We start from the raw sequence: 113,646 nt of genomic DNA, 5'->3' as shown, positions 1-113,646 counted from the left end.
GGGGGGCCTGCCCGAGCCCGAGCTGGTCGGTAATCGAGCCACGTACGTGAACGCCGTGCCGGGCGGTGACGTCGTTGTCGAGGCGACTCGCACGGGCTTCGAGCAGTACGTCGACATCCGGGAGCGACCGGCGCAGGAGCGTTACTCTTACACGCTGCCGCTGAAGGCCGAGGGTCTGAAGGTCGAGCGACTCAAAGACGGCAGCCTGCTCTTCATGGACAAGAAGAGCAGCAAGAAGACTGTCATGCCCGCGCCAGTCATGTGGGACGCGACCGTCGACAAGCGCTCCGGCGAGCACACCAAGCGGGCCAAGGTCGCGATGAAGGTCATCAGGACCGCAGAAGGCGTCGACCTCGTCATCACCCCGGACGCAAAGTTCCTCGCCGCCCCGGACACCAAGTACCCGGTCACCATCGACCCCTCGACCTCCTCGCTGTCGAACGTCTTCGACACCTACGTCCAGCAGGGCGAGACCGTCGACTGGTCCACCGACACCGAACTCGACTTCGGCAACCCGGGCACCAAGAACGCCGACGGCACCCCGCGCACCGCGCAGTCCTTCATCACCTGGAACAGCACCCCGATCCAGGACGCGCTGGTCTCCAGCGCCAAGCTCAGCCTGTGGAACTTCCACTCGGGCAACACCGACTGCAAGGTGTACCCGTGGGAAGTCTGGTCCTCAGGGGCGGCTTCCACCGCCAGCCGGTGGACCAACCGTCCGACCATGACGGCCAAGAAGGCCACCTCCACCGAAACCCGCGGCAACGCCGACTGCTCCGCCCAGCCCGACGGCTGGGTCAACGCCGACGTGACCACACTGGTGCAGGAGTGGGCCTCGGCCAGGGCCACCCGCGGGCACATGGGCATCCGCGCGTCCGACGAGTCGGCCGTCGCCCAGTGGAAGCGCGTCAACTCCGCCAACGCGGCCACGAACCCGCCTAAACTGGTGGTGACTTACAACTACCGGCCGCGCACCGGCACCAAGCAGGAAGCCGGCCCACCGTACCTGTCCTACTCCGGGGCCTACGTGGTGAACACCCCCACGCCGACCCTGCGGGACACCTTCGTCGACGCCGACGGCGACAAGGTCAACGGCACCTTCCAGATCTATGACAATGCCACCGACACGCAGGTTGGCAACGTCCTGGTGTCCCCGTACGTGCCGTCCGGCCAGCCCGCGTCAGTCACCGTGCCATCGGGCGTGCTGACGGAGGGCAAGACCTATAAGTTTCGTACCTCGCCCTACGACGGAACGCACTACAACAACGGCTGGTCCGCCTGGAAGACCTTCACGGTCGACGCCAGGGCACCGCTCGCCCCGTCCAAGGTCGTCTCCGCCGACTACCCGTCGGACAAGTGGGTCAGGGGCGCGGGCCAGGCGGGAACGTTCACCGTCACCCCACCCGCCACAGACCACAACTGGCTGGAGTGGTCGCTGGACGGCGTGACCTGGACCAAGGTCACAACCGGCGGCTCCACCGCCGACAAGGCCATCAGCATCACCCCGCCGAAGAACGGCACCCACACTCTCCAGGTGCGCGCCGTCGACAAGGCGGACAACAAGTCCGAGGCCGTCGGGTACACCTTCCACGCCGGCCCCGGCGGGTTCGTCGAGCCGTCGGAGGGCGAGCGCACCGCACGCCGCCTGCCTCTGGTCGCTGAGGCCGAGGCGGGCAAGTACGACAGCGTGTCCTTCTCCTGGCGCCGCGCCGAAGCGGACCCGTGGGTGAAGATCCCCACCGGTGACGTCACCTCAGGGGGCACAGCGCTCACCGCCTGGCCAGTGCCGCTGACGAACGGCAGGAACGCCGCGCTGGTATGGAACGCCGTGAGCACCGTCGGCCCCGACGGCAGCGTGCAGATCAAGGCCGACTTCACCGGCCCGAACTCCGCCTCGGCGAGCACCCCGCCGCTGACCGCCGTCGTGGACCACGCCGCGGACGGGGCGGCCACCAGCGAGATCGGTCCGGGTCAGCTCAACCTGCTCACCGGTGACTACAGCCTGTCGGCCACCGACGCGTCGTTCTTCAACATGACGGTGTCCCGCACCGCTTCCTCCCGCGTCCCTGGCCGGGGTGCCCAGCAGACCGGCCAGGCGCCGATCTTCGGCAAGGAGTGGGTGTCAGGCACCACGACTGGGCAGGCGGACTCCGACTACTCCCATGTGCGCCGGATCTCCGACACCGCGGTCGACGTCGTGCTTCAGGACGGCGACGCCGTCCACTTCACGGCCAACACCGCCAAGACCGGCTGGATCGCCGAGCCCGGCGCGGAGGACCTGACCCTGACGGGCAGCGTGAGCGGCTCGTTCACGCTCACCGACACCGAGGGCATGGTGACCCGGTTCACCAAACCGCAGGGCGCCTCGACCTGGCAGGCGTCCGGCACGCTGGTGGACGGACTCGACAACTCCACTACCACGGTGGTCTCCGAGACGGTGACCGCAGGCGGCGAGACCCTGTCGCGTCCGCAACGGATCATCGCGCCGACCTCCGCGGTCGGCGCCGCCGCCTGCACCACGGCACCGGACACCAAGGGCTGCCGCGCGCTGCAGTTCGTCTATGCCACCGCCACGACCGCCACGGCCGGCACGTACGGCGACATCGCCGGGCAGGTGAAGGAGATCCGGCTGTGGTCCACCGAGCCCGAGGCCGCCAAGGCCAGCTCGCGGTCCGTGCAAATGTACCTGTACGACAGCAGCGGACGGCTGCGCCAGGCGTGGCACCCGCAGATCAACCCGTCCCTGAAGACGGAGTACGCCTACGACGCCGACGGCCGGGTCACCAAGCTGACCACGCCCGGTGAGCTGCCCTGGACGTTGACTTACGGCAAGGCCGGCAGTTCTGTCACCGCCGGGGACGGCATGCTGCTGAGGGCCTCGCGCCCGGGACTCAAGCAGGGCACCAAGGACATCGTCGAGGGCGAGGCGGCCACCAGCGTCGTCTACGACGTACCCCTCACCGGCACGTCGGCGCCGTACAAGATGGGCGCCGCCGACGTGAGGGCGTGGGGGCAGCTGAACGCGCCGACGGACGCCACCGCGGTCTTCCCCGCAGACTCGGCCCCGGCCGGGCACACGGGCGCCGCGCTGCAGGCGAGCAGCTACCAGCGGGCCGAGATCCACTACCTCGGGGTCTCTGGCCGCGAGGTGAACTCCGCGGTGCCGGGCGGGCACATCTCGACCTACGAGTACGACCGCTTCGGCAACGCCGTCCGCACCCTCAGCCCCGCCAACCGGGCGCTCGCGCTCGGCACTACCGCCGCGCAGAAGGAGATACTCACCGGCCTCGGCATCATCGAGCGCTCCACGGCGGAACGCGCCGAACTGCTCTCCACCGTTTCGCTCTTCGACAGCAAGGGCGTCCGGGAACTGGCGGAGTTCGGGCCGCTGCACCGGGTGGACCTCACCAAGGACCTCAAGAACGGCACCACCGTGCTGATCGCGGCCGGCACCTCGGTGCCCGCCCGCTCTTGGTCGGTCTACGAGTACGACGAGGGACGCCCCACCGATGGCACCGCGTCCGTCGAGGACCAGGTCACCCTGGAAATCAGCGGCGTCCGGGTCCGCGACCACGACTCCGTGATGGGAGAGAAGCGGGTCACCGAGACCCAATACGACTGGGCCAAGGGCCTGCCCACCCTCACCATCCGTGACTCGGGTGGGCTGAACCTGACCACGACCACCCACTACGACACGCAAGGACGCGTGACCTCCCAGGTGCCGCCCGGCGCCACCGGCGACGACGCGGCCACCACTATCACCGCGTACTGGTCCGCGACCGGCACCGGCGACTGCCAGGGCCGCCCCGAATGGGCCGACCAGGTCTGCTGGACGGGCCCGGCCGGAGCTGTCACCGGCGGCGGCAGCCAGCCGTCCGAGGTCACCGACAGCACCACCGAGTACGACTGGTGGGGCAACCCGGCCGAGGTCACCGAAACGGCCAACGGCGCCTCACGGACCACGACCACGTCGTACGACTCGGCGGGCCGCAAGACCAAGGCCACCGTCACCGGCAGCACCGGGCAGGCCGTTCCCGAGATCACCACCGAGTACGACCCGTCCACCGGCCAGGTGGCCAAGCTCGCCTCGGCAACGGCGGGCACCATCTCCAAGGAGTACGACAAGCTGGGCCGACAGGTGTCCTACACCGACGCCGACGGCGGCGTTACCAAGACCGAGTACGACCGGCTGGACCGTCCCGTGAAGATCTCCGACTCGGTGCCGTCCACAGTGACGTACACCTACGACCACACCGCGGAACCGCGCGGCCTGGTCACCGGCACCACCGACTCGGTGGCGGGCACGTTCTCCGTCTCGTACGACGCGGACGGCTCGGTGACCTCCGAGGGGCTACCCGGCGGTTACACCCTCGACATAGCCGAGGACCCCACGGGCGCCGAGACATCCCGGTCCTACACGCGCAGCAGCGACGGCACCGCTGTGTACAACGACACGGTGAGCGAGTCGGTCCACGGACAGGTCACCAACCACGCCGGCTGGTCCGGTCAGACCTACCGCTACGACCGGGCGGGCCGACTGACCACAGTCGAGGACACCACGGGCCAGGTCTGCACCCGCCGCTCCTACACCTTCGACAGCCGCAGCAACCGCAAGTCCCTGACCACCGCGGCCGGTGAGGCCGGCGCCGCCTGCCCCACCACAGGAGGAACCACCACCAGCCACACCTACGACAGCGCCGACCGGCTGATCGACACCGGCTACCAGTACGACGCCCTGGGCCGCACCACCGCCCTGCCGGGCACCACGGCCGCCTACTACGCCAACGACCTCGTCCACCGTCTGACGACCGGCACCAAGCGCCAGACCTGGCAACTCGACGCAGCCCTGCGATTCCGGAGCTGGACGGCCGAGACCAGCAGCGGCGGCACATGGACCCAGGCCGAGTCCAAGCTCAACCACTACGGCGACGACAGCGACAACCCGCGCTGGATCGTCGAGGACACGGCGGCGGGTACCGTGTCGCGCAATGTGGCGTCCGCGTCCGGCGCGTTCACCGCGACCACCGCCAAGAGCGGCCAGACGAATCTGCAACTGAGTACCGTCCACGGCGACATCGCCCTCCAGCTGCCGCTGGACAGCAGCGTCGCCCCGGTAGCCCTCGACACCGACGAGTACGGTAAGCCGCGCGCCAATGAAGCAGCCACCCGCTACGGCTGGCTGGGCGGCAAGCAGCGGTCCACCGAGACCCCGTCCGGACTGACCCTCATGGGGTCACGCCTTTACCAGGCGGAAACCGGTCGGTTCCTTTCCCGGGACCCGGTTCCGGGCGGAAATGCGAACCCGTACGACTACTGCTCCGGTGATCCCGTCAACTGCTACGATCTCAGCGGTAATTACAGCACCGGCGGGCTGCTTCCCGAAGCGGTCATCTGCGCGATGTTCGTCCTGTGGTGCGCGGACATGGTCTACATCACGCAATGGGCGCTCAAGGAGGCCAAGCGCGCGTACAAGAACGGGCCGAAGCAGAACGCCTATCGGCACTGCATCTGGCAGGCCATGCTGACCTGGGCCGTCGGATCGAGCCTGGCCAAGGCCCTCGGCTGGGCCCATGAGAAGAACGCGGGCAGCTCTGCGGCGGCCAAGCGGGATTCCAAGGCCGACAAGTACAACAACACGGTCGGGCGGAAAATCGGCGGCCAGATCACGGCATGGACGTATGGCGGCGCCAAGAAGGCGGCGTGCAATCGCTGCAAGAAGGCCGTCAAGCAACACAAACTGAAGTCCAATGCCAAGGGAAAGACCTGGGTCTAGAGACCGGGTGATTCATCCATATGCGGCAGGGCCGACCGTTTCCGGTCGGCCCTGCCGTCCCTCGCAAATCCTGGAAAGCAACCATGCTTCTGTCACTTCTCCCGATGCGGCAGGGACCGCGATTCGCACTCCTGGAGACCGGCGTGACGCTGTTCGCCGCCCTCTGCTGGAAAGTGCTCGCATTTGCGATGTACGCGGAGGGCTACGACCTCGACGAGAGCGCACCGGTCCAGGTAACAGGCGATGACGACATCGCGGCCCTGGCCCTGCTGTTCGGGCTCTCGGTTCCCCTGACCTGGCTCCTGCGCCTGGTTCCCTGGCCCCCGTTGCGTACCACCGCGGACTCGGTCATCGCCCTGCGCCTCGTCGCGGTCGTGCTGCTGTCTGCGGTGATGTTCGTGGGCCTGCTCACCGGCATGCGCATTCCGCTGGTGGGCTGGCGGCTCTGAGCCGATCAACCTCGGCGGTTCGCCTAATCGCCCGGTTCTCGACCGGAATGGACAGACCAGACGACATGCAGGTGCGCGCGGAAGCGCCACGTCGGTCCGGGGAGTACACGCCCGCCAGCAGACGGGCCGACGCCTGGGTGGCCCCGATCCTGGGCTCGGACCGCAAGGGGTGAGTCCCACCGTGGTGTGCGTCAGCCCGGTTGCCGAGCGAACGCCTCGTACGCCCGGTCGTCGAAGAGGACGAACCGCACCTCCTCGACCGTCGTCGGGGTGCCTCGAACCGTCTCCAGCGCGATGCGGGCCGCGGCCTCCATCGGCCAGCGGTAGACGCCGGTGGAGATCGCCGGGAAGGCGATGGTTCGGGCGCCCAGTTCGTCGGCCAGGCGTAGTGACTCGCGGTAGCAGGACGCCAGCAGGTCCGAGCGGTCCTCCGTCGGGGAGAAGACCGGGCCCACCGTGTGGATGACCCAGCGGGCGTCCAGGTCGCCGGCCGTCGTGGCGACCGCGCGGCCGGTGGGCAGGCCCTTGCCGTACCGCGAGGCGCGGAGCTTGCGGCACTCCTCCAGGATGGCCGGGCCGCCGCGCCGGTGGATCGCGCCGTCCACGCCTCCGCCGCCCAGGAGTGAGGAATTGGCCGCGTTGACGATCGCGTCGGCGGTCTGCCGGGTGATGTCACCCTGCACGAGCGTGATGGTGGTCATGGCTGTCTCAGCCTGCGCCACACGGCCTTCGCCGCGTTGTGCCCCGACATGCCGTGCACACCGGGGCCCGGCGGGGTGGCCGACGAGCAGATGAAGACCGCCGGGTGCGGAGTGTGGTACGGGAACAGGGACGGTTTCGGCCGTAGCAGGAGTTGCAGTCCGGAGACCGAGCCGCAGGCGATGTCGCCGCCGATGTAGTTGGCGTTGCGCACGGCCAGTTCGGGCGGGCCGGCGGTGGCGCGGGCGAGGACGCGGTCGCGGAAGCCGGGGGCGAACCGCTCCAGCTGGCGTTCGATGGCGTCGGTCAGATCGCCGGTCCAGCCGTTGGGCACATGCCCGTACGCCCAGAAGACGTGCCGGCCGGCCGGTGCCCGGGCCGGGTCGGCGACGCTGGGCTGCACGGTGATCAGGAACGGCCTGTCGGGGGCCCGGCCCTCACGGGACGCCGCGTGCAGGGCGGTGCCGATCTCAGCGGTGCTCGCGCCGATCTGCACCGTCCCGGCGGAGCGCGCCTCGGGCGCCGTCCAGGGCACCGGCCCGTCGAGGGCGTAGTCGATCTTGAAGACGCCGGGGCCGTAGCGGTAGCCCGCGTAGTAGCTGCCGAAGCCTGCGATGCGGGCCAGGGCGGTGGGCGAGGTGTCGAAGACGTACGCCCGCGCGGGCGGCAGGTCGTCCAGCCGCTTGATCTCGTAGTCGGTGTGGACGCTGCCGCCGAGATCCTTCAGGTAGGCGGCGAGCGCGTCGGAGATCGACTGGGATCCGCCGCGGGCCACGGGCCAGCCACGGGCGTGCGCGGCGAGGGCGAAGATCAGGCCGATGGCGCCGGTGGCGAAGCCGTTGAGCGGCGCCATGACATGGGCGACGAGCCCGGCGAAGAGGGTCCGGGCGCGCTCGTCGCGGAAGCGGCGCATCAGCCGGCTCGACGGCGGCAGGCCGACGAGGCCGAAGCGGGCGAGGGTGACCGGGTCGCGCGGGAGCGCGGTCAGCGGCAGGGACATGAAGTCGCGGGCCAGGGTGTCCCACTTGGACAGGAACGGCGCGATGAGCCTGCGGTACGCGCCCGCGTCGCGCGGACCGAAGGAGGCTGCCGTCTCCGCGACGGACCGGGCCAGCACGGCGGCGGTGCCGTCCGGGAACGGATGGGCCATCGGAAGGGCGGGGTGCAGCCACTCCAGGCCGTACCGCTCCAGGGGCAGGGCGCGGAAGGCGGGCGAGTTGATCCCGAGGGGGTGTGCCGCCGAACAGGGGTCGTGGCGGAAGCCGGGCAGGGTGAGTTCTTCGGTGCGGGCTCCGCCGCCCACCGTGTCACGGGCCTCGAACAGCGCCACGGAGAAGCCGCGGCGGGCCAGCTCCACGGCAGCCGTCAGCCCGTTCGGCCCCGCTCCCACCACGACCGCATCGAGCATCGACGGCACCTTCGGACCCCTTCGTCAGCCGATGGCCACTCATGGTCAGCATAAGCCGGGGCGGTGACACCCCGGCGGCGCGGGGAGGAACCGGGCGCAGCCGCGGACAGCCGGGGGCCCCGTAACCTCCGATCGGGTCAGCCGCCGTCGCGCAGCAGTTCGCGTACGCGGTCGGCCGTGGCCGCGTCCCGTGCCGCGGTGAACGGCAGGGCGTTGCCACCCGTGATGCGAAACGGTTCGCCGGTGAGCGTGCGGTGGGCGCCGCCCGCCTCCTCGACCAGGAGCAGGCCCGCCGCATGATCCCAAGCCGCTTCCCAAGTGAACGTGGTGCCGTCCAACTCGCCCCGGGCGACGGCGAGATACTCCAGGCCCGCGGAACCGCAGGCGCGTGGCGCGACGCCGTCCGCCCACACTCCGAGCAGTGCGCGTTTCTGCTCGTCGGTCGTGTAGTCGGGGTGGGAGGTGGCTATCCGCAGCTCCCGGCCGGCCGCCGGTGATCCCGCGCGGAGCCGCTCGCCGTCGAGGAACGCGCCCCGGCCCCGTACGGCGGTGGCGAGTCGGTCGGGGACCGGCGCGTACGTCCAGGAGGCGAGCAGGACGCCCCGGTGGGCGAGCGCGACGAGCGTGCAGAAGCCGGGGTCGCCGTGCACGAACTGGCGGGTGCCGTCCACCGGGTCGATGATCCACACCGGCGCGTCGCCGCGTATCGCCTCGTATGTCGTCGGGTCGGCGTGGACCGCTTCCTCGCCGACCACGACGGAGCCCGGCAGGAGAGCGGCGAGCACCCCGGTGAGGTGGCGCTCCGCGAGGCGGTCGGCGTCCGTCACCAGGTCGTGCGGACCGCTCTTCTGGTCGATCTCGTGGTCGGCGAGCCGGCGGAAGCGGGGCAGGATCTCGGTCGCCGCGGCCGCGCGGATCGCCTCCTCCACATCGGCCCCGTGCCGGGCGAGGAAGTCCCCCGTGAGGGCCGCGCCGAGGTCTTCGTCCAGGGGACACCCCCAGGTCTTCGTGTCTTCGATCATGCCTCCATGAGAGCATGCGGCACTGACAATCCCCGCCGGTTCGGTGTATCGCGGGTGGAATCGAGACGAACAGCCGGTTCCGCCCCCACCGGTCAGCGGGCAGCGGGCAGCGGTCAGCAGGCAGCAGTCCGGCGATCAGGATTCGGCGGTCAGCGGCCCACCGCGTAGCCCTGCATCCCGCGCGGGTTGGCCGCCGCCGAGAGCACGCCGGTCGCGGGGTCCCGGGCCACCGCGCACAGGCGTCCCTCGGACCAGCCGTGACCGACGGTGACGTCATGGCCGCGCCGTCGCAGTTCCGCGACGACCGCGGGGTCGGTGCGGGACTCCACGGTGACGCTGCCCGGACGCCGGCCGCGCGGGTAGAAGGAGCTGGGGAAGCTGTCGTTGTGCCAGTTCGGGGCGTCGATCGCGCCCTGGAGGTCGAGGCCGCCGCGGACCGGGCCGCGCAGCGCGACGGCGAGGAAGAAGTGCAGCTGCCACTGGTCCTGCTGGTCCCCGCCGGGGGTGCCGAAGGCCATCACGGGCGTCCCGTCGCGCAGCGCGATGGACGGGGTGAGCGTGGTGCGCGGGCGGCGGCCCGGGGTCAGGGAGTTGGGCAGGCCCTCCTCAAGCCAGGTCATCTGGAGCCGGGTGCCGAGCGGGAAGCCGAGTTCGGGCACGACCGGGTTGGACTGGAGCCAGCCGCCGCTGGGCGTCGCCGCGATCATGTTGCCCCAGCGGTCGACGACGTCGAGGTGACAGGTGTCCCCGCGGGTGGCGCCGTCGGCGGCCACCTCGGGCCCGCCCGGCGGGTGCGCGACGGTCGGCTCGCCGACGCCCATCGGGTCGAACCCGGTCTCGTCGCCGGCGACCGCGTGCGCGTGCGCGCTCAGCCGCGGGGTGCGCCCGCCGGGTCTGCCGGGCCGCAGTTCGAAGGAGGCGCGGTCGCCGACGAGCGCCCGCCGGCCGGCGTTGTACGCGTCGGACAGCAGCTCGGCGAGCGGTACATCGGCGGCGTCGCCGTACCAGGCCTCGCGGTCGGCCATGGCGAGCTTGCAGCCCTCGATCAGCAGGTGGAGGTAGTCGGCGGAGCCGTACGGGGGCAGTTCGGGCGGGAGCAGGGCGAGCTGCTGGAGCAGGGCGGGGCCCTGGCTCCAGGGGCCCGCCTTGCACAGCGTCCAGCCGTGCCAGTCGTAGGTCGCGGGGGCCTCGTAGCTCGCGGACCAGCCGGCGAGGTCGGCGGCGCCGAGCGTGCCGCCGTGCCGTTCGCCGCTGGTGTCCAGGGTGGGCCGCCGGGCCTGCCGCACCAGCGCCTCGGCGATGAAGCCGGTCCGCCACACCTCGCGGGCGGCCTCGATCCGCGCGTCCCTGTCGCCCGCGCCCTCGGTCTCGGCGAGCAGCCGCTTCCAGGTGGCGGCGAGCGCGGAGTTGCGCAGCAGCCGGCCGGGCCGGGGCGACCGGCCGCCGGGCAGGTACACCCGCGCCGACGAGGTCCACTCGGTCTCGAACAGTTCGCGGACGCTCTCGACGGTCCGGCCGAGGTTCTCCACCGGCGGGTGACCGTGTTCGGCGTAGCCGATCGCGTACCGCAGGACGTCGGCGAGGGACTTGGTGCCGTGGTCGCGCAGGAGCAGCAGCCAGGCGTCGAAGGCGCCGGGCACGGCGGCGGCGAGCGGTCCCGTGCCGGGTACGAGATCCAGGCCGAGTCCCCGGTAGTGCGCGACCGTGGCCCCCGCCGGGGCCACGCCCTGCCCGCACAGCACCCGCACCTCGCCGCCCGCGGGAGCGAGCAGGATCGGCACCTCGCCGGCCGGTCCGTTGAGGTGCGGCTCGACGACATGCAGCACGAACGCGCCGGCCACGGCCGCGTCGAAGGCGTTGCCGCCGTCCTCCAGCACGGCCATCGCGGACTGCGAGGCCAGCCAGTGCGTGGAGGAGACCATGCCGAAGGTGCCCTGGAGGGTGGGCCGGGTGGTGAACACGGGGGACTCCTCACTGAGCGGCGATCGATCGTGCGATCGTACGCAGGTGAGGGATCCGTCCGTCCAGAGCGCGCACGGTGTCGCGGGAACGGCGCGCGTCAGCCGGATCGGCGGCGGGCGACACGGCCCGACTCGTGGGTGGACCAGTCGGGCGCGGTCCCGGGCGCCGGGCCTACGCCCGTGATGCGCACGGTTCGTCCGCACCTCCCCATGGTCTCCACCGTCACCGCACGGGTACCGAACGGGTTGGCACTTCCGCCGCACAGCCAGTCGTGTGACACTGGCGTCCCGCAGTGTGGACCCTCTCCGCACTCCCCTCCCCCACGAGAAGTACGCCGTGCGTCATCTTCCTCTGCCGCTCGCCCTCACCGCGCGTCTGTCGCCGGTCGCCGTGCTCGCCGTGGCCGGCTGGGCGCTGACGTCCGGTCCGTTCGCCGCGTCATCGGCCACGGAACAGCAGCCGGAGCAGAAGGCGGCCGAGCGGTCGTCGCCCTCGGCGCCGTCCTCGACGGCCGTGGCGAAGACGTACGCCGACGCGCCCGCGCCCTGCGACAGCGTGCCCAAGGCGATCGTCACCGACCTGGTGCCGGGTGCCAAGACGGCCGGCAAGGAGATCCCGTCGACGGACCCGGAGCTGCGCCGCACCTGCTCCTGGAACGCGCTCAAGGGGTACGACTACCGCTGGCTCGACGTCTCCTACGAGGTCACCGAGTCGGACAAGGCGGCACAGAAGGAATACGAGAAGCGGGTTGCGGAGAAGACCGGCGGTGGTGCCGTGCCGGGTGTCGGCGACTCGGGTTATTCGGTGGTGAACCTCGCCACCGAGGACAAGCAGGAGACCCGCGAGGGCGTGGTCGTGGTGCGCGCCGCCAACGCCCTGGTGATCGTCACCTACAACGGCAGCGACTTCGAGACGAAGAAGGCGCCCGCCACCGACGAGATCAACAAGGGGGCCATCAAGGCGGCGAAGGCAGCCGTGTCGGCGCTGGAGAACAGCGCCGGGAAGAGCTGAAGGCCCCGGAGATTCAAGCCAGTTGCTACGCCCGTACCGGTCCTTGATGTCGCATCGGGCCGGTCGGTTGTCCGTTATTTCCGGTCGCTGGACACCCGTTTCCGACAGCGGGTACAAACACCCGGCTCGTATACGGACCGGGTGTTTGCGAAGGGAACGGGACATGGGCAGTACGGCCGCGACATCCACGTCGGACACATCGGACGAGCCGCGTTCCCAGGAGGCGTCCGGGTCGCCGGCCGAGGAGCACGCCGAGCGGCGCGCGTTCCGTGCCGGGCTCGCGGTGGCCGGCGCCGCGCTGGCCGCCTGTCTGGCCCTCGGCCTGTTCGGCATCCTCGGCTCCGACGGCGGCGGCGCCGGCACGACGGAGCACCGGACCCGCACCGCACCGGTGACGTACGAGGTGACGGGCACCGGCACCGCCGACATCACCTACCAGTCCGGCAGCGAGGCGGGAACGGCCACCGTGGTGTCCGCGGCGACGCTGCCGTGGCGCACGACCGTGCAGGTCCCGGTGGGCCGGGACCCGATCGTCAGCATCGTCCTCGGCGGGCAGGGCGGACAGGCCCGGTGCGCGCTGGCCATCAGGGGCGACCATGTGCAAAGCGCCACCGCCTCGGGCGAGTTCGGCCGGGCGACATGCACGGGCCGACTGCCCGAACCGTCCTGACCGGCTCCGGGCAGGGGGCGCCCCGGCAGACGGCGAATGGCTGACAGCTGACAGCTGACGGCTGACGGCTGACGGGCCACGGCAAGGCGCACCCTGGCGAACGGCCGAGGGGCCACGGCATCGGGGACAGCGCGCCGCGGCCGGACGGCCCGGCGAACACCGACGGCACCTTCATCTACTCCTCCGACCTGACCGACGCCGAGGCGGCCCTCGCCCAGGACGCCGAACGGGTGCATCCGGACGGCAATCTGGTCCGGCATGTGCGGCTGCGCCGGGGCGACGCGCAGCACGGCCCGCTGCCGCCCGCCGATGTGGTGGTGTGTGGCGAGTACGAGGTAGGCATGCAGGACCACGCCTTCAGAAGCGCCCTAGCCCTGCCCTAGCCCGCGTCGGCCAGGGCTGCCGGTGCCAGCTCCTCCAGCAGCTCACGCAGCTCGGCGATGGCCTCCGGCCGCACCGAGTAGCAGATCTGCACACCACGGCGCCGTGTGCTCACCACGCCGGCCTCGCGCAGCACCTTCAGATGCTGGCTGATGGTCGGCTGTGACACGGCAAAAAGCTCGGTGAAGTCGCAGGCGCAGGTCTCCGGTTGAACGGCCAGCGCGCGCACGATGCCCAGCCGCACGGGATGGCCGAGGGACTTCAGCATTGCGGCACTTGACTGGTTGGTTGTCACGCTTGACAGCATATCAAGGAATCTCTATATAGTGGTTTCACTGTATAGGGAATCTCCTATATGAGCGGGCGGGCTACGAGCGCCCCATAGCCATCGCGCAGCCGCGCTGTACAGGTTTGGAGAGCTCATGAGCCGGTCCGCTCGCACGAGCGCCCCAGAAGAGGGCATCTGGTCCCCCCGATATCGGTCCCTCACGATCGGGCTGATCCTCTCGGTCACCTTGGTCGCGTTCCTCTGGCTGGGCGTCGCGACGGTGCTCCCCTCGGCGGCTGAGGAACTTGACGGGCTGGGCTTGTTCGGCTGGGCTTTCACCGCGTTCATGCTGGCCAATATCTTCGGCACCGTTCTCGCCGGCCAGGGGGCGGACCGGACGGGTCCGACCCGTCCCTACCTCCAGGCATTCCTCTTTTTCATCGTCGGCTGTGTGGTCTCCGCCGTCGCGACCAACTGGTCTGTGTTCCTGCTCGGCAGGACGCTTCAGGGAGCCGGTGTCGGTGGGGTGCTGGCCCTTGCCTATCTGACCGTGGGCCGCGCCTACCCGGACGAGCTGCGCGCCCGGATGCTCGCGCTGGTGGCCTCCGCCTGGACGCTGCCCGCGCTGCTCGGGCCGGCCGTCGCCGCCGCCATCGCCGAGGCCGGCAACTGGCGGGTGGTCTTCCTCGTCCTGGTGCCGCTGGTGCCGATCGGCGTGGTGCTGGCCCTGCCCGCACTGCGCAAGCTGGGACCACCCGAGGTCTCGGCCCCCGACAAGCGCCGTATTCCCTTCACTCTGCTCCTGGTGGTGGGCGCGGGCGCCGTGCTGGCCGGGCTGGAGGAGCACAATCTGGCGCTCACCCTGCCGCTCGTGGCGGTGGGTGCCGCACTGGCGCTGCCGATGCTGCGCAAGCTGCTGCCGCCCGGCACGCTCGCCGTCCGGCGCGGTATGCCGGCCGGCATGATCGTGCGCGGACTCGTCAGCACTGCCTACTACGGCGCCGAGTCCTTCTTCCCGCTGAGCATGACCCAGGTCTTGGGGCTGAGCACCCTGCAGTCCGGACTGGCGCTCTCCGCGGGAGCGCTCACCTGGGTCAGCGGTGCCTGGATCCAGGCCAAGCTGGACAAACGCAGTGGCGGCAAGGGGCGGCACAGCCGCGTCGTCACCGGATTCGTGCTGCTGCTGGCCGGTGACGCGCTGATCGCCGTGTCCGTCGGCACCGAGTTGCGGAGTGTGGCGCTCGCCGTCATCGGCTGGGCCATCGCCGGCTTCGGGATGGGGCTTGTGTACCCCGCCGTCACCACCATCGTCCTGGCGCTGGCCCCCAAGGGCCAAGAGGGCGCGGCCAGTTCCAACCTCCAGCTGTCCGAGACCCTGTCCGTCGCCGTGATGACAGGCCTGGGCACCGCCGTCAGCGCCTTGGGCGCCGCCCAGGGTTGGGGGAAGCACAGCGCCCTTGGCGTCGTCTTCACCATCACCGCGCTGGCGGCCCTGCTGGGCATCGGTGCGGGGCTTCGGACCGTGGTGCGGGGCGCCCCGGAAACCGATCCGGCTGACGAGGGCACCACCACCGAGACCGATCCGCTTCGCAAAGGAGCGAGACGGACCACCTGACCGGGGATACCCCCGCGGCATGCCGTGCCGCATCCGTCACGCCGCCCGCCGGCTCCTGGAGGTCCGCCACGGGTCTTACACCGCTGGATACAAACGACGCCGCCGACCGCACCGCACCGGGCCGCCACCCTCGCGCTTCAGGGTGCCGGCCCGGTGCGTGCCGAGGCACCCACCGGGTCCGCGGCAAGACCAACTCCGGTGCTGCGAGGCCCTTTCGGTGGGGACTCGGCAGGCGCCGGCCTCGCCCACCCGCTCAGCGTCCTCCAGGACGTCGGCGTGATCAACCACGATGCCGACGCCTTCCGCCACAACCGCTCCGCTCCGCATCGCTTCGCATCGTCGAACCCCTCGGCACCAGAGGAGTCGGGCTGTACGCCGGGTTCGGTGTCGCGCGAGCGTGGTGTTGATCAGGCGAGACAGGTCTGCTGCCGGGCGAACCCGGTCGCCCAGCAGCAGATGCCCCTCATGTCCTCTCTCGCCCTCCGGCCGTCAGTAGGACGTAGACGACGAGCGAGGCTCCCAGCCCCACGGCCCACCCGTAGTCGGCGAGCGGCTTGAGGAAGGGGATGATGCCGTCGGTCGGGAACGGTCCTGCCTTGTTCCCCTTCTCGTCCAGCGTGGAGTACGAGCCACCGACCGCCAGCACACCGCCGACCGCGAAGGCGACGACGGCCCGCCAGTTCCAGCCGCCCGAGTACCAGTACCGCCCGCCTTCCCGATACAGGTCGGCGAGGTGCAGCACGGTCCGGCGGATGATCCAGTAGTCCGCGATGAGAATGCCCGCCACCGTGCCGAGCAGTCCGCCCACCACACCCAGCCACGTGAAGATGTACAGCTCGGGCGTGGAAGTCAGCTTCCACGGCATCACCAGGACGCCCACGATGCCCGTGATGATCGCGCCCGTACGGAAGTTGATGATCTTCGGGGCGAGGTTCGCGAGATCGTACGCGGGTGAGACCACGTTCGCCGCGATGTTCACGCTGATCGTCGCCACGAAGACGGTGATGAGCGCGAAGAGCAGGCCGAAGACGTTGTCGGTCTTGCCGGCCAGCTCGACCGGGTCCCAGATCGCCACCCCGTAGACCTTCTCCGAACCGGCCGTCACCAGCACCGACATCAGCGCGAAGAGGGTCATGGTGGTCGGCAGGCCGAGGGTCTGGCCCCAGACCTGTGCCCGCTGGCCCTTTCCGAAGCGGGTGAAGTCCGGGATGTTGAGACTGAGGGTGGACCAGAAACCGATCATGCCCATCAGGCCCGGGAAGAAGACCTTCCAGAAGTCCGCGCCCCAGCCGACCCTCGACGGCTCGTGCAGCAGCGGACCGAAACCGCCCGCCTTGTTCGCGATCCAGACCAGGAGCACCACCGCGCCGATGAGGACGAACGGCGCCGCCCAGTTCTCGAACCGGCGCAGGGTGTCCATTCCCCGGTAGATGATGGCCAGTTCGAGCACCCAGAAGATCACGAAGCAGAGCCACAGAGTCCAGGGGTAGCCGCCGATCTTCGCGGCGTCCGTCCAGCCGCCGAAGATCTTCCCCAGGAGGATGAAGATGCCCTGGCCGCCGATCCACGTCTGGATGCCGAACCAGCAGCAGGCCACCGCCGCCCGCACCATCGCGGGCAGATTCGCGCCGCGGATACCGAAGGAGGCACGGGCCAGGACCGGGAAGGGTATGCCGTACTTGGGTCCCGCGTGGCCGGTGAGCAGCATCGGGAGCAGCACGATCACGTTGGCGAGCGCGATCGTGAGGACGGCCTGTTTCCAGTCCATGCCGAGGGCCACCAGTCCCGAAGCGAGCGTCCAGGACGGGATGCAGTGGGCCATGCCGATCCACAGGGCCACGAAGTTGTAGGTGGTCCAGCGGCGTTCGGCGAGGGGGACGGGGCGCAGATCGTCGTTGGCGTAGCGGCTGCCGGCCGGGTAGGCGTCGCCGGCCAGCTCGATGGCCGGGTCGGGTATGCGGGGTGGGGCGGTGTCGGTCATGGGCAGCAGTCCGTTCTAGGGAGGGGAACGAGGGACGGCGACGGTGCGGATGCCGTGAACTGCCGTGCGGTGTTGATGAGTTGCTGTCGGGGCTAAGCCGTGGGTCATGCGTTCACCACCGGGATCACCTCCCGGCCGTACTGTTCGATCACCTTCTCCTTCGCGTCGTGCATCGCGTACACCGCGACCTGGTCGACGCCCAACTCGCGCAGTGCACGCAGCTTTTCGACATGCGCGGAGGCCGGGCCGATCAGACAGAAGCGGTCGACGATCTCGTCCGGCACGAACGCCGTGTCCGGGTTTCCCGAGCGGCCGTGGTGCGCGTAGTCGTAGCCCTCACGCGCCTTGATGTACTCGGTCAGCTCGTCCGGCACCATTCCCGAGTGGGCGCCGTACTTGGCGACCAGGTCGGCGACGTGGTTGCCGACCATGCCGCCGAACCAGCGGCACTGCTCGCGCGCGTGTGCGAGCGCCTCGGGCGAGTCGTCCGCGGTGACGTACGCGGGGGCCGCGACGCAGATCGTCACCTCGGCGGGGTCGCGCCCGGCGGCGACGGCCGCCTCCTTCACGGCCTTGACCATGTGCTCGGTGAGGTAGAGGTCGGCGAGCTGGAGGATGAATCCGTCGGCCTCCTCGCCGGTCATCTTCAGGGCCTTGGGGCCGTACGCGGCCATCCAGACCGGGAGTTCGGCGCCCGGCCTGATCCAGGGGAACCTGACGACGGTGCCGCCGCCGAGGTCGGCCTCCTCGCCGCGGCCCAGCGCCCGGATGACCTTCATGGCGTCGCTGATCCGGGCCAGCGTGTTGGGCTTGCGGCCCGCCACCCGCATCGCCGAGTCGCCGCGGCCGATGCCGCACACGGTGCGGTTGCCGAACATGTCGTTGAGGGTGGCGAACGTGGAGGCGGTGACCTCCCAGGTGCGGGTGCCCGGGTTGGTGACCATCGGACCCACGGTCAACGTCTTTGTAGTGGACAGGATCTGACTGTAGATCACGAATGGTTCCTGCCAGAGCACGGCGGAGTCGAAGGTCCAGCCGTGGGTGAACCCGTTGCGCTCGGCCCGCTGCATCAGGCTGATGACACGGGAGGCCGGCGGGTCGGTCTGCAGGACGAGTCCGAAGTCCATGGGCGCCACTCCTCGTTCGATTAGTTGAGGTACTGACAGGTGGAGCGCGGGGTGTAGACGCCGTGGCCGGCGTGTCCGGTGTACTCCCGCTCGGTGATGACGGCCTCGCCGCGCGAGAGCACGGTCTCGACCCGGCCGGTGACGCGCTTGCCCTCGTAGGCCGAGTAGTCGACGTTCATGTGGTGGGTCGCCGCGGACATCACCTGCTCGGCGTGCGGGTCGTAGACGACGACATCGGCGTCGGCGCCGGGGGCGATGGTGCCCTTCTTCGGGTACAGGCCGAACATCCGCGCCGGGGTGGCGCAGGCGATCTCGATCCAGCGGCGGCGGGAGATGTGCCCGTCGACAACGGCCTGGTGCAGCAGGTCCATGCGGTTCTCGACGCCGGGCAGGCCGTTGGGGATCTTCGAGAAGTCGCCCCGGCCCAGCTCCTTCTGGCCGGCGAAGCAGAAGGGGCAGTGGTCGGTGGAGACGACCTGGAGGTCGTTGGTGCGCAGTCCCCTCCACAGCGCCGCCTGGTGCTCCCGGGGGCGCAGCGGGGTGGAGCAGACGTACTTGGCGCCCTCGAAGTCGGGTTCGGCGAGGTTGTCGGTCGACAGGAACAGATACTGGGGGCAGGTCTCGCCGAAGACGTGCAGACCCTGGTCGCGGGCCCTGGTCAGTTCGGCGACCGCCTCCTGCGCGGAGACGTGCACGACGTACAGCGGCGCCCCGGCGACCTGGGCGAGCCGGACGGCGCGGTGGGTGGCCTCGGCCTCCAGCAGGGCCTTGCGGACCTCGCCGTGGTAGCGGGGGTCGCTCTCGCCGCGGGCGAGGGCCTGCTCGACCAGGACATCGATCGCGATGCCGTTCTCGGCGTGCATCATGATCAGCCCGCCGTTGTCGGCGGCGCGCTGCATGGCCCGCAGGATCTGGCCGTCGTCGCTGTAGAAGACACCGGGGTAGGCCATGAACTGCTTGAAGGAGGTCACGCCCTCCTCCACCAGCAGATCCATCTCCTTCAGCGTCTCCGGGTTCACATCGGAGACGATCATGTGGAAGCCGTAGTCGACGGCGCAGTTGCCCTCGGCCTTGGCGTGCCAGGCGTCCAGGCCCTCGCGCAGCGAGTGGCCGACGCTCTGGACGGCGAAGTCGACGATCGTCGTCGTACCGCCCCAGGCGGCGGCCCGGGTGCCGGTCTCGAAGGTGTCCGAGGCGAAGGTGCCGCCGAAGGGCATCTCCATGTGGGCGTGGGCGTCGACGCCGCCCGGGATGACGTACTTCCCTGTGGCGTCGATGCTCCGGTCGGCGGTGAAGGCCCCGGCCGCCTCGGTGCCGGAGGCCGCGAGGGCGGCGATACGGCCGTCCTCGATCAGGACGTCGGCGTGGATCTCGTCGGACGCGGTGACGACGAGTCCACCTCGGATGACGGTACGGCCGGTCATGGGTCCACTCCCTCGCTGGTCATGTGCGGATTCGAGGTGGCTGCCCGCGCCCGCGCGGCGGCAGCCGTACATCGGACACGGCCCCGGGCCCGTTGGGGGCGCGCCGTGCGAGCGGCGGCATCACGGAGCCGTCAGCGGCCCGTAGGCGCCCGGGGCGCGGTCGCGGTAGAACTGCCAGCGGTCGCGGACCTCGCGCAGCTTGGCCAGGTCCAGGTCGCGTACGACGAGTTCGGTCTCCTTGTCGCTCGCCACCTCGCCGACGAACTGGGCCTCCGGGTCGACGAAGTACGTCGTCCCGTAGAAGTCGTTGGCGCCGAGATCCTCGACGCCGACCCGGTTGATCGCGCCCACGAAGTACTCGTTGGCCACCGCCGCGGCCGGCTGCTCCAGTTGCCACAGATAGCGGGACAGGCCGCGCGAGGTGGCCGACGGGTTGAAGACGATCTCGGCGCCGCCGAGGCCCAGCGCCCGCCAGCCCTCCGGGAAGTGCCGGTCGTAGCAGATGTAGACGCCGATCCGGCCGGCGGCCGTCTCGAAGACGGGCCATCCGCTGTTCCCGGGGCGGAAGTAGAACTTCTCCCAGAAGCCCTCGACCTGCGGGATGTGGGTCTTGCGGTACTTGCCGAGGTAGGAGCCGTCCGCGTCGATCACCGCCGCGGTGTTGTAGAGGACACCGGGCTGCTCCTCCTCGTACATGGGCAGGACGAGGACGATGCCGCACTCCCGTGCCAGGGCCTGGAAGCGGCGCACGGTGGGGCCCTCCGGGATCCGCTCGGCGTACTCGTAGAACGCCTTGTCCTGGACCTGGCAGAAGTACGGCCCGTAGAACAGCTCCTGGAAGCACAGGACGCGGGCGCCCTGCGCGGCCGCGTCGCGGACCGCCTGCTCGTGGACCTGGATCATCGATTCCTTGTCGCCGGTCCAGGCGGTCTGGAAGAGGGCGGCACGGATCACTTGGCTCATCGGGACCTCCGGTCGCTCGGTGTGCGGTGAGCCTAGGAAGTCCTCGGATGCGGTTTGAGTGGCAGTGTGTCACGTCTGCGGGGGTGTGGCGTGCCACCGTGTCACATCGGCTCGGGGCCATGTTTCACCGCCGTTTTCGCAGGTCGTTCCTTTGTTTCAGTCCTGTTGCGCGTCGTGCGCGAGCAGCGCGATGTGCACCGAGGCCGCCTGTTCGAAGTCATCGAGGTCGACACCCAGCCGGGCCTGTATCGCCTCCAGACGGCGGTAGAGCGCGGGCCGGGAGACATGGTGCAGCTGGGCGGTGCGGGACTTGTTGCGGCCGGTGGCGAGATAGGTCCGCAGCACGTTCAGCAGGTCCCGGTCGGTGCCGCACAGCAACCCGTCCAGCTCCCGCTCCGCGAAGGACTGGACGTGCGGGTCGTCGCGCAGGAGCCGGATCAGGCCGCGCAGATGGACGTCCCTGAGCCGGACGACGCCGGGGAGGTCGAGGGCGGCGGAGGAGTCGGCGACGGCGTCGGCGACGTGCTGGGCCTCGTGCAGCCCGGCGGGCACCTCGTCCCAGACGGTCCGCTGCCCGGCCGCGGCGACCACGCTCCGGGTGCGGCCGGACTCGGCCCGCAACCGGGCCGCGAAGTGCGCGGTGAGCACCTGCGCGTCCTGGTCCCGGGCGAGGCTCAGCAGCACCGCGGTGGCCCCGTCGGCGAGTTCGGCGACGAGTCCGGCGAGCCCCAGCATCCGCAGCACCCGGTCCAGCCCGGCGGGCGCGACGTCCCGCACCACCAGGGGGACGAAGGTCCGCCGGTTGACCGGCAGGCCGGCCGCCCGCGCCCGCGGCAGCAGTTGCCGGGCCGGTATCACCCCGGAGATCAGGTCGGTCAGCAGGCTCTGCGCGGACTGCTCCTCCCAGGAGTGGGCCGAGCCGCCGCCGAGCATGCGATGCAGCACCAGGGCCTCGGCGGCCCGGTCGGCGAGCAGCCGGCCGGCGGCCGTGCCGCCGCGGTACCCGCACAGCATGATCTGCCCCCAGCGCTCCCCGCGTCCGCCCAGCTCGGCCCGGATCCAGCCGTCGCCCTCGCTGCCGCCCGCCTGCCGGGCGATGCGCTCCCAGTCGCGCAGCACGTCGTCCACGGCCGGCCGCTCCCCCGCCGTGGCCAGCACCCGGTGGGCGAGGTTGGTGACGACGACGGGGCAGGCGCTGTGCGCGGCGACCTCGTCGAGCAGGCTCTGCAGCGGCGCGCCCGCGGTGATCAGGGCGGTCAGCGCCGTCCGTACCGCCTCCGAGAGGCTGACGGCGGCGAACTTGCGCCGCACCAGCCGGGACTGCACCTCCTCGGTCAGTTCGGCGAAGGGGAACGGCCGGTGCAGGACGACCAGGGGCAGCCCGCACCGCTCGGCGGCCCGGCGCATCACGTCCGGCGGCGCCGGGAACGCCCGGCCGAGGCCCAGTACGACGGCCGCGGCCTCCGCGCGGTACAGCGACCGGATGTACTCGGCCTGCTTGTCCTCGTCGCCGGCGAGCAGCACCCCGGTGGTGAGCACCATCTCCCCGCCGGTGAGCATCACGCCGACGTCGGCGGCCTCGGCCACGTGCACCCAGCGCACCGGCCGGTCGAGCTGGGCGGCGCCGGCCACCACCTCAGGCTCCCCGGCCAGCACCCGTTCCAGGGCGAGGACCTGACGCACCGACAGCACCGGTTCCAGGGGCTCCGAGGCGGTGGTCATGGCATGCTCCCCTTCCTTGCTCTCTTACTGCGTGCTCCTGAGGGCGCGTTCGAGGACGGCGGCGCCCTCCTCGGCCTCCGCGACGGTCAGCGACAGCGGCGGCGCGATGCGCAGGGCGCTGGTGTTGTGGCCGCCGCCCTTGCCGATCAGCAACCCGCCCTCGCGGGCCGCCTCCAGGACGGCGGAGGCGGCCTGGGGGTCGGCCTCGTCGGTGCCCGGCCGCACCAGCTCGATGCCGATCATCAGCCCGCGCCCGCGCACCTCGCGTACGCCGGGCAGCTGCGCGGCGACGGCCCGCAGCCGCTCGATGAGCAGACCGCCGACCCGCCGGGCGTTGCCCTGCAGGTCGTGCTCCAGCAGATAGGTGAGGTTGGCCAGGCCGGCCGTCATGGTGATCTGGGTGCCGCCGAACGTCGAAATGCTGTTGGCGTCGAGGCAGTTCATGATCTCGGCGCGGGCCACGACCCCGCCGATGGACATGCCGTTGCCGATGCCCTTGGCGAAGGTGACGATGTCGGGCGGGCCGCTGCGGGCGTGCGCCTGCCACCCCCAGAAGTGTTCTCCGGTACGGCCCCAGCCCGTCTGCACCTCGTCGGCGATCCACAGGATGCCGTGTTCCTGGAGCACGTCGCGGAAGGCCGCGTACAGGCCGTCGGGCGGCGAGGTGAAACCGCCGACGCCCTGGATGGGCTCGGCGATCAGGGCGGCCGGCGGCCGGGTGTGGCCGAGGAGGTCCTTCAGGTCCGCCACGCAGGCGGCGATGAACTCCGCGTCGTTCAGATGGGCGTAGGGGCCGCGGGTGCGGACGCCGCCGTGCACGTACAGGGTCTGCAGCGGGGACAGGGCGGTCGGGGACCAGCCGCGGTTGCCGGTGATGCCGACCGCGCTGAAGGAGCGGCCGTGGTAGCTGTTGCGCATCGCCAGGACCGTGTTGCTGCCCCGGTGGGCGGTCGCGAGCAGCAGGGCGGTGTCGTTGGCCTCGGTGCCGGAGCTGGTGAAGAACACCCTGGCGTTCGGGATCTGCGACAACTGGGCGACCCGCTCGGCGAGTTCGACCATCGGCCGGTTGAGGTAGAGGGTCGAGGAGTGGATGATCCGCCCCGCCTGCTCGCTGACCGCCTTCGTCACCTCGGGCAGCGCGTGAGCGGTCATCGTGGTGAGGATGCCGCCGAAGAAGTCCAGGTACCGGTTGCCGTGCGCGTCCCAGACGTGGCGTCCCTCGCCGTGGGTGATCTCCAGCGGGTCCTCGTAGTAGAGGGCGAGCCAGTCGGGCAGGACGTTGCGGTGGCGGGTGTAGAGGTCGTTCACGGCTGCACCAGCCCTTCGTAGGCGTCGGGGCGGCGGTCGCGGTAGAACGCCCACTGCTGCCGCACCTCTTCGATGAGGTCGAGATCGAGATCGCGGACGAGCAGTTCCTCGTCCTTGTCGCCGGCGACGTCGCCGACGAACTGTCCGCGCGGGTCGACGAAGTAGCTCGTCCCGTAGAAGTCGTTGTCCCCGTACTCCTCCCGCCCGACCCGGTTGATGGCGGCGATGAAGTACTCGTTGGCCACCGCCGCGGCGGGCTGCTCCAGCTGCCACAGATGGGCCGAAAGGCCGCGCGAGGTCGCCGACGGGTTGTACACCAACTGGGCACCGGCCAGGCCCAGTTGGCGCCAGCCCTCGGGGAAGTGGCGGTCGTAGCAGATGTAGACGCCGACCTTGCCCGCCGCGGTGTCGAAGACCGGCCAGCCGGCGTTGCCGGGCTTGAAGTAGTACTTCTCCCAGAAGCCCTTGAGCTGCGGGATGTGGTGTTTGCGGTACTTGCCGAGGTAGCTGCCGTCGGCGTCGATCACGGCCGCGGTGTTGTAGTAGAAGCCGGACTGCTCGACCTCGAAGACCGGCACGACGATCACCATGCCGGTCTCGCGGGCCAGGTCCTGCATACGACGCACGGTCGGCCCGTCCGGCACAGGCTCGGCCCAGCGGTAGTGCTGCGGTTCCTGGACCTGGCAGAAGTAGGGGGCGTTGAAGACCTCCTGGAAGCCGATGATCCGGGCTCCCCGGCGGGCCGCCTCGCGGGCGTGCTCCTCGTGTTTCGCCACCATGGACTCGGTGTCGCCGGTCCAGGTGGCCTGGACCAGAGCGGCGCGCAGGACGTCGGCCATGAGCTGCTCCTTCGACGGGACCTCAGAGCCTCTACGCCCGTAGACACAGGCGGTAGAGGGACGAACGTAAGCCTCCGGGACGGGCTTGCCAAGACCATCGTCGTGAACCCGCGGAGTCGATCATGTTTCACACTCCAGTGGGTGAGCCGCTGGGCCGGTCAGGCGCTGAATCCGGCCACCCGCAGGGCGTGCACCAGGTCCCAGTGTCGCTCCTGCGAGACGCCCCGCGCGGCCTCCAGCAGGTGCGGTACGAGGCGCTGCGGGTCGGCGGCGGCGCTGCGGGCCGCCTCCTCGGGGGTACGGACCCGGACGTACGCGTCGAGAAGGGCCCGCACCTCGCGGATGCGCCCCTCGGACGCCAGCCCGAGCACCGCCGCGCCGATCTCCTCGGCGGGCCGTACGACGCCCTGGCGCAGGATCTGCTCACCGTCCGCGGTCCGCCCCGCCGCGACGAGCGCGTCGGCCGCGGCGACCAGGCGGTCGGCGGGCAGCGAGGCGGCCTCCCACAGCAGCGTGGCCCAGTCGGCGCCGTGCCCGGTGCGCCGCAGTTCGGCGGCGAGCAGCGGGAGCCGGGCGGGGGGCCAGTGCGCGGCCTCGACCAGCAGGGCGTGCGCCTCGCCGGTGCGGCCCTCGCGGCGCAGCCGCTCCAGCGCCCGGACGGCGCCCGCGACGGCCGGTGCCGCCTGGGCGTCCGCGGGCTGCACCCGTGGCTCGGGCGGCTCGACCGCCCCGGCGGCCCCGGCGAACCGGGCGCCGCGCGGGGTGCGGCGCCCGGCGGGGGCCGCCGCGGGCAGAACCGGCCCGGACGGGGGCACGGGGTCGGGTCCGACGTCGTCCTCGGCCATCCCGGCGAACCGGGCACCACCGCGCCGCCGCTTGCGCTGCTTGCCGTCGAGCGACGGCCGCGGACCGGCTGCCGCGGCGGCAGCCGCACCGAGGGCGCCGTGCCCGTCGGCCGGGTGGTCGTCGCCACGTGCCGGGCCATCCGGGGCGGTGCGACCCGAGGCATCACCGGGTACGGCGTCCGGGGCGCCGTGGACGGCGGGGCGCGCGGGGTGCCCGGGACCAGAAGCCCGCGGTCCACCACCGACCGGGGCAACCGCACCACCGGCCCCGACTGCACCAGGGCCACCCACGGCACCGCCACCGGCTCCGACAGCACCCGCACCCGCTCCGAAACCACCAGAACCCACAGCACCACCTGACCTGGCACCACCGCGCCCCACGGCCCCAGGCGCCGCCGGGGCGGCACCGTCCATGGCCCCGACTGCACCACGGGCGCCCACGGCACCGCCAGGACCCACACCACCACCGGCGCCGACAGCACCCGGGCCTGCACCACCACCCGCGCCGAAACCACCCGGACCCACAACGCCACCCGGCCCGACACCGCCCTCTCCCCCAGGCGCCGCCGGGGCAGCGCCGTCCCCGGGACGTCGGTCTTCTGTCGGTGCGCCGGCGAGGCGTCCGGCGTCGTCCGCGGGACGTGCCCGGGTGGGGTCCGGTGCCGGGTGGACCGCCGCCGTCGGGCCGCCCGCCGGGTGGGCCGGTGTCGGGCGGTCGGACCACGGTCCCGTGCCGGTCCGCGCCCCGGGAGGGAAGCCGTCGGTGGGGTGGGCGTCCCGGGCCCGGTCGTCGGCGTCGCGTCGGTCCAACTCGGCTATGCGCAGGCGCAGTTCGGCACACCGTGCGGTCGCCCGCTGGTGGTCGTCGCGGGCCCAGGCGAGGTCGAGGCGGAGGGCGTGGGCCGCCTCCAAGGTGCCGGCGGCGGCGAGCAACCGGCCCAGTTCGCCCTGCCGTTCGGCGGCGTACCGCTGCTCGCGGAGCATCACGTCGAGGCGGTCGCCGAGTGCGTCCCGGGCGCCCGGCCGGGCGTCGTACGCGGCGAGCGCCGCCCCGTACAGATGCCGGGCGCGCTCCCGCTCCGCCCCGGCGGTGTCCGGGCCGTAGGCCGCCGCCAGGTCCTGCAACAGCGCCTCCACCACGTCCCACGGCGGGATCTCCCGCCCGTCGAGACACGCCCGCATACCGTCCGGGTCCCGCTGCCAGAAGACCGCGCACCAGCCGCCGCGCTGGTCGAGGCGCGCCAGGAGACCGTCCAGGTAGTTCGCGAACTCCCGTACTTTCCCTGGGAGTTGATCCACTGCCATCGCTCAACTCCCGCCAGACCGGAGCACTCCGGTCGGTAGAAAACACCAGCCGTGTTACGCCACCGCTACAGGGAGTTTTCCGGACGACTGCGACCGCCCACGGGAACGGCCCACAGGCCACGGCCCGGGAGGGCGACCGAACCGCCCACCCAAGTCGCCGACCAGGCAACCTTTCCCACCCTTGACCACAAGCGGGGCAATCCTTGACCGATCGATTGCCCTCACTTTGCGAGCGCCACGCGGCAGCACGATGGACGCCCGGAGCCCGCCGGGTGCCGCGCGGCCGATCCCGGGAGCGGGGCGGCCCGGCCCGGCGGGCGGGACCGGCTGGACGTGCCCCGCCTCGCCGAACGTGCCATCGTGGTGTAGGCCCACCCGTACGACCTCTTTGGTGAACGGAACGCCATGACCAGCGGCTTCACTGGGCCGGAAGGACACGGCCCGGACCCCTTCGGTGAATTCCTCTCCCGCTTCTTCGGCGGCGGCCCGCATCCCGGCCCCCGTCAGGTGGACATCGGCCGGCTGCTCAGCCAACCGGCCAGGGAACTGGTGAAAGGCGCCGCCCAGTACGCCGCCGAGCACGGCAGCCGCGATCTGGACACCCAGCACCTGCTGCGCGCGGCCCTCGCCACCGAACCCACCCGGAGCCTGCTCAGCCGGGCGGGCACCGACCCCGACTCGCTCGCGACGGAGATAGATCAGCGCTCCGGGCCGGTGCAGCATCCGCCGGGCGGTGCGCCGCCGCCGACCTCGCTCGCCCTGACCCCCGCGGTCAAGCGGGCGTTGCTGGACGCACACGACATGGCCCGGTCGAGCGGCGCCGGATACATCGGCCCGGAGCATGTGCTCGGCGCGCTCGCCGCGAACCCGGACTCGGCCGCCGGGCACATCCTGAGCGCGGCCCGGTTCGCGGCCGCCGGGATGCCCGCGGACGTCCCCGAGGCGCCGCCGCGGGCCGGCACCGAACGGCAGCGGCCCCCGGCCACCCCGACCCTGGACAAGTACAGCCGCGACCTGACCGACCTGGCCCGTCAGGGGCGCGTCGACCCCGTCATCGGACGGGACGACGAGATCGAGCAGACCATCGAGGTGCTGTCCCGGCGCGGCAAGAACAACCCGGTGCTGATCGGCGACGCCGGCGTGGGCAAGACGGCGATCGTGGAGGGACTGGCCCAGCGGATCACCGACGGTGACGTGCCGGACGTCCTCATCGGGCGCCGGGTCGTCGCCCTGGACCTGACCGGCGTGGTCGCGGGCACCCGCTTCCGCGGGGACTTCGAGGAGCGGCTGAACAACATCGTCAGCGAGATCCGGGCGCACTCGGACCGGCTGATCGTCTTCCTCGACGAGTTGCACACGGTCGTGGGCACGGGGTCCGGCGGCGAGGGCGGCGCGCTGGACGCGGGCAACATCCTCAAGCCCGCGCTGGCCCGCGGCGAACTGCACGTCGTGGGCGCGACCACGCTGGAGGAGTACCGCAGGATCGAGAAGGACGCGGCGCTGGCCCGCCGGTTCCAGCCGATCCTGGTGCCCGAGCCGACCGTCCCGGACACCATCGAGATCCTGCGCGGGCTGCGCGACCGCTACGAGGCCCACCATCAGGTCCGCTACACCGACGACGCGCTGGTCGCCGCCGTCGAACTGTCCGACCGTTATCTCACCGACCGGCGGCTGCCGGACAAGGCGATCGACCTGATCGACCAGGCGGGCGCCCGGGTGCGGCTCGGCGCCCGGACCAAGGGCACGGACGTGCGCGCCATGGAACGCGAGGTCGAGCAACTGCTGCGGGACAAGGACCAGGCGGTCGCGGACGAGCAGTACGAGCAGGCCACACAGTTGCGGGACCGCATCGTCGCGCTGAAGGGCCGGATCTCCGAGACCACCGGCGACGACAAAGCCGACGAGGGACAGGACCTGGAGGTGACGGCGGAGGCCATCGCCGAGGTGGTGTCCCGGCTCACCCACATCCCGGTCAGCAGGCTGACCCAGGAGGAGAAGGAGCGGCTGCTCGGCCTGGAGGAGCATCTGCACCAGCGGGTGATCGGACAGGACGAGGCGGTCGCCGTGGTCGCCGAGGCCGTGCTGCGCTCCCGCGCCGGGCTCGCCAGCCCGGACCGGCCGATCGGCAGCTTCCTGTTCCTCGGGCCGACCGGTGTGGGCAAGACGGAGCTGGCCCGAGCGCTCGCGGAGGTCCTGTTCGGCAGCGAGGACCGGATGGTGCGGCTGGACATGAGCGAGTACCAGGAGCGGCACACGGTGTCCCGGCTGGTGGGTGCGCCGCCCGGCTACGTCGGCCATGAGGAAGCCGGTCAGCTCACCGAGGTGGTGCGCCGGCACCCGTACTCGCTGCTGCTGCTCGACGAGGTGGAGAAGGCACACCCGGACGTCTTCAACATCCTGCTCCAGGTCCTCGACGACGGGCGGTTGACCGACGCGCAGGGCCGGACGGTGGACTTCACCAACACCGTCATCGTGATGACCAGCAACCTGGGTTCCGAGGCCATCGGCCGGCGCGGTGCGGGCATCGGGTTCGGCGCGGGCGGCGCGGAGGCGGACGAGGAGGCCCGACGGGAGCAGATCCTGCGCCCGCTGCGCGAGCACTTCCGGCCGGAGTTCCTGAACCGCATCGACGAGATCGTGGTGTTCCGCCGGCTCACCGCCGGGCAACTGCGGCGGATCACCGACCTGTTGCTGGAGCGCACGCGGCGGCTGCTGCATGCCCAGGGGGTCACCGTCGACTTCACCGACGCGGCCGTCGGCTGGATCGCGGAGCGCGGTCACCAGCCGGAGTACGGCGCCCGCCCGCTGCGCCGCACCATCCAGCGGGAGGTCGACAACCGTATCTCCCGGCTCCTGCTGGACGGCCGTCTCCCGGAGGGCAGCCGCGTCAGGGTGGACGCCACGGACCACCATCTGACCTTCGAGACGGAACCGCCGCCGCGGGCCGACGCGGAACCGGTGGGCGGCACGGCGCCCGCGTCGGCCTCCGGCCAGGTCACGCCGGCCGGGCCGCCGCCCGACGCGAACACCTCGCCCGAGCCGCCCACCCCAGAACCCTGAGGCCCGACCGGCACGGGCCGTCCGGAAGGGCATGCAGGCGCCGGACGGCTCCCGCGAGATCGTCGTCACCGCCGACGCCGTGCTCATCGCGACCGGCGCTCACCCGCGCGGGCGGCCCGCCACCCGGCCCGACGGCGAGCGCGTCGGAGGCGCGGCACCCGGCACCGCCCCGGGACTTGCCGGCGCTGCGCTGGCCGGACCGTGAACGCCGTCGTTCGTCCGCGGCGCCGTCGTGGCCGCTCGCGCAGTTCCCCGCGCCCCTGCGGGGCGCAACCACCGACCACCCAGGGCGGGTGGCGGTCCACGGCGGGCTGCCCTTCTTCCGTCCCGGTGGCCCGGCCACGCCCCGCACGGGACAGGTGGCCGGGCGCCGGACCTCATGTCGCGGACGTCACCGGGTCGGCTGCACCACCATGGCCGAGCCGCCGCCCCTGCGTACCGTTTCCGCCGCGGCGAGCCACTTGCCGTTCGGGAGGCGCTGGACGCCCGTCGCGGCGCCGATCTCCGGGTTGCGCGAGAAGGCGTGCCCGATGGCTTCGAGCCTCGTGCGCAGGTTGCTGTCGTAGAGGCCGGGTTCGAGTTCCGTCCTGGCCGCGTTGCGCTGGCTGGCGCGGGGCGCGGCGATCGCGTCGACCAGCGGCAGGTGCCGGTCGAGGAACTCGGTCAGGGTCTGCAGCACGGTCGTGATGATGGTCGCGCCACCGGGTGATCCGAGCGCCACCACCGGCCTGCCGTGCCGGTCGAGCACGATGGTCGGCGCGATCGACGACCGCGGCCGCTTGCCGGGACCGGGCAGGTTCGGGTCGTGCACGGCCGGGTTGGCCGGGGCGAAGGAGAAGTCCGTCAGCTCGTTGTTGAGGAGGAATCCCCGGCCGGGCACGGTGATCGCGCTGCCGCCGGTCTGCTCGATGGTGAGCGTGTAGGAGACGACGTTGCCCCACTTGTCGGCAACCGTGAGGTGCGTGGTGTTCTCCCCCTCGTACGTCGTCGGGGCCGCCGTGCCGCCCGTGGCGCAGGCCGCCGGGTGGCGCGGGTCGCCGGGCGCGACCGGGCTGGTCAGCACCGTGTTGTCCTTGATCAGGCAGGCGCGTGAGTCGGCGTACGACTGCGACAGCAACTGCTTGGTCGGTACGTCCTCGAAGGCGGGGTCGCCGACCCAGCGCCCGCGGTCCGCGAACGCGATCCGGCTCGCCTCGATGAAGCGGTGCAGGTACTGCGCCTCGGTCGCCTTCGAAAGGTCGCTCTTCTCAAGGATGTTGAGGGCTTCGCCGACCGTGGTGCCGCCGGAGGACGAGGGCGCGATCGAGTAGACGTCGAGCCCGCGGTACGACGCCCTCGTGGGCGCCTGGAGCTTGGCGCGGTAGGCGGCGAGGTCCTTGGCGGACAGCCCGCCGGGACGCGCGTTCCAGCCCGAACCGGGGTCGACCGGCGGCTTGTTGACGGTGGAGACGATGTCCTTGCCGAGGTCGCCGCGGTAGAGCGCGCCGATGCCCTTGCGGCCCAGTTCCTCGTAGGTGCGGGCCAGATCGGGGTTCTTGAAGGTGGCGCCGACCACCGGCAGCTGCCCGTTCGGCAGGAACAGCTCGGCGGTGTCCGGGAAGTAGCGGAACCGGGTCTCGTTGGCGGCTGTCTGCGAACGGAAGGTGTCGTCGACGGTGAAGCCGTCGCGGGCGAGCCGTTCGGCGGGCCCCAGCACCGTGCCCAGCTTCTTGCTGCCCCAGGCGTCCAGGGCCGTCTGCCAGGTGGCGGGCGTGCCCGGCGTGCCGACGCTCAGTCCGCTGCTGACGGCGTCCGCGAAGGCGAGTGGCTTGCCGTTCTCCAGGAACAGGTCGGAGCCGGCGCCGAGCGGCGCGGTCTCCCGGCCGTCGATGGTGTGCACGGCACGGGACCTGGCGTCGTAGTAGACGAAGTAGCCGCCCCCGCCGATGCCGGCGGAGTACGGCTCGGTGACCCCCAGGGCGGCGGCCGTGGCGACGGCGGCGTCGACCGCGTTGCCGCCCTTCTTCAGGACCGCGATGCCGGCGGCCGAGGCGTCCGCGTCGACGCTGGCGACCGCGCCGCCGTAGCCGACGGCGACCGGGGTCTTGGGCGGGGTGGTGCTCGTGGCGCCCGGCGGCGCCGCCGCCCCCACGGACACGACGGCGGCCGAGACCGCCAGGACCGACAGTTTCCGCGCGACAGGGCGACGCATCCGCACCTCCAGCGAGTGACCGTCCGCGCAGCTTAATCGAACGTCATGTCCTCGTCAGGACCGTCTCGAACACCGGTTTGCCTTCGACCGCTAGCATGCGCGCCCATGAATGACGACGTGCGCAACATCGTCCTGGGCCTGGTGGCCGCTGGCATCAGCGCCGGCCTCGGCTGGCTGGCCCGCACCACCGTGTGGAGGCGCAGGCTGCGGCGCAAGCAGGCGTTCTTCGGACTTCCGGAGAACGCGGAGTCGCTGCTCGTCGTCAACCGCGACCCGGCGACCTCCGAACCGGCGGTGCACCGCTTCGACGTGTTCGCGCTGCTGGAGCTGGCCGCGCTGATCAAGGACTGCGGTGCGCATCTGCAGATGGTGACCCAGGACAACGTCCAGCAGGGCTTCGGCGAGCGCACCGAGTTCTGCGTGGGCGGTCCCGCATCGAACCGGCGCATGCTGGCCCACATGTCCGCGATGCTACCCGGGGTGCGGGTGAACATCGACCCGGAGCCGGGTCCGGACCGCGGCGCCTTCCAGATCGGCGGCGAACGCTACCGTCTGGAGCCGGGCCTCACCGAATATGTCCTCCTGGCCCGGCTGACCGCCGGGGAGCGGCGCGAGGCACGGCCGGTGTTCCTGTTCTGCGGCCAGCGTGCGATCACCAACCAGGCCGCGACCCGCTATCTCGCCCGGCACCACGAGCGGCTGGCCCGCAAGCACGGCACGAACCCGTTCGTGCTGCTGCTGAAGGTGGTCAACTCGCAGGCGTACGGCCCCGACGTGGTCGAGCTGGTCGCCGATGTGACGCGGGCCGCGCAGACACCGCCGCCGGCGCCGGAAGCACCACGCTCACACCGGGCCGCCTAGGGCCGCCCGAAGGGACCAGCGGACCGGTGGGGACCGGGACCCGGTGGGGGCCGGTGGGGTCCAGGGGCCGGTCGGAGCGAAGGCCCGGTGGGTCCAGGGGCCCGGTGGGTCCAGGGGCCCGGTGAGAGCCGGGCCCGGTGGGGGCCCAAGGGCCGGTGGGTCCAGGGGCCCGATGGGGGCCGGGGCCCGGTGAGAGCCAAGCCCCGGTGGGTCCAGAGGCCCGATGGGAGCCGAGGCCGGTGAGAGCCAAGCCCCGGTGGGTCCAGAGGCCCGATGGGAGCCGGGGCCCGGTGAGAGCGCGAGGACCGATGAGGGCCAAGGCCCGGTGGGTCCAGGGGCCGATGGGAGCCGAGGCCGGTGAGAGCCGGGGCCCAGTGAGGGCCAAGGCCCGGTGAGAGCCAAGCCCCGGTGGGTCCAGGGGCCCGATGGGAGCCGAGGCCGGTGAAAGCCGGGGCCCAGCAAGAGCCGAGGACCGATGAGGGCCAAGGCCCGGTGAGAGCAAGGGACCCGGGGGACCGCAGGACCGCAGGGCCGGGGGCCTACTAGGAGTAACCCGTCCCGCGCGTAACTGGGCTTCTCCTCGCCCGCGGCCTACCCGTTCTGCGGGCGCGCACCGCCGCGCGAGCAAGAGCCGAGGACCGACGAGGGTCAAGGCCCGGTGAGAGCAAGGGACCCGGGGGACCGCAGGACCGGGGGGCCGCAGGACCGGGGGACCGGGGGCCGCAGGGCCGGGGGCCTACTAGGAGTAACCCGTCCGGCGCGCAGCTGGGCTTCTCCTCGTCGGCGGCCTTCCCGTTCTGCGGGCGCGCACCGCCGCGCGAGCAGTGATCTCCGGCTGCCGCCGGGCGGGCCCGGCCCCGAGCCGCTGCCCCCTACGGTTTCGGAGCGGCAGCGACCCCGCGGGCCGCGGCGATGTCGACGGCCTCGGTCTTGGGACTGCGCCGCGCACGCCGGGACACCCAGCCGGCGAACACTCTCAGCTGTGTCGTGGGGGCCGCAAACCATCCAGGAAAAAATGGGGCGCCCGTCAGGCCTCCGCGACCTCCGCGTACAACTGCGACAACTCGGGAACGCCGCTGGCGGCCCACGCGTGACCGGCCTCGACGACATCGAACTCACGCCCCGATTCGAGCCGTACGACGGGCTGCCCGCCGGGCTGGAACTCCCAGTACGCGCCGGGCACGGTGCGCACGATGACCGTGCCCAGATACAGGCCCGCATCATTGCCCAGCCAGGGCAGGATCTCCGCGTCGTCGCGCCAGCGCGGCACCAGCTGGTCAAGGGCCTCCAGCGAGGTCACGGAGTCGTCCAGCCGGACGCCCTCCTGGGCCGCCTGGGAGCGCAGCAGATCACACTCGGACAGCAGCTCGGCGACGCCCTCGCGGTCGGCGGGCAGCACCGCGGCATCGCTCTTCTTGTGCCGGTTGCCCAGGAAGGGGATGTTCATGTACACAGCGTGTCACCCACCCGGTGCCCGCACCACAGGATGAGCGCGGGGTGTCGCCCGACACTCATGATCAATACTCCTGGACCGCCAGGTCCACCACCACCGGAGCGTGGTCCGAGGCGCCCTTGCCCTTGCGCTCCTCACGGTCGACATAGGCGTCCTTGACGGCCTTGGCGAAGGGCTTGTTGCCGTAGACCAGGTCGATGCGCATGCCGCGGTTCTTGGGGAAGGCGAGCTGGCGGTAGTCCCAGTACGTGTAGGGGCGGTCGTACTTCAGGGGGCGCGGGACGACGTCCGTGAGGCCCGTCTCGCGCAGCGCGGTCAGCGCGGCGCGCTCGGCCGGGGTGACATGGGTGAGGCCCGCGAAGGCGGCCACGTCGAAGACGTCGTCATCGCTCGGCGCCACGTTGTAGTCGCCGAGGACCGCGAAGGGGCGGCCGCCCGCCGCGTCGCCCGCGACGGCGGCCCGCAGCGCCTCGAACCACTGGAGCTTGTAGGCGTAGTGCGGGTGGTCGACCTCGCGGCCGTTGGGCACATACACCGACCAGACGCGGACCGGGCCGCAGGTCGCGGAGATCGCCCGGGGCTCCTGCACGCCGTCGTACCCGGGGTCGCCGGGCAGGCCCTTGACCACGTCCGCCAGGCCGACCCGGGAGAGCACCGCCACGCCGTTCCACCGGCCGGTCGCGTGGACCGCCGCCTCGTAGCCCAGCTCGCGCAGCTGGTCGCGGGGGAACTGCTCCTCGGCGATCTTGGCCTCCTGGAGGCACAGCACGTCGGTGCCGCTGCTCTCCAGCCAGGCCAGCAGCCTCGGCAGGCGGGCGGTGATCGAGTTCACGTTCCAGGTCGCGATGCGCATGCCCCACAACCTACCCGGGGGCACTGACAACGCCGGATGGCGCTCAGACCTCGGCGCTGGATCCCGGTGCGAGCCGCAGGTGGTCCGAGCCGCCCAGGGCGCCGATCTGCCGGTCGTAGACCGGCCGGGCAAGGTCGGTGAGCAGGGCGTCGTGAATGTCGTAGGCGCGCTGCGGCCCGACCTCACGGACGTAGTCGATGACCTCGGAGATCTTGTTCCAGGGGGCCATCACCGGGAGCATCAGCGTCTCGACGGGCCGGTCAGGGACGGTGAACGCGTCTCCGGGGTGGAAGAGCCGACCGCCGTCGATCAGATAGCCGACGTTGGTGATCCGCGGGATGTCCGGGTGGATCACCGCGTGCAGCTCGCCGTGGACCTGGACGTCGAAGCCCGCCGCAGTGAACGTGTCGCCGTGGCCGACGGTGTGGACCCGGCCCGGGAAGGCGGCGGCGATCTGGTCGGCGACCGACTTCAGGGTCCAGATCCGCGCCGCCGGGTTCGCCTCCATGGCGGCCCGCAGCCGTCCCTCGTCGAAGTGGTCCGGGTGCTCGTGCGTGATCAGGATCGCGTCCGCGCCGACGGCGGCGTCGGGCTCGCTGAAACCGCCGGGATCGAGGACGAGCGTCCGCCCTTCCTGCTCCAGCCGTACGCAGGAGTGGGACTTCTTCGTGAGCTTCATGGCTGCCATCCTCCTCCCCGCCGAAGCCGTGCGCTCACTCCGCGGGTGTGGTCTCCTCCCGCACGACCTGCTGGGCCACCCGGAACGCGCTGTTCGCGGCCGGTACGCCGCAGTACACGGCCGCCTGGAGCAGCACTTCCTTGATCTCGTCGGGGGTGAGGCCGTTGCGCAGCGCCGCCCTGGTGTGGAAGGCCAGTTCCTCCAGGTGACCGCCGGCGACCAGCGCGGTGAGCGTGACACAGCTGCGCGTGCGGCGGTCGAGTCCGGGACGGTCCCAGATCTCGCCCCACGCGTAGCGGGTGATGAACTCCTGGAAGTCCCCGGAGAAGTCGTCGGACTGCGCCAGCGCCCGGTCGACGTGGGCGTCGCCCAGCACCTCGCGGCGGATCTTGAGGCCCGTCTCGTAGGTGTCGGGCCGTCCCGGCGGCTGCGGGGCCGTCACGGGTGGGGCGATCTCGGCGATGGGCGCGGCCTGCGGCGTGGCGGCGAGGACCGGTTTCGCGGGTGCCGCCACGATGGCCATCTGGCCGGTCGTCGAGTCGAACGCCGGCTGCCAGGCGCCGGAGAAGTGCCGCACCAGCAGGTCGGTGACGGCCGCGGGCTGCTCGACGGGCACGAGGTGGGAGGCGCCGGGGACGACCGCGAGACGGGCGTCCGGTATCCCGGCGACCAGGGTGCGTGCCTCGGCCGGGCCGGTGACCTGGTCCTCCGAGCCGACCAGCACCAGGGTGGGCACGCCCACGCGCCCCAGTTCGGGACGGACGTCGAAACCGGCCAGCGCCTCACAGGCGGCGATGTAACAGCCCGGGTCGGTGGTGCGCACCATCTGCACGGCCCACTCGGTGATCGCGGGCTGCGCGGCGGCGAAACCGCCGGTGAACCAGCGGTCCGGAGAGGTACGGGCGATCGGGTCGAGCCCGTTGGTACGCACGATCACCCCGCGCTGCCTGAACTCGTCGGCGGTGCCGAACCGGGGCGAGGTGGCGACCAGTGCGAGCGAGGCGAGCCGTTCCGGGTGACGCAGGGCCAGTTCCACACCGATCGCGCCGCCGAGCGCGCACCCCGCGTAGCCGAAGCGCTGCACGCCGAGCGCGTCGAGCGTGGCGAGCAGCCGGGCGGACAGTTCGGCGACAGAGTCCGCCGGGTGGGCGGGCGCGCCGCCGTGCCCCGGCAGATCGAACCGGAAGACACGCCACTGCCGGGTCAGTTCCGGAACCTGGCGGTCCCACATGTGCCATGTGGTGCCCAGGGAAGGACCCAAGATCAGGACGGGAGCCTCTTCTGGCCCGTCAAAGCGGTATTGCAGGGTGTTCGACGGTGTCTCACTCACGCCTCAGACCCTCTCACGTATCACGAAATCTCACACAGCCCGGGGAACCCGGCGGCTCTTGTCCCTCTCGGCGCGGCACGTCCGGCACTGCCGGAACCCTCGGGGATCCAGATACGAGTTCTCCGGCGTGTACGCGTGGCCTTGGGGGCAGTGCGTCCTCCTGGCTCGCGCGCGCTCCCAGTCCCTGCGCCGCAGAACTTCCTTCTTTGGCACGGCTTCCAGGTGGTCCGGGTTGCAGCAAAGCGTAAAGTGCCGTCCCCAAGGAGCGGCATGACGCACATGGAAGCCCTCCGGAACCTCACCTGAACACCACACGGTGGACAAGCTGTGTCTTTCCCTCGTAGGCGACTTGGCCGGCTTGCCCCTCCGTTGCACTCCCGTGCAAGCCATCCCACATCGTGGCGGCTTCGCGAAGGCCCTCGACGTCCGGCTTCACGTACCACTTCTTGGTGGTCTTCACACTCGTGTGTCCGGCCCACCGCGCAAGATGTGATCCGGCACGCCGTTGTTGGCCGGGTACGTGAGACAGGACGAGCGAGCGTCGTAGAGACGGACGCGGCGGAGACCCATGAGGGACAGCGGATCTCGTCCTGGTCGGCGAACACGGTGAGGACACCTGGCGCTGGTCGCCTACGCAATCTCGGAACTCTGGAACGGCTGAAGCCAGAGTCGGGTGAGCCCAAGGGGAGATCACACAGGCAATGGATCACCCTGTCCCGCTCTCCGGGTACCGTCAGGGTATGAGTCATCCGCACCCCGAGCTGAAAGCCGCCCCTCCCCTGCCTGAAGGAGGGCTGCGGGTCATCGCCCTGGGCGGCCTGGGTGAGATCGGCCGCAACATGACCGTCTTCGAGCACGCGGGCAAGCTGCTCATCGTCGACTGCGGCGTGCTGTTCCCCGAGGAGACCCAGCCCGGCGTGGACGTGATCCTGCCGGACTTCACCTCGATCCGGGACCGGCTGGACGACATCGTGGCCGTGGTACTCACCCACGGCCACGAGGACCACATCGGCGGCGTGCCGTACCTGCTGCGCGAGCGGTCCGACATTCCCGTCGTCGGCTCCAAGCTGACGCTGGCGTTCCTGGAGGCCAAGCTCAAGGAACACGGCATCCGGCCGCGCACGGTGCGGGTGCGGGAGGGCGACCGGCGGGGCTTCGGGCCCTTCGACTGCGAGTTCGTGGCGGTCAACCACTCCATCCCGGACAGCCTCGCGGTCGCGATCCGCACCCGGGCCGGGATGGTGCTGCACACCGGCGACTTCAAGATGGACCAGTTCCCTCTCGACGATCGCATCACTGATCTGCGCGCCTTCGCCCGCCTCGGCGAGGAGGGCGTGGACCTGTTCCTCACCGACTCCACCAACGCCGAGGTCCCCGGTTTCACCACCTCCGAGCGTGAGCTGAACCCGGCGATCGAGCAGGTGATGCGCACCGCGCCGCGCCGGGTCATCGTCTCCAGCTTCGCCAGCCATGTGCACCGCATCCAGCAGGTCCTGGACGCCGCCCACCTGCACGGCCGCAAGGTCGCCTTCGTAGGCCGCTCCATGGTCCGCAACATGGGCATCGCCCGCGACCTGGGCTATCTGAAGGTCTCCTCCGGTCTGGTCGTGAGCACGAAGGAGCTGGAGAAGCTCCCGGACCACAAGGTCACTCTGGTGTGCACCGGTTCCCAGGGCGAACCGATGGCCGCGCTGTCACGGATGGCCAACCGCGACCACATGATCCGCATCGGCAAGGGCGACACCGTCCTGCTCGCCAGCTCCCTCATCCCCGGCAACGAGAACGCCATCTACCGGGTGATCAACGGACTCACCCGGTGGGGCGCCCACGTGGTCCACAAGGGCAACGCCAAGGTGCACGTCTCCGGGCACGCCAGCGCCGGCGAACTCGTCTACTGCTACAACATCGTCAAGCCCCGCAACGTCATGCCCGTGCACGGCGAATGGCGCCATCTGCGGGCCAACGGCGACCTCGCCATCCGTACCGGTGTCGACCCCGACCGGGTCGTCATCGCCGAGGATGGCGTCGTCGTTGACCTCGTCGGCGGGCGCGCGTCCATCACCGGCAAGGTCCCCGCCGGCAACGTCTACGTGGACGGCATGGAAGTCGGCGGCGCCACGGAAGCGTCGCTCAAGGATCGCCTCACCCTCGCCGCCGAAGGCGTGGTCACGGTGGTGGCGATCGTCGACGCAGACACCGGCACCCTCGCCGAGGCCCCCGACTTCCTGGCCCGCGGTTTCGTCCACGACGAGACCACCTTCGAGCCGGTCATCCCCGTCATCGAGAAGACCCTGGCCACCGCAGCCGAGGAGGGCGTCGGGGACGCGCGCCAACTCGAACAGCTCCTCGCCCGCGCCGTGGCGAACTGGGCGTTCCGCGCCCACCGCCGCAAGCCCCTCATCATCCCCGTCATCATCGACGCCTGAGCCGCAGCCCGGCAGCACGGTCCGTGGTTCCGGTGGCGGCCCCGCGAGCATCGAGGCCGGGCACGCCCGGACCGGACGGTGGCGAAGCCACCGGGCTCGACGAGGCGGATCGCCTCGCCGTGGGCGGCCGGCAGGTCCGCGAGGGAGTCGGTGTTGCGGGCGACGGCCCTGTCGCCGCCCTCCAGGGCCGCCTGCGCGAACTCGCGGCCGAAGCCGCGGGAGGAACCGGTGACATGGCGGCGGTGCACCCCGCCCAGATGGTGCACCTACCGCATCTGGGCCATTCCCCCAGGCGAGTCCGCCGGCTACGCCCCGCCCACAACGCGCGCACGGGCATGCGCACGTCGCGGGCCACTGCACGGGACGCGCGAGTGGATGGCGCGAGTGCCGGTGAAGCGGTCAGATCGCGGGACTCATCGGCTCAGCCGCCGCTCTTGCGCCTGAACGACCGCTGGCTCGCAGCCGGGCCGTGCGCCGAACGCACCTTCGACGCATCGGACTTGGCGGCAACATCAGCGGCGTCCGCCTGCGCACCGCGCTTGCGCGCCAGGGCTTCGCGGAACTTGCGCTTGAGGTCGTAGTTGCCGTCGCTGTCCGGCTCCAGAGGGGACGTCCCGGGGGCAGCCGGCTCCGAACCTTCCGTAGATGCGGGCTCTGCGGTCATGGTGACCTCCTGGGTTCGGGGGTGGGCAAGCACAGCTTGTCATGCTGGGCGCAGTGCGAGGCGCCGGCAACGTCATCCTGCTCCGTTTCGGCGGGTATCCCTCTCGCGGCCAAAGGCGTTGACTTCGTAGGTGAGGCGCAACGGCTCTCAGCCGTTGCGACGCACGAGGGCGGCCCTGCGGGCCTCGGCGAGCTTGCGGGCCTCGCCGGCCTTTCGGGACTTTCCGCCGGCGCCGCGGGAGGTGCCCTTGCTGGTGCCGAGGCCGCGGAAGGGAGCGTTGGTGTTCTTGGGGCGGGGGACGGCGGGCCCGCCGTCGAGCGGGATCCCTGAGGGAGTCTTGGCGCCGGTGATCCGGCTCAGCTCCGCCTCGCCCGAGCGCACCTTGGTGACGGTCGGCTCGATGCCGGCCCCGGCCATCATGCGGCTCGTCTCGCGGCGCTGGCCCGCCAGCACGAGCGTGACCACGCTGCCGGACTCACCGGCGCGGGCGGTGCGGCCCGCCCGGTGCACATAGTCCTTGGCGTCGGTGGGCGGGTCGACGTTGACCACGAGATCGAGGTCGTCGACGTGCAGGCCACGAGCCGCGACATTGGTCGCCACCAGAACGGTGATCTGGCTGTTCTTGAACTGCGCCAGGGTCCGTGTGCGCTGTGGCTGGGACTTGCCGCTGTGCAGGGCCCCGGCGTGCACCCCGCTGGCCCGCAGATGCCGGGTGAGCTGGTCGACGGCGTGCTTGGTGTCGAGGAACAGCAGTACGCGACCGTCGCGGGCGGCGATTTCCGTGGTGACGGCGTAGCGGTCAGGGCCGTGGACGACCAGAACGTGGTGCTCCATCGTCGTGACCGTGCCCGCGGCCGGGTCGACCGAGTGGACGACGGGGTCGTGGAGGTAGCGACGGACCAGTTGATCGACGTCGCGATCGAGAGTGGCCGAGAAGAGCATCCGCTGACCGTCGGGGTGCACCTGGTCGAGCACGTCGGCAACCTGCGGCAGGAATCCCATGTCGCACATCTGGTCGGCCTCGTCCAGCACAGTGATTCTCACCCGTCCCAGGCGGCAGGCGTTGCGTTCGATCAGGTCGTGCAGGCGTCCGGGGGTGGCGACGACCACCTCGGCTCCCTGGCGCAGCGCGGCGATCTGCCGGCCGATCGACGTTCCGCCGACGACCGAGGCGATCCGCAGCCGCAGCGCCTCGGCGTACGGCGCCAGCGCCTGGGTGACCTGTTGGGCCAGCTCCCGGGTGGGCACAAGGATCAGAGCGAGGGGCTGCTTCGGTTCGGCGCGCCGCCCGGCTGTACGTGTCAGCAGCGGCAGGCCGAAGGCGAGCGTCTTGCCTGATCCGGTGCGCCCGCGTCCCAGGATGTCGCGCCCTTCCAGGGCATCGGGCAGTGTGGCGGCCTGGATCGGAAAGGGTTCGCGCACCCCCAGTTCGTTCAGTGTCCGCAGCACCTCCGTCGGCAGTTCCAGACCGGCGAAGGTGACGGCCGGGAGCAGCGCCGGGGTCGTTGCCCCGGGCTGGGCGGGACTGCCGTGAGCGATGCCGGAGTCGTTGGGATGCTTCATAAACAGCCTTCCGCAAGGGAACGTACCGAGGAAGGCCCGGCAGGTTCGAACAGCCCACGCACAAGCCGAACGGAACAGGTAGAAACACCCACCGCGACGACCACGCAAACGCGTGAGACTAACACATGGGGCCCCTACACCACTTCTCAGGACGCAACCGGGCAGAGGAGACGGCACACACGGAGCGCGCGGCGTCCAGCGGCTCCTGCAAGCCGGCCACCATGCAGCGAAGCCGGTGCCCCGCCTACCGGCACTACCGCGTCATTCCGAAGGAATGCGGAACTCGAATTCGGGACGGTCCCACGGCACGGCGGGCGGGTTCGCGAGCGCGGTCCCGATCCGCACTGCACCTGCGCGGTGGTAGAAGTCCTCGGCGGGAAGATGCGACACGACCTTGACACGGTCGAGCCCGGCGGCACGGGCCTCGGACTGCATGTGCGCGACGAGCAGCCGTCCAATACCCCGTCCTTGCGCTTCGTCGGCGACGAACAGCAGGTCGAGTTCCGGTGGAGCGAGGACGAGCGAGTAGAACCCGAGGACCCGGTCTCCATGCTCGTCGGCGCCGACGGCCACAAAGGCGCGGTGGGCCTCGATGTAATCAGGACCGACCCGGTAGCCCGCGACTGCGGCTGCGTACTTACCCTCGTAGGCGCCTGAGCCACGCACGAGCCGCGTGAGCCGTTTGGCATCCCGCGCGACGGCCCTCCGTATCGTGATCGGCTGGCTGATCGGGGGTGTGCGTGAACTCATCGGAAGAGTATGTCGCACCGGGGCGTGCCGTCGTGCGGCGGTCCGGCTGCTCAGGCAGGATGCCGCAGGTGTGCCGGAGCTGCTTGTGAGTTGTTCCAGTGCGGTGTGAGTCCGTCCAGTTCGGGCCGCGGCTGGGATCAGCCGGACAGGACCGCGTGCGCTGCTCGCTCCGCCGCGATGAGGGCGCCTTCGACATGCCCGGCGAAGTCCGGTGCGGTCTCGGTGGAGCCCCAGTGCAGGCGCCCGTCCAGGGTGGGCTGCTGGTAGAGGTCGTGGCCGAACAGCTGGTAGGTGGTCAGGCGGTGGACGTCGTCGGGGGAGGTCCACTCCTCCTGTCCCCAGTCCTGTACGAGTAGTTCGGTTGGTTCACCGGCCGCGGGGTCGTATACGGCGGCGAGTTGCGCGCGGACCTGGTCCTCGAAGCCGGTGCGGCGGGCGAGCTGGGTCGGAGCGAAGCCGAACAGCACGGCGGGGGCACCGTCAGGCCCTGAGATGTCATGCATTTCCTGCAGGGGGCCGACGCGGCTCACGCCTGCGCCCGCGAGCCCGGCCTCGCGCCAGAACGGGCGCGGGTAGCGGGCGAGAACCTTGGCGACGGCGCCCATCCACACCGGGGTGAAGCGGGCCACCTTGGCCAGCTCCGTGGGGAGTTGGCCGTCGAAGTCGATCCGGGCGACGGCCAGCGCCGGAGGTACGGCGAGCACCACGTGCCCGGCGCGCAGGACCGAGTCCGCGGTGTGCACATCCAGACCGTCGGCGACGTGGCGGATCGCGGTGACCGGGGTATTCAGGCGGACGGCCCGGGCGGGGAGGCGGGCCGCCATACCGCGGGCGAGGCCGTCCGTGCCGTTCACGAAGCGGCGGGAGGGGCCTTCGACCAGGTTGCCCGAGTAGCGCTGCACTGCCTCGGAGGTCTGGAACATGGTGTCGCCGACGAGGCGGTGGGGGAAGGACTCGACGCCGAGGTCCTCGGCGAGCTGCGCGATGCACGGCTCGTTGTCCCAGAACCAGCTGGCGCCCAGATCCATCGCGCCCCCTTCGGCGGGAATGCTCAGCACCCGGCCGCCCACCCGGCCGCGGCCCTCCAGGACCACGGTGTCGCGTCCGGCGGCCGCCAGTGCGGTGGCGGCGGCGAGTCCGCCGATGCCGGCGCCGACCACGACGACGTCATGCGTCTCGTACGGCTGCGTCATGGTCATTGCCCATCTGCACGTGAACCGGTGGTGAGCACCGTCCGGAACCGGGCGCACCCCTCGCGCACCGCGTCGACGGCCTGCTGCGCGTCCTGGAGCGGCACGGTCTGCACCCAGGGCCGGGCGCCGGTCGCCACGGCGAAGCGCATCGCCTGCTCGGTGTCGGCGGGGCTGCCGGTCAGATGCCCGGTGACGCTCTGCGCGTTCAGGACGAGCTTGCCCAGCGGCAACTCCAGCGGCGTGCCGTCGAAGCCGACGACGGTGAGCCGGCCGTGCGGGGCGAGGCCCTCGACCAGTTCCGCCAGAGGCGCGCTGCTGGTGGCCGTGGACAGGATCAGCTGGGCGCCACCCAGCCGGCGCAGCGCCTCCCCCGGGGCCTGTGCGTCGGAGTCGATGGAGTGGTGCGCCCCCAACTCGTGGGCGAGGGCCTGCTTCTCCTCGCCTCGTGCGATCGCCACGGTCTCGAAGCCCATGGCCGCCGCGAACTGCACGGCCAGGTGGCCGAGCCCGCCGATGCCCAGGACGGCGACCCGGTCGCCGGGCTCGGCGCCGGAGTGCCGCAGCGCATTGAACGTCGTCACCCCCGCGCACCCGAATGGTGCGGCCTCGGCGAAGGACAGACCCTCGGGGATCCGTACGAGCGCCGGGGCGGGCACGGTGATGGTGGTGGACCAGCCGCCCGGGTACGACAGGCCGGGGATCCGCCGCTCGGGGCAGTGGACGACATCCCCGCGACGGCAGGCGGCGCAGTGCCCGCAGCTGCCCCCGAACCAGCCGACGGTCACCCGCTCGCCGACCGCCCAGCCCGCCACGTCCGCCCCCGACTCGGCGATGTTCCCTGCGACTTCATGCCCCGGTGTGATCGGGAATCCGCCGTCGGGGCGGGCGGCACGGACCGTGCCGAGGTCCGCGCCGCAGATCCCGGAAGCCATGACGTCCACCCGTACCTCCCCGGCTTCGGGACGGCGCGCGTCCACCGGGACGGCCCGGACCGGTGCCTTGGCCTCGGCCACTTGGGCGGCTCGGTGGCGGTGAGCGTCGTAGGACATGGGGAACTCCTCAGCTGGTGGGGTGGGGTCAGTTGCGTCCGGCCATGACGCCGCCGTCGACGTCCCAGATGGCGCCGGTGACCCAGCCGGCCCTGTCGGACAGCAGGAACGCCACCGTGTCGGCGACGTCCTCAGGGGCGCCGGTGCGGCCCAACGGGTGGAAGTCGTCGAAGCCGTCGAGCGCCGAGTCCATCTCCGCCTTGGGGATGAACTCCTCGTAGATCGGCGTACGGACGACCGCGGGGGCGACGGCGTTGACGCGGATGCCGTGCGCGGCGAACTCGATGGCCAGGTTCTTGGTCAGCGCGTGCAGGCCGCCCTTCGCCAGGGAGTACGCCGACGACGGGGTGGCGGCGATCGCCTGGTGCGCCCACATGGAGCCGATGTTGACGATCGATCCCTTCGCGCCGCTCTTGATGATGTTGTCGGCGACGGTCTGGGTGAGGAAGAAGAAGCCCCGGTTGATGGCCTGGTAGCGGTCGTAGTCGTCGGCCGTGTGCTCCAGGAAACGCTTCGGGGCGAACACGCCGGCCGCGTTGACCAGCAGCGTCGCGTCCGCGTGCTGCGCGGTGAGAGTGATGCGGAGCTGGTCGACGGCGGCGGGGTCGTTCAGGTCGCCGCCGAGGCCGACAACGTCGCCGTACGCGGACAGCTCGGCGGCCGCCTTCTCCGCGCCGACCTGGCTGCGGCCGGTGACGACGGCGCTGCCGCCGCCTTCGAGGACGCGCTGGGCAATCGCCTTGCCCATGCCGCTGGTGCCGCCGATGACGACGATCTTCTGGCCGGTGAAGTCAAGGGTGCTGAGGGACATGGTGCTGCTCCTGGTGCGAAGGGTGCCCCCTGGGGCACTGGGGCGGAGGCGGGGTGGAGGGGAGGTTGGGCTGTCGGCAGGACCGAGGGGGTTCAGGCGGCGTCGTAGATCCGCACCTCCGGTGCTGCCTCGTAGACACCGGCAGCGGCAACCCGGTCGGCCGGGGCCACCTGCAGCGTGGTCTCAAGATAATCGGTGGTGATGTCTCCAGGACTCGTCAGGGGTGTGTCTTCGGAGGTGAACCCCTCGACTCCCGCGACGTTACGAGCCCTCTGCGAGAGTCGGTAGAGGAGACCGATGAATCCGGGTATAGGGAGTGTGTATGGCCACACCCATCCGGATCGTCTGTTCACCGGGTTCGGTCAGCCGCCGTGCCTCCGCCGCCACGGCATCGAGCGCGGCCACCGCCGACGACCGTGGTGACAGCAGAGTCCGGCACAGGGCACTTCCTGGATGAACGGCAGCGAGTGTTATAAGGATGGGTGATGAGGAGGTCACCGGCGGCCCACGGTAGAAGCCGGTGAGCCGAGGCGATAGGTGACATCAGCGAATGGGGCGATAAGCCATGGCTATGATGGAACGACTGAACGTCGAAGGGCTCCGCTACGCGCAGGCGGTCGCCGAGACACGCTCCTTCAGCGCCGCGGCACGGGCGTACGGCGTCACTCAGCCGGCCCTGTCCAACGGGATCGCGAAACTTGAGGAACGGCTCGGGGAGAGGCTCTTCGACCGGTCGCCGCGCGGCGTGACGCAGACCGCGTTCGGCACCCGCATCCTGCCCCTCATCGAGCGTGCCGTGGGCGCGCTCGATGCCGTCGCAGCGGAGGCCAGACGGCTGACCGAACCGGGTGATCAGAAGATCCGCATGGGTGTCTCGCCGCTCATCGGCCCGCATCTGGTGGCCCGCGCGTTCAGCGCCGTCCGCGAGCTGCCCACACCCCGCGATCTCGTGCTGCGTGAGGCGAACATGCAGGATCTGCGGGACGGCCTGCGGGCCGGGCAACTCGACATCATCCTCATCCCGGCCGTGACGGCCATGCCGCGCTTCGAGCACCGGGTCATCGATGTCGAGCCCATCGTCGTCGTCGGACCCGCCGCCGACGACGACGCCTCACTCGAACTCACCGAAGCCGGGGACGAACAGTTCATCCTCGTGCCGGACGCGTGCGGATTGACGACGTTCACCACCCAGCTCTTCCACGCGCACGAAGTGCCGCTGCGTACCTACCCGGGCGAAGCGGCCAGCTACCGCGTGCTGGAGGAATGGGCCGGTCTCGGACTCGGCTCGGCGATGATTCCCCAGTCCAGGCTCACCTCCCCGGATGTCCCCCACCGCCCTCTGCTGAACGAGGGCCGAGAGGTGCAGATCTCCTTCGAGGCCGTCTGGAACCCGGATTCCGCGCTGCGCACGGACCTCACCCTCCTTGCGCAGGCCCTCGGCGCAATCCGTTAGTCATGCGCATCACTTATACCGTGATTCAGTGGACACCCCTACCGGATCTTATGGCGCGTGCCTAGCTTCGGGTTCGTACTGCGGAAGTACCGCAGCACACCCGACGAGCGAGAAAGGGCAGCCATAGCCATGGCCTATCTTGAGATCACCCTGCACATGGACCCGGCCAACCGTCCCGCGGCGGCCGCCGTCTACGAGAAGTACAAGCAGCCGTTCCTGGACACCGTCACCGGCGCCACCGGCAAGGAACTCCTGATCCGTGCCGAAGACGTCCAGGTGCTCCACGCCTTCCGATCCATGGCGGACGCCACCGCCTACCTGGACAGCGAGCTGTTCACCCAAGACGTCGTGGGCGAACTCACGCCACTGCTGCAGACGGAACCCGACGTGCGCGTGTACGACACCGTCTGAGATTTCGGACACCGGCGAACTGATTCTCAGCGAAAGAGCGCAGCATGAGCGATGTACGAGTCACCCCGTGGCAGGATGACGATTTTCCTTCTCCCCCGCCCGAACTGCTTGCGGGCATGCGAGGCCGTCGACCCAACGGCGAGTTGATCGGAATTGACCGGGTACTGCTGAGAAGCGTCCCGCTCGCAACAGGTTGGAACGGGCTACTGGGCCGAGTTCGCGCCGACTTCGGCCTGAAGCTGGAGTATCGCGAACTGATCATGTTGCGCGTGGCCGTGCTGAACAAGGCGGACTTCGAATGGGGCGTGCATTACCCGGCATACTTGCAGGCGGGTGGCACAGAGGAGAAGTGCGAAGCCCTGAAGGAGCCGAGCAGAGACAGCGGGATCTTCAACGAAGAAGAGCGCGCCCTCATCACACTCACGGACCAGTCCACGAAGCAGATCGAAGTAGACGCTGAAGTCATCGAAGAGCTCAAGCGTCTCTTCGGTGAGACCGAAACGGTGGAAGCGGTCGCCACGGTCGCGGCCTACAACATGGTCTCCCGCTTCCTGGTGGCACTGGCCGTCTGAAGCGCCGCTCCAGGCGACTGACCCTGCGAGCCAGGCCGCCTGGTCCGGGGCCAGTCGCTCGTCTTCGACGGGACCGCTGGCCAGCAGGATCGAGGTGTGCTCGGGCAACTGGTAGGGCTCGGTGGAGAGGTTGATGACGCACACGAAGCCGGGCTTGCGGCGGAAGGCGAGAACTCCGGCGGGGACGCCGTCCAGCCAGGTCAGGGTGGAGTCGCCGAGGGCGGGGTGCTCGCGGCGCAGACGGAGGGCGGCGCGGTAGAGCTCCAGCATGGAGGCCGGGTCGCCGCTCTGGGCTTCCGCCGTGCGCGGCGCCCAGTCGCAGGGCTGTGGCAGCCAGGGTGCGGCGGTGGCGTCTTCCGCGCCCGCGGGTGCCTGCGGGCTGAACCCGTACGGTGTGGTCCGTCCGGACCAGGGTATCGGGACGCGGCAGCCGTCGCGATTCCCTGGTCAGTGTGGCCGGAGCGTTCCCAGACGGGGTCCTGGAGGACGGATTCGGGCAGGTCCTCCACCTCGGGGAGGCCCAGTTCCTCGCCCTGGTAGACGTAGGCGCCACCGGGGAGGGCGAGAGTGAGCAGGGCTGCGGCACGGGCGCGCCGGGTGCCCAGTTCGAGGCCGGCGGGGTACTCGTCGGCCACCTTGCGCCAGGCGCGGTAGATGTCGTGGACCTCGTCGCGGTCCCAGAAGGGGTGCACGCCGCCGTCGCGTCCGGCCAGGTCCGGCAGTTCGGGGTCCTTGACGAGGCCGTGGGCCACATCGATGCGGAAGCCGTCGACTCCGCGGTCGAACCAGAAGCGCAGGACGGCCTCGAACTCGGTGTGGACGTCCGGGTGTTGCCAGTTGAAGTCCGGCTGCTGGGGGGTGAAGAGGTGGAGGTACCACTCGCTGTCGGACACGCGGGTCCAGGCCGGACCACCGAAGCGGGAGTCCCAGTCGTTGGGCGGCAGGGCGCCCTCCGGGCCGCGGCCGGGGCGGAAGATGTAGCGCGCGCGTTCGGGGCTGCCGGGGCCTGCCGCCAGCGCGCTTTGCAACCAGGCGCGTTGGTCGGAGGAGTGGTTGGGGACGATGTCCGCAATGATGCGGATCCCGTGCGCGTGCGCCTCCTCGATGAGCTGCTCCGCCTCGGCGACCGTGCCGAACAGCGGGTCGATCTCGCGGTAGTCGGCCACGTCGTAACCGTGGTCGGCCATCGGCGACTTGTACCACGGGTTGATCCAGAGGGCGTCCACGCCCAGGGACTTGAGGTACGGAAGCCGGGAGCGGATACCGGCGATGTCGCCGATGCCGTCACCGTCGCCGTCGGCGAAGCTGCGGATGTAGACCTGGTAGATGACGGCGCTGCGCCACCAAGGAATGGTGGCGGTGGTGGCGGGCACGGTGTTGTTGCTCCTTGGTCGTTTCACGTCGGACTCAGACCTGTCGGTGTGTCTCAGGCGGTCGTCGGCAGGCTGTGGTGGCCTGCGTTGTCGGTGTGCGGTAGGAGGCCGTAGTAGATCCGGGGCGCGCCGTCGAGCGTCAGCGTCGCGCTGCCGTTGGCGACCGGGATCTGGGTGACCCGTCCGATCGCGTCCACCTGCTGTACGGCGACCGTGACCGGGGTCTTGGTGGCCGTCGGGTGTGTCGAGCTGTTCGACTCGATCGCCGGCGGCAACGCTCCCGACCTGGCCTGGATAGGCGACCCGTCGAGGGACCTGATGGCCTCCGACGCGCTGGTCGGCCTGACCGACAAGCTGAAGGCGACCCCCGGCTGGGAGTATGACGACCTGGAGGCCAGCGCGACCAAGGAGTTCAGCCGGGACGGCACCCTGTGCGCCTACCCGTTCTCGACCTCGCCATACGCGCTGTACGTGAACACCGACCTGCTGGCGAAGGCCGGCCAGAAGATCGACCCGAATAACCTGACCATCGTCGCCGGTGTGCCGAGGCGGGCCTGGGAGGCGGCGATCTCGCCCTGTACGGCGCTCGCGGTGATCGAGAGTCTGGAGGCCGTCGAAAGCGAGGCGACCAGCGACGTGGCGGTGCGGTTCGAGCGACCGGCGCCGGACGACACACCGGCGTACCGCGTCGCGTTCACGCAGGACATCAACCTCGCGGACCTGCCCGACTACCGGCCGGGCGGCGTCATGGTGGTCCAGTACCCGTCAGACCGGCCGTGGAGGGTGAGGATCGTGAGGCGGCCGACGCCGGAGTGGGAGGAACGGGCGACCGGTGCCCGCCTCCACGCGGCGCCGGGGCCGGTCCTGGTGAGCGAGCCCTCCGGGGGCTGTGCCGTCGGCTCCGTCACGCTGCTCGCCGCGGCCGGTCTGGTCCTGCTGTTCCGCACCGACCTGTTCGACGAGGGCGCCTCCGCACATCCACCGTCCTCCACCCGGCCGTCGGCTCGCTCGCCTCGCCACGTCGGCCCCAGACCCAGGAGGCGAGCTGCACCATTGGCGGACAAGTGGCCTCCCAAGGCCGCGCGTTCGTCTGTCCTCAGTTGAGATGGGCGACCTGCCGCGGGGCAAGTGCCGCGCGCAGCCTGTCGGGCAGTGCGTCGCCTTCGGGCATGCCGGCCCGCAGCCAGGCACCGACCGCTGCGGCATCGGCTTCGGTGACAATCGGGCCAAGGCGCACCACAGCGCCGGTCGGCCTGCGGTCGACAGCGCATGGCTGCACGGCGGCGTGCAAGCCGCGGCGGGCACGGCAGTGCAGAAACCTCTCCAGGCAGCCGGTGGAGACCATGACTGCGTGCGGGCAGCTGCGGACCGCCTCGCGCAGCCGGTCCATCACCTGGTCGTGGGCAGCGTCTCGGCAGGTCGCACAGACGACGAGGGTGAAGGGGTGATCCCGGCGGCCCCCTGCTGCATCACTCATGCCAGCGGTCCCTCCGTGAGGCGGCTTGTGAAACTGACTTCCATTTCCATCATGCCACCGCAAGGAGCGGCCCGCCCGGCAGACGAGACAGGGGCGGCCACGGCCAGCCGCACCCTCGGTGGACCATAGTCATGGAAATCATGTTCAATTAATCTGGCGTTGCGGAACGTTCCCAGCATCTCCGGAGGCACCCCTCATGCAGGATTCGGCGGCCGCGGAGCCACAGCCGGACTGGCGGTCGACCCGACAACGGGCCGCCGTACTCCGGGTGTTGCACGACTGCCCCGACTTCACATCCGCCCGGGAGTTACACGAGGCGCTTGCCGCCGGAGGCTCCGCAGTGGGGCTGACCACGGTGTACCGGACCCTCCGGATGCTGGAGCGGACCGGACGCGTCGACGTCGTACGGGACAGGAGCGGAGAACGGCTCTACCGCCCCCGGCCGACCGACGGACACCGCCACTACCTCGTCTGCCGACGCTGCGGCCTCAGCCGGGTCGTGGAGGCCGACGCCGTCGAACGCTGGGCCGACAGCGTGGCCGCGACCACCGGCTTCGCCGAGGTTGAGCACACCGTGGAACTCACGGGCGTCTGCGACCACTGTCAGCCGCGGCCCGATCCGGAGAGTCCTCATCCATAGCGGACACGTCAAGTCTCGGCAATGATTTTCATATCATCCAGACACGGCCATGGTCTTGACATTCGTTTCCATCTAGCGTGGTGGTGTGCGCCGGACAGAACCGGCCCGCGCCGACATCGCGAAGACTCCCGTTCACACCTGTCATGGAGGATCCATGCCCACGCCCTCGTCCCGGCCTCTGGCGCTGATAGCCGGCGTCTCCCTGGCCCTACTGGCAGGCTGTGGCAGTTCGTCGGACTCCGGAAGCGACGGGAGCGCCTCGGCAAGCCCGGTCGCCGCGGATGCCGTCCCGGTGGTCGCCTCCACGAACGTCTACGGTGACATCGTCAAGCAGATCGGCGGCGACAAGGTCGACGTCACCTCGATCATCAGCGACCCCGACCAGGACCCGCACTCCTACGAGGCCAGCACCCAGAACCAGTTGGCGCTGTCCAAGGCGAAGGTCGTCATCGAGAACGGCGGCGGCTACGACGACTTCATCGACCGGATGCTGAAGAGCAACAACAGCTCCGCCGAGGTGATCGACGCGGTCGAGGTGTCCGGGAAGACCGCCCCGAAGGGCGGCGAGCTGAACGAGCACGTCTGGTACGACTACCCCACCGTCGCCAAGATCGCCGACAGCATCGCCGCCGCCCTCGGCAAGGCCGACTCCGCGGACGCCGCGACCTTCACGAAGAACGCTGAGACGTTCAAGGCGAAGCTCAAGCCTCTGGAGACGAAGGAAGCGGACATCAAGAAGAACCATGGCGGCGAGGCCATCGGCATCACCGAGCCCGTACCGCTGTACATGACCGAGGCCGGCGGACTGGTGAACAAGACGCCTGAGGAGTTCAGCGAGGCGATCGAGGAAGGCGACGACGTCTCCCCGAAGACCCTTCAGGAGACTCTGTCGCTGTACAGCGGCAAGCAGGTCAAGGCACTGGTCTACAACGCGCAGACCTCCGGCCCGCAGACGCAGAAGGTCGAGGACGCGGCGAAGGCGGCCGGCATCTCCGTCGTGCCGGTGACCGAGACGCTGCCCAAGGGCGAGGACTACCTCGGCTGGATGACCTCCAACGTCGACGCGCTCGCGAGCGCGCTGGACAAGTGAGGCGGCCGGCCATGGCCTCCGTGCCCCAGGCCCGCCAGGGCAGGGCCGAGACCGGCGGCACCGGCACCGGCACCGCGGCGCCGATCAGCCTGCGTGGCGCCGCCCTGTCGTACGGCGAGCGGGTCCTGTGGCACGACCTCGATCTCGATGTACGACCCGGGGAGTTCCTGGCCGTGCTCGGCCCGAACGGCTCGGGCAAGACCAGCCTCGTGCGGGCCCTGCTGGGCCGGCAGCCACTGTCCGCCGGAACACGGACCGTCCTCGGCCGAACTCCCCGCGAGGCCGCCCGGCACATCGGCTACGTCCCCCAGCAGGCCACCCTGTCCGCGCACGCGATGCTGCGCGCCCGCGACCTCGTGCGGTTCGGGATCGACGGGCACCGCTTCGGACCGCGGCTGCGGCCGGGCGCCGCCCGCAGGCGGGTGGACGAGATCCTCGAAGCCGTCGGGGCCACGGCCTACGCCGACGTCCCCCTCGGCCTGCTGTCCGGCGGCGAACGCCAGCGCGTGCGTATCGGTCAGGCCCTGGCGGCCGATCCGCGGATCCTGCTGTGCGACGAGCCGCTGCTCTCCCTCGACCTGCGCCACCAGCGGGCGGTCACCGAACTCGTGGACGCCCGGCGCCGCTCCCACAACACGGCGGTGGTCTTCGTGACCCACGAGATCAACCCGGTGCTCGACTTGGTGGACCGGGTGCTGTACCTGGCACCGGTCGGCCACCGTGTCGGCACACCGGAGGAGGTGCTGACCTCCGCGTCCCTGTCGGACTTGTACGGCACACAGGTCGACGTCGTACACGTCCACGGCCGGATCGTGGTCGTCGGAGTACCCGACGAGCCGATCGCACCCGCACCGCCCCACCACCACGCCTCCGGGGCGCACGAGACCGACGGAGTCCGCCCATGACGCTCGCCGACGGAATCTGGCACCAGATCTTCAGCTTCGACAACTACAGCGAACTCCTGGAGCTGGTTCGCAACTCCCTCATCGCCGGCGCCGCACTCGGCCTCGTCGGCGGCCTGGTCGGGGTCTTCGTCATCATGCGCGACCTGCCCTTCGCGGTCCACGGCATCAGCGAGCTGTCCTTCGCGGGCGCGTCTGCCGCGCTGCTGCTGGAGGTGAACGTCGTGGCGGGCTCGATCATCGGTTCGCTCGTCGCGGCCGGCACGATCGGCGTGCTGGGCGCGCGAGCCCGGGACCGCAACTCGGTGATCGGCATCCTCATGCCGTTCGGCCTGGGACTCGGCGTGCTCTTCCTCGCCCTCTACAAGGGCAGGGCGGCCAACAAGTTCGGCCTGCTCACGGGTCAGATCGTCGCCGTCGACACCCCGCAGATGAACTGGCTCCTCGGCACCTCGGCGCTGATCATGGTCGCACTGGCCGTTCTGTGGCGGCCACTGGCCTTCGCCAGCGCGGACCCGGATGTCGCCGAGGCCCGCGGCGTGCCGGTGCGGGCCGTGTCCGTCGCCTTCATGATCGTCCTCGGTCTCGCGGTCGCGCTGTCGGTGCAGGTCGTCGGCGCGCTGCTGGTTCTCACCCTCCTCGTCACCCCCGCCGCGGCCGCCGCCCGCATCACCGCCTCGCCGGTGCTGCTTCCGCTGCTCAGTGTGGTCTTCGCCGTGGTGTCGATCGAGGGCGGCATCCTGCTCGCCCTGGGCAGCAGCATCCCCATCAGCCCCTACGTCACGACGATCTCCTTCACCATCTACGTCGCCTGCCGGCTCGTCGGCACCTACCGCACGCGACGGTGGGGAGCCGGCAGGACAGTCCCGCAACCCGCCTGACCGGCGATCGGCACGCGTCACCCCCCATGCCGTGGCGGAGCTGCCGGGCATAGCGTGGCTTAAGGACAGTTGTAATGGGAAATGATGATCCCCGAACGATTGTCTGATCGGTTGCCGGTGCCCCACGGCGGTGTCGCTCGACCGCCGGGACCGCAACCGCCGGTGCACGGGGAGGGGCCTGTCGTGCGTGTGCCCTTGTATCTGCGACCACGACTGGAACCACCGCTCAGCTCGTTACTGGACCAAGTGCCCTTACTGCACTCCCTCGTCGACGCGCTCGGCTCCCCGCTCAATGTGCTGCTGCCCGACCGGATCGCCGAGAACGCCGAGCGCTTCAGCGGCGTCTACCGCAAGCATCACCTCACCGGCCGGGTGTACTTCGCGCACAAGGCGAACCGGTCCAGCTGCCTGGTGCGCCGGCTGTCGGCGGCCGAAACCGCGACGGTCGGCGTCGACGTCGCCTCGCTGGGCGAGCTGCAACATGTCCTGGGATGCGGTGTCACCCCGGACCGGATCATGGCCACCGGCCCGAAGGACCCGGAGTTTCTGTGGCTCGCCGCCCGTACCGGCGTCACCGTGAACATCGACTCGCCTGGCGAGCTTGATCAACTGGCAGAGCTGGTAGGCAAGTTCTCCTTACCTCGGGCTGATGTCCTGCTGCGGCTGTCCGGGTTCGAAACGGCCACCGGCCCTGGTGCGTCCGGTGTGAAGATGCTCTCTCGCCGCAGCCGCTTCGGTACGCCGTTGCGGGAGGTAAGCGCGCTGCTCGACACGGTCGAACGGCACCAGGACACCGTTCGGCTGACCGGTGTCGCCTACCACCTGGACACGAGCGGCCTGGTGGAGAAGGCGACCGCGTTGGAGCAGTGCGTCGCGGTCATGGACGAGTGCCGCGCCCGCGGGCTGGACCCGCGCGTCATCGACATCGGCGGCGGCTTCGGAGTCGGCTATCTCGCGGACGCCGGCCAGTGGGCGCGCTACACCACCGAGCTGGCGGGCGCGGTGCTGGGTACCCGCCCTGCCCTGACCTGGCGCGGACACGGCTACGGCCTGCGCAACGAAGGCGGCACGCTGCGCGGGGCGCCGGCGCTCTATCCGGCCCACCGGACCACGGCCGGCCCCGGCTATCTCGACGAACTCCTCTCCCATCCCGCCCCCTCCTCGGGCCGCCCACTCGGCGCCCTCCTCCTGGAACACCTCTACGACCTGTGCTGCGAACCGGGCCGCGCGCTCGTCGACCAGTGCGGGCTCTCGCTGGCGCGGGTGCTCGACGTGCGCCGCACAGGCCAGGACTCCGGTGACCTCCTGGTGCGCCTCGCCATGAACGCCGGCGACGTGAGCCTGGAAGAGCACGGCGTTCTCGTCGATCCCGTCCTTCTCCCCCGTACCGGAACGGCCGGGACGGAAGACGCGGGCGCCGGGGAGCCAGTGGGGGTCTACCTGGTCGGCAACCTGTGCCTGGAGGCCGATCTGATCACACGCCGGAAGGTGTTCCTGCCCCGGCTGCCGCGCACCGGCGATCTGCTGGCGTTCGCCAACACCGCGGGTTACGCCATGGACTTCCACGCCCACCGGGCGCAGCGGCAGCCGCTCGCCCGCACGGTCGCCGTCCAACGCGACGGGGACTCCTGGCGCTGGTGTCCGGACGAGGAGTACTGGCCGAACACACGGCCGAGAGGACCGGTTTCATGAGGTACGACAGCATCACGGAGGCCATCGGCAACACGCCGCTGGTACGCATCGATCCGGCCGTGCACGGCCTGCGCCACATCGACCTGTACGCCAAGCTGGAGATGCTCAACCCCTTCGGCTCGGTCAAGGACCGAGCCGCATGGAACATGGCGCGCCCCGGTCTCGCCGATGCGGCCGAGCGGGGAGCGACAGTCGTGGAACTGTCGAGCGGCAACACCGCCAAGGCACTGGCCCTGCTCGCGGGAATGCACGGGCTGCGGTTCAAGAGCGTCACCAACCGGATGCGGGTGCCGGAGATCAAGGAACTGCTTCTGCTGCTGGGCGCGGAGATCGAGGAGTTGCCGGGGCAGAGCGAGTGCCTCGACCCGACCGACACCGAGGACCCGCTGACCCGCTTCCACCAGGCCCTTGCTGGGGACGGCAGCGCCTATCTGCACACCGATCAGTACTTCAACCCGCGTAACACCGAGGCGCACGCGGCGGGCACCGGACCGGAGATCGTCAAGGATCTGGACGGCCGGGCACCCGACTGGTTCATCGCCTGCGTGGGCACCGCCGGTTCGTCGACCGGAGTGGCCCGGGCGCTGCGCGAGCAGGACCCCGGGGTACGGGTGGTCGGGCTGGTCGCCCACAAGTCGGACTTCATCCCCGGCATCCGCACCATCGACGAGGTCCACCAGGTGGGCCTCTTCGACCCGGCGACGTACGACACGATGGAGTCGGTGACCGCCGACGAGGCCATTGACGGCATGCTGACCCTGATCCGCCGCTGCGGACTGCTGGCCGGACCTACCGGCGGCGCCGCCTATCACGGCGCGGTACGGCATCTGCGTGCCATGGACGCACAGTTGGCTGCGTCGGGGACGGCGGACCGCCGGACGGCGGTCTTCATCGTCTGCGACCGGGCGGAAAGCTATCTGAGCTACGTACGGCAGCGCCGCCCCGAACTCCTGGGCCGGCCGCCCCGGAAGAACTCGACGAGAGCGCTCACCGACGCCGAGGTGCAGGCGGAGGCTCAGGTCGTCAACACCGACGACGCCTTGCGTTGGATCGCGGACGGGCAGCCCCGGCCGCTGGTGATCGACCTGCGCGGACCGCGGGCGTATACCGCACTGCACATCGACGGATCGGTCAACATCGTGGACGAGCTGTTCGACGAACTTGTGCGGGGCGGCCTGCCGTTCAGCAAACGGCAGCCGGTCCTGCTGGCCTGCCCGGTCGGCGAGAAGTCCGCCCGCTACGCCGCGCTGCTGACCCGCATGGGCCACCCGGATGTGCGCAGTCTGTCCGGCGGCATCGTCGCCTGGCGGGACGCGGGCGCCCCACTGGTCCGGGACTGACTCCCATGTTCCACGAGGGATTGAGCAATGAGCTGCAGGAGCTGTCCGGTTGGCAGCGAAAGCTACGGGAGCAGTACCCCATCATCACCGGCCACCCGGAGCTGGTCTATCTGGACAGCGCGGCCACCTCGCAGAAACCGCGCACCGTCCTCGACGCCGCGCAGGCGTATCTGACGACGGCCAACGCCAACGCCGGGCGGGGGACCTACCCGTGGGCCAACCGGACGACGGCGATGGTGGAACGCACCCGGCAGCACGTCAAGGCTTTCCTCGACGACCCCGCGCCCGAGCACTCCGGCGTCCATTTCACCAGCGGCACCACGGAGGGGCTGCGAGCCGTTGCCCGGGACTGGCTCACCGACCAGCTGACCGAAGGCGACGAGATCCTCGTCCCGTTCGCCGACCACCAGGCGAACCTGGAACCCTGGCTGGAGACCCAACGGCTGCTGGAACAGCGTGGCATCACCATGCGCCTGCGCGCCCTGCCGTACCAGACGGCCTCCGGAGACTACGACCACCGGGCCCTGACCGGGGTGATCGGCCCGCGTACCCGCTTCGTCGCCGCCACGCATATCCACCACGTCTACGGCGGCGACATGAACGTCCACCGCATCCGGGAAGCAGTCGGCCCCGACGTGCCGATCTGTCTCGACGCCGCCCAGAGCATCGGTCATCTGCCCGTGTCCGTGACCGAACTCGACGTGGACTTCGTGGTCTTCTCCGGGCACAAGGCGCTGGCCCTGCCCGGCTCCGGAGCCGTCTGGGCCCGCAACGCACGCGGGCGGCAGTTCCGGCCCGGCGGCTGGCACGGCACCCCCAACACCGTCGGCATCGCCGCCCTCGAAGCCGCGCTCGACTGGCTGGACACCGCGGGCACGGACCGGATCGCACGCTGGACCACCGCCCTGACAGCCCGGCTCACCGACCGGCTCCGCCACCTGGCCTCCTACGAGATCCTGGGCTGCCAGGCCAGCCTGGCAGCCGGCTCACCCGTGCAGCGGCGCCACGGCATCGTCACCTTCCGGCACCGCGACATCCCCTCCGACGACCTCGGCTTCATCTTGTTCAGCCATGGATTCATGGTGCGCGCGGACAGCCTGTGCCAGGCCGGCGCGGAGCGTCAGGACGGTTCGGTGCGGGTCAGCCTGCACGTGTACAACACGGCGGAGGAGGTCGACCGTCTGCTGTCCGTCCTCGGGACACTGGACTGAAAATGCTAGTGGAAACCGTTTCCACCTGTAGATTGCCGAACAGCACTGACGGGTGAGAGACGGAAGAGGCGCACGAACCGATGGGCGTGAGCATGGGGGCAGCCAAGCTGTGGGTGGAGCGCTGGGAACTCCAGCAGGAGCACTACGCCACCGACCGCGAAGAACGCTTCACTGTGATCGTCGACGCCGTCGAGCACGTGACGGCCGACCGCGCTCATCCGCTGATCCTCGACCTGGGCTGCGGCCCCGGCTCCCTGGCCGCCAGGCTCGCCGCGAGACTGCCGCAGGCAGAGATCGTCGCCGTCGACATGGACCCGCTGCTCCTGGAACTCGGCCGCACCCACCACGCGAGCGCCGCACGCTATGTGGACACCGTGATCGGAGCCGACGGATGGGCCGACACCCTCGGCCTGGACCGCCCCCTCGACGCGGCCGTCTCCACCACAGCCCTCCACTACCTCCCCGAACCGGCCCTGCTGCGCACCTACCAACAGCTCGCCGCACTCCTGCGCCCCGGCGGCGCCCTCATCAACGGCGACCACTTCACCCAGGCCGACCCCTATTGCGCCGCCCTCACCGCACACGTCGGCAGACGCCGTGCCGAGCGCTCACACACATGCCGCCACGAGGACTGGAAGTCCTGGTGGAATGCGGCCTCGCACGACCCGGAACTGACCGACCTGTTCACCCAACGCGAGCAGCGCCAGTCGGAACTCCGCACCATCGGCGGCAACGACAACGGCCTGACACTGGCCCGCCACACCGAGCTGCTGCGCCTAGCGGGCTTCCATCGCATCACGCCTGTCTGGCAGTTCGGCGACAGCCATGTCCTCGCCGCACTGAAGGACTGACGCCCGCCCCGAACCGCTTGCACGATCTCCGATTCGAGCCGGGTCACCGGCCGTGAACTCCGTCAGCGGTGTGGGGGAGTTGGCCATGAGTGCCCCTTGAGGAAGTTGCATCACCAGGAGCGACGCGTTCGACCTTGAACTCTCTGCAACTCCAGACGAAAATGACAATCGTGTTTATCTATGGCCCGGAGGGTGACCGTGCTCGATCCGTACGAACGCTCCGCCGAGTACCTGCACCCGCTGACGGCCGGGGCCTGGCAGTCCCTCGCCCCGGCACTGACCGGACTGCTCCACGCGGTGGAAGCGGAAGCCGGACCGGTGGTGGACCTCGGAGCCGGTACCGGCCGCGGGGTCGCGGCCATCTGCGACGCGCTGCCCGGCGACGAGCCCGTCATCGCGGTCGAACCCTCCGCCCCCATGCGCGCGGTGCTCCTCGCCCGTGTCCACGATGCCCCCGAACTCCGCAGCCGGGTCACCGTGCTGGCGGAGGACGCCGCGCACGCCGCCCTCCCGGAGGGTCTGCGAGCGATCGTCGCGCTGAACATGCTGGGGCACCTGCCGCCGGCCGAGCGTCGGGCCCTGTGGGCGAGCGCCGCACAGCGGCTCGCGCCCGGGGGCGCCCTCATCGTCAACGTCAGCCCGCCCACGCGGCCGGAGCGCGTTCCGCGCACCCGGATGGCTTCGGCCACCGTGGGCGCACTGCACTACGAGGGGTGGGCGAGCGCGGAGCCCTCGGGCGACGACGAGGTCACCTGGCGGATGGACTACCGCGTGCTGCGGGACGGTCTTCCGATGTCGGAGGTCACGGTCGACTACCGGTGGTGGGTGGCGAGCGAGAGCGAGCTGGCCGAGGAGACCTCCGAAGCCGGGCTCGTCATGCGACCCGCCGGTGATCCCCAGCTCGGGCTCAAGCTCCTCACCCGTCAGGGCGATTAGCGCCCGGCGCCCTGGCATCCGCCGCTGGACCCCTCCCCACGCACCGTATTTCGCACCTGCCGAAGTGAACGACTCGGGTCCCAGGACCGACAGAGTCGTGACCGCACGGCGCGCGGGCCTTCCGCCCCCTGACCCGCGCTCTCACCCTTTCGGGTTCCCTCGCTGCGGCCGTCGCGCTCGGCGGCCTCACGGCCATCCCGGCTCTCGCCGCGACCACGCTCAGCAGCGGCCACGTCGACGTGGTCGACGCCGAGTGGGACGGCACCGACCTGCACCTGCACGTCCACGACGAGGAGAACGCCACCGAGTACGAGCCGGCCGACGTGACGCTGTCCGTGCCGGCCGCCGCCAGAGTCGCCAACCCGGGCTACGGACCGCCACCGACGACTTCAGCGTCTACGAGGGCGCCGGCACCCGCTGGTACGACAGCAACACCGTCACCACCGGCTTCAAGTCGAAGACCTTCGGCGTCGGCACGCACAACCACGCCAACTGGGCCTTCGAGGAGGCCGGCACCTACCAGCTGACCTTCCGTGTGCGCGGTCGGCGGCGTCACCGAGTCCGCCACCGTGACGTACACCGTCGTCGTCAGCTCGTGATGGGAGCCCTGACGCGCGGAAGACGCGCCTTCACGGCCGCTGCTCTCACCGCGGCGACCGCGGTGCTGTTGGGCGCGGCAGGGCTGGTCGTCGCCGGCGGCAGCGGGGCGGCCCGCGCCGCCGTCGGTGCCGTCGTCCTCGACGAGGGCGAGCTGGACTTCGTACCCCGACTGGTCGACCGCACGGCCGGGAGGACCAACGCGTGACCCCTGTGGAGCCCCTTCTCCAGGCCCGGGACGCGAGCGTCGTCCTGGGCGGCAGGCCCGCCGTCCAGGAAACCCGGCTGGCCGTGCACCGGGGCGACCTGCTGGGCCTGCTGGGCCCCAACGGCGCGGGCAAGACCACCCTCCTGCGCGCCGTCCTCGGCCTGGTCCCCCTCTCAGGTGGCGACGTGCTGATCGACGGCCTGCCCCTGGGCCGCGCCCGGCACCTCGTCGGATACGTGCCCCAACGCCACGAGTTCGCCTGGGACTTCCCCTCGACATCTCGGGAGCGGTGCTGTCCGGCCGTACCCGCTCCATCGGCTGGCTGCGCCGGGCGCGGCCCGCCGACCGGGCCGCCGTCGACGAGGCGCTGGAACTGGTCTACCTCACCGCCCTGCGCCGACGCCCGATCGGGGAACTGTCCGGGGGGCAGCGCCAGCGCGTGCTCGTAGCCCGCGCGCTCGCGAGCGAGCCTCAACTACTGCTGCTGGACGAGCCTTCACCGGCGTGGACGTGCCCACACAGGAGCTGCTCAACGACCTCTTCGGCCGCCTGACCGCCGACGGCAAGGGCCTGCTGATGACCACCCACGACCTCGCCGCCGCAGCCCGCACCTGCACACGCGTGGCCCTTCTCAACCGCACGGTCGTCGCCAAGGGAGGCCCCCAACTGCTCGCCGACCCCGAGCAGATGCTGCGCGCCTTCGGCCTGGACACCGCGATCGGAGCCGCCGCGTGAGCGTCCTGGAGTTCCGCACCGACCCCTGGCACCTTCCCTTCATGCAACGGACGTTCGGTGTTGCCGTGATCACCGGCCTGGTGTGCGGGGTCGTCAGCGTGTTCTCCTCCTGCGCGTTCGGGCTCGGGATCGTGCTGGTGTCCACGCAGGACAGCTGGTCCACCGACCTGTCCTCGTTCCTGTTCGGGCAGGTCCTCGCGGTCGGCCCGGCGGACGTGTGGACGGCGGCGTGCGTCGGCGCGGTCCTGGTGACCGTCATGCTGCTGAGCAAGGAGCTGGTCGCCGTCAGCCTCGACCGCGAGACGGCCCGGGCCGCCGGACTCCCCGTCATGCGGCTCGACATGATCCTCTACACGGTGGTGACCGCCACGATCGTGATGTCCCTGGAGGCGGTCGGAAACATCCTCGTCCTGTCCCTCCTGATCACCCCGGCCGCCGCGGCACGCATGCTCACCGAACGACTGTGGGCGATGACCCTGCTGGCCTCCCTGCTCGGCGGCACGCACGCTGGCCGGGCTGTACGTCTCGTACGCCTGCGACCTCGCCGCCGGCGGCTCCATCGTCTGCGTCCTGACCGCCCTGTTCGCCCTGACCTGGTGCCTGGCACCGCGGCACGGGCTGGTGGCGCGGGCCCGGCGCCGGGGCAACTCCGAGACCTGGCGACCGGCCCGGGAAGAGACGGTCTCGGCCTGACCTGCCATCTGTTGCGCGCGGTTGAGACCGCCCGCCTGGGCCGACGCGCCCGCGCCGTTGATGACCACACCGCGGCGGGGTATGCCGGCGGACTCGATCGACGACAGCGCCATGCCCGGCCGGAGCCGGGTCCGCCCTCGGGCGCGGATCATCCGGGCGACCGCCCAGACGATGAGAGCGAGGAGGAACACGACGACGAACACCGACGACTGGACTGTCCCCCAGAGGGGCGACGGGGTCGTACGGTCAGTACCCTCCGGGAGGGACATGGCTTCTCGTCCAGTCGAGCCCTGTCGGAACGCCGGTGCGTGACACAGGCCACAGGAACTCCTCTGGTGTCGCGGAGAGAAGTGGTCGTGAGGGACTCAGAAAACGATGTGCGCCGCCGCGTGCGCGAGGGGGACCGCGAGGCGTTCGCCCAGCTGTACGAGGAGTTCGCCCGCGCCGTGTACAACCACGGGTTGCGGTTGACCGGCGACTGGTCGACAGCCGAAGAGATCATGTCCGAAACGTTCCTGGCCGCGTGGCGGACCCGGGCCCGGGTGCGCGAGGACGGCGGCTCCCTGCTGCCCTGGCTGCTGGGCATCGCCACCCACAAGGCGGACAACGCCCGCCGGGCACAGCGCAGACGTCGGCTGTTTCTGGCACGTCAGCCGCAGCCACGTGCGGAGGAGGACTTCGCGCCCCGGACGGTCGGGCGCATCGACGACGCCCGGCGCCTGCTGGCCGTGCATGCCGCCCTGGGGCGGCTGCGGCGCCAGGAACGGGAGGTACTGGCCCTGTGCGTGTGGTCCGGCCTGGACTACCGGCAGACGGCCGAAGCGCTGGGCATCGCCGTCGGCACCGTACGTTCCCGCCTTTCGCGTGCACGCAAGAAGCTCGCCCACCTCGCGGAAGAAGACCGGGAACCATCCGCCGCCCGCGGAGAGATGACAAGTGCGGCCGCGATCGCGGCCCTGCCCGTACGGGAGGAGCCCACATGAACGACAGGACCACCAGCGCTTCCCCGGAGCGCAACGGCGACCGCGAAGAGATCGCCCGCCTGCTGCCGGCCCCGGCCGACTGGGACCTTCCGCGCGAGCAGCACCTTCGTCACAAGGAACTGCTGATGCACCACATCGACCGAGCCCGGGCGACCCGTACCCGCCCGGCCGGCCCCCCGGCCCGCCGACTGCTGCGGCCCGCGATCCTGGCGCCGGCGACCGCGCTGACCCTGGCCTGCGCGCTGGCCGCGGGCATCGCCCTGAACGGCGGCGGCCGGGAGCCCTCCGGCACCGCCTCGCACCGTGCGGCCACGGACATGCGGCCCGCCGCGGCTCTCCTGGGCCGGATCTCCGCCGCCGCCGGGGAACGCACCACGCCCCCCGTGCGGGACGACCAGTTCGTCTATACCCGGGAGAAGACCCGTGGGGCCGACCTGACCAGCGGGAAGGCCGTCCTCGACCCACTGAAGGACCGAGAGGTGTGGTCCGCGCAGGAACCGGGGCCGCTGCACAAGCTGGGCCTGATCCGGGAGAACGGTGAGACTCTGCCGATCAACGCCGAACTCGGTGACACCGACGGCACCCCGGCCGGCATCAACCGACCCACCTACCGCTGGCTCAGCTCGCTGCCCACCGACCCCGACAAGCTGCTGGCCTATCTGTACGCCAAGACCCCGCAAGCCGAGGGCCGGGAACGTGACCAGGCGGTGTTCGAGCAGATCGGGTCCCTGCTCGGCGGGATGATGCCGCCCCGTACGGCCGCCGCCCTCTACCGGGCCGCGGCGAAGATCCCCGGCGTCACCCCGGCCCCGCAGGCCCACGACGCGATCGGCCGCCGGGGCCTCGGCATCGCCCGCGACGACACGCGCTACGGCATCCGCACCGAGTGGGTCTTCGACGAGAAGGACTTCTCCTTCCTCGGCTCGCGCAGCTATCTGACCAAGGACACCTCGTACGGAAAGGCCGGGACGCTGCTGTCCAGCGGGGCCGAGCTGGAACTCGCCGTCGTCGACAAGGCCGGCCAACAGCCCGCGGACAGGACATGAGGGGACAGGACATGAGGTTCGAGACCACGCGATGACCAGGGTCCCGGCCGCGGTGCGGTCGGGACGAGAAGCCGGTCCCGGTCGCGCCCCGACGCTCGTCCTGCCGCGGACGGCACCGGGCATCGAGGTACGCCGTAGCCTCCCCGGCGGCCGGGTCTGCTGCTGGTCGCCCAGCTGACCCAGCGGCGCGGAACGCGGCAGACCCCGGGGGCAAGACGATCTGGTGCGAACAGAGCCTGCCGACCGGCGTGCGGCCCCCACACCGGGTCGCACAGGGACGGGACCCCTACAGGGGAAGATCACTGACGGGCCGGCACCCGATCCGCCGCCCCGTATCCGAGGCGAGCCTGTTCCGGGATCAAAGGGAGGATCAGCGGTAGGATAGATAGCATGAGTGAGCCTACCGGCAAGTACTCGATCACCATGCCTCGCGACATCGCGGAAGCGGCCAAGGCCCGCAGCGGCCCGTCCGGCCTGTCTGCCTACGTCGCCGCAGCTGTTGCCCGCCAGGTCGAACGCGACAACCTCAACGAAATCATCGCGGTCGCCGAAGCCGAGCACGGCCCGGTCACGGACGAGGAGGTCCAGGCGCTGCGCGACCAGCTCCACCAGGCCCGCCGCCAGCAGACCGAGCAGATGCGAGGCGGGACGAGCGCCGCATGACCCGCTCCCCCGCCGCACCCGGCGGCACCCTCGTCCTGGACAGCGAGGGCCTGGCCAAGGCCGTCCTGCGGGACCGCGCTGTCACTGGATGGCTTGCTCTGGCCCGCGCCGACGACCTGCGGGTGATCACCTCCGCGGCCACTCTGGTGGAGGTCGTCCACCCCCGGATCAACCGCCCCGCGCTGGAGTGGACCCTCTCCCGCCTCGTCGTGGAACCCGTCACCGAGCCGATCGCCCGGCACGCCGCCGCCCTCCTCGCCGACGCCGGCCTGCACGGCCACAAGTACGCCATCGACGCCATGCTCAGCGCCACCGCCCTCGCCGCCCCCGGACCGGTCACAGCCCTGACCTCCGATCCGGAAGATCTCACCGCGCTGTGCGGCGGACGCGTCACTGTGATCAAAATCTGACCTGACGGGCTCCTCGATGACATGACCGTTCGCCCCAGACCCTGGAGCGGCGCCGGAACGTGCATCCAACTCCCCGAAGCTGAAGCGGGTTCCGCGAGGCGAACCCGGCTTTGCGCCTCAAGCGCCATCAGGTCGTAGCGCCGCACGCGGGACTCGATTGCCGAGCGGAAGCCGTCGCGTTCGTCCGGGCGTCGGTATGCGGAACTTCATGGCGCTCGCCTTGAGGGCGCGGCGCAGGTCGCGATGGACCGCGCCGGTCTCTTTGCTGGCGTAGTCGGCCGTGCCGCAGCGCGTCACGATCTGGTCGGACAGCGCGATCGCGACGTAGTCGGGTGGCGGCTCCGCGAAGATCCTCGACGCCTTTCTTGACACGGCGCCCGGCTCGCCGTCCCCATCCGTGCGGGTCGGCCCGGGCGCCGGGGCGGCGTCCGCGGCCGTCGCGCGGCGACGGGCGTCAACGGGTGGCGTCGTGGCGGGAGTCGCCCGGCGGGCCGGCCGGTGCAGGGAGCCGGTGCAGGGAGCGGGCCGCCGCCCGGCGGGATGCTCACGACGCGCGGGCTGTCACACAATGGTCGGGTCCGGGCCCCGCCCGGAGGGGATCCCGGCCCGATTCCGGCGGGCCGGGATCCCCGTCGGACGGCCGGCTCAGAACTTGCCGTCACGGTCCTTGACCACCCGGAAGCTGCCCACCACTGCGTCCTCGTCGAAGAAGCCGTCATTGGACCGCGGGTTCACGCCGTCGCTGGAGCTGTGCGGCCCGACCGTGGCGATGGGAGCGCCGTTGTCGCAGACCGCCCCGCGGAAGACCTCGACGGTACGGCGGGTGTCGTTGCGGATGTTCAGGCTCTTGGCGCCCAGGCCGCTGACCACGGTGATTCAACCACCCGGGTGGGCGGAGTACGGCCGCTCATTGATGTGGATCAGGCCCTCCTCCTCGAAGCCCTTGCCTCTGCCCTCGTTGCCCTTTCCGGAACCGCCGAAGGGCGCCTGGGCGGGGGCCACCTGGGCCGGAACGGAGGCGGCCGAGGCGTAGGTGATGCCGGCGGTGACGGCAGTGGAGCGGGTCATCAGCATGCAACGTCTCCTGTCTGAGAGAGGGCCGGCTCGCAGCCGACGCATGACTGAACGCACAAACAGCTCCCATGACTGTCATGTCGGATATATCGCCAGGCCCTCGCCGGAGAGCCGAACGAGGGACCGGCGGCACCAGCACTTGCCCTCGTCGGCAGCCGACGACATGTCAAGTTCCTTGAAAACAAAGGGCTTGACGGGGAGTTAGCCCTTTGTGGTGATTATCTGATGAATGGTCACCCCTTCGATGAGAGGACGCGTCACACCACCTTCACCGGGTGCCGGACCACCGCGTCGAAGAGGTAGCCCTGTGTGTTGGGCGTCGTGGCGCCGGGCTGGGTGCGGCCCGCGGAGTCGGTAGCGCGGGCCAGCAGGGCGTACGCGCCCGGGGCCGGCGGACGCCAGTCGGTGGACCAGCGGACCCAGCCGGCCCGGCGCGGCGCGTCGTGCAGCCGGGCCCGCCGCCAGGTCGCGCCGCCGTCGGTGCTGACATCGACCCGGACGATGCCGCCGGCCCCGGACCAGGAGCGCCCCGTGAGCCGGTGCTCGGTGGCATCAAGGCTCGCGTCCCACTCCAGCTCCCAGGCGCTCTTGACGGTCTGCCGGGTCAGCGGCGCGCTGCCGCCCTCCGGGTACGCGTCGCCGAACAGCCGGTAGAAGTCGGTGTTCCAGGGCGAGTACAGCGGCTGCGCCGACACCTCGATGTCGCCGACCCACTTGATCGAGGCGATGCCGATCCAGGAGGGCACCAGGACCCGCACGGGGTGGCCGTGATCGTACGGCAGCGGTTCGCCGTTCATCTCGTAGGCGAGCAGCACGTCGTCGAGCGCCTTGGACAGCGGCAGCGGGCGCCGCACCGGGCCGAGGTCGGTGCCGTCGGCCGTGACGTAGTCGGGATCGAGGCCGCGTGGCATGACGTCGACCGCGTGAGGGCCGAGCCCGGCCCGGCGCAGGACGTCGGCGAGCCGGACACCGGTCCAGCGGGCCGTCCCGATCGCGCCGAGCGTCCAGGCCGTGCCGGCGACGGTGTCGCCCTGCTGGCTGGTGAACAGGCTGCGCCCGTTGCCCGCGCACTCCACGAAGGCGGTGCGGGTGACTTTGGGCAGCCGCTTGAGGTCGTCGAGGGAGAACTCGACGGTCCGGCGGTGGACGAGGCCGTCGCCCCGGACGGTGAGGGTCCACTCGGCGGCGTCCAGGACGGGGGTGGAGGTGTGGTTGCGGACGAAGAAGTGGTCGACGGGGGTGTGGTAGCCGGTGCCCGCGAGGGCGGCGAACCTGGTCTCGGCGTTGGTGCCGCGCACGGTGAACCACGCCTCGGGGAGGGGTTTGACGATGCCGGCGGCGGCCGTCGCGGGCGTGGCGAGGGCGGTGGGCGCGGCCGTGGCGGCGAGCCCGGCCGCCGCCACGAGACGGAGCATGTCGCGCCGGGAGACCCCGTCGGCACGGGCCTCACCGGCGAGCCACTGGCGCAGCCTGCGCCGGTCGTAGGCGGATTCACGGGCGGATTCGGGGGTGCGCATGGGTACGGGCCTGCCTTTCGGGCGGGGGCGGTACGCGGACGGGGGCGGTACGCGGACGGCGGCGACTCGACCGGGACGAACGGGCCACGGCCCGGATCGGCACGGGGCTCGGCAAGGACGCGTTCGGGGAGGTCGCTCGGGGCGCGGAACGGGCCGTGGGGAAAGGGCCGTTCAGACGATGACGATCAACAACAACAGCGAGGGGACGCGAGCGCGCGGAACCGCGGTGCGGCGGGGCGGCGTCGGCTGCTGATCACCCGGCCCATGGTACGAGGCCGCGGGCCGGGCCGACGGGTAATCCGACGGAATCGGCGCGGGGGAGAAACTGATGGAGCCGACCGTCGGCACCCCGCCTCAGAAACCCGCCGGGGTGACCTGGACCGCTTCCGGGACGCGGATCCACACCAGGCCCGGCCTCACAACACCAGGTGCCGCGGGCCGACACCAGGTGCCGCGGGCCGACAGCAGGCGCTCGGGGCGGCATCGGGAGGGGGGCAGGAGCGGAAGGGCGGGCGACAGTGGGCGCGCAGCACGGCCGGGCGGCGGCCCTCCCGCGGCTCCTGATCGCCGTCCGACGGTGCGACCGGCGGCATTCGGGGGGTGTGTGGGGGCGGCAGTGGGCGCGTGGGGGTGGCAGCGGGAGGGCGGGGCGGCAGTGGGCGCGCAGGAGGGCGCTCCGGGGCGGCAGCGGGCGGGCCCCGTCGGGATCGGGCGCGCCAGGGTCAGTCGGCGTACGGGATGCCCAAAGCGATCAGGCGCCGACGGAATCCGGGCCCGACGCTGCCGCGGAACAACACCTCGCACGCAAGGCGACAGTGGGCGCACAGGAGGGCGCTCCGGGGCGGCAGCGTCAGCCGGCCGCCCCGGCGCGACAGCGGGCGCCCAGGGCGGCAGTGGGGTGGTGGGGTCAGCTGGCGTGTGGGGTGCCCAGGCCGGTCAGGGCGCCGACGGGGTCAGGGTCTGGGGTGCCGCGGGGCCACCAGTCATCGTGGCCCGGTTCCGCTTCGTAGGCGTACCACAGGCCGTCCCGGCCCAGGCGGAGTTGGACCTGGCCCTGCGGGTGGGTGAGGTGGTTGCGCCAGGGGCGGAACGCGGGCAGGTCGGCGGCGAGCAGCAGCGGCCGGGCCCGGTCGAAGCGGCCCGCCGGCGGGTCCCAGGGCTCCTCCAGGGTCGCGAGCCCGTCCCGTCCGCCCTGCCGCCAGGCCGCGACCGCGCGCGCCAGCTCGGCGGGGGTGCGGCCCGCGGCGGCTGCCAGCGCGGAGTAGAGCGCGCGGGCGGCGGCGGTCAGGCCGGAACCGGGGCGGGCCGCGGCCAGCCGCACCGCGTCCTGCCACAGCGTCAGCTCGCCGACCGTGTCCCGCCCGGTGGACAGCAGCGCGTGCGCGCGGGCGGCGGCGTCCGTCGCCAGCTGGTCCAGGACGAAGGGGTCGGGGCCGCCCGGCGCCGCCGGGTAGACCGGGGGCTGCTCGGGGTGCGCGGGCGGCGGCAACGGCGCCGGGAGCGGGGGGAGTTCGCGCGCGGCCAGGGCCTCGGCGGCCCGTACGCCGGGCAGCGGGCGCGGCTGCCGGTCCTGCGCGGCGCGGGCCGCGGCGGTGGCGCTGCGGCGGGACAGCGCGTCGAGCAGTTGGCGTTCGCCACGGCCGCGCAGCAGGAGCAGGACGAAGGGGTCGGCGTCCAGCAGCCGTGCCGTCTGGTAGCAGAGGGCGGCGGCGTGCTTGCAGGGGTGGCCCGAGTCGGGGCAGCTGCATCGCGGGGCGAGGTCGCCGGCGCCGGGCAGCAGCGCGGCTCCGGCCTCGGCGAGGGACACGGGCAGTTGCCGGTCGAGCAGCGCGGCGATGCGGCCGGGTTGTTCGGCGGCGGCGTCGAGGAACCGCTCCCAGTCCGCCTCGTCGAACGTGCGCAAGCGCACCTGCACCCGGTAGGGTCGCGGTCGGCTGCCCCGCACATAGGCCAGCACGAGTCCCGGTGTCACGGTGATCGCGTCCACGTGCCCCTGTTCGGCGTACCCTCGGCCGCGCGCCAGCCGCTTGGCATCCAGCGTGCCCCGCTCCAGAGCCTCGATCCAGGCATGGCCCCACCAGGTGGCGGCGAAGGGCGCGTCCGGGCCGTCCGATGGCGTCCGGCCGGGAAACGCCGGGAAGGTGCGGCGCAGTTCACCGTCGCGGTGCGGGGTGGCCATGGTCCGGGGAAGGCGGGGCGGACCCGTCCGGGTTCCCTGATCGGTCACGGTGTGATCGGTGGCGGGGGTGCCGGATGGTGCCGGAGCGGGGTGCGCGGCGGGCGGTGGTGCGGACGGCCGGGGCTGTTCGCCGATCCCGCGTGGTTCCCGGCGGGCCGCTCGAAGGGCGTGCCGGGCCGCGTCCGCGGGGCGGCCCGCGGACCGGGCGTGAGGGCCGGCCGGACGACCGGTGTCCGGGGTGGCTTCGCCGGCGGGAGACGGGGCCGTGTCCGGCACGTCGTCCGTGGCGGAGCGCGCCCCGTCGGGGTCGTCCCGTCGCACCGCCGCCCCGATGACGCCGTCGCCCTCGTCCGCCCGCCGGTCACCGCGCCCGTCACGGTCCGCGGACGCGGCCGGCCTGATCGCGGCCCGGGCCGCGTCGCCGGGCCTCGGCCGCCGCGCGGGAGGGTCGCCCCCGCCGTCGGTGCCGCAAGGCGCCGCGCCGGCACCGAAAGCGGCTCCGCGCGGCACGTCCTCCGTCGCCTTCGCAGCAGCCGCGCGCGGACGCTGCTCCGCCGCACGCATGGCGCTCCCGCGCGCCGGCCGCTCCGCCGCCTCGGCAGACGCCGCTCGCGCCGGCCCCTCCACCACCTCGGCAGACGCCGCTCGCGAGGGCGTCCCCGCCGCCTCCGAAGGCACCGCTCGCGCCGGCGTCCGGGCCGCTCCCGAAGCCGCCCCGCGTGCCGTCCCCCGCGAGAGCGTCTGCGCCTCTTCCGCAGCCGTGCCGCGCGGTTCTTCCCCCGCCGGGCCGGGAGCCGGGCGCTGGGGTGCGCCGTCGCCGGACCGCTCCCGTGCGGCTCGCAGGGCGCGGCGGGCGATGTCGGCGGGGCGTTCCCGGTCGGCCGTCATGACGTCCTCCGTAGTGACACCAGGTCGGACAGCTCACGATCCGTCAGCTCCGTGAGTGCCGATTCACCGGAGCCGAGGATCGCGTCCGCCAGGGCGCGCTTGGCCTCCAGCATCCGGGCGATGCGGTCCTCGACCGTGCCTTCGGTGACCAGGCGGTGGACCTGCACCGGCTGGGTCTGCCCGATGCGGTAGGCGCGGTCGGTGGCCTGTTCCTCGACGGCCGGGTTCCACCAGCGGTCGAAGTGGACGACATGGCCCGCGCGCGTGAGGTTCAGGCCGGTGCCGGCGGCCTTGAGGGAGAGCACGAGGACCGGGGTCGCCCCGCTCTGGAACCGGTCCACCATACGTTCGCGCTCCGGTACCGGTGTGCCGCCGTGCAGGAGGTCCACGGGGACCGCGCGGGCGCCCAGGTGGGCGGTGATCAGCCGGGCCATCCCGACGTACTGGGTGAAGACGAGGGCCGAGCCGTCCTCGGCCAGCAAGGTGTCCAACAGCTCGTCGAGCAGGGCCAGTTTGCCGGAGCGCGCGGCCAGGCGGTCGCCGGGCGGCGGCTCCTTCAGGTACAGCGCGGGATGGTCGCAGATCTGTTTGAGCGCGCCGAGCAGCTTGAGAACCAGGCCGCGGCGGGCGATGCCCTCCGCCGTCTCGATGGCGAGCATCGACTCACGCACCACCGCCTCGTACAGCGCGGCCTGTTCCCGGGTGAGCGGCACCGGATGGTCCGTCTCCGTCTTGGGCGGCAGTTCGGGGACGATGCCGGGGTCGGACTTCTTGCGGCGCAGCAGGAAGGGCCGGACCAGACGGGCCAGCCGGTCCACCGCCTCCTGGTCCTCGCCGTTCTCCACCGCGCGCGCGTGCCGGGCGCGGAAGGACTTCAGCGGACCGAGGAGTCCGGGCGTCGTCCAGTCGAGCAGTGCCCACAGTTCGGACAGGTTGTTCTCGACCGGGGTGCCGGTGAGGGCGACGCGCGCGGCCGTCGGGACGGTGCGCAGGGCCTTGGCCGTGGCCGAGTACGGGTTCTTGACGTGCTGTGCCTCGTCCGCGACGACCATGCCCCACGGCTGTTCGGCGAGGCGGGGCGCGGTCGAGCGCAGGGTGCCGTACGTGGTGAGGACGAAGCCGCCGGCCAGGCCGTCGAGGGTGCGGTCCGGTCCGTGGAAGCGGCGGACCGGGACACCGGGCGCGAACCGGGCGATCTCCCGCTGCCAGTTGCCGAGCAGGGAGGCGGGACAGATCACGAGGGTGGGTTGGTCACGGGCCCGCTTCAGATGCAGCGCGATGACCGTGATCGTCTTGCCGAGGCCCATGTCGTCGGCGAGGCAGCCGCCGAGGCCCAGGGAGGTCATCAGGTCGAGCCAGGCCAGCCCGCGCAGTTGGTAGTCGCGCAGGGTGGCGTGCAGTCCGGCGGGCGGCCGGGCGGGGCGGATCCCGGCCGTGAGGCGGTCGCGGAGTGCCGCCAGCGCGCCGACCGGCACCGCCTCGACGCTCTCCCCGTCGACCTCCGCGGTGCCGGTGAGCGCCACGGACAGCGCGTCGACCGGGTCGAGCAGGCCCAGTTCGCGCTTGCGGGCCTTGCGGACCAGCGCGGGGTCGACGAGCACCCAGCTGTCGCGGAGCCGGACGACGGGGCGGTGCGCCTCGGCGAGCGCGTCCATCTCGGTCTCGCTGAGCGGATCGCCGCCGAGGGCCAACTGCCAGCGGAACTGGAGCAGTTCCTCGCTCTCGAAGAAGCCGGTGCCGTCGGTGGCCGAGCCGGGCGCGGAGCGCACCACCGCGGTGGCGGTCAGGTCCTGCGCCAGGTCCCGGGGCCAGTGCACGGCGACCCCGGCCGCCGCGAGCCGGGTGGCCGCCACGCCGAGGAGGTCGCCCAGTTCCCCCTCGGACAGGGCGAGTACGTCGGGCACGTCCTGTTCGGCGAGCCGGTCCAGGGGCGGCCATACGCGGGCCGCGCGGCGGACGGCGAGGGCCGCGTCCACGCGCGCGCGTGGCCCGAACGCCGTATCGGCCTCCCCCGCCCTCAGGGCGGCGGCGTCGGCCACCAGGGTGGGGTCGGCGAGGCTGTGCACCTGGACGATCGCGGCGCCCGCGCCGCGGGTGCCGTCGCCGCCGGGGCCGGTGTCGAAGAGGTCGTACGCCGACAGGTCGAGGCGGAGCGAGATCCGCACGCCCGCGTCCATGCCCGCGGCGACCTCCGCCGCCCAGTCGTGGGCGTCGGGCAGCAGGTGGGGTTCCCGGGCGGCGAAGGGGCCGCCGGAGGCGTAGGGGGCGGCCGGGGTGCGGGGCAGCGTGTCGGCGACCGCGTCCAGGAAGGAGCGCACCAGCGCTTCGGGCTCGGGCAGCCGGAGCGGGCCGGGGCCGGGCAGCGGCACGGCGTGGCCCTCGGCGGGGAGGGCGGCGGCGACGGCGCGCAGGTGGGCGATGTCGTCGGGCTCCAGGGGGCCGGCCCGCCAGGCGTCGTGCCCGGCGGGGGTCAGGCCGGGCAGCAGCCGGCCGCGGGCGGCGAGCCGCAGCGCGTGCAGGGCCGCCGCGCCCCAGCAGGCCGTCGCCGGGTGAGCGGCCGGATGGTGGCGGGCCCGCACGAGCAGCGGGAGGGCCACGTCGAGCGGCAGGGTCAGCGCGGGTACCGTCCGGCGGCGCACGCTCGCGCCGTGCGGTCGTACGACGGTCAGCTCGTCATGGCCCACGAGAGTCGGCTCGTCGCGGCGCACCAAGGTCGGCTCGTCGTGGCGTGGGCCCGCCGGCCGCCGGTGGTCGGCGGCCGGGTGCGGCTGGGTCGCCGCGGGCGCCGTGGGCAGAGGGCCGCCGTCGGGGTCCCAGAAGGCGATCCGGCCCTCGCGCGGGAGCGGCGCGGGAAGGTAGACGGCGGCGAGCCGCACCGGGACGGGACCCTCGCTCCGTCCGGGTCCCCCGGTTCGCTCGGCCACCGCGGCCGTGTCGCTCATACGTCCTGCCACCTCCCGCCCGTGCGTCGGACCAGACGTCTTCGACTGTACGGGCGGGGTCTGACAGTCGGCCCCGGCGGCCACGGGAACGGGAAGGTCGCCGGGGTCGTCAGGGCACTGTGCGCGAGACGACGTAGACCATCGGGTAGGTCGGGTCGGACATGTTCACGATCACGTCCTGGCTGGGCGCCGGGTTCTTCTGCTTGCGGGTGAAGCCCGACCACGTGCCGGGGCCCGTGAAGTCCCAGCCGGTGATCTTCTGGTCGCGGCCGCTGATGGGGAGTTCGTCGGGCTTCAGGTCGTCCCGCTGCATGCCGAGCGCCTGCAGATAGCTGTCGAGTCCCGCGTCGGTGGTGCGGAACTGGACGTAGAGCCTGCTGGTCTTCCAGTTGTTGGTCTCGTAGTAGGCGACCTGGTCCGCCGGGTGCGGGACGTTCACCTGGTAGAGCCGGCGCTGCACCTTCGACGGCCAGCCCGCGCTGAGACCGGTCGCCGAGTACTTCGCCTCCTTGGCCTTGCCGCTGTCGCGGCTCTGGGCGGCGGAGATCACCAGATAGCCGGCCGGTACGCCGATGAGCAGCCCGATGATCAGCAGGGTGAGCGCCCGGCGGCGGGCCTTGCGGCCCGGACTCTCGGCGGGCCGTTCCTGCGTGTCGGGCGGCTCGGGCTGGCGCGGCAGGGAAGCGGTCATGCGGTGTCCCGGGGGCGGCGGGCCTCCGCGTACCGTTCGTAGCGTTCGTAACGCTCCACCCGGCGGCGCTTGGCCCGGCGGAAGCGGCGGGCGACCAGCCGGGCGAGGTCGGCGGCGCCGACCATGCCGGCCTCGGGGCCGAGCTGGGCGCGGGTGATGCGGGCCTCGGGGCGGTAGCCGCGGCCGGTGAGATGGCGTTTGAAGGCGTCACGGGCGGGGCCGATCAGCAGGTCGTCGGCGGCCGATACACCGCCGCCGATCACGAAGCAGGACGGGTCGAGGGCGGCCGCCAGGTTGGCGATGCCGACGCCCAGCCACTGGCCGATGTCCTGGAGCAGTTCGACGCACATCGCGTCGCCCTCGCGGGCCAGTTCGGTGATCATCGGGCCGGTGATGTCGCCGATGTTGCCCTTGACGTGCTCGATGATCCCGTACGCCACCGGGGAGTCGGCGGCGGCGAGTTCCCTGGCCTCGCGGACCAGCGCGTTGCCCGAGCTGTACTGCTCCCAGCAGCCGCGGTTGCCGCACGGGCAGCGGTGGCCGCCGGGCACGACCTGCATATGGCCGAACTCGCCCGCGACACCGTATTTACCCCGCTTGACCTGGCCGTCCTCCAGGATGGCGCCGCCGATGCCGGTGCCCAGCGTGATCATGACGAGGTGGTCCTCGCCGCGGCCGGCGCCGAAGCGCCACTCGGCCCAGGCGGCGGAGTTGGCGTCGTTGTCGACCAGGACGGGCACGGCGAGCCGGCCGGCCAGCCGGTCGCGCAGCGGCTCGTTGCGCCAGGACAGGTGGGGGGCGAACAGCACGCGGTTGCGGTCGGCGTCGACCCAGCCCGCCGCGCCGATACCCACCGCGTGCACGTCGTGCCGGTCGGACAGATCGAGGACCAGTTCGACGATCGTGTCCTCGACGACCTTGGGACTCTTGGACTTGTCCGGGGTCTCCGTGCGCAGCCGCTCCAGGATGTTGCCGTCGGCGTCGACGACGCCCGCCATGACCTTCGTGCCGCCGATGTCGATGCCCACGGTGGGCACCCGGGGGGCGGTCAGGTGGGACCGGCGTTCTCGCGTGCCGACCGTGCGCAGGACGGGGGCTCTGCGGGAGCCGATGGGGGCCGTGAGGTCGCGGTAGGTGCTCATCAGGGCCGATTCTGCCTCACCGCGGGGCGGGTGCGGTACGGGGACCTGATGGGGCCCGGTGGCTCAACCACGCCGCAGTTCGTGGCGCAGGGCCTCCAGGTCGGCTCCGCCCGCCATCTGACCGGTCAGCTCGTCCAGGGTGATCTCGTCCCGTGTGTGGTGGCCCACCATGGTGCCGCGCCGCAGCAGCACGAACCGGTCCCCCACCAGATACGCGTGGTGCGGGTTATGGGTGATCAAGATGACACCCAGACCCTGGTCACGTGCTGCCGCCACATATTTGAGGACCACACCGGACTGCTTCACCCCCAGTGCGGCGGTCGGTTCGTCCAGGACCAGGACCTTGGCGCCGAAGTACACCGCCCGTGCGATCGCCACACACTGGCGTTCACCACCGGACAGCGTTCCGATCGGCTGGTCGACGTCCCTCAGGTCGATGCCCATGCGCAGCAGTTCGGCGTGGGTGGTGCGGCGCATCAGGTCGACGTCCAGGCGTTTGAACGGGCCGAAGCCGGTCCGCGGCTCCGAGCCGAGGAAGAAGTTGCGCCACACCGGCATCAGGCCGACCACGGCGAGGTCCTGGTAGACCGTGGCGATGCCGCGGTCCAGGGCGTCGCGTGGGGAGGCGAGGCGTGTCTCCTCGCCCTCGATGCGCAGGGTTCCGCCGTCGTGCCCGTGCAGGCCCGCGACGATCTTGATCAGGGTCGACTTGCCCGCGCCGTTGTCGCCGAGGACGCATGTGACCTCGCCGGGGTGGACCTCCAGCGAGACGCCCTCCAGGGCGCGGACGTTGCCGTAGTGCTTGCTGACGTCGGACAGCTCCACGAGGGGCGTGCGCGTCTTGTTCCGGGTCATGGGGTGGCCTCCGCGCGCTTGCGGACCCAGGCGTTGAGCAGGGTCGCGAGGAGCAGCATGGCTCCGAGGAAGAACTTGAACCAGTCGGGGTTCCACTCGGCGAAGACGATGCCCTTGCTCGTCATGCCGAACAGGAGCGCGCCGACCGCCGCGCCGATCGCGCTGCCGTATCCGCCGGTGATGAGGCAGCCGCCGATGACGGCCGCGATGATGTAGATCAACTCGTTGCCGACGCCCTCCCCGGACTGGACGACGTCGTACGAGAAGAGCAGGTGCTGGCCGGAGATCCAGGCGCCGAAGGCCACGCCCATGTAGAGGCCGATCCTGGTCTTCTCGACGGGGACGCCGACGGCACGGGCCGCGTCCTTGTTGCCGCCCACCGCGAAGATCCAGTTGCCGGCGCGGGTGCGCAGCAGGATCCAGGAGGCGACGGCGACCAGGGCCAGCCACCACACGATGGTGATCTTGAAGTCGACGCCGCCGAGGGTCAGCGTCGAGGCGAACAGGGCGCGGGCGGCCGGAAAGCCCTCCATGTCGGCGATGGTCTTGGTCGAGACGGTGCCGTCGATCAGCTTGGTGAAGCCGAGGTTCATGCCGGTCAGCATCAGGAAGGTGCCCAGCGTGACGATGAAGCTGGGCAGCCGGGTGCGGGTGAGCACGAAGCCGTTGAAGAAGCCGATCGCGAGTGTGGCGAGGAGGGAGACACCGGCACCGACCCAGACGTTCGCCGTCATCTGATAGCTGAACATCGACGAGATCAGGGCGGAGGACGTCACCATGACCCCGGCGGACAGGTCGAACTCGCCGCCGATCATCAGGAGCGCGACGGGGACCGCCATGATGCCGATCGTCGAGGACGCGTACAGGACCGTGCTCAGACTGGTCGCGCGCAGGAACCCGTCGGCGGCGACGGCGAAGAACAGGAAGACGGCGAGCGCGCCGACCACGGAGCCCAGTTCGGGGCGGCCCAGCAGGCCGCGCAGCGGCGAGGTCCGCAGAATCCTTTCATCAGAGGAGGTCGGCAGCGCGCTCATCGGGTGCCCCGCTTCGTGTAATCCGTCAGCTTCGCCGCCTCGTCCTTGGTGACGATCTGCGGCCCGGTCAGCACCGGCCGGCCGCCGCCGAGGACATCGCCGTTGTACTTGTACGCCCACAGCAGGTCGACGGCCTCGTAGCCCTGGAGCCAGGGCTGCTGGTCGACCGCGAATCCGAGGCTGCCGTCCTGCAGCCCGGCGACGACCTTGGCATTGAGGTCGAAGGTGTCGATCTCGGCCTTGCTGCCCGTGTCCGACCGTGCCTTGGCCGCGGTGTCCGCGTAGGGCGCGCCCAGCGTGACTACGGCGTCGACGGACGTGTCGGCCTGGAGCCGGGCCCCGATCGCGGACTGCACGTCGGGCATGTTGGTGCCGTTGACGTAGAGGTTGTCGACCGAGCCGCGGAAGGTCTCGGCGACGCCGGCGCAGCGCTGCTCGTGGCCGACGTTGCCCTGCTCGTGCAGGATGCACAGGACCTTCTTGCGGCCGCGCTCGTTCAGCTCCTCGCCGACGGCCTCGCCGGCCACGCTCTCGTCCTGCCCGATGTGCGCGAGGGCGCCGAACGCCTTGGACTTCGCCGAGCCCGAGTTGACCGTGATCACCGGGATGCCGGCCTTCTCGGCGCGGGCCAGGGCCGACTTCAGCGCGTCGGGCTTGGCCAGGCTGACGATGATCCCGTCGACCTTCTTGTCGACGGCCGCGTCCACGAGCTGCGCCTGCTGCTGGGCCTCGTCGTCGTGCGAGTACAGGAAGTCGATGTTGTCCTTGGCGGCGGCCTGTTTGGCGCCGTTCTGCACGATGTCCCAGAACGTGTCGCCGTCACCCGAGTGGGTGATCATCGCGAAGGTCCAGCGGGGGGTGTCCACCGCCGTCCTGCCCTGGGCCGCCGCGGCCTCGCGGGCGTCCTCGGCCCGTTTGCCGCCGGTGCTGCTGCACCCGGCGAGGGTCGCGCCCAGCGCCCCCGCCACCGCGATGCCTACCCAGGTCCGAAACCGTGCCACGAGGCCGTGCCCTTCTTGCCGTGCTCTGCTTGCCGTGCTCTGCTTGCCGTGCTCTGACGTACGCGAGGGGCCGCCGGTGATCGGGCCGGCAGCCCCAAACGTCCTATTGTCGGACACGGGAATCACGGGTTCCGCGGCGGGGAGGGGCCGACCGGTCCGATTGTCCGGACATTGCGACGAATCCGGCCGTCCGGCCGGGAGTGCGGGAGGGCCGCCGCGACGGGGCGGGCGGCCGGGCCATGCCGTCCGGGCTCGCACGAACTGCCCGCCGGGCCCTACGAGTTGCCCGCCCAGGCCGTACGGGCTGCCTCCCAGGCCGTACGAGTCGCTGCCCCAGCCCTACGAGTCGCCCGCCCGAGCCGTACGGTCTGCCAACCAGGCCATACGAGTCGCCCGCCCCAGCCGTACGGGCCGCCGCCCAGGCCGTACGAACTGCACTCCGGAGCGGTACGAGCCGCCGTTCGGGCCGGGCAAGGCCGTAGGAGCGGTACGTCGGCCCGTCAGGGGCGTACGAGCAGCTGGAACTCGAAGGAGTAGCGGGACGGGCGGTAGATGTGGTCGCCGAACTCGACCGCGCGTCCGGTGTCGTCGAAGGTGGTGCGCTGCATGGTGAGCAGCGGGGCGCCCTCGGCCTCGCCGAGCCGCTCCGCCTCGGCCGCCGCGGCGCCCCGGGCCCCGATGGACTGCCGGGCGCTGTGCAGGGTGATCCCGGCGGCGCGCATCAGCCGGTACAGGCCCGTGGCCTCCAGCTGGGCGGTGTCCAGGTCGAGCAGGCCGGGCGGCAGATGGTTGACCAGGTACGCCATCGGCTCGCCGTGGGCCAGCCGCAGCCGCTCGATGCGCTGCACCTCGCTGCCCTCGGCCACCCCGAGCGCCGCCGCCACCTCGGCGGACGCCGCGACGACGGTGTTGACGACGACGGAGGTCGCGGGCCGCTGGCCGGCCGCCTCCAGATCGTCGTAGAGGCTGCTCAGCTCCAGCGGGCGTTTGACCTGGCTGTGCACGACCTGGGTGCCGACCCCGCGGCGGCGCACGAGCAGCCCCTTGTCGACGAGGGACTGGATGGCCTGGCGGACGGTGGGACGGGACAGGCCGAGCCGTCCGGCCAGCTCGATCTCGTTGCCGAGCAGGCTGCCGGGCGTGAGCGCTCCGTGCTCGATCGCCGCCTCCAGCTGTTGGGACAGCTGGAAGTACAACGGGACCGGCGAACTGCGGTCCACGCTGAGATCGAGCGCTGCGGTCGGGTCCACTTCTGGTTTCGGCACGGGCCGAGCGTAGCTCCGTGGCCGGTTGACGGGAAGTCGTGAGGTTCGGTTGTCCGGACATACGGATTGACAGCGCCCGGGGTCGGCCCTCAGTTTGATTCCATGCGCATCGGGGTCATCGGTACGGGCCGCATCGGCACCATCCATGCGAACACGCTCAGCCGTCATCGCGAGGTCGGTTCGCTGATCCTCACGGACGCGGACCCGGCGCGGGCCCAGGATCTGGCGCACCGTCTGGGCGAGACGGCGGCACCCGGAGTGGACGAGATCTTCACGTGGGGAGTGGACGCCGTGGTGATCACCACGGCGACCTCGGCCCACGCCGAACTGATCGGCCGCGCGGCCCGCTCCGCGCTGCCCGTCTTCTGCGAGAAGCCCATCGCCCTCGACCTGCCGGGCACACTGCACGCGCTCGCGGAGGTCGACGCGGCCGGCACGGCCTTGCAGATGGGCTTCCAGCGGCGGTTCGACGCGGGGTACGCCGGCGCGCGGGAGGCCGTGCGCTCACGGCGGCTCGGGCGGCTGCACACGGTGCGGGCCATGACCGCCGACCAGTCCCCTCCCCCGCCCGAGTGGCTGCCGCTGTCGGGCGGGCTGTTCCGGGACACCCTGATCCACGATTTCGACGCGCTGCGCTGGGTGACCGGACGCGAGGTGGTCGATGTGTATGCGACCGGGTCGGACGCCGGTCCCGCGATGTTCCGGGAGGCCGGCGACGTCGACACGGGGGCTGCCGTGCTCACGCTGGACGACGGCACGCTGGCCACGGCGACGGCGACCCGGCTGAACGGCGCGGGCTACGACGTCCGGATGGAGCTGGCCGGGGAGCTGGACACGGTCGTGGTGGGGCTGGACGACCGTACGCCCGTCGCCTCGATTGAGCCGACCGGGCCGCCGCCCGCCGACAAGCCCTGGGCGGGGTTCCTGGAGCGGTTCGGCCCCGCCTACGAGGCCGAGCTGTGTGCCTTCGTCGAGGTGGTGCGCGGCGAACGGGCCAATCCCTGCGACGGGCACGAGGCGCTGCAGGCGCTGCGCATCGCCGAGGCGTGCGAGGTGTCCCGGCGGGAGCGGCGGCCGGTGCGGCTGGCGGAGATCGAGGGCGGCGGCGAGGCCCGGGTCACTCCCCGGGCGCCCGTGTGGTGAGGTGCGAGGGCCCCTGCGCGGCACGGGGTCTATGCGGGCATCGCCCTGATCGTGTTCGCGTTCGCCCTGTTCGCGGCGGCGGAGCAGCAGGGGTGGGACTGAGCCGCGACCGGCGGGCCGCGGAGGGGCGCCTCGGAGACGGGCGCCGCAGAAGCGGGCCGTACCCCTACTCGCAGACCGCAGCTTTCTCTCGGTGGCCCATTCGAGGGCTGTTTGACGGCGGCACTTTCCCTATCGCCGGCCGGACTGGTCCGTCGGGCTAGCGTGGCCGCACCGCCCCGCTACGTCACGAGCTGTCACATGGCCGTGGCGCTCTGGCGGTTTCCCAGCGAGCGAGCAGAGGAAGCGCCCGATATGTCCAATCACTTCACCGGCCTCAGCCTTGGGCCACCGCTCGGCGACCAGCGCCTCGATCTGTGCGACCTCTACGCCTTCCAAGCCCCCGGCGACCCGAGCAGGACCGTTCTCATCCTCAACGCCAATCCCAACGCCGATGCCCTGCACCCCGACGCCGTATACCGGCTGAACATCGACAACGACGGCGACTATCTGCCCGACATCGCCTTCAGCTGGGTCTTCAGCCCGCCGGCAGCCGACGGCTCCCAGACCTACAGCGTCTTGATGGCAACCGGTACGGAGTCCCGCAGCCCCGAGGCGGTCGGCACCAAGATCGTGTCGGACGCCGCCGTCTCCTTCGGCCCCCAGGCCAACGTGGTCGACAGCGGCGCCTACAAGGTGGCCGCCGGCAGCCGCAGCGACGCCTTCTTCTTCGACTTCGACGGCATCAAGAACCTGTTCGACACCAGCGGCAAACGGAACTTCACCGCCCCGCATCTGGGCGGGCAGTCCCCGTGGACCGGCGTCGACTCCAACGTCACGGCCAACGTCTTCTCCATGGCCATCGAACTGCCGACCGCGGAGCTGGCGCCCAAGCCCGAACTGCACATCTGGGGCCGGTGCAGTGTCCTGCGCGACGGCGAACTCGTCCACGCGGACCGGGCCGGACACCCGTCGGTGAGCAGCTTCTTCAACACCGACGACACGAAGGAGGAGTACAACGCCGGCGAGCCGGTCAACGACCGTGCCAGATGGACGGACCAGTTCGTCCACCTGCTGGGCCACACCGGCGGCTACACGCCCGAGGAGGCGACCACCGCGCTCGACGAGCACGGCATCCTGCCGGACGTGCTGCACTTCGACCCCGCCAAGCCGGCCGCGTACCCCAACGGCCGGACGTTCACTGAAGACGTCATCGACATCCGCGTCGCGTTCCTCACCAAGAACGAGGCACCGCCCACCGGTCTGACACCGCACACCGACACCCTGGACCGCTTCCCGTACCTCGGCGACCCGCACCCGGCGGCGGCCTCCTGAAGGTTCCGGCAGGGAGCGCTCCGGCCGAGGCGAATGGCTACGGCAGGTTCGCCGAGGCGTACTCGGCGGACAACGAGAACAGCCTCGTGAACGGGTACTACGAGCGGCCCGCGATGCCGGCCCTCGCCGGAGACGTGGCCGGCCGTCGGCTCCCGGACGCCGGCCGCGGCTCGGGCCCCCTGTCCGCCGCACTGCGCGACCACGGTGCCGTCGTCACCGGCATCGACGCCGGCGCCAAGATGCCGGCGCCGACCAGGCGGCGACTGGGGGACGACGTGCCCCTGCACATGGTCGACCTGAGCGGCCGTCTGCCGTTCGCCGACGGCGCGTTCGACGGTGCTGGACTTCGGACTGATGCGGGAGGTCAGTCGATTCCCCGCCTCGAACGGTCCGGCTCATTGGCTCAGGTGAGCCAGGATGCCGTGCTTCACGGGGTAGGGGCGTTCACGGGGCAGGAGTTGCCGCGCGGCGTCCAGGTCGCCGACCTGTATGTGGGCGTGGATCGTGTGGGCGAGCGGGGTGATGTCGGTGATGGAGGTGATCCACTCGTCGGCGTAGAGGCGCGCGGCTTCGCCGGCGAGGCCGAGCTGGAGCGACCGGTGAGGAAGCGGCTGAAGACGCAGGTCGCGCTCGGCGTCCCACTGCACCCGGGCCGGAGCCCGCCTAATGCTGATGCCGCCACGCATGGCCTGCGGCAGCGGGTGAGGGTGCGGAGGTGCCGGTCGGGAGAGGGCACCGGTCGGACTCGGGTGCGACGCGCCGGTGCTGGGGACCGGCTGCGTCGCCATGGTGGGGGTCAGCCCATGTCGGGAGCCCTCACCGCTGGGCGCCGGAGCGGGGCACGACCGTCAGCGGACCGGACTCGACGGTGCGCGACGTCCCGTCGGCCCACGTGCCGGTGACCTGGACGGTCACCGTGTCGGTGAGGTACTTGCCCAAGAGGTGGAACCGCGGCCTGGTCGCGCCCGCCACCGGCTCGCCGTTCACGAGCCACTGGTAGCCGAACTTCGCATCCGGGGTCCACTTGCCCGGGTCGGCCGTCACATACCCGCCGACCTTCGGCGAGCCCTTGATGACCGGCGTGCCCGGCGCCTTCAGCCGGTAGTGATAGAAGGTGACGTTGCTGGGGCCGTTCGGATCAGGCTGCTCCCGGTTGAGGATGTTGAGGGTCAGACCGTCCGGTGTCTCCAGGAACGACAGGCCTTCGACCTCTTGGTCGTAGGGAACCTTGAGATCGAAGAGCACCTGGACCTCGCCGGTCGTCAGGTTGGCGCGGGAAATGTTCTTCTCCGCGTCGTCCGAGGCGAAGTACATCCAGCCGTCATGGATCTTGCCGCCCTGGGCCTGGTCGACCGTCTGCGACAGCGGGATGTATCGGTTGAACGTCCAGTCGCGCAGGTTGTAGACGGCGATTTCCGTCGCGTTGTCATAGGCCATGCCGTAGGCGAGGCCCTTGCGCGCGTCGACGGCCACCCAGCTTGCGATGTCCTTCACGCCGTGCGGCGGGTTCAGGGCAGCGGCCTGGCCGGTGAAGTTCAGACCGGCGGCGTTGTAGACGGCGAACACCGGTGTGTCGTAACGGCTGCCGGTCACCGAATCGCGCGTGCTGCTGTCGAGCGAGATGTAGAGCTTGCCGTTGGCGTAGTCGATGTCGCCTATGTGGTTCAGGCCCTTGTAGGCGAGCGGCGAAGGGTTGGCCAGTGCGGACGGAATGGCCGGCGAGCTTTTGAAGATCGTGTGGTAGCGCATGTCCGTGATCTCCAGCCCGTTGGTGCTGGAGAAGTACCAGTGAGTGCCGTCGGTGGTGACGCCCTGGTTGCGCGAGTTCTCGGCCTCGCCGGTGAACACGTCCTTGCCGATGAACTGCCATGTCTCGACCGCCTGCGCGGGTGCCGCCGCCACGGGTGCCGCCAGAGCGGGTGCCGCCACCGCGGCCGCGCCGGCCAGGGCGAGTCCGGCGATGAAAGTCCTTCTGGTGGAACGTCCCATGATGACTCCATGTGGTCCGCCGGCGGACGACCCGTGTCCGCCGTGTCGGCCTAAGTCCTACGAGGGCGAGTTTGCGCCACTGCGGCGGCAGTATGACCGCGCGCTTAACCTCGATTCGCCGGCGGTCGTGAGTGCATGAGTGGGCTGCTGGTTCGCCCTGTTTGTCCTACGCGATGCGGGGCGGGACCTTCGCGACGGTCGGGTCGGCTGTCAGAGGACGTACGCAGGCTACGCAACGACCTCACGCCTGCTCGGGAACGCGGGGGCTGGAGGCCCGGCCGGGCAGAGGGCTGGACCTCCAGCAGGTCGCACCGTTCCTCGGACCGCTCGGCGGGGCCTCAGCAGTCGAAGTCGACGAGGTCGAACCTGACGTAGTGGTCGGAGGTGTAGTAGTCCTCCTGATACTCCTCACCCGTGACGATGCGGCGCGCACCGCGCGTGGAGGAGCCAGGGGTCTTCACGGTGTACTCGTGGTAGTAGCCAGTGGGGTGGCTCGGCAGGATGCCTTCCCGGTTCTGGAAGACGCTGCCGTCCTGCGAGTACGGGAACGGGCCGCCCTGCTCGATCAGTTCGAGCGTGTCGTACGCCTGGGAGGGCAGGTCGCTGTAGCAGATGCTGCCGACCGCTGCCGCCGCCGGGGTGGCGGTGACGGTGCCGCCGACGAGGAGGGCGGAGAGTACGGCGGCCGCGGCGCCGATGCGAGTGATGCGTGGGGGGAATCTCATGCCCTCATGATGACGCGCGTAGAGCGTGGCATGTCAATGACAACTCGGCAGAACTTCCCGCCGAGTCCGATGAATTAGCGGGAAGTTAACCTGGCGCCCGGCCCTACTCCGGCAGTGCGTACGAGCCGTACTCGGGGCGGCCCGCGGCGTCGTACGTCTGGATCGAGACGCCGGCGGCCGTGACGCGCCCGGCGCTGCGGCGGAAGGCGGTCGGGGTGGCACCCGCCGTGAACAGACGGTGGCCCGCGCCCAGGACGACCGGGAAGGTCAGCAGGTGGACGGTGTCCACCAGGCCGAGGTCCAGCAGGGAGCGGACGAGGGCGCCGCTGCCGTGCACCTGGAGTTCGCCGTCCGTCCGCTCCTTGAGGGCGGTGACCTCCTTGGCGAGGTCGCCGCGTACCACGCTGGTGCCGGACCAGCCGGGCGCGTCCAGGGTCGCGGAGGCGACGTACTTCGGCAGGGAGTTCAGCCGGGACGCGATCGGGTCGGCGGGGTCGGTCACCCGCGGCCAGTGCCCGGCGAAGATGTCGTAGGTGCGGCGGCCGAGGAGGAAGGCACCGGCGCGGTCGAAGACCTCGGAGATGAACCCGGCGAAGCCCGCGTCGCCGTAGGGAACGGTCCAGCCGCCCTGGGTGAAGCCGCCGCGCGTGTCCTCGCGCGGGGTGCCGGGTGCCTGGTAGACGCCGTCGAGGCTGACGAAGAGGGTGGAGACGAGCTTGCCCATGGCGGGTTCCTGCTTCCTGGTGCGGGCTCTGCGGTCAGCACTGAGACCCCGCGCGCCCCCGTAACTCATCGCCTCACCCGGTGCGCGTCGAGAACAGCCCGCCCGTCGGTCCCTGCTTGTCGCCGCCCTGAGCCTTCTTCAGGGCGTTGGCAAGACTCTCGATGGTCAGGGACTGAAGGATGACGCGTCCGCTGCCCTCCAGGGTGGCCAGCGACAGCCCTTCGCCGCCGAAGACCGCGTTCATGATCCCCTCGCGGTTGAGGCCGCCGACGCGCTGGACTCCGTACCGGATGCCCTCCTCGAAGGCGACGACACAGCCCGTGTCGACCTCGATGCGACCGCCGAAGTCGGCCGGGTCGAGGTCGATGAAGTTGCCCGCGCCGGCGATGATCACCGTGCCGTGCCCGGTGAACTTCTCCAGGATGAAGCCCTCGCCGCCGCTCATGCCGGTCCGGCCGCCCTGGAAGGCGATCCCGAACTCGACGGTGGACTCGGCGGCCACGAAGGCGTCCTTCTCCGCGAACCACGCGCGTGTGCCGTCCAGTTCGAGGGCCCGCATCTCGCCGGGCAGCACGCCCGCGAAGCCGACGGTGCCCGCGTCGCCCTGCGCGGTGAAGTACTGGAAGGCCAGCGACTCGCCGGCGAGGGCGCGCTGGCCGACCTGCATGGCCGTGCCCATCGCCTGGCGCAGCAGGCCGCCCATGCCGCCTGCGCCGCCCTGCTGCTGTCCGCCGTCGCCCGACGGGCCCGACAGGCGGGTCTCCATGGTCACGTTCGCCGTCTTGAAGAGGAACTTCCCCGCCTCGCAGTAAACGGTCTGGCCGGGCCGCAGGTTGACGACCACCATCTGCATGGCGTTGCCGACGATCTCTTGCTGAAGGGTCACGAGGGGAGAACGCGGGACGGGGAGGGAAGAGTTCCGGCCACCCGGAGTCGATGTCCGTTCGCCGCCGGTGCGGCGCCGCGGCGCCCGCTGGGATGGACGCATGACGACTCAGGGAACAGCCCGGGAAACGGCCCGGGGAACTCTTCACGGCAAGGCGGCCCTGGTGACCGGCGGCGGCCGGGGCATCGGCGCGGCGACGGTCCTGCGGCTCGCCCGGGACGGCGCGGACGTCGCGCTCACCTATGTGCACGGCAAGGAGGCGGCCGAGAACGTCGTGCGGGCGGTCGAGGCACTGGGACGGCGCGCGGTGGCGCTGCGTGCGGACGCCGCGGCGCGTACGCCTCGCGGCACCCCTGCAGCACCGACTGCGCCGTCGACGGCGGCCACACCGCGTAAACCTCCGGCGGCGCGGCGGCATCGGCGGGCCGGCACCGCGCCCGCACCGCACCACCCCGCGAACGCGCCACCGTACACACCCCGGAGACGCTGCGCCCCAACCACCACCCAGAAACCCCAGCCGAACGAGACCGCCGCCGCCCCTCCACACAAGCCCGGACACGGCCTACATCACAGGCACCGAGTGCGCCGTCGACGTCGGCCATGCCGCGTCAGCTTCTTGTGGTTCGGGCGTTGTCTCGCGCCCGCGCTGTTGTCGGGGTCAGCTGCTCAGTTCCTGGTGGCGGGCCGTCAGGCGGGTCGCGCCCTCGGTGGTCAGGGAGCCGTACAGGCGCAGCCGCGAGATGCCGCCGTCCGGGTAGATGTCCACGCGCGCGTGCGTGCCGACGGCCGGTTCCGGCAGGACGAAGCGGTGGTTCGTGTCCGGCTGGAGGCGGGTGCGCGGGACGATCTCGGTCCACTCGTCACCCTCGCCGCCCTCGCCGTCCCGCACGGACACCGACGCCCAGCCTGCGCTGTTGCCCTTCAGGCAGGCGGTGTCGATCTCGACCGCGCGGACCGCGGCCTGGGCGGCGAGCCGGTAGCGGATCCAGTCATGGCCCCGGTCGCGGCGGCGGCGCGTCTCCCAGCCGTCGTCCATCGTGCGGGAGCGGCCCGGCTGGATGGTGTGGGTGGCGGGCGAGTAGAAGCGGTCGGAGGCATCCTCGACCCGGCCACCGTTCTCCAGGGCGACCACGTCGAAGGTGCCGAGCACGGCGAGCCACGCGGGATCGGGCACGACCTCGCCGTACACGCGCAGGCGCGCGATGCCGCCGTCGGGATGCTGGTTGACCCGCAGGTGTGTGAACCGCTGTCCGACACCGACCTCGAAGCCGTTGGCCGCGTGGCCGCCGACGGGGGTGCGCGGCACCAGCGTCGTCCACTTCACGTCGTCGGACAGCAGCGCCTCGGGCGACGGGGCGCCGGGCACGCAGGCGCCCTCGATGGACACGGCCTGCGGATGGTTGCCGCGGAAGTGGGCGGTGTCGACGACGATGCCCCGCACCACGCCGGGCGCGCCGAGCCGGACCAGCGCCCAGTCGTGGTCCTCGGCGGTGGGCCAGGGGTGGCCGGCGGAGCCGCCACGGCGCCGGCGTGTCTCCCAGCCGTCCATGATCTTGCCCTTGTGCCCGAAGCGCTCGGGGTCGAACTCGGCGCGCTCGGGCAGCAGCAGGTTCTCCCGCTGGGCGAAGAACTCGTCGTTGGCGGCGATGACAGCGGCGCCGAGCCGGCGGTCGGCGAGGTCGGCGTGGTGGGTGAAGGGGAAGTCGGCGGTGCGGTAGTCCGCGTACGGGTCACCGCCTCCGTAGGGGATCGCGTCGCCGGTGAAGCTGGGCATCGCCGTCACGGTGATCAGGAGTTCCTTTCGGGAGTCGGCCGCTGCGGGTGCGCGGGGGCGGCTCAGGGGGTACGGCTCAGCAGGTGGCCCTTCGGCCCGGCGAACTCCCCGTCGGCTGCGATGCGTTCACCGCGCAGCCAGGTGGACTTCACGACGCCGTACAGGGTCTTGCCGGCGTACGCGGTGACCCGGTTGCGGTGCTGGAGGCGGGCCGGGTCGACGGTGAAGGTCTCGTCCGGGGCGAGAACGGCGAAGTCGGCGTCGCGGCCCGGGGCGATGGCACCCTTGCGCGCGTCGAGGCCGACGAGCGCGGCCGTGCGGGTCGACATCCAGCGCACGACGTCCGCCAGGTCGTGGCCGCGCCGTCGCGCCTCGGTCCAGACGGCGGCCAGGCTCAGCTGAAGGCCGGAGATGCCGCCCCAGGCGGTGGCGAAGTCGGCCGTCTTCAGGTCGGCGGTGGCGGGCGAGTGGTCGGTGACGACGCAGTCGATCGCGCCGTCGGCCAGCGCCTGCCAGAGCAGGTCCCGGTTGGCGGACTCGCGGATGGGCGGGCAGCACTTGAACTCGCTGGCTCCGTCGGGGACTTCCTCGGCGGTCAGGGTGAGGTAGTGCGGGCAGGTCTCCACGGTGATGCGTACCCCGTCGGCGCGGGCGGCGGCGATCAGCGGCAGCGCGTCGCTCGACGACAGATGGAGCACATGCACGCGCGCGTCGAGCCGTCCGGCCAGTGCGATCAGCTGCGCGATGGCCGTGTCCTCGGCGTCGCGCGGCCGGGAGGCGAGGAAGTCGGCGTATCTGGGGCCGCCGCGCTGCGGGGCGGCGGCGAGCCGGTGCGGGTCCTCGGCGTGCACGACCAGCAGACCGTCGTAGGAGGCGATCTCGGCGAGCGTCCGGACGAGCCCTTCCTGGTCGAGGTGCGGAAACTCGTCCACGCCGGACGGCGACAGGAACGCCTTGAAGCCGAAGACCCCGGCCTCGTGCAGCGGGCGCAGGTCCTTGACGTTGCCGGGCAGGGCGCCGCCCCAGAAGCCGACGTCCACGTGGGCCTTGCCGGCGGCGACGGCCCGCTTGGTGCGGAGGTGGTCGACCGTGGTGGTCGGCGGGAGGGAGTTGAGCGGCATGTCCACGAGGGTGGTGACGCCGCCGGCCGCCGCCGCGCGCGTGGCGGTCCAAAAGCCCTCCCATTCGGTGCGGCCGGGGTCGTTGACGTGCACATGGGTGTCGACCAGGCCGGGCAGCAGGACGTGATCGCCGACGTCTTCCAGGCGGGCTCCCTCGGCCACGGGCGCGTCGTGCGGCAGTACGGCCGTGATCGTCCCGGCGGAGACGGCGACCGAGGCGGCCCGCGTCCCCTCCGGGGTGATGACGCGCGTCGAGCGAAGCACCAGTTCGGCGTCGGACACCCGGGCCCCTCTCTGCCGCCGCTCACTTCCAGGAAACGCGATGTACACCCACGTAACGGAATTCAACGATCTGTTGAAGGAGTCTTCACTCCCGCTCCGCCGACGTCAAGAGGCACACTGCCCGACGGACCCTCCGGGCACCCACCCTGGACGTTTCCACAAAGTGGAATTAGGATTCCGTCTAGCAGAACGTGACTCCGCACAAGCGGGGAGTCAACCGGCCGCCGGGTAGGCTTCTGCCCTTCCCGCCAGTCGAAAGGAACGCGCCGTGCCGCCGTCCAGCGCCAACAGCACCGACTCCGCCAAGTCCGCCGGCGGTGGGGTCCAGTCCCTGGAGCGCGCCTTCGACCTGCTGGAGCGGATGGCGGACGCCGGCGGCGAGGTCGGCCTGAGCGAGTTGTCCACGAGCAGCGGGCTGCCGCTGCCGACCATCCACCGGCTCATGCGCACGCTCGTGTCCTGCGGGTACGTCCGCCAGCAGGCGAATCGCCGGTACGCGCTCGGTCCGCGCCTGATCCGGCTCGGCGAGTCCGCCTCCCGGCTGCTCGGCACCTGGGCCCGCCCCTATCTGGCCCGTCTGGTCGAGGAGACCGGCGAGACGGCGAACATGGCGCTGCTGGACGGGGACGAGGTCGTGTACGTGGCGCAGGTGCCGTCCAAGCACTCGATGCGCATGTTCACCGAGGTCGGCCGGCGCGTGCTGCCGCACTCCACGGGGGTGGGCAAGGCGCTGCTCGCGGACGTGCCCGACGACGAGGTGCGCGCGCTGCTGTCCCGCACCGGCATGCCCGCGGCCACGGAGAAGACCATCACCACGCCGGACGGCTTCCTGGCCGCGCTGGCGGACGTGCGCCGGCTCGGCTACGCGATCGACGACAACGAGCAGGAGGTCGGCGTCCGCTGCCTCGCGGTCTCGGTGCCCGGCTCCCCCACGGCCGCCGCCCTCTCGATCTCCGGTCCGGCGGGCCGGGTCACCGAATCGGCGACGGAGAGGATCGTGCCGGTGCTCCAGCAAGTGGCAACGGAACTGTCCCGCTCCCTGGCCAGCGCCGGTTCCTGACGACGGCGACGGCGACGGCGACGGCGACGGCGACGGCGACGGCGACGGCGACGGCGACGGCCCGGAACGACATCCAAGCAGGTCGGGCGACATGCGGTTCGACAGCGCCCTGAAGGGGCGCGGGGAACTGCGCGACCAGCCACGAGGGCGCCGAAGACGGACGCGCAACGGACCGGTGCCACCGGCGGGCGCCGAGCGAGCGGGACGGCGCCGGTACCAGCGGCCCGGCCCAGCCGGCGGAGCCGCTACGCCTGGGGTTCCCCGAACAGGTCCACCGCCGCGCGTACCTCCGCAAGGCCCCTCGACAGGGCGCTGACCGAGCCGATCGCGCCCGCGATCAGGAGCAGGGAGCGGCGCAGGCGCGGGATCTCCGGGTTGCCGTCGGAGATCATCGCGGCCAGGGCCGCCAGTTCGTCCTCGGCTATCGCGCGGTCCCGGAACTCGGCCGGATGCGCGGCGAGTTCCCGCCGCAGCCGGGAGACCGCGGTCCGCAGCCCCGTCACTCTCGGGTCCTCGTCGCTGCCGGTCACCGGCATCGGCCCCAAACTCCGCAACACGGCCCTCCCCCTCACACGTCGCGCGGCGCACCCCTCGCCGTCCAAGCCCGGCACCCGCGGCGCTGATCGGACGCCGGGGGACGCGGGCCAGTAAACGCCACCCGCCGCGTGCCGCGCCACTGCGCGGACCGAAATTCAGTCCCAGGACACCGGCTACTCCACCCCGCTTCAGGTATGCAGGACCTATGACGGACAACCAGGGCAACGGGACACAGGTCGCCGGGCTGCTGCTCGCCGCGGGCGGCGGACGGCGGCTCGGCGGCCGGCCCAAGGCACTGCTGGAGCACCGGGGCAGACCGCTGGTGGAGCACGCGGTCGCGGTGCTGCGCGCGGCCGGCTGCGTACGCGTCCACGTGGTCCTCGGCGCCGCCGCGGCGACCGTGCGGGAGCGGGCCGACCTCGGCGGCTGCGTGCTCGTGGACAACCCGGACTGGGCCGCCGGCATGGGTTCCTCGCTGCGGGCCGGGCTGGACTCGCTCGCGGGCACGGACACCCGGTCGGCCCTCGTCTCGCTGGTCGACCAGCCGGGCATCGGGCCCGAGGCGGCGGCCCGGGTGCGCGCCGCCTACCGGGGCGAGGCGTCCCTCGTGTCGGCGGCCTACGCGGGCGTGCGCGGCCATCCCGTCCTGCTCGGCTCCGCCCACTGGCCGGGCATCGCCGCCGCCGCGACCGGGGACCGGGGCGCCCGCGCCTATCTGAAGGCGCACGAGGCGGCGATCACGCTCGTCGAGTGCGGGGACGTGGCGCGACCGTACGACATCGACACGGAGGCGGATCTGATCCACCTTGAGTGAGCGGCGTGGCACCGGGCGCCACCTTGCCTCGACGCACAGAATCTCGACGTCAGCAGTCCATTGAGCTTCCACGATGAGGAAACTAGTATCCACTGATCAGAACTGCCCCACTGCCCCCTGCCCCCTGCCCCCTGCTCCCTGCTCCACGAGCCCCCGGAACGACTGGCACCCGGTGCCACCGCTGAAGGAAGTGACAGCTCATGTCCGTACCAGCGCCGTCCCCGCTGGCCATCGTCGACGCCGAGCCGCTGCCCCGGCAGCCGGAGGTCCTCACCGACGCGGCGCTCGCCTTCGTGGCCGAGCTGCACCGGCGTTTCACGCCGCGCCGTGACCAGCTCCTCGCCCGCCGAGCGGAGCGCCGCGCCGAGATCGCCCGCACCTCCACGCTCGACTTCCTCCCGGAGACCGCCGCGATCCGCGCGGACGACACCTGGAAGGTGGCCCCGGCCCCCGCCGCCCTGAACGACCGCCGGGTCGAGATCACCGGCCCGACCGACCGCAAGATGACCATCAACGCGCTCAACTCCGGCGCCAGGGTGTGGCTCGCGGACTTCGAGGACGCCTCCTCGCCCACCTGGGAGAACGTCGTCCTCGGCCAGGCCAACCTGATCGACGCGTACACCCGGAACATCGACTTCACCGACCCGGGCAGCGGCAAGTCGTACGCCCTGCGCCCGGACGCCGAGCTGGCGACGGTCGTGATGCGCCCGCGCGGCTGGCATCTGAACGAGCGCCACCTGGTCGACGCCGACGGCACCCGGGTGCCGGGCGCCCTCGTCGACTTCGGCCTGTACTTCTTCCACAACGCACAGCGCCTGCTGGACCTCGGCAAGGGCCCGTACTTCTACCTCCCGAAGACGGAGTCACACCTGGAGGCCCGCCTCTGGAACGACGTGTTCGCATTCGCCCAGGACTACGTCGGCATTCCGCAGGGCACCGTCCGTGCCACCGTCCTGATCGAGACCATCACGGCCGCCTACGAGATGGAGGAGATCCTCTACGAACTCCGCGACCACGCCTCCGGGTTGAACGCGGGCCGCTGGGACTATCTGTTCTCGATCGTGAAGAACTTCCGGGACGGCGGGCCGAGGTTCGTGCTGCCGGACCGCAACGCCGTCACCATGACGGCCCCGTTCATGCGCGCGTACACCGAACTCCTCGTCCGCACCTGCCACAAGCGCGGCGCGCACGCGATCGGCGGCATGGCCGCGTTCATCCCGTCGCGCCGCGACGAGGCGGTCAACAAGGTCGCCTTCGAGAAGGTGAAAGCGGACAAGGACCGGGAGGCGCACGACGGTTTCGACGGCTCCTGGGTCGCCCACCCCGATCTGGTCCCGATCGCGATGGAGTCGTTCGACAAGGTGCTCGGCGACCGGCCGCACCAGAAGGACCGGCTGCGCGAAGACGTCCACGTCACGGCGGCCGACCTGATCGCCATCGACTCCCTCGACACCAGGCCGACCTACCCGGGCCTGGTCAACGCCGTTCAGGTCGGCATCCGTTACATCGAGGCATGGCTGCGCGGCCTGGGCGCGGTCGCCATCTTCAACCTCATGGAGGACGCGGCCACCGCCGAGATCTCCCGCTCCCAGATCTGGCAGTGGGTCGACGCGGGCGTCGAGTTCGAGAACGGCGAGAAGGCCACCCCCGAACTGGCCCGCAGGGTCGCCGCCGAGGAACTGGCGGACATCCGCGCCGAGATCGGCGAGGAGGCCTTCGCCGCCGGACACTGGCAGCAGGCGCACGACCTGCTGCTCCAGGTCGCCCTCGACGAGGACTACGCGGACTTCCTGACGCTGCCCGCGTACGAACGGCTGGCGGGCTGAAGCCGACCACGAACGGCCGGCGGGCCGAGGCCGGCCGCGGACGTCCGCCCTCAGCCGTCCGAGTGGCCCAGGGACCTGCCCGGGGCCACCCGGTCGCGCACGACCCGCTTCACGGCCGTCGGCTCGGGGAAGCCCTGCTCCCGCCGGTCCCACACGACCTCGTCGTTCACCCGGACGACGAAGACACCGCCCGTGCCCGGCTTCAGGGCCAGTTCCGTCAGCTCGGCCTCGAAGGTGGTGAGCAACTCCTGCGCCAGCCAGGCCGCGCGGGGCAGCCACCGGCACCGGGTGCAGTACTCGATCTCCACGCGCTGGGTCATCCCAGGTGCACCGACCAATCCTGTTCCGCCCCCGGTCTGCCATGCAGGTCGGGGACCCGCTTCAGCCACTTCGGGCGGCCTTCCTGGGTGCGTGCCGCCCGCAGGGCCTCCTCGGCGGCGCGTTCCTCCCCGGTGGGGAAGTCCGTGGGGACCCAGGCCGACGACGCCCGCACGCGCGCGTGCAGATAGTCGACGTACGCCTGCCGGACCGCGTCCGGTGTCGCGAAGCCGGGCTCCCCGGCCAGCCACGCGTCCGGTACCGCCGCCGCGACCTCGCGCAGCAGGTCCCGCGTCACCCGGGGCGCCAACTCGGCGTCGGCCGCGCGGACGTCCGGCGCCGCGGACGTCCCCGCCGCCCCGGCGGGGCCCGGGACGCGGACGCGGCCGAGGGCGTGGTGCCGGAAGTCGTACGCCTTCGCGGGGTCCGCGCCGTCCCAGCGGTGGTGGAAGACGAGGGCCGCGCCGTGGTCGATCAGCCACAGCCGCGGCGGCGCGATGCCGAGGGTCGGCCAGATCATCAGGTTGGAGCTGTGCACCGTGCGGTCGACGTTGACGGTCAGCGCGTCGAGCCAGACGACCCGGCCCGCCTCCACCGGGTCCACGGCGAAGGTCCGCGCCACCTCGGGAGTGAAGTCCCGCGCGCCCGGCAGAAGGTCCATGCCGAGGTTGACACCGGCGCTGGCGCCGTGGAGGTCACGCACCTCCTGGTGCGGCTCGTGCGCGGCGATCTGGGGGTCGAAACGCACCAGGACCAGTTCGGGGAAGCGCAGTCCGAGGGCGCGCGCCAGCTCGCCCACGATCACCTCGGCGACCAGCGCCTTGCGCCCCTGCGCCGAGCCGGTGAACTTCACGACGTACGTCCCGAGATCGTCGGCCTCGACGATCCCGGGCACGGAGCCGCCCTCGCGCAGCGGCGCGATATAACGGGTCGCAGTGACCTCACGCAACATTTTCCCCAGGCTACACGCCCTTTCGCCCTTCCCATCCACGAGCGGCCTGGACCGCCATGACCTGGATCAAGGACCTCACACGGCCGGCCCTTGATCGCAGGCACCTATGTTTCCTAGCTGCGGATGGCGACCGTGGCGTCGAGTTCCACCAGCGCACCTTGAGGCAGCACGTGGGCCGGCAAGGCGGTTCGAGCGTGCCGGCCCGCGTCCCCAAGGACGTCGAGCAACAGCTGCGACGCCCCGTCGATCACCGACGGCTGGTCCACGAAGGTCGGTGAACTCAAGGCCCAGGCATTGAGCTTCAGTATGCGCACATTGTCGAGGCCGACCGCGTCATCTATCCGCGCCAGGAGGTTGAGCGCAGCGGTTCTCGCGGCGGTCACTCCGTCGGCCAGGGTGGCGCTGTCTCCCAGGCGGCCCCGCAGGATCTCGCCGGAGGCCGTCCGGGAGATCTGGCCGGACACATAGAGCACATCGCCCCATCGAGCGGTCGCCTCGTACGCGTAGCGGGGCGCCCCGAGCACCGGCAGCTCGATGGAGAGCGCCCTGAGGCGCTCCTGCACGTCAGTCATGTTGCATCCCGGTTCACGATTTGGCCGTTGGGCGTGGGCAGTTCAGCCGTCATCGCATGCTCAGGACGTAGGTACGGTCACGTCCGATGTACCAGAGGTCCTCGGTGCCGATTGCCGCGTTCTCGTAGCGCCAAGGTATCTCGGCGGCGCCGTACGAACCGACCTTGAGGACGTGCTTGTAGCCGGGCCGGAGTTCGTTGGCGAACGACTCCTGCTTACCCATGAGGTGGCCGACGTTGCGCTTGCGGTACTCCGTGTTGAAGTCGACGTCCGTCCCCAGCATCCCGATCTGGACCATCCGGTCCAGGTGCGGTGCCAGGTAGCGCAAGGTTCCCTCATGCACGTCCTCGCACACCACGCCGGGCTTGAGCTGCCCGATGATGCCCTCACGCACCACGTCGAAGAAGAAGTTGTACGCCTCCTTCGCGGCTGCGGTGCGGGGCAGCGAACGGGCCATGTCGGAGGTGGCGACGTTGACCCCGTCGAACACGATGCGCACTCCGGCGTCGAGCTGGATGCAAGTCGTCTCGTCGTTGATCGGGTAGTCGACCGGCGGGCCAGGGAAAAGCATCCGGTTCGACGAGTGGAGGTTGGTGAAGTACGGCTCGATGCCGAAGGGGATCTCGTTCACCGTGCGGAACTCGGCGATCTTCTTGAGGTACACCGCGTTGATGTCCAGCTCGGTGAACGAGCGGCCGGCGTCGAGGCCCTGCTCCGCCCAGGCCAGCGCCTCCTCGATGGCGAACACGCTCGCCCGGGCCGCGACGACCTGGAAGGCGAGGTCCTCGTGGTCGCGGATGTCGCGCCAGTGGCCGAGGTCGGTCGAGACCGGAACCAGTTCCGCTCCCTCGCGCTCAAGCTCGCGGGCCAGGCCGACGCTGATCCACTCGTCCTCGACCCCGGTCCGTACGCCGCCGGCCAGTGCTCGGACGGCGGCGCCGATGGACGGGAACCGGCCGACGGCCGCCCCGGAGACACCCGAGGTTCCCTCGGGCGCCAGCACGATCAGCCTGTCCGAACCGGCCAGCCACAGGCCGACCGCGCCCTCCGGCTGCGCGAACCCGGTCGCCTCGGTGAAGTTGGGCGGCGCCGCGAGGAGCAGCGCGTCGAGGGAGCGGTCCCCGACGAGCGTTTTCAGCGCCGAGAACCGGCTGTCCTCGCCGGTGGTGAACTCGTCCGCCAGGCCGGAGAGGTGTTCGATGTCCTTGATGAGCCGTCGCGCGGTGTCGACGCCCGTCTCGCGCCACGCCGCGAACCTCGCCACGACCTCATCGAGGTCGAGCTCGTATGCGGTCACGGGGGTGGGGTCCTGGTCGGCGACGACGAGTTCGACGGAGCCGGACAGCGTGCGGTAGTGGCTGTAGACGACGTCGGCGGCGAGGCTCACCGCAGCGCCGTCGGCGAGTTCCTGCACCAGGCTCGTCAAAGACTCCGAGACGGGCGTGTCGGCGACGACTCGGGGGTCGATCGTGACCCAGGGGGCATAGAACCTGATCTGGTCCTTCGGGACTCCGGCGGAGAGGGCGTTGCCCTGCTCCTGTTGGCGCACGAGCAGACACTGGCCCTTGTCGGTCCGTGCGATCAACGGTGCGACGAACGGGTAGGAGTCGAGGCGAATCGCGGAGAACAGGAGGCTCTTACGTGCGTTGAGTCCGTAGGTTTCCTCGACCTGCGAGGCATCTGCGCTGAGGCTCAGCATGGGGGCTCCTATGATGTCGATGTGGGTGTCGGCGTCCGGGCCGACGGTGGTCAGCTGATTCCGGTCATGACTCCGATGTGGGATTCGATTTCCGTTGTGTAGTCGGAGAAAGCCGCGGAGAACCGGTGCTCTTTGCCCCGGGGCCGTGGGAAGTCGATCGCGATGTCGGCGACGATCCGGCCCGGGCGGTCGCCGACGACGACCACCCGGTCGCCGAGCCAGACCGCCTCGGAGATGCTGTGGGTCACGAACAGGACGCTGCACCCCGTGGTCTGCCAGATGCGCTGGATCTCGAAGTTCATCGAATCGCGGGTCATGGCGTCGAGCGCGCCGAAGGGCTCGTCCATGAGCAGCAGTTCGGGGTGGGAGACCAGCGCGCGGCAGATGGCCACCCGTTGCTGCATCCCGCCGCTCAGCTCGTAGGAGTAGTGCTTGGCCTTGTTGCCCAGCCCCACCATCTCAAGCAGTTCCTGGGCGTAGCGGCGTGATGCGTCGGTGCGGGCGCCGCGGAACTCCAGGGGCAGGAGCACGTTGTCGATGTTGTTGCGCCACGGCAGGAGCACAGGGCTCTGGAACACCATGGCGATGTCCTCGATCCCTTCCTGGATCGGCCGCCCTTTGACCAGGATTTCGCCCTCGGTGGGCTCCTGCAGGCCGGAGATCGTCTTGAGCAGCGTGGTCTTGCCGCTGCCCGACTGTCCGACGATCGAGACGAACTGTCCCGGCTTCACATGGAAGTCCAGGCCCTTGAGCACCGTGTTTTCTTGGCCGTCCCGTGATCGGTAGGTCTTTTCCACGTTGTTGACCGAGATGGCGTACTCGTTGTTCATGTGATTCTCCGTCCGGCCGTCACGGCGCCTGGATTTTCTCGTTGGCGTGCAGCGGCTCCAGGTAGGAGTTGCTGTACACGTCCTTGGGCGTGAGATTGGCCTCCGGGTTCAGGCCGAGGAACCGACTGGCGACGTCGATCGATTTCTGGACGCCGGCGTCGTCCATGACGCCGAACTGGTTCGCCGACTTACCGGTGCCCCAGTTGAGACCGCACTGCGCGCGGATCGCGAGGGTGATGGTCTTGGTCTCGTAGCCCGAGACCTCTTTCTGGAAATCACTCGCGGCGTCGGCCGGGTGCTGGCAGGCCCACAGGAAGCCCTTCTGCATCGCCCGGTTGAACCGCCGCACCTGGTCGGGATCTTTTTTGAGCTTCTCGTCGGAGACGACGATCCCGTTGCCGTAGAGGTTGATGCCCAGGTCGGACCACTTCAGCACGACTGCCTTCCGGCCGAGTGCGTCAATGGCCGGCTGGTCGGAGACGTACAGGGCGAGGTTGGCGTCCCACTGCCCGGCCAGCAGCCCGGGGATCTTCGATGCGCTTGAGGCGGAAACGACGTTGACATCGCCCTCCTTGAGCCCCAGTTTGCTCATCGCGAACGGCCACATCGCGGTCATCGCACCGCCGCCCTCGGTGGCGACCGTCTTGCCCCGCAGGTCGGCCCATCCCTTGATTCCGCTGCCTGCGAGGCCGACGACCGCGTAGGCGGACCTGGCCTGCAGGAGGTTGACCTGCTTGACTTTGACGCCCCTGCCCTGAGCCGTGACCGTGGCGCCGAAGTCCGCCCAGCCGACGTCGACCTTGCCGGTGACGACGGAGGTGACCGTGTTGGTCGAACCGGACCCGGGCATGACCGTGAGGTCGATGCCCTCCGCCTTGAAGAAGCCCCGCTCGACGGCCGAGAAGAACGGCGCGTGCTTCGGCAGGTACCCCACGTCGAGCATGAGGGTCATCGAGTTCTTCCCGCTGTTGCTCGCGCAGCCCGAAACGGACAGGAGGAGCACCGCCCCGCCGATCGCGGCGATCCGGCGAATCGAGTTACGCATCGAGTCTCCGATCCCCGGTCACTTTGCGTGGGTCTTCCACGGGACCAGCTTTCGCCCCGCGAAGTCGACGATGAAGAACAAGGCCAGGGCGATGGCGGCGAGCACGATGAAGGCCGCGAACATCGACGGGAGGTCGACCTGGCTGTTGGCGAGGAGGATGACGTATCCCAACCCCTTCGAGCCGGCGATGAATTCACCGACGACCGCCCCACCCACGGCGAGCGAGATGGAGATCTTCGCTCCGGAGAAGATCGACGGGATCGCGTAGATGAAATCGATCTTCGCCATCTTCTTCCATGCCGATGCCTTGTTGATCCGTGCGAGTTCCTGCAGTTCGTGGGGTACCGAACTCAGGCCGTCATAGGTGTTGATCACCAAGGGGAAGAACGCGATGGCCATCGCGACGAACGCCTTCGACTCGAAGCCGAACCCGAACCACACGATGAACAGCGGTGCGAGCGCCACCTTGGGGATGGTGTCGATCGCGATGAGCGCGGGGTAGAGGAAACTGCGCACGGTTTGCGAGTAGTGCAGCGCCGCGCCGCACAGAACCCCGAGCGCGGTGCCGAGCGCAAACCCGGCGAGCGCCTCCTGCAACGTGACGAGGGTGTTGCTCGCGAAGTAATCGGGCCGGTCGAACAGCTCGGCGAAGGCCGAGACCGGCCCGACGAACAGGTACTCCGGCGGGGCGATGATGGTCACCAGCAGTTGCCAGACGACGAAGAGCCCGATGATCCCCGCGACTGCTTTCGCACCAGCCACGATCGAGTCACGGCTGAACCGTTTCGGCTGGGGCGCCGCCGCTTCACCGAGCGCTGTCTCGGGCACGGACTGACGCGGGCCGTCCGAACCGACCTCGCGGACTTCAGGAGTGGCCATGGCAAAACCCCTCACATGGCGCGTCGTGCGCGGGTATGGCCGCGGTTGCCGACTGGGGGTGTGGCTGCCGACAGGGGCCTGTGGCAGGGAGCGGTGGCGAGAGCCATCGTGGTGTCATTGCGTCCTCACAACACTGGAAGGGGTACCACTGGGCAGTCGTGGGGGGCTGGACCTGGCCGGGTGGACGAGCGCCTTGCCCGGCCGGCCGGTCAACCGGCGCTGTTGGCGGTGAGCGCGTCTCGACTGGGTTCACCGTCGAGTCGACGCCACACACCGAGCGGGTTTTCGTCACGAACCTCGGCAGGCAGCAGCGCGGTCGGCACGTTCTGATAAGCGACGGGTCGCAGGAAGCGCTCGATCGCGAGCGTCCCGACGGATGTGCTGCGCGGGTCGGTCGTGGCCGGGAACGGGCCACCGTGCACCATCGCGTGGCCGACTTCGACTCCTGTGGGCCAGCCGTTGAACAGGACGCGCCCCGCTCGCTCCTCCAGGAGCGGCAGCAGCTTCGCGGCGAGTGGATGATCGGCCTCGTCGGCGTGCACGGTCGCGGTGAGCTGACCTTCCAGCGTGCGCACCGCCGCGGTCAGCTCGGCGGTGTCCGCGCATCGGACGAGCAGCGATGTCGCGCCGAAGACTTCAGCCTGCAGCTCCGGATCGGCGGCGAACCGGGCGCCCTCGACGGTCAGCAGCCGGGCGCGGCCGCAAGCCGCGCTGTCGGGCCGGCTGCCGCTTGCGAACTCGTCGACGCCGTCCCGGGCCGCAAGGGCGTCACCGGTGGCAGCGTAGTGGTGGGCCATGCCCGTGGTGAGCATGGTGGCTCCACCGTCGGCGGCGACGGCGTCGGCCGCGGCCCTGGTGAACGCATCGAGGCCCGGTCCCTCGACGGCAAGGACCAACCCAGGGTTGGTGCAGAACTGACCGGCGCCGAGTGTCAGTGATCCGGCGAACGCGGCGCCCAGCTCGGCGCCGCGGGATTCGAGCACCGCGGGAAGCAGCAGCACGGGATTGATGCTGCTCATCTCGGCGTACACCGGGATCGGCACAGGCCGAGCGGCGGCCGTGGCCGCGATCGCCAGCCCGCCTTTGCGGGACCCGGTGAAGCCCACGGCACGAATCCTCGGATCGCTGACGAGCAGGGTGCCTACATCGGCTCCGCTGCCGACGAGCTGGGAGAACACTCCCTCGGGCATACCCGTGTCAGCCGCTGCTTCGGCGATCGCCCGCGCCACCAGCTCTGCGGTACCCAGATGGGCCTGATGCGCCTTGACGACCACCGGGCACCCGGCGGCCAGCGCCGATGCGGTGTCGCCCCCGGCGGTGGAGAAGGCCAGGGGAAAGTTGCTCGCGCCGAACACCGCGACCGGGCCGAGCGATATCCGGCGCTGCCGGATGTCGGCGCGTGGCAGGGGTTCGCGGTGGGGCTGTGCCGGATCGATGCGGGCACCCTGCCATGTCCCGGCCCGCAGCTCCGCGGCGAACAGCCGCAGCTGACCACTGGTGCGACCGACTTCGCCGATGAGCCGCGCCCGAGGCAGCGCGGTCTCGGTGTGAGCGCGCTCAACCAGCGGATCCCGGCGTTCGTCGAGCAGATCTGCGATGCGTTCGAGGAACTCGGCACGCCGTTCGGCGGTGGTCGCCCGAAACACCGGATGCGCCCGCTCCGCCAGCGCACAAGCCCGCTCGACATGCGCGGCCGACGCCGCGGGGTACCCGGGATCGAGAGCCGCGCCGGTACGGGGATCGACGGACCGGATCTCCTCACCCGTGCCGATGACGGGTTCGGCTCCGATGACCATGACACCGGCGGGGCTGGTCCGGGGAAGAGCGGACACGGGTGTCTCCTTGCGCTTCATCAGATGGGTGGCGTCAGGCGATGGCGGTGCGTGACGTCTCGATGACACCGGCGAGCAGGTCACGCTCGGAGTCATCCAGGTCCGTCAGCGGCGGCCGCACCGGACCGGCGGGGTGTCCGGCCAGATCCATGCCGGCCTTGACGATGCTCACCGCGTAGCCCGCCTTGCGGTCACGAATCGCGGTGTAAGGCAGCACGACGTCGTCAAGCAGTCGACGCACCTTCTTTCGATCCCGTGCCCGCACCGCGTTGTAGAAGGTCAGGGCGAACTCGGGCAGGAAGTTGAAGATCGCCGAACTGTAGGTCGTGGCGCCCAACTCCAGGTACGGCAGCGCAAACGTCTCCGCCGTCGGCAGCCCGCCGATATAGACCAGGCGGTCACCGAGACGCGAGTAGATCTGCGTGATCCGCTCCAGGTCACCGACACCGTCCTTGATGCCGATCAGGTTCGGGCAGGTGTCGGCGAGCGTGGCGACTGTTTCCGATGTGTACACGGCATTCGCGCGGCTGTAAAGCACTACGCCCAGCGAAGTGGATTCGCAGACCGCGCGCACATGAGCGGTGAGACCCTCCGGGGAGGCCTCGGTGAGGTACGGCGGGAACAGCAGCAGGCCGTCGGCGCCGGCTGCCTCGGCATCGCGGGCCATGCTGACCGCTTGCGCGGTGCCGTGTCCGGCCGGGGCGAGGATCGGGGTGCCCTTGGGCGCGCTGTCGACGGCGGCTCGGAGCACGGTGCCGACTTCCTGCGGGGTCAGGGAGAAGAACTCCCCCGTCCCGCCGGCGGCGAACAGACCGGCGATCTCGTACTGGCTCATGCGGACGATGTTCTCCCGGTAGGCGGGCTCGTCGAACGCCAGGTCGCGGGTGAAGTGGGTGACGGGAAACGACAGCAGCCCGGAGCCGAGGCGCTCAGCAAGCTCGGTGGGGGTAATGGTGGGCATCAGCGTTTCCTCCTGGGGGGCATGCGCGACAGCGATTGCGATGAACCATAAGAACGAAAACGATGCACGTCCAACACTTCCTGGGCATCAACTGATACCTATAATGGATTGATGTTTACGCTGAATCAGCTGGAGAGCTTTGTCGCCGTCGCCGAGACACTGCACTACGGCCGCGCGGCGGAACGGCTGTCGATGACCCAGCCCCCGCTGTCCCGGCGAATCCAACTGCTGGAGCGCGAGTTGGGCGTCGAGTTGTTCGACCGGATCGGACGGTCCGTCCGGCTCACCGCGGCCGGACAGGCGTTCCTGAGCGACGCCCGGCGCATTCTCGGGCTGTCCGAGCAGGCGGCACTGTCGGTACGCCGCGTGCCCGCAGGCGAGATCGGGACAGTGGCACTGGGCTTCACGGCATCGTCCGCGCACTCGGTGCTCGACGCCATCGTCGGCGGCATCCACGCCCGGCTGCCGGGCGTCGATCTGGTGCTGCGCGAGCGGGTGTCCGGAACGCAGCTGGAGAATCTGCGCTCCGGGGAACTGGACCTGGGCCTCGTCCGTCCCCCCGTCCCCGGCACCGGGCTCGATCACCGCCCCCTGCACCGGGAGGCCCTGCTGGCCGCGATCCCAGCCGGGCACCCACTGGCCGCGCCGGACCGGGTGCCGCACGTACGCGACCTCGACGGCGAGCCGTTCGTCATGTACTCACCAGCCGAAGCCCGCTACTTCTACGAGGTGCTGGTCAGCATCTTCCGCAGTACCGGGATCGTGCCCAGGTACGTACACCACCTCAGCCAGGTGCACACGATCCTGGCGCTGGTGCGAGCCGGGCTGGGACTCGCGCTGGTCCCCCGGGCAGCCGAGGCGCTCGGACTGGACGGCATCGTGCTCCGCCCGGTGGTCGGGATCGAGGGTGAGCCCGTCGAACTCGTCGCCGCCTGGCGGGCGAACGACGACAACCCAGCCCTGCACGCCGTCCGGCATCTGGTGATCGACCTGGTGGGCCGGGACGCCTCCTGACCGGCTTTGCGAGAGCGGGTCAGGTGTCGTGCGTCAGGGGGTTCGGCAGGGGGAGGTAGCGGGCGTCCGCGCCGTCCGCGCGGGTCCAGCGCAGCAGCAGGTTCGTCTTGCCGGGCAGGGTGGGCGAGGCGAGCAGTGCGCGGGCCTCGGGCAGGTCGTGCCGGGCCAGCTCGCGGCGGACGGCCGGCCAGGGGTCGTATCCGGGGTGGCGCTCGGCCAGGGCGGCGGCGACCTCGATGAGGTTGTTGACGACCAGGCAGTACACCAGCCGCTCCCAGCCGGCCGCCCGGGACACGTCCGGGAGCAGCTTGACGCCCTCGGCGTCCCGGAACAGGGCCTGCACCGGCGTTCCGGCACCGTCCACGGCGACCAGAGTGTTCTGCAGGTGCGCCTCGATCACCACGCCGTGGTCGGCGAAGGCGGCGAGGGCGGGCGGGACGACCTGGCGCAGATACGCCGCCCACCAGGTCGCCGGGTCGGCGGCGGTGGCCAGTGGGTCACCGGTGAAGCCCTCCACCAGTCCGGCGGCGAGCAGCGGGGTCGCGCCGGGCAGCAGATGGCCGCGCAGCCCGTCGCGGACCAGGACGGCCAGTTCCTCGAAGGCGAAGGCGGCGGTGCGGTAGCCGCGGTCCCCGAGCCAGGCCGCGGTGCCGTCGAAGGCGGCGAAGGCGTGGCTCGCGGCGACGTCGGTGCGGCCCAGTTCGAGCAGGTCATGACGCCACAGCCGGCGGATGTCGTTGGTGATGCGCACATCGAGGCTGAACTTCAGGAACAGATCGTGCCCGGGTGCGTACAGGGTGCGGATCGCCGCGGTGGGCCACGCGTTCGACGCGGTCGTGCCCAGCCGCAGCAGGCGTCCGTCGGCGAAGGCGGGCGCGAGGGTACGGGCGACCAGGTCGAGCTGCCAGGGGTGGGCGGGCAGCAGCCGGTAGCCGGGCGGTGCGGCGCCGAGGGTGTCCAGCGCCGTGGTGTCGCCCTCCTCGACCACCGTGTCCGCGCGCACGCCGAGCAGCACCAGCGGGAAGCGGGCGTATGCCTCGGGGGCGTACGGCAGCCAGCGGTGCACCGGGCCGCCGCCGCGGGCCTTGGGCGCCGGGTGGTGGGGATGGCCGGTGACGAGGGACTGCTCCGAGAGCCGGTACGGGTCGTCGGGCGGTGTCGCCCCGGCGCGCGCGGTGAGCAGCGCGGCGATCGCGTCGCGGCTGTCGATCATCTCGGTGAGCAGGTCGTCGTTGGACAGCCCGGTGTGCCGGCGCAGTTCGTCGGCGACCAGTTTGACCAGCTCGGTGTGGCCGATGCGGTGCCAGGCGCCGGCCGCGTGGACCTCGGGTGCGGCGGGCCGCCGACCGCCGCGCACGCGCAGCAGCCGGCCGCTGCCGGGCAGCCGGTGGGCGCGCGGCTCGCCGGGCCCCGGGAGCGGTTCGGCGATCTCCCGGAGCAGGCAGTTGAGCAGGGGCGCGGCGGCATACGCGTCGGCGCGCGCCCCGATGTCGTCGCTGGGGGGCATGGGGTCCACGCGGTCCATTCGTCGTTCTGCGTCCACAGGTGGCACGGCCCACACGGTGTGGTGCGGCCGCACGGTCCGATCGCGATCAGTATGTCTCTCGAACCCGGCATTCCTGCCACCCATCCGGATCCGAGGAGCCCGCCCGTGCACCGTCCCCCCACCGCCGAGGCCCAGGTGGCCGCCGAGCTGGCCGGGCTGCGGCCCGGCCTCGTGCCGCGGTACGCGGCCGAGCTGCCCGGTGCCCGCGCGGCCGTGCTGACCCGCCTGTGGCGGGCGCTGGCCCATGAGCCGCTGCCGTGGATCGCCCGCCGGACGGCCGGGGCGCACGGGCTCGTGCTGCGGCTCGCCGACGGCCGCACGCTGCGCGGGCCGCGCGCGGATCCGTACGCGACCGACGCGTATGTGACCACCGTGTCCCTGGACGGTACGGGGTACGACGACCCCGCCCGGCTGCTGATGGCTCTCGCGGTGCCGAACGCGGCGGGCTTCGCGGAAGAACTGGCGCACAGCGTCGCCTCGTTGGCGCTGTCGCGGGCGGGCAGGACGGAACCGTCGGGCGGCTGGCCGCGGCGGGACTGGGAGTGGGAGCAGCGGGTGGTCGACGGCCATCCGTTCCACCCCAACTGCCGTTCCCGGCCGGGTTTCTCGGTGGCGGAGCAGTTCGCGTACGGGCCGGAGCACCGGCCGGTGGTGGAGCTGGGGACGGTGCCGGTCGCGGCGTCGGAGTGCCTGCTGACGGGTGCGTGGCCCGCGGAGCTGCGGGACGGGGACCGGCTGCTGATCCCGGTGCACCCGTGGCAGGCCGCCCATGTTCTCAAGTCGCCCTGCGAGCCGGGTCCTTCGGCCCATCCGCTGATGTCCCTGCGCACCCTCGCCGTCCCCGGCGGCCCGCACGTCAAGACCGCCCTGAGCACCCGGCTGACGTCCTCGGTGCGGGACATCTCGGTGTACTCGGTGGGCGCCTCCGCGACCCTGTCGGCGTTCGCGGAGAGCCTGTCGGACCGCATGGGCGGGCTGCTGCACATCACCCGCACGCTGGGCGCGGCCACCGCGAACTCCCCTGATCTGGCAGCCGCGTTGCGCGAGTCACCGCAGCGGTTCGCGGGGCCGGGCGAGTATGTGCTCCCGGTGGCGGCGCTGGCCGGCACCGGTCTGCCGGACAGCCCCGGCCGGCTGACGGCGCTCGCCCGGCTCACGCTCACCGTCGGGCTGCGGTTGCTGGAGTGGGGCGTGGCCCTGGAGGCGCACGGTCAGAATCTGCTGGTGGTGCTGTCCGAGGCGGGCGATCCGCTGCGTCTCGTCTATCGCGACCTCGCCGACATCCGGATCAGTCCCGCCCGGCTGGCCCGGCACGGCATCACCCCGCCCGATCTGACGGGCCGGCTGGTCACGGACGATGTGCCGGCCCTGCGCCGCAAGCTGTTCGGCTCGCTGGTGGCGGGGGCGCTGGCCGGGGCCGCGGGTTCGGGGCCGGCGCTGCGGGCCGCACTGGCCGCGGCCCTGCCGGACGTACCGCGCACCGCCGATCTGGGCGCGCTGCGCGAGGGACCGCTGCCGGCCAAGGCGCTGACCCTGATGCGGTTGTCCCCGCGAACCCCCGGTGACCAGTGGGCCGCGCTGCCCAACCCGCTCGTTTTGGAACCGGACACCTCTGATCAATAGGATCCGCCGATGATCAGAACACAACGGCTGGCGGCGGGAGTCTGCGCCCTGCTCGCCGCCCTGACGGCCGGGATCGCGTTCCCGGCCAAAGCGGTCGCCGACGAGACGGACCAGGCCGCTCCGAAGGTGGAACTCGTGCTGGACGTCAGCGGTTCCATGCGTACGCGGGACATCGACGGCGGGTCGCGGATGGCCGCGGCCAAGCAGGCGTTCAACGAGGTGCTCGACGCGACACCCGAGGAGGTGCGGCTCGGCATCCGCACCCTGGGCGCCAACTACCCGGGCGACGACCGGGGGCAGGGCTGCCAGGACACCGAACAGCTCTACCCGGTGGGCCCGCTGGACCGGACCGAGGCCAAGACGGCGGTGGCGACGCTCGTGCCGACCGGCTGGACGCCGATCGGGCCCGCGCTGCGGCAGGCGGCAGGCGACCTCGACGGCGGCGAGGGGACCCGCCGTATCGTCCTGATCACCGACGGCGAGGACACCTGCCCGCCGCTCGACCCGTGCGAGGTGGCCCGCGAGATAGCCGCCAAGGGCATCGGGCTGACCATCGACACCCTCGGTCTGGTGCCCGACGCCAAGACCCGCGACCAGCTCATCTGCATCGCGGACGCCACCGGCGGCACCTACACCTCCGTGCAGCACGAGGAGGAACTCAGCGACCGGGTCGGCGAGTTGGTGGACCGCGCAGCGGAACCGGTGGTGACACCGGTGGCGGCCGAGGGGGCCGCCGAGTGCGCTAAGGCACCCGCACTGAAGGCCGGGCTGTACACGGACCGCGAGGAGTTCGGGCAGCAGCGCTGGTACAAGGTGGACGTCAACCCCGGCCAGGAGCTGCGCGCCTCGGTGAGCGTGGCCGCGGACCGGGCCGTCAACCCCGACTACGGGGTGCTGCTGCGGGCCGTCACGGTGCACGGCCGGGAGATCGTGCGCGGCGAGGCCGCGGGCAACGGCCGTACGGATGTCCTCTCGACGGGCCTGCGCTATCCGAAGCCGGAGAGCGACGACGACACCGCCACCGCCGAGCCGGTCTGCCTCCAGGTCACCAACTCCTTCTCGGTGGCCGCCGGGGTGAAGACGACGCCGGGGCTGCCGCTGGAGCTGACCATCGACGTCGTGGACGGCCCGAGCGGGGCGAGCGACGTGGCCGCCTTCGGTCTCGGCCGCGGCTGGTGGCTGCTCGGCGCGCTGGTGCTGACCGGCTTTGTCGCCGGTGTGCTGTGGGGCTGGCTCTCGCGCTGGCGTGTCGCGGTCTGGAGGACCAACTGATGCGGATCACACAGGTGTTGAGCGGCGCCCTGCTGGCGCTCGGGCTGGCCGCGGGTTCCGCCGCGGCCGACTCCTCCCCGTCGCCGGGCGCCTCCGACGACGGCGGCGCGCCCACCCGGGCGGGGACGTCGTTCCGTACGGCGACCGAGATCGAGCAGGGCGAACGGGCCACCGCGAGCGCTTCCACGGGCGACTACCTGTACTGGTCGTTCCCGGCGGACGCCGGGCAGCGCCCCGACGTCAGGGCCACGGTCAAGCTGCCCGACGCGCACGGCGCCCAGACGTGGCAGCTGGACGTGTACGACGGCCTGCGCCGCCGCCAGTCCTGCCAGTACGGCGCCCAGACCCGCACCGCGGCAGAGGGCGCCGCCACCGTCGAGACGGCGTGTGTGCTGCGCACGGTACGGGCCTGGTCGGAGCCGTGGGCGAACGACCCGCTGCCGGGCACCTACTACGTCCGGCTGACGGTGGTGAACGCCGCCCCGGCCGAGCTGGGTCTGCCGGTGAGCGCCGAAGTCCGCGTCGGGTCCAAGGAGATCGGCGGTTCGGCCGCGGTGGACGGCTCGCTGGCCGAGCCGCTGGTTCCCGGCATCTCGGTGGCGTCGGACGCCACCGCGGATCCGGGCGAGGACGGGTCGGTGAAGTCGGCGGTGCTGTCCAGCATCGAGCCCGACGACGGCTGGTCGTCCGGCTGGTGGTCGGACCGCTGGGTGTGGACCGGAGTGGGCGGCGTGCTGGCCGCGCTCGCCGGCATCGGCGGATACGCGCTGACCCGTGGCACGGGACGGCCGCCCCGGGTGCCGCCGGGCGCCTGACCCCCGGTAGGCCCGCCGCGGCGGGCCTTCCGTGTCGCTAGGCCTCCCGCAGCGCCTTGGCGAGCGTGCCGTCCCCGGTGACGGCGACGCGCCCGGCCCGTACCGCGTCGCGCAGCGTGAGCGCGCCGCGGGCGATGTCCGTGCACGTCCCGGTGTCCATCGCGAGCCGTGCGTCGGGTTCCGCGGGGGCCCGCCCTTCGCCGTACACCGGCCCCTCCTCGCGGCCTGCGTACAGATGGAAGTCCCCTTCCTCCAGGTGGACTTCGACCAGCCCCTCGCCGTCCAGCGCCCGTAGCAGCGGCAGCGCGAACCAGTGCGCGCGCACCGCGTCGGTGGGTCTGCGTTCCGCCAGCTCGGACTGCCCCCACGCGCCGAGCGCGTGCAGCACCGGCAGCAACTGCCGCCCCCGTCCGGTCAGTTCGTAGACGTGGGCGGCGCCGGGCGGGGGCAGTCTGCGGCGGGTGGTGAGCCCGTCCCGCTCCATGTCCTTCAGCCGTGAGGCGAGTACGTCCGTGCTCACCCCCGGCAGATCGGCGTGCAGGTCCGTGTAGCGGCGCGGGCCGGCCAGCAGCTCCCGGACGATCAGCAGGGTCCAGCGGTCGCCGACGAGGTCGAGCGCGCGGGCGGCGGAACAGTACTGGTCGTAGCTTCGGCGAGGTGACATGCGACGCAGTCTAGACATGTTGTTGGACTTTCCAAGCTCTCACTTGGTAAAACCAAGCAACACCAGTTATCTGAGGGGAAGCGGCGCATGGAGTTCCGGCAGTCGAACAAGCTCAGCGAGGTCTGTTACGAGATCCGCGGCCCGGTGATCGAGCACGCCAACGCGCTGGAGGAGGCGGGTCACAGCGTGCTGCGCCTGAACACCGGCAACCCCGCGCTGTTCGGCTTCGAGGCACCGGAGGAAATCCTCCAGGACATGATCCGGATGCTGCCGCAGGCGCACGGCTACACGGACTCGCGCGGCATCCTCTCCGCCCGCCGGGCGGTCGCCCAGCGCTACCAGAACCAGGGCCTCGCGGTCGGCGTCGACGACGTCTTCCTCGGCAACGGCGTCTCCGAACTGGTGTCGATGGCCGTCCAGGCACTGGTGGAGGACGGCGACGAGATCCTGGTACCGGCACCGGACTTCCCGCTGTGGACGGCGGTGACCACCCTGTCGGGCGGCACACCGGTCCACTACCTGTGCGACGAGCAGGCGGAGTGGTACCCGGACCTGGCCGACATGGCCTCCAAGATCACGGACCGCACCAAGGCCGTGGTCGTCATCAACCCCAACAACCCGACCGGGGCCGTCTACCCCAAGGAGATCCTTGAGGGCATCCTCGACCTCGCCCGCCGCCACGGCCTGATGGTCTTCGCCGACGAGATCTACGACCAGATCCTCTACGACGACGCCGTCCACCACTCCACCGCCGCGCTCGCCCCCGACCTGGTCGTCCTCACCTTCTGCGGGCTGTCGAAGACGTACCGGGTGGCCGGCTTCCGCTCGGGCTGGCTGGTGGTCACCGGCCCGAAGCAGCACGCGAAGGACTATCTGGAGGGCCTGACGATGCTGGCCTCCATGCGGCTGTGCGCCAACGCGCCCGCCCAGTACGCGATCCAGGCCGCCCTCGGCGGCCGCCAGTCCATCCGCGAACTGACCGCACCCGGCGGCAGACTGCGGGAGCAGCGGGACGTGGCCTGGGAACGGCTCAACGAGATCCCGGGCGTGTCCTGTGTAAAACCCAGGGGCGCGCTGTACGCCTTCCCGCGCCTCGACCCCAAGGTGCACCGGATCCACGACGACGAGAAGTTCGTCCTCGACCTGCTGCTCCGCGAGAAGATCCAGGTCGTCCAGGGCACCGGGTTCAACTGGCCGACCACGGACCACTTCCGGATCCTCACTCTGCCGCACGCGGACGACCTGGAGGCGGCGATCGGGCGGATCGGGCGCTTCCTCGGCGGCTACCGGCAGTGACCGCCCACGCCCGCGGGTGCCGCCCGAGCGCCGTACGGACCAGTTGCGCCTGCGGCCGCCGGCCTCCCGTGCCACGGTGCGAGAAGACGCGCGGGAAAGGTGGGCAGGTGGGTGACCTCTTTCTCGTCCGGCACGGTGAGACCGAGTGGTCACGGTCCGGACGGCACACCGGCTGGACGGACGTGCCGCTGACCGAGCACGGCCGCAACGAGGCGCGCAGACTGGTCCCGCTGGTGCGCTCGCAGCGGATCGGCGCGGCCTTCGTCAGCCCCCTGCAACGGGCCCGGGAGACCGCCGAGCTGATCGGCGTGGGCGACGCACGCGTCGACGCCGACCTGCACGAATGGGACTACGGGGGCTACGAGGGGGTCACCACCGCGGACATCCACCGCACCCGGCCCGGCTGGTTCCTGTTCACGGACGGGGTGGCGCCGGGCCCGCCGGACCACCCCGGGGAGAGCCCGCGGCAGGTCGGCGAGCGGGCCGACCGGGTGCTGGCCAAGGTGGACGCCGCGCTCGCCGGCGCCGAGGGCGTGCTCCTCGTCGCGCACGGGCATTTCCTGCGGGTCCTCACCGCGCGCCGGCTCGGCCTTCCGGCCCCGCACGGGGCGCTGTTCCTGCTGGCCACGGGGACGCTGTGCCGGCTGGGCACCGAGCACGACCGGCCGGTCGTCGCGGGCTGGAACCTGCGGCCGGACCCCTGACACCCGACACCGGGCGGTGCGGGCCCGGCGCCCGCGGCAGGCCCGCTGTCGTACCCGGGCCGTAGGCTGCGAAGGAGCCGGCCACCGGCTCTTCGCAGCCTACGACCACCGGGGAGGAGCAGGCCGTGACCCGACCGCCGACCGCCGCGCAACGGCGCGTGATCGACGCCGCCGACCCGGTCACCGGGCGGCTGCGGGGCACGGAGGCGCAGCTCGCCGCGCTGGTCCAGCGGGGGCTCGCCTTCCGGCATCCGCGTCCGCCGCACGACCACTTCCTCACCCCCGCGGGGCACCGCCTGCGCGAGACGGCCGCGGCGGCCGCGGGCCCGTCCGCAGCGGCCCCCGCCCCCGCCGGGCCCACCGCGCCGGCCGGCGCGCCCGCCGCGGACGGCGGGGTCTTCGCGACCCGCGTCGGCGGCGCGGAAGAGGCCGGCGCTGCGTCCGGACCCGCGCGGGCGCGCGAGGTGCACAGCGCCTGGCAGGGCCTGCTGGAACTGCGCCGGATGACCAACCCCGACGGGGCCGCCGACCGGCCCTGCGGCTGGGAACGCGCCCATCTGGTGCGGGCCGCCGCGCTCGCCCTTGAGGCGGCCGGCCACCGCCCGGCCGGGCCGGACACCCATGGGTACCGGGTGCGGGCGACCCCGCAGCCGGAGGCGGTCGCGGTGTACGCGCCGGACGCCGGGGCACTGCGGGCCTACGCGGCCACGTTGGAGGGAGCGGGCTGGCAGGCCGGCGAGTACACGCAGCCGCGGACGCGTGAGCGCTATGTACTGGCCTCGCCGCGCCGGGTGTGAGGCGGGCGTGCCAGGATCGGAGACATCAGGGCGTCATACACGAGAGAGGCCAACCGTGAGCGAGCCGTTTTCCGTCCGGGTGACCGTCCGCGGATACGAGACGGATGTCCAAGGACACCTCAATCAGGCGGTGTACCTCAACTACGCGGAGCACGCCCGCTGGTC

At 71.3% G+C, this 113,646-nt stretch carries 99 protein-coding genes and 6 pseudogenes (2 of these 105 running past the window's edge); 47 read left to right on the top strand and 58 right to left on the bottom strand.

The features are described from left to right. Both ACFYTE_RS08655 and ACFYTE_RS08650 read left to right on the top strand, forming a co-directional pair. On the top strand, window positions 1-5,773 hold the 3' portion of the coding sequence (locus ACFYTE_RS08655; protein WP_388706817.1) for a DNRLRE domain-containing protein. The gene continues 452 nt to the left of window position 1, outside the view; the window shows 5,773 of its 6,225 coding nt (coding positions 453-6,225); the start codon falls outside the window, past its left edge; it ends in the stop codon at window positions 5,771-5,773. An 83-nt stretch (window positions 5,774-5,856) separates the two neighbouring features. Continuing rightward, entirely contained in the window at window positions 5,857-6,222 is a 366-nt protein-coding gene (locus ACFYTE_RS08650; protein ID WP_388706717.1) for a hypothetical protein, read from the top strand. Window positions 6,223-6,413: 191 nt separating this feature from the next. Here ACFYTE_RS08650 and ACFYTE_RS08645 read toward each other — a convergent pair whose 3' ends face one another. The 4 genes from ACFYTE_RS08645 to ACFYTE_RS08630 form a co-directional block, all read right to left on the bottom strand. After that, window positions 6,414-6,923, bottom strand: a complete 510-nt coding sequence (locus tag ACFYTE_RS08645) for an O-acetyl-ADP-ribose deacetylase (RefSeq protein WP_388706714.1) — start codon at window positions 6,921-6,923, stop codon at window positions 6,414-6,416. Then, window positions 6,920-8,329: a phytoene desaturase family protein gene (locus tag ACFYTE_RS08640; protein ID WP_388706711.1), complete on the bottom strand. Its 1,410-nt coding sequence runs from the start codon at window positions 8,327-8,329 to the stop codon at window positions 6,920-6,922. Before ACFYTE_RS08640 ends, ACFYTE_RS08645 begins: the two co-directional genes overlap by 4 nt. A 137-nt stretch (window positions 8,330-8,466) precedes the next feature. Then, window positions 8,467-9,351: an inositol monophosphatase family protein gene (locus ACFYTE_RS08635; RefSeq protein ID WP_388706708.1), complete on the bottom strand. Its 885-nt coding sequence runs from the start codon at window positions 9,349-9,351 to the stop codon at window positions 8,467-8,469. Window positions 9,352-9,500: 149 nt separating this feature from the next. Further along, window positions 9,501-11,312, bottom strand: a complete 1,812-nt coding sequence (locus ACFYTE_RS08630) for a gamma-glutamyltransferase family protein (protein ID WP_388706705.1) — start codon at window positions 11,310-11,312, stop codon at window positions 9,501-9,503. Between the two features lie 337 nt (window positions 11,313-11,649). On the opposite strand from ACFYTE_RS08630, the gene ACFYTE_RS08625 reads away from it, so the two are divergent. From ACFYTE_RS08625 to ACFYTE_RS08615, 3 genes are all read left to right on the top strand, one after another. Next, on the top strand, window positions 11,650-12,324 hold the full coding sequence (locus ACFYTE_RS08625; protein ID WP_388706703.1) for a hypothetical protein: 675 nt from the start codon (window positions 11,650-11,652) through the stop codon (window positions 12,322-12,324). Between the two features lie 163 nt (window positions 12,325-12,487). Further along, entirely contained in the window at window positions 12,488-12,994 is a 507-nt protein-coding gene (locus tag ACFYTE_RS08620; RefSeq protein WP_388706700.1) for a hypothetical protein, read from the top strand. Window positions 12,995-13,224: 230 nt separating this feature from the next. Further along, a complete protein-coding gene (locus tag ACFYTE_RS08615) occupies window positions 13,225-13,377 on the top strand; it encodes a hypothetical protein (protein WP_388706697.1) in 153 nt (50 codons plus the stop codon). Here ACFYTE_RS08615 and ACFYTE_RS08610 read toward each other — a convergent pair. Then, entirely contained in the window at window positions 13,374-13,670 is a 297-nt protein-coding gene (locus ACFYTE_RS08610; protein WP_388706694.1) for an ArsR/SmtB family transcription factor, read from the bottom strand. The genes ACFYTE_RS08615 and ACFYTE_RS08610 overlap by 4 nt on opposite strands. A gap of 127 nt (window positions 13,671-13,797) precedes the next feature. Between ACFYTE_RS08610 and ACFYTE_RS08605 the strand changes: the two genes are divergently transcribed. Next, window positions 13,798-15,258 carry an MFS transporter gene (locus tag ACFYTE_RS08605; protein WP_388706691.1) on the top strand — a complete coding sequence of 487 codons (1,461 nt, stop codon included), beginning with the start codon at window positions 13,798-13,800 and terminating at the stop codon, window positions 15,256-15,258. A 463-nt stretch (window positions 15,259-15,721) separates the two neighbouring features. Here ACFYTE_RS08605 and ACFYTE_RS08600 read toward each other — a convergent pair whose 3' ends face one another. The 8 genes from ACFYTE_RS08600 to ACFYTE_RS08565 form a co-directional block, all read right to left on the bottom strand. Continuing rightward, window positions 15,722-17,239, bottom strand: a complete 1,518-nt coding sequence (locus ACFYTE_RS08600; RefSeq protein ID WP_388706688.1) for an NCS1 family nucleobase:cation symporter-1 — start codon at window positions 17,237-17,239, stop codon at window positions 15,722-15,724. Between the two features lie 104 nt (window positions 17,240-17,343). Next, window positions 17,344-18,366: a TIGR03842 family LLM class F420-dependent oxidoreductase gene (locus tag ACFYTE_RS08595; RefSeq protein ID WP_388706685.1), complete on the bottom strand. Its 1,023-nt coding sequence runs from the start codon at window positions 18,364-18,366 to the stop codon at window positions 17,344-17,346. Between the two features lie 20 nt (window positions 18,367-18,386). Further along, complete coding sequence (gene hydA / locus ACFYTE_RS08590; RefSeq protein WP_388706681.1) at window positions 18,387-19,790, bottom strand: dihydropyrimidinase; 1,404 nt, start codon at window positions 19,788-19,790, stop codon at window positions 18,387-18,389. Window positions 19,791-19,910: 120 nt separating this feature from the next. Next, complete coding sequence (locus ACFYTE_RS08585) at window positions 19,911-20,753, bottom strand: nitrilase-related carbon-nitrogen hydrolase (RefSeq protein ID WP_388706678.1); 843 nt, start codon at window positions 20,751-20,753, stop codon at window positions 19,911-19,913. Between the two features lie 156 nt (window positions 20,754-20,909). Continuing rightward, window positions 20,910-22,475: a PucR family transcriptional regulator gene (locus ACFYTE_RS08580; RefSeq protein ID WP_388706675.1), complete on the bottom strand. Its 1,566-nt coding sequence runs from the start codon at window positions 22,473-22,475 to the stop codon at window positions 20,910-20,912. 24 nt (window positions 22,476-22,499) lie between these two features. Further along, window positions 22,500-23,783: an aspartate aminotransferase family protein gene (locus ACFYTE_RS08575; protein WP_388706672.1), complete on the bottom strand. Its 1,284-nt coding sequence runs from the start codon at window positions 23,781-23,783 to the stop codon at window positions 22,500-22,502. Then, a complete protein-coding gene (locus tag ACFYTE_RS08570; RefSeq protein WP_388706669.1) occupies window positions 23,780-24,622 on the bottom strand; it encodes a nitrilase-related carbon-nitrogen hydrolase in 843 nt (280 codons plus the stop codon). Before ACFYTE_RS08570 ends, ACFYTE_RS08575 begins: the two co-directional genes overlap by 4 nt. A gap of 158 nt (window positions 24,623-24,780) precedes the next feature. Continuing rightward, complete coding sequence (locus ACFYTE_RS08565; RefSeq protein WP_388706666.1) at window positions 24,781-26,772, bottom strand: hypothetical protein; 1,992 nt, start codon at window positions 26,770-26,772, stop codon at window positions 24,781-24,783. Between the two features lie 405 nt (window positions 26,773-27,177). On the opposite strand from ACFYTE_RS08565, the gene ACFYTE_RS08560 reads away from it, so the two are divergent. After that, window positions 27,178-29,832 (top strand): ATP-dependent Clp protease ATP-binding subunit, encoded by a 2,655-nt coding sequence (locus ACFYTE_RS08560; RefSeq protein WP_388706663.1) that lies wholly within the window; start codon window positions 27,178-27,180, stop codon window positions 29,830-29,832. A gap of 31 nt (window positions 29,833-29,863) precedes the next feature. After that, a complete protein-coding gene (locus ACFYTE_RS08555) occupies window positions 29,864-30,037 on the top strand; it encodes a hypothetical protein (protein WP_388706660.1) in 174 nt (57 codons plus the stop codon). Between the two features lie 186 nt (window positions 30,038-30,223). Here the strand turns inward: ACFYTE_RS08555 and ggt are convergent, their stop codons facing one another. Further along, entirely contained in the window at window positions 30,224-32,023 is a 1,800-nt protein-coding gene (gene ggt, locus ACFYTE_RS08550) for a gamma-glutamyltransferase (protein WP_388706657.1), read from the bottom strand. Between the two features lie 105 nt (window positions 32,024-32,128). Between ggt and ACFYTE_RS08545 the strand changes: the two genes are divergently transcribed. After that, window positions 32,129-32,884, top strand: coding sequence for a hypothetical protein (locus tag ACFYTE_RS08545; protein WP_388706654.1), 756 nt, complete (start codon window positions 32,129-32,131; stop codon window positions 32,882-32,884). A gap of 1,027 nt (window positions 32,885-33,911) precedes the next feature. Here ACFYTE_RS08545 and ACFYTE_RS08540 read toward each other — a convergent pair. The 4 genes from ACFYTE_RS08540 to pcaC form a co-directional block, all read right to left on the bottom strand. After that, on the bottom strand, window positions 33,912-34,331 hold the full coding sequence (locus tag ACFYTE_RS08540) for a DUF6278 family protein (RefSeq protein ID WP_388706651.1): 420 nt from the start codon (window positions 34,329-34,331) through the stop codon (window positions 33,912-33,914). A gap of 70 nt (window positions 34,332-34,401) precedes the next feature. Continuing rightward, window positions 34,402-35,190 carry an exodeoxyribonuclease III gene (locus ACFYTE_RS08535; RefSeq protein ID WP_388706648.1) on the bottom strand — a complete coding sequence of 263 codons (789 nt, stop codon included), beginning with the start codon at window positions 35,188-35,190 and terminating at the stop codon, window positions 34,402-34,404. Between the two features lie 43 nt (window positions 35,191-35,233). After that, a complete protein-coding gene (locus ACFYTE_RS08530) occupies window positions 35,234-35,869 on the bottom strand; it encodes an MBL fold metallo-hydrolase (protein WP_388706645.1) in 636 nt (211 codons plus the stop codon). A 34-nt stretch (window positions 35,870-35,903) separates the two neighbouring features. Beyond that, entirely contained in the window at window positions 35,904-37,199 is a 1,296-nt protein-coding gene (gene pcaC, locus ACFYTE_RS08525) for a 4-carboxymuconolactone decarboxylase (RefSeq protein WP_388706642.1), read from the bottom strand. Window positions 37,200-37,939: 740 nt separating this feature from the next. On the opposite strand from pcaC, the gene ACFYTE_RS08520 reads away from it, so the two are divergent. Further along, entirely contained in the window at window positions 37,940-39,625 is a 1,686-nt protein-coding gene (locus tag ACFYTE_RS08520; RefSeq protein WP_388706639.1) for a ribonuclease J, read from the top strand. Window positions 39,626-40,046: 421 nt separating this feature from the next. On the opposite strand, the gene ACFYTE_RS08515 is transcribed toward ACFYTE_RS08520, so the two are convergent. The 6 genes from ACFYTE_RS08515 to ACFYTE_RS08490 form a co-directional block, all read right to left on the bottom strand. Further along, window positions 40,047-40,289 carry a DUF5302 domain-containing protein gene (locus tag ACFYTE_RS08515; RefSeq protein WP_388706636.1) on the bottom strand — a complete coding sequence of 81 codons (243 nt, stop codon included), beginning with the start codon at window positions 40,287-40,289 and terminating at the stop codon, window positions 40,047-40,049. 147 nt (window positions 40,290-40,436) lie between these two features. Further along, entirely contained in the window at window positions 40,437-41,852 is a 1,416-nt protein-coding gene (locus ACFYTE_RS08510; protein ID WP_388706633.1) for a DEAD/DEAH box helicase, read from the bottom strand. A gap of 261 nt (window positions 41,853-42,113) precedes the next feature. Beyond that, window positions 42,114-42,602 carry a GNAT family N-acetyltransferase gene (locus tag ACFYTE_RS08505; protein ID WP_388706631.1) on the bottom strand — a complete coding sequence of 163 codons (489 nt, stop codon included), beginning with the start codon at window positions 42,600-42,602 and terminating at the stop codon, window positions 42,114-42,116. Between the two features lie 137 nt (window positions 42,603-42,739). Continuing rightward, window positions 42,740-43,795, bottom strand: coding sequence for a flavin monoamine oxidase family protein (locus tag ACFYTE_RS08500; protein ID WP_388706628.1), 1,056 nt, complete (start codon window positions 43,793-43,795; stop codon window positions 42,740-42,742). Window positions 43,796-43,797: 2 nt separating this feature from the next. Further along, entirely contained in the window at window positions 43,798-44,844 is a 1,047-nt protein-coding gene (locus ACFYTE_RS08495; protein WP_388706625.1) for an alcohol dehydrogenase catalytic domain-containing protein, read from the bottom strand. 28 nt (window positions 44,845-44,872) lie between these two features. After that, window positions 44,873-45,655: an SDR family NAD(P)-dependent oxidoreductase gene (locus ACFYTE_RS08490; RefSeq protein ID WP_388706622.1), complete on the bottom strand. Its 783-nt coding sequence runs from the start codon at window positions 45,653-45,655 to the stop codon at window positions 44,873-44,875. A gap of 571 nt (window positions 45,656-46,226) precedes the next feature. On the opposite strand from ACFYTE_RS08490, the gene ACFYTE_RS08485 reads away from it, so the two are divergent. From ACFYTE_RS08485 to ACFYTE_RS08475, 3 genes are read left to right on the top strand one after another with little or no spacing between them, the layout of a single operon-like run. Further along, window positions 46,227-47,108, top strand: coding sequence for a LysR family transcriptional regulator (locus ACFYTE_RS08485; protein WP_388706620.1), 882 nt, complete (start codon window positions 46,227-46,229; stop codon window positions 47,106-47,108). 57 nt (window positions 47,109-47,165) lie between these two features. Further along, window positions 47,166-47,519, top strand: coding sequence for a hypothetical protein (locus ACFYTE_RS08480; RefSeq protein ID WP_388706618.1), 354 nt, complete (start codon window positions 47,166-47,168; stop codon window positions 47,517-47,519). Between the two features lie 44 nt (window positions 47,520-47,563). Beyond that, window positions 47,564-48,091, top strand: coding sequence for a carboxymuconolactone decarboxylase family protein (locus tag ACFYTE_RS08475; protein WP_388706615.1), 528 nt, complete (start codon window positions 47,564-47,566; stop codon window positions 48,089-48,091). Between the two features lie 24 nt (window positions 48,092-48,115). Here the strand turns inward: ACFYTE_RS08475 and ACFYTE_RS08470 are convergent. Continuing rightward, window positions 48,116-49,464: pseudogene (locus ACFYTE_RS08470) on the bottom strand (alpha-amylase family glycosyl hydrolase); the annotation flags it as partial. A 53-nt stretch (window positions 49,465-49,517) separates the two neighbouring features. Further along, on the bottom strand, window positions 49,518-49,661 hold the full coding sequence (locus tag ACFYTE_RS08465) for a hypothetical protein (protein ID WP_388706613.1): 144 nt from the start codon (window positions 49,659-49,661) through the stop codon (window positions 49,518-49,520). 52 nt (window positions 49,662-49,713) lie between these two features. On the opposite strand from ACFYTE_RS08465, the pseudogene ACFYTE_RS08460 reads away from it, so the two are divergent. Then, window positions 49,714-50,475, top strand: a pseudogene (locus tag ACFYTE_RS08460) (extracellular solute-binding protein); the annotation flags it as partial. An 85-nt stretch (window positions 50,476-50,560) separates the two neighbouring features. On the opposite strand, the gene ACFYTE_RS08455 reads toward ACFYTE_RS08460, so the two are convergent. Then, complete coding sequence (locus ACFYTE_RS08455; protein WP_388706610.1) at window positions 50,561-50,941, bottom strand: hypothetical protein; 381 nt, start codon at window positions 50,939-50,941, stop codon at window positions 50,561-50,563. Window positions 50,942-51,137: 196 nt separating this feature from the next. On the opposite strand from ACFYTE_RS08455, the gene ACFYTE_RS08450 reads away from it, so the two are divergent. The 18 genes and pseudogenes from ACFYTE_RS08450 to ACFYTE_RS08365 all read left to right on the top strand — a co-directional run bounded on the left by ACFYTE_RS08450 (window position 51,138) and on the right by ACFYTE_RS08365 (window position 65,819). Further along, window positions 51,138-51,581, top strand: a complete 444-nt coding sequence (locus tag ACFYTE_RS08450) for a Fur family transcriptional regulator (protein ID WP_388706607.1) — start codon at window positions 51,138-51,140, stop codon at window positions 51,579-51,581. 154 nt (window positions 51,582-51,735) lie between these two features. Continuing rightward, window positions 51,736-52,671 carry a metal ABC transporter solute-binding protein, Zn/Mn family gene (locus tag ACFYTE_RS08445; protein WP_388706604.1) on the top strand — a complete coding sequence of 312 codons (936 nt, stop codon included), beginning with the start codon at window positions 51,736-51,738 and terminating at the stop codon, window positions 52,669-52,671. Between the two features lie 11 nt (window positions 52,672-52,682). Beyond that, the gene (locus tag ACFYTE_RS08440) at window positions 52,683-53,576 is read left to right on the top strand and encodes a metal ABC transporter ATP-binding protein (protein WP_388706602.1); all 894 of its coding nucleotides are present in this window, start codon (window positions 52,683-52,685) and stop codon (window positions 53,574-53,576) included. After that, entirely contained in the window at window positions 53,573-54,454 is an 882-nt protein-coding gene (locus tag ACFYTE_RS08435) for a metal ABC transporter permease (RefSeq protein WP_388706599.1), read from the top strand. The genes ACFYTE_RS08440 and ACFYTE_RS08435 overlap by 4 nt, the downstream gene beginning before the upstream one ends. A 213-nt stretch (window positions 54,455-54,667) precedes the next feature. Beyond that, complete coding sequence (locus tag ACFYTE_RS08430; protein WP_388706814.1) at window positions 54,668-56,146, top strand: Y4yA family PLP-dependent enzyme; 1,479 nt, start codon at window positions 54,668-54,670, stop codon at window positions 56,144-56,146. Then, entirely contained in the window at window positions 56,143-57,486 is a 1,344-nt protein-coding gene (locus ACFYTE_RS08425) for a pyridoxal-phosphate dependent enzyme (RefSeq protein ID WP_388706596.1), read from the top strand. The genes ACFYTE_RS08430 and ACFYTE_RS08425 overlap by 4 nt, the downstream gene beginning before the upstream one ends. Window positions 57,487-57,491: 5 nt before the next feature. Beyond that, complete coding sequence (locus ACFYTE_RS08420; RefSeq protein ID WP_388706593.1) at window positions 57,492-58,697, top strand: aminotransferase class V-fold PLP-dependent enzyme; 1,206 nt, start codon at window positions 57,492-57,494, stop codon at window positions 58,695-58,697. Window positions 58,698-58,777: 80 nt separating this feature from the next. Continuing rightward, entirely contained in the window at window positions 58,778-59,548 is a 771-nt protein-coding gene (locus tag ACFYTE_RS08415) for a class I SAM-dependent methyltransferase (RefSeq protein WP_388706590.1), read from the top strand. A 192-nt stretch (window positions 59,549-59,740) separates the two neighbouring features. After that, a complete protein-coding gene (locus ACFYTE_RS08410) occupies window positions 59,741-60,484 on the top strand; it encodes a class I SAM-dependent methyltransferase (protein ID WP_388706587.1) in 744 nt (247 codons plus the stop codon). A gap of 253 nt (window positions 60,485-60,737) precedes the next feature. Beyond that, entirely contained in the window at window positions 60,738-61,289 is a 552-nt protein-coding gene (locus tag ACFYTE_RS08405) for a TIGR03769 domain-containing protein (protein ID WP_388706584.1), read from the top strand. Next, a complete protein-coding gene (locus tag ACFYTE_RS08400) occupies window positions 61,286-61,738 on the top strand; it encodes an ATP-binding cassette domain-containing protein (RefSeq protein ID WP_388706581.1) in 453 nt (150 codons plus the stop codon). The genes ACFYTE_RS08405 and ACFYTE_RS08400 overlap by 4 nt, the downstream gene beginning before the upstream one ends. Then, window positions 61,657-61,842, top strand: coding sequence for an ATP-binding cassette domain-containing protein (locus ACFYTE_RS08395; RefSeq protein ID WP_388706811.1), 186 nt, complete (start codon window positions 61,657-61,659; stop codon window positions 61,840-61,842). Before ACFYTE_RS08400 ends, ACFYTE_RS08395 begins: the two co-directional genes overlap by 82 nt. Next, entirely contained in the window at window positions 61,794-62,024 is a 231-nt protein-coding gene (locus ACFYTE_RS08390; RefSeq protein WP_388706825.1) for a hypothetical protein, read from the top strand. The genes ACFYTE_RS08395 and ACFYTE_RS08390 overlap by 49 nt, the downstream gene beginning before the upstream one ends. 41 nt (window positions 62,025-62,065) lie before the next feature. Next, window positions 62,066-62,515, top strand: a pseudogene (locus tag ACFYTE_RS08385) (metal ABC transporter permease); the annotation flags it as partial. A 579-nt stretch (window positions 62,516-63,094) separates the two neighbouring features. Further along, window positions 63,095-63,700 carry an RNA polymerase sigma factor gene (locus ACFYTE_RS08380; RefSeq protein WP_388706808.1) on the top strand — a complete coding sequence of 202 codons (606 nt, stop codon included), beginning with the start codon at window positions 63,095-63,097 and terminating at the stop codon, window positions 63,698-63,700. After that, window positions 63,697-64,746, top strand: a complete 1,050-nt coding sequence (locus tag ACFYTE_RS08375; RefSeq protein ID WP_388706579.1) for a CU044_5270 family protein — start codon at window positions 63,697-63,699, stop codon at window positions 64,744-64,746. Before ACFYTE_RS08380 ends, ACFYTE_RS08375 begins: the two co-directional genes overlap by 4 nt. A gap of 390 nt (window positions 64,747-65,136) precedes the next feature. Continuing rightward, window positions 65,137-65,409: a CopG family transcriptional regulator gene (locus ACFYTE_RS08370; RefSeq protein WP_388706576.1), complete on the top strand. Its 273-nt coding sequence runs from the start codon at window positions 65,137-65,139 to the stop codon at window positions 65,407-65,409. Continuing rightward, window positions 65,406-65,819, top strand: a complete 414-nt coding sequence (locus ACFYTE_RS08365; protein WP_388706573.1) for a PIN domain-containing protein — start codon at window positions 65,406-65,408, stop codon at window positions 65,817-65,819. The genes ACFYTE_RS08370 and ACFYTE_RS08365 overlap by 4 nt, the downstream gene beginning before the upstream one ends. Window positions 65,820-65,936: 117 nt before the next feature. Here the strand turns inward: ACFYTE_RS08365 and ACFYTE_RS08360 are convergent, their stop codons facing one another. The 12 genes from ACFYTE_RS08360 to ACFYTE_RS08305 all read right to left on the bottom strand — a co-directional run bounded on the left by ACFYTE_RS08360 (window position 65,937) and on the right by ACFYTE_RS08305 (window position 80,392). Then, window positions 65,937-66,191, bottom strand: coding sequence for a hypothetical protein (locus tag ACFYTE_RS08360; protein ID WP_388706570.1), 255 nt, complete (start codon window positions 66,189-66,191; stop codon window positions 65,937-65,939). Between the two features lie 273 nt (window positions 66,192-66,464). Next, a complete protein-coding gene (locus tag ACFYTE_RS08355) occupies window positions 66,465-66,689 on the bottom strand; it encodes a hypothetical protein (protein WP_388706567.1) in 225 nt (74 codons plus the stop codon). A gap of 6 nt (window positions 66,690-66,695) precedes the next feature. Next, window positions 66,696-66,893, bottom strand: coding sequence for a hypothetical protein (locus tag ACFYTE_RS08350; protein ID WP_388706564.1), 198 nt, complete (start codon window positions 66,891-66,893; stop codon window positions 66,696-66,698). A gap of 257 nt (window positions 66,894-67,150) precedes the next feature. Beyond that, window positions 67,151-68,410 carry a sulfite oxidase gene (locus ACFYTE_RS08345; protein ID WP_388706562.1) on the bottom strand — a complete coding sequence of 420 codons (1,260 nt, stop codon included), beginning with the start codon at window positions 68,408-68,410 and terminating at the stop codon, window positions 67,151-67,153. Window positions 68,411-69,317: 907 nt separating this feature from the next. Then, complete coding sequence (locus tag ACFYTE_RS08340; RefSeq protein ID WP_388706559.1) at window positions 69,318-71,477, bottom strand: SWIM zinc finger family protein; 2,160 nt, start codon at window positions 71,475-71,477, stop codon at window positions 69,318-69,320. Further along, window positions 71,474-74,419 carry an SNF2-related protein gene (locus ACFYTE_RS08335; protein WP_388706555.1) on the bottom strand — a complete coding sequence of 982 codons (2,946 nt, stop codon included), beginning with the start codon at window positions 74,417-74,419 and terminating at the stop codon, window positions 71,474-71,476. Before ACFYTE_RS08335 ends, ACFYTE_RS08340 begins: the two co-directional genes overlap by 4 nt. A gap of 109 nt (window positions 74,420-74,528) precedes the next feature. Further along, entirely contained in the window at window positions 74,529-75,110 is a 582-nt protein-coding gene (locus ACFYTE_RS08330) for a sugar kinase (protein ID WP_388706553.1), read from the bottom strand. Further along, complete coding sequence (locus ACFYTE_RS08325) at window positions 75,107-76,252, bottom strand: ROK family glucokinase (protein WP_388706551.1); 1,146 nt, start codon at window positions 76,250-76,252, stop codon at window positions 75,107-75,109. Before ACFYTE_RS08325 ends, ACFYTE_RS08330 begins: the two co-directional genes overlap by 4 nt. Before the next feature lie 63 nt (window positions 76,253-76,315). Next, a complete protein-coding gene (locus ACFYTE_RS08320; protein ID WP_388706548.1) occupies window positions 76,316-77,107 on the bottom strand; it encodes an ATP-binding cassette domain-containing protein in 792 nt (263 codons plus the stop codon). After that, window positions 77,104-78,141 carry an ABC transporter permease gene (locus ACFYTE_RS08315; RefSeq protein ID WP_388706545.1) on the bottom strand — a complete coding sequence of 346 codons (1,038 nt, stop codon included), beginning with the start codon at window positions 78,139-78,141 and terminating at the stop codon, window positions 77,104-77,106. The genes ACFYTE_RS08320 and ACFYTE_RS08315 overlap by 4 nt, the downstream gene beginning before the upstream one ends. Continuing rightward, the gene (locus tag ACFYTE_RS08310; RefSeq protein ID WP_388706542.1) at window positions 78,138-79,142 is read right to left on the bottom strand and encodes a sugar ABC transporter substrate-binding protein; all 1,005 of its coding nucleotides are present in this window, start codon (window positions 79,140-79,142) and stop codon (window positions 78,138-78,140) included. Before ACFYTE_RS08310 ends, ACFYTE_RS08315 begins: the two co-directional genes overlap by 4 nt. 500 nt (window positions 79,143-79,642) lie before the next feature. Further along, complete coding sequence (locus ACFYTE_RS08305; protein WP_388706805.1) at window positions 79,643-80,392, bottom strand: GntR family transcriptional regulator; 750 nt, start codon at window positions 80,390-80,392, stop codon at window positions 79,643-79,645. A 117-nt stretch (window positions 80,393-80,509) separates the two neighbouring features. On the opposite strand from ACFYTE_RS08305, the gene ACFYTE_RS08300 reads away from it, so the two are divergent. The 3 genes and pseudogenes from ACFYTE_RS08300 to ACFYTE_RS08290 form a co-directional block, all read left to right on the top strand. Further along, window positions 80,510-81,550: a Gfo/Idh/MocA family oxidoreductase gene (locus ACFYTE_RS08300; protein WP_388706540.1), complete on the top strand. Its 1,041-nt coding sequence runs from the start codon at window positions 80,510-80,512 to the stop codon at window positions 81,548-81,550. A gap of 354 nt (window positions 81,551-81,904) precedes the next feature. Then, a complete protein-coding gene (locus tag ACFYTE_RS08295) occupies window positions 81,905-82,924 on the top strand; it encodes a DUF4331 family protein (protein WP_388706538.1) in 1,020 nt (339 codons plus the stop codon). Further along, window positions 82,921-83,259: pseudogene (locus tag ACFYTE_RS08290) on the top strand (methyltransferase domain-containing protein); the annotation flags it as partial. The gene ACFYTE_RS08295 and the pseudogene ACFYTE_RS08290, both read left to right, overlap by 4 nt. A 60-nt stretch (window positions 83,260-83,319) precedes the next feature. Here the strand turns inward: ACFYTE_RS08290 and ACFYTE_RS08285 are convergent. The 5 genes and pseudogenes from ACFYTE_RS08285 to ACFYTE_RS08265 all read right to left on the bottom strand — a co-directional run. Then, a pseudogene (locus ACFYTE_RS08285) lies at window positions 83,320-83,592 on the bottom strand (DUF4291 family protein); the annotation flags it as partial. A gap of 148 nt (window positions 83,593-83,740) precedes the next feature. Beyond that, on the bottom strand, window positions 83,741-84,913 hold the full coding sequence (locus ACFYTE_RS08280) for a hypothetical protein (protein ID WP_388706535.1): 1,173 nt from the start codon (window positions 84,911-84,913) through the stop codon (window positions 83,741-83,743). 338 nt (window positions 84,914-85,251) lie between these two features. Next, window positions 85,252-85,638 (bottom strand): ribonuclease domain-containing protein, encoded by a 387-nt coding sequence (locus tag ACFYTE_RS08275; RefSeq protein WP_388706532.1) that lies wholly within the window; start codon window positions 85,636-85,638, stop codon window positions 85,252-85,254. 103 nt (window positions 85,639-85,741) lie between these two features. Further along, on the bottom strand, window positions 85,742-86,362 hold the full coding sequence (locus tag ACFYTE_RS08270) for a dihydrofolate reductase family protein (RefSeq protein WP_388706529.1): 621 nt from the start codon (window positions 86,360-86,362) through the stop codon (window positions 85,742-85,744). Window positions 86,363-86,435: 73 nt separating this feature from the next. Then, window positions 86,436-87,248 carry an AIM24 family protein gene (locus ACFYTE_RS08265; RefSeq protein ID WP_388706526.1) on the bottom strand — a complete coding sequence of 271 codons (813 nt, stop codon included), beginning with the start codon at window positions 87,246-87,248 and terminating at the stop codon, window positions 86,436-86,438. Between the two features lie 100 nt (window positions 87,249-87,348). Here ACFYTE_RS08265 and ACFYTE_RS08260 point away from each other — a divergent pair. Then, a pseudogene (locus ACFYTE_RS08260) lies at window positions 87,349-87,579 on the top strand (SDR family NAD(P)-dependent oxidoreductase); the annotation flags it as partial. A gap of 327 nt (window positions 87,580-87,906) precedes the next feature. On the opposite strand, the gene alc reads toward ACFYTE_RS08260, so the two are convergent. Beyond that, window positions 87,907-89,031, bottom strand: coding sequence for an allantoicase (alc, locus tag ACFYTE_RS08255; protein ID WP_388706523.1), 1,125 nt, complete (start codon window positions 89,029-89,031; stop codon window positions 87,907-87,909). 53 nt (window positions 89,032-89,084) lie between these two features. Continuing rightward, on the bottom strand, window positions 89,085-90,425 hold the full coding sequence (gene allB / locus ACFYTE_RS08250) for an allantoinase AllB (protein WP_388706520.1): 1,341 nt from the start codon (window positions 90,423-90,425) through the stop codon (window positions 89,085-89,087). Between the two features lie 268 nt (window positions 90,426-90,693). Between allB and ACFYTE_RS08245 the strand changes: the two genes are divergently transcribed. Then, a complete protein-coding gene (locus tag ACFYTE_RS08245; protein WP_388706517.1) occupies window positions 90,694-91,485 on the top strand; it encodes an IclR family transcriptional regulator in 792 nt (263 codons plus the stop codon). 245 nt (window positions 91,486-91,730) lie between these two features. Here the strand turns inward: ACFYTE_RS08245 and ACFYTE_RS08240 are convergent, their stop codons facing one another. Further along, window positions 91,731-92,015 (bottom strand): DUF5955 family protein, encoded by a 285-nt coding sequence (locus tag ACFYTE_RS08240; RefSeq protein WP_388706802.1) that lies wholly within the window; start codon window positions 92,013-92,015, stop codon window positions 91,731-91,733. Window positions 92,016-92,227: 212 nt separating this feature from the next. Here ACFYTE_RS08240 and ACFYTE_RS08235 point away from each other — a divergent pair, with 212 nt between their 5' ends. Both ACFYTE_RS08235 and aceB read left to right on the top strand, forming a co-directional pair. Then, window positions 92,228-92,836, top strand: coding sequence for an NTP transferase domain-containing protein (locus ACFYTE_RS08235; protein ID WP_388706514.1), 609 nt, complete (start codon window positions 92,228-92,230; stop codon window positions 92,834-92,836). 200 nt (window positions 92,837-93,036) lie between these two features. Next, a complete protein-coding gene (aceB, locus tag ACFYTE_RS08230) occupies window positions 93,037-94,662 on the top strand; it encodes a malate synthase A (RefSeq protein WP_388706511.1) in 1,626 nt (541 codons plus the stop codon). A 50-nt stretch (window positions 94,663-94,712) separates the two neighbouring features. On the opposite strand, the gene ACFYTE_RS08225 is transcribed toward aceB, so the two are convergent. From ACFYTE_RS08225 to kdgD, 9 genes are all read right to left on the bottom strand, one after another. Beyond that, entirely contained in the window at window positions 94,713-94,982 is a 270-nt protein-coding gene (locus ACFYTE_RS08225; protein WP_388706509.1) for a SelT/SelW/SelH family protein, read from the bottom strand. Continuing rightward, window positions 94,979-95,932, bottom strand: coding sequence for a HipA family kinase (locus ACFYTE_RS08220; RefSeq protein WP_388706506.1), 954 nt, complete (start codon window positions 95,930-95,932; stop codon window positions 94,979-94,981). The genes ACFYTE_RS08225 and ACFYTE_RS08220 overlap by 4 nt, the downstream gene beginning before the upstream one ends. Window positions 95,933-96,045: 113 nt before the next feature. Next, complete coding sequence (locus ACFYTE_RS08215; protein WP_388706503.1) at window positions 96,046-96,504, bottom strand: RidA family protein; 459 nt, start codon at window positions 96,502-96,504, stop codon at window positions 96,046-96,048. Window positions 96,505-96,553: 49 nt separating this feature from the next. Beyond that, window positions 96,554-98,203 carry a M24 family metallopeptidase gene (locus ACFYTE_RS08210; protein WP_388706500.1) on the bottom strand — a complete coding sequence of 550 codons (1,650 nt, stop codon included), beginning with the start codon at window positions 98,201-98,203 and terminating at the stop codon, window positions 96,554-96,556. A gap of 50 nt (window positions 98,204-98,253) precedes the next feature. Then, window positions 98,254-99,033 (bottom strand): ABC transporter ATP-binding protein, encoded by a 780-nt coding sequence (locus tag ACFYTE_RS08205; RefSeq protein ID WP_388706497.1) that lies wholly within the window; start codon window positions 99,031-99,033, stop codon window positions 98,254-98,256. A gap of 19 nt (window positions 99,034-99,052) precedes the next feature. Next, window positions 99,053-100,078 (bottom strand): ABC transporter substrate-binding protein, encoded by a 1,026-nt coding sequence (locus ACFYTE_RS08200; protein WP_388706494.1) that lies wholly within the window; start codon window positions 100,076-100,078, stop codon window positions 99,053-99,055. 18 nt (window positions 100,079-100,096) lie between these two features. After that, window positions 100,097-100,906 carry an ABC transporter permease gene (locus tag ACFYTE_RS08195; RefSeq protein ID WP_388706491.1) on the bottom strand — a complete coding sequence of 270 codons (810 nt, stop codon included), beginning with the start codon at window positions 100,904-100,906 and terminating at the stop codon, window positions 100,097-100,099. 260 nt (window positions 100,907-101,166) lie between these two features. Beyond that, window positions 101,167-102,789, bottom strand: coding sequence for an aldehyde dehydrogenase (NADP(+)) (locus ACFYTE_RS08190; protein ID WP_388706488.1), 1,623 nt, complete (start codon window positions 102,787-102,789; stop codon window positions 101,167-101,169). A 34-nt stretch (window positions 102,790-102,823) separates the two neighbouring features. Next, entirely contained in the window at window positions 102,824-103,750 is a 927-nt protein-coding gene (gene kdgD, locus ACFYTE_RS08185; RefSeq protein ID WP_388706485.1) for a 5-dehydro-4-deoxyglucarate dehydratase, read from the bottom strand. Between the two features lie 111 nt (window positions 103,751-103,861). On the opposite strand from kdgD, the gene ACFYTE_RS08180 reads away from it, so the two are divergent. Continuing rightward, entirely contained in the window at window positions 103,862-104,764 is a 903-nt protein-coding gene (locus ACFYTE_RS08180) for a LysR family transcriptional regulator (RefSeq protein WP_388706482.1), read from the top strand. A 19-nt stretch (window positions 104,765-104,783) separates the two neighbouring features. Here ACFYTE_RS08180 and ACFYTE_RS08175 read toward each other — a convergent pair whose 3' ends face one another. Beyond that, a complete protein-coding gene (locus tag ACFYTE_RS08175; protein ID WP_388706480.1) occupies window positions 104,784-106,289 on the bottom strand; it encodes an IucA/IucC family protein in 1,506 nt (501 codons plus the stop codon). 126 nt (window positions 106,290-106,415) lie between these two features. Here ACFYTE_RS08175 and ACFYTE_RS08170 point away from each other — a divergent pair, with 126 nt between their 5' ends. From ACFYTE_RS08170 to ACFYTE_RS08160, 3 genes are read left to right on the top strand one after another with little or no spacing between them, the layout of a single operon-like run. Further along, window positions 106,416-107,933, top strand: a complete 1,518-nt coding sequence (locus ACFYTE_RS08170; protein ID WP_388706477.1) for an IucA/IucC family protein — start codon at window positions 106,416-106,418, stop codon at window positions 107,931-107,933. Between the two features lie 9 nt (window positions 107,934-107,942). Next, the gene (locus ACFYTE_RS08165; protein WP_388706474.1) at window positions 107,943-109,205 is read left to right on the top strand and encodes a VWA domain-containing protein; all 1,263 of its coding nucleotides are present in this window, start codon (window positions 107,943-107,945) and stop codon (window positions 109,203-109,205) included. Next, entirely contained in the window at window positions 109,205-110,020 is an 816-nt protein-coding gene (locus ACFYTE_RS08160) for a hypothetical protein (protein ID WP_388706471.1), read from the top strand. Before ACFYTE_RS08165 ends, ACFYTE_RS08160 begins: the two co-directional genes overlap by 1 nt. A 37-nt stretch (window positions 110,021-110,057) precedes the next feature. Here ACFYTE_RS08160 and ACFYTE_RS08155 read toward each other — a convergent pair whose 3' ends face one another. Next, window positions 110,058-110,684, bottom strand: coding sequence for a winged helix-turn-helix transcriptional regulator (locus tag ACFYTE_RS08155; protein ID WP_388706468.1), 627 nt, complete (start codon window positions 110,682-110,684; stop codon window positions 110,058-110,060). An 87-nt stretch (window positions 110,685-110,771) separates the two neighbouring features. Here ACFYTE_RS08155 and ACFYTE_RS08150 point away from each other — a divergent pair, with 87 nt between their 5' ends. From ACFYTE_RS08150 to ACFYTE_RS08135, 4 genes are all read left to right on the top strand, one after another. After that, a complete protein-coding gene (locus ACFYTE_RS08150; RefSeq protein WP_388706466.1) occupies window positions 110,772-111,980 on the top strand; it encodes a pyridoxal phosphate-dependent aminotransferase in 1,209 nt (402 codons plus the stop codon). 107 nt (window positions 111,981-112,087) lie between these two features. Beyond that, the gene (locus ACFYTE_RS08145; RefSeq protein ID WP_388706463.1) at window positions 112,088-112,684 is read left to right on the top strand and encodes a histidine phosphatase family protein; all 597 of its coding nucleotides are present in this window, start codon (window positions 112,088-112,090) and stop codon (window positions 112,682-112,684) included. A gap of 125 nt (window positions 112,685-112,809) precedes the next feature. Next, window positions 112,810-113,481 carry a hypothetical protein gene (locus ACFYTE_RS08140; protein ID WP_388706461.1) on the top strand — a complete coding sequence of 224 codons (672 nt, stop codon included), beginning with the start codon at window positions 112,810-112,812 and terminating at the stop codon, window positions 113,479-113,481. 55 nt (window positions 113,482-113,536) lie between these two features. Beyond that, on the top strand, window positions 113,537-113,646 hold the 5' end (the start) of the coding sequence (locus ACFYTE_RS08135; protein WP_388706458.1) for an acyl-CoA thioesterase. 313 nt of this gene lie beyond the right edge of the window; 110 of the gene's 423 nt are visible here — the first part of the coding sequence; its start codon is at window positions 113,537-113,539; its stop codon lies beyond the right edge, outside the window.

It is taken from the genome of Streptomyces sp. NPDC004629, assembly GCF_042873595.1.
Taxonomy (GTDB): Bacteria; Actinomycetota; Actinomycetes; order Streptomycetales; family Streptomycetaceae; genus Streptomyces.
This window is presented reverse-complemented; position numbering and strand designations above follow the sequence as displayed.

Bases quoted from the DNA above. Each gene is read 5' to 3' on its own strand.
- ACFYTE_RS08650 (WP_388706717.1), top strand. From the start codon at position 5,857: ATGCTTCTGTCACTTCTCCCGATGCGGCAGGGACCGCGATTCGCACTC.
- ACFYTE_RS08645 (WP_388706714.1), bottom strand. From the start codon at position 6,923: ATGACCACCATCACGCTCGTGCAGGGTGACATCACCCGGCAGACCGCC.
- ACFYTE_RS08640 (WP_388706711.1), bottom strand. From the start codon at position 8,329: ATGCTCGATGCGGTCGTGGTGGGAGCGGGGCCGAACGGGCTGACGGCT.
- ACFYTE_RS08635 (WP_388706708.1), bottom strand. From the start codon at position 9,351: ATGATCGAAGACACGAAGACCTGGGGGTGTCCCCTGGACGAAGACCTC.
- ACFYTE_RS08620 (WP_388706700.1), top strand. From the start codon at position 12,488: ATGGGCAGTACGGCCGCGACATCCACGTCGGACACATCGGACGAGCCG.
- ACFYTE_RS08605 (WP_388706691.1), top strand. From the start codon at position 13,798: ATGAGCCGGTCCGCTCGCACGAGCGCCCCAGAAGAGGGCATCTGGTCC.
- ACFYTE_RS08600 (WP_388706688.1), bottom strand. From the start codon at position 17,239: ATGACCGACACCGCCCCACCCCGCATACCCGACCCGGCCATCGAGCTG.
- ACFYTE_RS08595 (WP_388706685.1), bottom strand. From the start codon at position 18,366: ATGGACTTCGGACTCGTCCTGCAGACCGACCCGCCGGCCTCCCGTGTC.
- hydA (WP_388706681.1), bottom strand. From the start codon at position 19,790: ATGACCGGCCGTACCGTCATCCGAGGTGGACTCGTCGTCACCGCGTCC.
- ACFYTE_RS08585 (WP_388706678.1), bottom strand. From the start codon at position 20,753: ATGAGCCAAGTGATCCGTGCCGCCCTCTTCCAGACCGCCTGGACCGGC.
- ACFYTE_RS08580 (WP_388706675.1), bottom strand. From the start codon at position 22,475: ATGACCACCGCCTCGGAGCCCCTGGAACCGGTGCTGTCGGTGCGTCAG.
- ACFYTE_RS08570 (WP_388706669.1), bottom strand. From the start codon at position 24,622: ATGGCCGACGTCCTGCGCGCCGCTCTGGTCCAGGCCACCTGGACCGGC.
- ACFYTE_RS08565 (WP_388706666.1), bottom strand. From the start codon at position 26,772: ATGGCAGTGGATCAACTCCCAGGGAAAGTACGGGAGTTCGCGAACTAC.
- ACFYTE_RS08560 (WP_388706663.1), top strand. From the start codon at position 27,178: ATGACCAGCGGCTTCACTGGGCCGGAAGGACACGGCCCGGACCCCTTC.
- ACFYTE_RS08555 (WP_388706660.1), top strand. From the start codon at position 29,864: ATGCAGGCGCCGGACGGCTCCCGCGAGATCGTCGTCACCGCCGACGCC.
- ggt (WP_388706657.1), bottom strand. From the start codon at position 32,023: ATGCGTCGCCCTGTCGCGCGGAAACTGTCGGTCCTGGCGGTCTCGGCC.
- ACFYTE_RS08545 (WP_388706654.1), top strand. From the start codon at position 32,129: ATGAATGACGACGTGCGCAACATCGTCCTGGGCCTGGTGGCCGCTGGC.
- ACFYTE_RS08540 (WP_388706651.1), bottom strand. From the start codon at position 34,331: ATGAACATCCCCTTCCTGGGCAACCGGCACAAGAAGAGCGATGCCGCG.
- ACFYTE_RS08535 (WP_388706648.1), bottom strand. From the start codon at position 35,190: ATGCGCATCGCGACCTGGAACGTGAACTCGATCACCGCCCGCCTGCCG.
- ACFYTE_RS08530 (WP_388706645.1), bottom strand. From the start codon at position 35,869: ATGAAGCTCACGAAGAAGTCCCACTCCTGCGTACGGCTGGAGCAGGAA.
- ACFYTE_RS08520 (WP_388706639.1), top strand. From the start codon at position 37,940: ATGAGTCATCCGCACCCCGAGCTGAAAGCCGCCCCTCCCCTGCCTGAA.
- ACFYTE_RS08515 (WP_388706636.1), bottom strand. From the start codon at position 40,289: ATGACCGCAGAGCCCGCATCTACGGAAGGTTCGGAGCCGGCTGCCCCC.
- ACFYTE_RS08510 (WP_388706633.1), bottom strand. From the start codon at position 41,852: ATGAAGCATCCCAACGACTCCGGCATCGCTCACGGCAGTCCCGCCCAG.
- ACFYTE_RS08505 (WP_388706631.1), bottom strand. From the start codon at position 42,602: ATGAGTTCACGCACACCCCCGATCAGCCAGCCGATCACGATACGGAGG.
- ACFYTE_RS08500 (WP_388706628.1), bottom strand. From the start codon at position 43,795: ATGACGCAGCCGTACGAGACGCATGACGTCGTCGTGGTCGGCGCCGGC.
- ACFYTE_RS08495 (WP_388706625.1), bottom strand. From the start codon at position 44,844: ATGTCCTACGACGCTCACCGCCACCGAGCCGCCCAAGTGGCCGAGGCC.
- ACFYTE_RS08490 (WP_388706622.1), bottom strand. From the start codon at position 45,655: ATGTCCCTCAGCACCCTTGACTTCACCGGCCAGAAGATCGTCGTCATC.
- ACFYTE_RS08485 (WP_388706620.1), top strand. From the start codon at position 46,227: ATGATGGAACGACTGAACGTCGAAGGGCTCCGCTACGCGCAGGCGGTC.
- ACFYTE_RS08475 (WP_388706615.1), top strand. From the start codon at position 47,564: ATGAGCGATGTACGAGTCACCCCGTGGCAGGATGACGATTTTCCTTCT.
- ACFYTE_RS08455 (WP_388706610.1), bottom strand. From the start codon at position 50,941: ATGAGTGATGCAGCAGGGGGCCGCCGGGATCACCCCTTCACCCTCGTC.
- ACFYTE_RS08450 (WP_388706607.1), top strand. From the start codon at position 51,138: ATGCAGGATTCGGCGGCCGCGGAGCCACAGCCGGACTGGCGGTCGACC.
- ACFYTE_RS08445 (WP_388706604.1), top strand. From the start codon at position 51,736: ATGCCCACGCCCTCGTCCCGGCCTCTGGCGCTGATAGCCGGCGTCTCC.
- ACFYTE_RS08440 (WP_388706602.1), top strand. From the start codon at position 52,683: ATGGCCTCCGTGCCCCAGGCCCGCCAGGGCAGGGCCGAGACCGGCGGC.
- ACFYTE_RS08435 (WP_388706599.1), top strand. From the start codon at position 53,573: ATGACGCTCGCCGACGGAATCTGGCACCAGATCTTCAGCTTCGACAAC.
- ACFYTE_RS08425 (WP_388706596.1), top strand. From the start codon at position 56,143: ATGAGGTACGACAGCATCACGGAGGCCATCGGCAACACGCCGCTGGTA.
- ACFYTE_RS08420 (WP_388706593.1), top strand. From the start codon at position 57,492: ATGTTCCACGAGGGATTGAGCAATGAGCTGCAGGAGCTGTCCGGTTGG.
- ACFYTE_RS08415 (WP_388706590.1), top strand. From the start codon at position 58,778: ATGGGCGTGAGCATGGGGGCAGCCAAGCTGTGGGTGGAGCGCTGGGAA.
- ACFYTE_RS08375 (WP_388706579.1), top strand. From the start codon at position 63,697: ATGAACGACAGGACCACCAGCGCTTCCCCGGAGCGCAACGGCGACCGC.
- ACFYTE_RS08370 (WP_388706576.1), top strand. From the start codon at position 65,137: ATGAGTGAGCCTACCGGCAAGTACTCGATCACCATGCCTCGCGACATC.
- ACFYTE_RS08365 (WP_388706573.1), top strand. From the start codon at position 65,406: ATGACCCGCTCCCCCGCCGCACCCGGCGGCACCCTCGTCCTGGACAGC.
- ACFYTE_RS08350 (WP_388706564.1), bottom strand. From the start codon at position 66,893: ATGCTGATGACCCGCTCCACTGCCGTCACCGCCGGCATCACCTACGCC.
- ACFYTE_RS08345 (WP_388706562.1), bottom strand. From the start codon at position 68,410: ATGCGCACCCCCGAATCCGCCCGTGAATCCGCCTACGACCGGCGCAGG.
- ACFYTE_RS08340 (WP_388706559.1), bottom strand. From the start codon at position 71,477: ATGACGGCCGACCGGGAACGCCCCGCCGACATCGCCCGCCGCGCCCTG.
- ACFYTE_RS08335 (WP_388706555.1), bottom strand. From the start codon at position 74,419: ATGAGCGACACGGCCGCGGTGGCCGAGCGAACCGGGGGACCCGGACGG.
- ACFYTE_RS08330 (WP_388706553.1), bottom strand. From the start codon at position 75,110: ATGACCGCTTCCCTGCCGCGCCAGCCCGAGCCGCCCGACACGCAGGAA.
- ACFYTE_RS08325 (WP_388706551.1), bottom strand. From the start codon at position 76,252: ATGAGCACCTACCGCGACCTCACGGCCCCCATCGGCTCCCGCAGAGCC.
- ACFYTE_RS08320 (WP_388706548.1), bottom strand. From the start codon at position 77,107: ATGACCCGGAACAAGACGCGCACGCCCCTCGTGGAGCTGTCCGACGTC.
- ACFYTE_RS08315 (WP_388706545.1), bottom strand. From the start codon at position 78,141: ATGAGCGCGCTGCCGACCTCCTCTGATGAAAGGATTCTGCGGACCTCG.
- ACFYTE_RS08300 (WP_388706540.1), top strand. From the start codon at position 80,510: ATGCGCATCGGGGTCATCGGTACGGGCCGCATCGGCACCATCCATGCG.
- ACFYTE_RS08295 (WP_388706538.1), top strand. From the start codon at position 81,905: ATGTCCAATCACTTCACCGGCCTCAGCCTTGGGCCACCGCTCGGCGAC.
- ACFYTE_RS08280 (WP_388706535.1), bottom strand. From the start codon at position 84,913: ATGGGACGTTCCACCAGAAGGACTTTCATCGCCGGACTCGCCCTGGCC.
- ACFYTE_RS08275 (WP_388706532.1), bottom strand. From the start codon at position 85,638: ATGAGATTCCCCCCACGCATCACTCGCATCGGCGCCGCGGCCGCCGTA.
- ACFYTE_RS08270 (WP_388706529.1), bottom strand. From the start codon at position 86,362: ATGGGCAAGCTCGTCTCCACCCTCTTCGTCAGCCTCGACGGCGTCTAC.
- ACFYTE_RS08235 (WP_388706514.1), top strand. From the start codon at position 92,228: ATGACGGACAACCAGGGCAACGGGACACAGGTCGCCGGGCTGCTGCTC.
- aceB (WP_388706511.1), top strand. From the start codon at position 93,037: ATGTCCGTACCAGCGCCGTCCCCGCTGGCCATCGTCGACGCCGAGCCG.
- ACFYTE_RS08225 (WP_388706509.1), bottom strand. From the start codon at position 94,982: ATGACCCAGCGCGTGGAGATCGAGTACTGCACCCGGTGCCGGTGGCTG.
- ACFYTE_RS08220 (WP_388706506.1), bottom strand. From the start codon at position 95,932: ATGTTGCGTGAGGTCACTGCGACCCGTTATATCGCGCCGCTGCGCGAG.
- ACFYTE_RS08215 (WP_388706503.1), bottom strand. From the start codon at position 96,504: ATGACTGACGTGCAGGAGCGCCTCAGGGCGCTCTCCATCGAGCTGCCG.
- ACFYTE_RS08210 (WP_388706500.1), bottom strand. From the start codon at position 98,203: ATGCTGAGCCTCAGCGCAGATGCCTCGCAGGTCGAGGAAACCTACGGA.
- ACFYTE_RS08205 (WP_388706497.1), bottom strand. From the start codon at position 99,033: ATGAACAACGAGTACGCCATCTCGGTCAACAACGTGGAAAAGACCTAC.
- ACFYTE_RS08200 (WP_388706494.1), bottom strand. From the start codon at position 100,078: ATGCGTAACTCGATTCGCCGGATCGCCGCGATCGGCGGGGCGGTGCTC.
- kdgD (WP_388706485.1), bottom strand. From the start codon at position 103,750: ATGCCCACCATTACCCCCACCGAGCTTGCTGAGCGCCTCGGCTCCGGG.
- ACFYTE_RS08180 (WP_388706482.1), top strand. From the start codon at position 103,862: ATGTTTACGCTGAATCAGCTGGAGAGCTTTGTCGCCGTCGCCGAGACA.
- ACFYTE_RS08175 (WP_388706480.1), bottom strand. From the start codon at position 106,289: ATGGACCGCGTGGACCCCATGCCCCCCAGCGACGACATCGGGGCGCGC.
- ACFYTE_RS08165 (WP_388706474.1), top strand. From the start codon at position 107,943: ATGATCAGAACACAACGGCTGGCGGCGGGAGTCTGCGCCCTGCTCGCC.
- ACFYTE_RS08160 (WP_388706471.1), top strand. From the start codon at position 109,205: ATGCGGATCACACAGGTGTTGAGCGGCGCCCTGCTGGCGCTCGGGCTG.
- ACFYTE_RS08155 (WP_388706468.1), bottom strand. From the start codon at position 110,684: ATGTCACCTCGCCGAAGCTACGACCAGTACTGTTCCGCCGCCCGCGCG.
- ACFYTE_RS08150 (WP_388706466.1), top strand. From the start codon at position 110,772: ATGGAGTTCCGGCAGTCGAACAAGCTCAGCGAGGTCTGTTACGAGATC.